Below are 115343 nucleotides of genomic sequence, written 5' to 3'. Positions count from 1 at the left end.
CAGGTGTCGGCGGCATTGCTCGACGCCGCCGCGAATCTGATCGCGGTGGGGCGGCTGGGCGTCGGTCTCGATAATATCGACATGCCCGCCTGTGCCGAGCGCAGCGTGGCGGTGTTGCCTGCCACGGGCGCGAACGCCCAGGCCGTCGCGGAATACGTGGTTACCGCAGCACTCATGCTGTTGCGCGGGACCTATCTGCGCAGTGCCGAGGTTGCAGCGGGCGAGTGGCCGCGGCAGACATTGTCGAACGGAAGGGAGGCCGCGGGTAGTGTGCTGGCGGTGATCGGCTTCGGCGGCATCGGCCAACGGGTGGCGCGGCTTGCAGGCGGGCTCGGCATGACGGTTATCGGCCACGATCCGCAGCTTGCCGCTGATGCGCCGTGTTGGCGCGAAACCGGCGCGCGCTGCATGGCGCTGGATGACGCGCTGGCGCTCGCCGACGTCGTCACCCTGCACGTGCCGCTTACCGATAGCACGCGAAATCTGCTCGATAGCGAACGCATTGCACGCCTCAAGCGCGGCGCGATCGTAATCAATACGGCGCGGGGTGGCACGATAGACGAGCACGCGCTGGCGGCCGCTTTATGCGAGAAACGGCTCGCGGGCGCCGCGCTCGATGTCTTCGCCGACGAACCGTTGAAGCAGGCCTCACCGCTGGCAGAGACCCCGAACCTGATCCTCACGCCCCACATTGCCGGACTGACGGTCCAATCGAATGAGCGTGTGAGTTCGCTCGTCGCGCAACGGGTCGCCGCGGCGCTTTCGGGCTGATGTCCATACGCAGACCCACACGCAAACCCATACGCAAGGACGAATCGATGGCCCGACTGTTACCCGACGCGCTCACCGCGCTTGCAATCGACGCGCTGCGCCAGGCCGGCGCGCTGCGGGCTACCGCCGAATCGACCGCGCGCGCGCTCGTCTACGCCGACCTGCGCGGATTGTCTTCGCACGGGGTATCGCGGCTGCCGATGTATTGCGCGCAGTTGCGCAACGGCCGTGTCGATCCCGCGGCGCAGCCCGTGATCGCGGCCGATCGTGGCGCAGCCGTGCTGATTGACGGTGCGGACGGACTGGCTTATCCCGCCTGCGATCTCGCGGTGGCGACCTTGACCGACCGCGCGCGGCAATTCGGCAGCGCGGTGGCGGGCGTGAAGCGCAGCCATCATTTTGGCGTGGGCGCGGCGCATGTGGCTGCGCTCGGCGCGGCGGGCATGGTGGCGCTCGTCTTCAGCAATTCGCCCGCGGCGATGCCCGCCTGGGGCGGCCGCCGTGCGCTGTTCGGCACCAATCCGATTGCCGCCGTGTTCCCGCGGCGCAACGGCGAGTCGCTCGTGATCGACCTCGCGCTTTCGCAAATCGCGCGCGGCAAGATCGCGATCGCCGCGCGCGACGGCAAACCGATTCCCGAGGGCTGGGCGACCACCCGAGACGGTCAGCCGACCACCGACGCCCGTGCCGCCCTCGACGGCATGATGCTGCCGTTCGGCGGGGCCAAGGGAGCAATGCTCGCGCTGATTGTCGAGCTGCTGGCAGCCGCGTTGACCGGCGCGAACTTCGGCTATGAAGCGGGTTCGTTCCTGACCGAAGAAGGCGAGCGTTCGCGCATCGGCCATCTGTTCTGGGCCATCGATCCAGGCGCACTGGCCGGCGACGAAACCTATCTTTCCCGTGTCGAAGCGCTGATCGGGATGATGCTGACTGACGACGACGTTCGGCTTCCCGGCCACAGAAGAGAGCGTCTTGCGGACACGGCGCAAAAAGAGGGTGTCGAGATTCCGGACGCACTGGTTGCCCAATTGAAGGGAAGCTGAGGGACCGGCTGAAGGGGCATGCCGGAAACGTCTACGGAATGGGCATGCTAAAGCCCGACTGAAACGCCGCCGCTGAGGACCAGTGAAGGTCAACGAAGGCCAGCGAGGGTCAGCGAAGAAAAATGAAGGCCAATTGAAACCATCAGCCCAGCGGATAGTTTCTCTCGTAAATCACGATTTCCCTTGCGGGCCTGCGGCGAATAGGATGGTCGGTATCGAACCCACCCCGCTTCGACACAGCCGGAGCAGCGACGGAGATCCCGAATGGAACACCACGCCCGGACGCAGAACGAACGGCTCGAGATCAAGACCACCACCTGCTATATGTGCGCCTGCCGCTGCGGCATTCGCGTGCATCTGCGTGAAGGCGAGGTGCGCTATATCGACGGCAACCCCGAACATCCGCTGAATCAGGGGGTGATCTGCGCCAAGGGTGCCTCGGGCATCATGAAGCAGTACTCGCCCGCGCGCCTGACCCAGCCATTGATGCGCAAGGCGGGCGCGGAGCGGGGCAGCGCGCAGTTTGAGCCGGTGTCGTGGGAGGTCGCGTTCGACGTGCTCGAAAAGCGCCTTGCCACGATCCGCGCCGCCGATCCGAAGAAGTTCGCGCTGTTCACCGGCCGCGACCAGATGCAGGCGCTCACCGGCCTCTTCGCCAAACAGTTCGGCACGCCTAATTACGCGGCTCATGGCGGATTCTGTTCGGCGAACATGGCGGCCGGCATGATCTATACGATCGGCGGCTCGTTCTGGGAGTTCGGCGGCCCCGACCTCGACAGCGCCAAGCTCTTCTTTATGATCGGCACGGCGGAAGATCATCATTCGAATCCGCTCAAGATCGCCATTTCGAAGTTCAAGCGCGCGGGCGGACGCTTCATCGCCATCAATCCGATCCGCACCGGCTATGCGGCGATTGCCGACGAGTGGGTGCCGATCAAGCCGGGCACCGACGGCGCACTGTTCATGGCGTTTCTGCACGAATTGATTGCCGCTGACGCCTGGGATCACGAGTTCGTGCAGCGCTATACGAATGCGGCGGAACTCGTCGATCTCGACGAAGCCAGCGAAAATTTCGGCCTGTTCGTACGCGACCCTGAACGGCCGGCCGGCAATCCGCTGTTTCCGCAAAATCATCTCTGGTGGGACACCGCCGCCGCGCGCGCCGTGCCGCATCATTCGCCGGGCGTGACGCCCGCGCTGGAGGGCCGCTATACGCTCGCCGACGGCACGCCGGTCACGCCTTCGTTCGCTTTGCTGCGCGAACGCGTGGCCGACTGCACGCCCGAGTGGGCCGCCGGGATCACCGGGATTGCGGCGGACACGATTCGCCGCCTTGCCGGCGAAATGATCCAGACGAGCCGCGACCACCGGATCACGCTGCCGATCCGCTGGACCGATGCGTGGGGCGAGACGCACGAAACGGTGACCGGCAACCCGGTCGCCTTTCACGCAATGCGCGGGCTGGCCGCGCATTCCAACGGCTTCCAGTCGATTCGCGCGCTGGCGGTGCTGATGTCGCTGCTCGGCACGATCGACCGCCCAGGCGGCTTTCGCCATAAGTCGCCGTTTCCCCGCGCGGTGCCGCCATCGGCCAAACCGCCGAACAGCCCCGACGCCGTCAAGCCGAACACGCCGCTCGCAACCGGGCCGCTCGGCTGGCCCGCCGCACCGGAAGATCTGTTCATCGACGAGAACGGCGGCCCGGTGCGGATCGACAAGGCGTTCTCCTGGGAATATCCGCTCGCCGTTCACGGTTTGATGCATAGCGTGATCACCAATGCCTGGCGCGGCGATCCGTATCCCATCGACACGCTGTTGATTTTCATGGCCAACATGGCCTGGAATTCGTCGATGAATACGATGAAGGTGCGCGAGATGCTCGCGGACAAGCACGCGAACGGCGAGTACAAGATTCCGTTTCTGGTAGTGTGCGACGCGTTCCAGTCGGAGATGACGGCATTCGCCGATCTGATCCTGCCGGACACGACCTATCTCGAACGGCACGACGCGATGTCGATGCTCGACCGGCCGATCTCCGAGTTCGATGGTCCGGTGGATTCCGTGCGCGTGCCGGTCGTGCCGCCGACGGGCGAGTGCAAGCCGTTCCAGGAAGTGCTGATCGAACTGGCTTCGCGCCTCAAGTTTCCAGCCTTCACCACGGCCGAAGGCACACGCAAGTTTCGCGACTATCCCGACTTCATCATCAATCACACGACCACGCCCGATTCCGGCGTGGGCTTTCTGATCGGCTGGCGTGGTAAGGACGGCGACAAGGCGCTGGTGGGCGAACCGAATCCGCAGCAGTGGGAACAGTATGCAAAGAACAATTGCGTGTTCCATTACCGCTTGCCGGAGACGCTTCGATACATGCGCAACTGCAACGGGCCGTATCTCGACTGGGCTGTGAAAAACGGCTTCCGTAAGTTCAGCGAACCGATCCTGATCCAGCTTTACTCCGACGTCATGCAGAAGTTCCGGCTCGCCGCGCAGGGGCGCACGAGCGGCAGGCAACCGCCGGAGCACTTGCGCGCGCGCGTCGAGAAGTATTTCGATCCGCTGCCGTTCTGGTACGCACCGCTAGAAAGCGATTCCACCGATGTCGTGCGCTTTCCGCTCGCCGCCGTGACGCAACGGCCGATGGCGATGTATCACTCGTGGGACTCGCAGAATGCGTGGCTGCGGCAGATTCACGGCGAGAACTATCTCTACATGAATCCGCTGATGGCGGCTGAAAACGGCATCGCCGACGGCAGCTGGATCTATGCCGAATCACAATGGGGCCGCGTGCGCTGCATGGCGCGCTTTAGCGAGACCGTCGAACCGGGCACGGTATGGACCTGGAACGCGATCGGCAAGGCCGCGGGCGCGTGGAATCTCGGCGCCGGCGCGAACGAATCGCAGCGAGGCTTCCTGCTCAACCACCTCATTACCGACGAGTTACCCGGCGCTAATGAAGCGGCCCCGCGCCTCTCGAACTCGGACCCGGTGACAGGCCAGGCCGCGTGGTACGACGTGCGCGTGCGCATCTATCCGGCGGAAGCGGACGCGCGTCATACGCTGCCGCAGTTCGACGCGATGGCCGCGTTGCCGGGATCGAACGGGGTGATCTCGCGGATCGTGCAGACCTACTTCGCGGGGCGCGGCGAGTTCGCGGCGCGGCTGCGTGGCGCGGCAGGGCGCAAGTGACCGTAGGCGCACCGAAGACGCATATAAGGCGCAACGAAACGCGCAAGCAACGCAATAAAGCAGCAAGGAGCCTTTGATGACTCAGATGGCATTGGTAATCGACCTGAACGTGTGCGTGGGATGCCAGGCTTGCGTGACGAGTTGCAAGGAATGGAATACGTCGGGCGAATCGGGCAGTCTCGCCGACCTGAATCCCTACGACGCGGACCCGTCCGGCACATTCTTCAACCGCGTGCAGAGCTTCGAGGCCGGCAGCTTTCCGAACGCCGAGACGATCCACTTTCCGAAATCATGCCTGCACTGCGAGGACCCGCCGTGCGTGCCAGTGTGTCCGACCGGCGCAAGCTACAAGCGCAAGGAAGACGGCCTTGTGCTGGTCGATTTCGACAAATGCATCGGCTGCAAGTACTGCTCGTGGGCCTGCCCATACGGCGCGCGCGAACTCGACGAAGAGCGCAAGGAGATGACGAAGTGCACGTTGTGCGTCGATCGCATTCATGATGAAAACCTCTCCGAACGCGACCGGAAACCGGCATGCGTGCTCGCGTGTCCGACCTCCGCGCGGCTGTTTGGCGATATCCACGATCCGGAGTCGGTGGTGTCGAAAGCGATCAAGGAGCGCGGCGGATATCAGTTGATGCCCGAGTGGAACACGCGGCCGGCGAACCACTATTTGCCGCGCGTCACCACGTCGGCCTCGGGCTGCGGCAGCGAAGGCTGCTCGTGCAAATCGACCGGGTCGGTGATGGATTCGCCGGCCTCGTTCGACGATCAACTTGAGCGCGGCGAACTGCATCTGGCGTCGATGGCGACGCGCATCTAAGGGGCCTCACGATGAATCCTGCTTTCTCCGTGGTTTTTCTCACGACACTGAGCGGCGCCGCTCAAGGGCTCTTGATCGCGCTCGTTGGCGTGGAGACGGCCGCGCATCTGGGGCTGATCGCCGCGCCAACCGATGCGTTCTATGTCACCGGCGCGGCACTGTCGGTCGTATTGGGCGGCTTGGGACTGATCGCGTCGTTCTTCCATCTCGGGCATCCGGAGCGGGCGTGGCGCGCGGTCGCGATGTGGCGAACTTCGTGGTTGTCGCGCGAATGCCTCTGTCTGCCGGCGTTTCTCGCTTGCGCGTTTTTCTATGGCGTTGGGCATTGGATCGGCTCGCCATGGTCGCTCGCAATAGGCGCGCTTGGCGTGCTGGCGAGCGCCGCGCTATTCGTCTGCTCGGCGATGATTTACGCATGCCTGCGCTTTCTGCAGGAATGGGCCACGCCGCTCACGTTGGTTAATTTTGTGCTGCTCGGTTGTGCCTCCGGATTCACACTGGCTACGGCGCTGACCGCCTGGTTCGCCCCCGCGCTGACGGCAGGGCTGGCGCTCTGTGCCTGTGTGCTCACGCTCGCCGGTTGCGCGAGCCGTTCTGCATCTCTCGTGCGTAATGCCAGATTGCGGCCGAAGTCCACCGTGCAGAGCGCGACTGGCATTAACAACCCGAAGCTCGTGCAGGTCTCACGCGGTTTCACCGCCGGTGCTTTCAATCTGCGTGAGTTTTTTCACGGCAAGTCGGCTGGGACGTTGCGTGGCGTCAAGTGGGCTTTCCTCGTCGCCGCGTTTGCCGTGCCTGTGTTGCTGATGGCGCTAGGCGCAGGCTTGCAGTCGATTGGCGCTTCGCTCGGCGTGCTGGCCGCGGCGTGTCTTGTGCAATACGCCGGCCTCGTGGCGGAACGCTGGTTCTTTTTCGCCGAAGCAAAGCATCCGCAGAATCTGTATTACGCGAGAGTCGGCTGACGCGTGGGTTGGCGCGGCCGACCGATATCGGCAGCCGCTGCACGCTAAGACAGCCGAAGTTGCCGCCGAAGTTTTGGTCTTTTCCAGTCCTGAAAATTTCAAAATTTTGCGGCAGCCCTATTGCGTGTGCACACGCATATGCTCAAAATGCATTCCCGGTTGGTCGGGAAGTTTCCAATCCCTGCGCGCCAGACGGCGGCTCGCAGATCCTTGCTGCCGCTCCTGGTAAAGCGGCAGATCGTCAGGCTTTGTAGTGAATGCGTAAGGATTCCTGATGTCATATCGGGCGGGGCGCGATAACGAGCCAAAGCGTGAGCAGTCCACCGGGCGTGATGGCGTCTCGCTGGCTGGATGGGTTGCCCTGGGACTTGCGGCCGTATTCGGCACCCTGAACCTTGCAGAAGGCCTGCCCGTCGATCTGCGTTGGTGCGCGGTGTTGGCGAGCGCGTGCCTGAACGTCTTCGTCGTCGCGATCTGGGGCCCGCTGGCAATGCATGCACAGCTTGCGCAGACAGAGCGCTTGAGCTGGCGGCAAACCGCAAGGGCCCTGTGGCACATTATCCGGCGGCATCCGGACGCAACAGGATGGGGCGCCATTGCCCGTTCCATTCGCTGGGAACCCTGGGGCGTGCCCGTTTGTGCATGTCTTTCGGCGGCGCTTGCTGCGGCGGCTTTCAGGCCGTTTGCGCCCGCCGCGCTGATCCGTGCGATGGTCTCGCCGTCGTTTGTGATCGCCGCCGGTGCCGCGGCGCTGATCCTTGCCTTTTTTACCCTCGTCGCCGAACGCTTTTACGCACACGATGCGGATCGCTCGCATGCGTCGGAATCCGCGTCGCTCGCGGGCATGTTGCGCGTGGTGCTGCTGTGCGCGCTCACTGCCGCTGTGTCGGCCGGGTGGTTTGTCTATCTGCATACGGCGCTCGATCTGGCCGTCCATGCGATCGCGCTATTCAGTGCGGCAATCGCGATCGAGCTGGCCATTCGCGCGGGCCTCCGCTGGTTCTCCGCCCCGCGTGCCGGGGCAATCGCTGTCCACGTCCCCTCCAGTATCCTGGCAGGTTTGTTGCGATATCGCCGCTCGCCGCTTTCGTCGCTTGGCGCTGAATTGCACACCCGCTACGGAATCGATCTGCGGCAAAACTGGGTGCTGCGGAGTTTCGTGCGCCTGTTGCCCGCAACGATCGCCGCAATCGCCGTGTGCGCATGGCTGCTGACGTCCATCGTCGTACTGAATCCCGGCCAGCGCGCGGTCTATGAACGATTCGGCGCTCCGGTCGCGGTCTGGTCGCCGGGACTCCATGCCGGCATGCCCTGGCCCTTCGGTAAGGTGCGCGTCGTCGACAACGGCGCCGTGCATCAGCTGATCGTCTCGGGCGGCGCGGACAGCAGCAGCATCGCTGCGCCGTCCACCTCCGCCGATGGCCCGACGCCCGCGGACCTGAACCGTCTCTGGGATGTCCTGCATCCATGGGAGACGACGCAGGTGATAGCCGGCGCGAGCGGGGACCAGCAGAACTTCCAGATCGTCAACGCCGACGTGCGGCTCGATTACCGCGTGGCCTTGAGCGATGCCGCCGCGCGTGCGGCGCTGTACCGGTCCGTCGATCCGGCAAGTACGGTGCGCTCGATTGCGAATCGCGAGGTGGTGCATTACCTCGCGTCGCATACGCTGCAGTCGTTGCTCGAGACGAGCCAAACCGCGATGGCCGACAGCGTGCGGCAAGCGGTGCAACTGCAGCTTGACCGGCTGGAGAGCGGCATCGAAGTGGTGGCGGTGGTGATCGAAAGCGTGCATCCGCCGGCAGGGGCGGCCGCGGCCTATCACGATGTGCAAGCGGCGCAGATTCGCGCGCAGGGCAGCGTCGCACAAGCGCGCGGCTTCGCGGCAGGCGTGCTCGGCAATGCGCAGCAGCAGGCACTGGCGAGCGTCGCGCAGGCGAGTGCGCGGGCGGGCGACACGCTATCGTCGGCGCGGGTGCAACAGATCAATTTCGATGCCGATAAGGTGGCCTATCGTCTGGGCGGTCCGGCCTTTGCATTCGAGTACTACTTGAGCAAGCTGCAAAAGGGATTGCAGAACGCGCGCATCACAGTGATCGACAATCGGATCGTCGACGACAGGCGCGCCACGATCGACCTGCGCCCGTTCACGGCCGGCGATCTAGCCGGCATCCGGCCCGGCAATTGAGGGTCAGGGTATGCCGAATGACTTCGCGTCGCACGTTAGCGTCAGATAAAGCTGTTTTCGGGGTGACACTATGAGTTCGTTTCATTCGCACCACGATGGCCACGGGCATCACCATCACGGCGGCCATGCGCACGCGGATCACGGCGAGCCGCCGGAGCGCGGCCCCTTTTACCTGCGCGTGCTGCTCGCCGTGCTGTGCGTGATCGTCGCGATCATGGTGGCGAGTTTCATTTCGGTGCGCACGGGCGAAGCGTCGGTCATCACGCGCTTTGGGCAGCCGGTGCGCGTGCTGCTCGAACCTGGCCTCGCATGGCGCCTGCCGGCGCCGATCGAAGCGGTGGTGCCGGTCGATCTGCGCTTGCACACTACCTCGAGCGGTCTGCAGGATGTTGGCACGCGCGACGGCCTGCGGATCATCGTGCAGGCCTACGTTGCATGGCGCGTCGCGGCGGATCCGAACGACGTCAGTCATTTCGTGCGAGCCGTGGGCAACGTGCCCGACGAAGCAGCCCGGCAAATCCGCTCGCTGCTCGGCTCGGCGTTGCAAACCACGTCCGCCGGTTTCGAGCTCTCGTCGCTGGTCAACACCGATCCGTCCAAGGTGCGGATCTCGGCATTCGAAGACGCATTGCGCAGCCAGATCGACGCACAACTGTATTCGGCCTATGGCGTGCACGTCGTCCAGGTTGGATTGGAGAGGCTGACGCTTCCCGCCGTGACACTGGCGGCGACCGTCGGGCGGATGAGCGCCGAACGTGAGACGGTGGCCGCGCAGCGCACGGCCGACGGCAATCGCGAGGCGGCGCAGATCCGTTCGGATGCGGATCGCGACGCGCGCATCGCGCTGGCCGACGCGAATGTGAAAGCGGCGGAGATCGAAGCGCAGTCCCGCAAGGATGCTGCAGCGATCTACGGCAACAGCTATGCGGGCAATCCCCAGCTGTACACGATGCTGCGCTCGCTCGATACGCTGGACTCGGTTGTTGGCGACAACACGAACCTGATTCTGCGCACCGATGCGGCGCCCTTCAAGGCACTCGTGCAGGGTCCCGCCGACATGAACGCGGCGCCGTCATCGTCTAAGTCGTCCACCTCGAAAAAGGGCAGGTCCGCGCGATGAGCACGGATTCCGGCGTGCCGCCGCTTGGCCCTGGCGCACAGGCAGTGCGCCTGTCGTTCTGGTTTGTAGCGGCGGTCGCCGTGCTTGCCGCGTGTGCATGGGCGGGGTCGAACATCCAGCGCATTCCGCCTGATAGCCGCGCGGTCGTCTTGCGTTTCGGCGCGTTCGTGCGCACTCAGGACGCAGGACTGCTGATTGCCTGGCCGCGTCCGTTCGAGTCGGCGTTGCTGGTGCCGGGCAGCGCCCGTGTCCTCGAACAGCGCATTCAGTCGCTCGAACGTGCGCCGGAGGCCGGAACCGAACCTTCGCTTGCAGGCGGCAGCCCCATGTTGCCCGATGCGCTAGCAGGGTCCGGCTACGTGCTGACAGGCGACAACGGCGTCCTGCAGTTGCGCGCCGCGCTGTATTACCGTGTAGTCGATCCGTACGCCTATGTGCTGCAGAAGGATCGGCTTGCTCCAGCACTCGAACGGATCGTGTCCGCATCGACGGTCGAGGTGGCGGCCAAGCGCGATCTGGATGCGATTCTCGTGGCGCGGCCCGAGCAGTTGGCGGCGGATCCGCAGGTGGCCGTCAAGCGTGAGCAATTGCGCGGCGATCTCGCGCAGGAAATCGAACGGCATCTGCGGCAACTCGATGCGCTGCACGCGGGGCTTGGCATCGAAGTCGCGCGCGTCGACGTCGAGGCTTCATTCCCGGCGCCCGCCGTCAACGCGTTCAACTCCGTGCTGACGTCGCTGCAGGAGGCAGAACGGAACATCGCCGAGGCGCGCACGGCCGCTGAGGGAACGCGCCAGGACGCCCAGCAGGACGCCGACCGGATCGTGCAGAACGCGCATGCGAGCGCGGTCGAACGCGTGGCCACCGCACAGGCCCAAACCTTGACGATTCAACAACTGAACGCGCCATTGCAAACCCATAGCGATCCAGGGTTGCTTGCGCGCGTCTATCGGGACCGCGTTCACCAGATCCTGTCGAAAGCGGCAGGCGTGACGACGGTCGATCCTCGCAACACATCGAATCTGATCCTTCCGGGGAACGCCAGATGAGCGCGAATCTGGAGCAGTCAGTTCACGCGGAAGAGGCGTGGGAGGCCGGCGGCACACGCCAGAAGGCTCCGCGGCCGGCCATTGCGTTATCGGCATCCGAGCAGCGGGCGGTGACGCGGCAAATAGCACTTGCGTTGCTGGCCGGCGGTCTTCTGGTGTTATCGCTGGCATGGGACTACTTCGTCGCGGGCGGGGCCTTGCTGGCCCAGGTGCTGGCGGGACTCGCGTCGCTCGTGGTTGCAGGACCGGTGTTCGCAGGTGCCTGGCAAAGTCTGAAGACGCCCAGCCTGCACGGCGTGACCGACCGGCTGATCGCGCTCGCGATGCTGGCGGCGTGGGCGGTGGGGGACATGGCGACGGCCGCCTTGCTGCCGATCGTGATGACGTTCGGGCACGCGCTCGAAGAGCGCAGCGTGCTCGGATCGCAGGAGGCGATCCGGGCGCTCGGCAGGCTGACGTCGGGCAAGGTGCGGCGTGTCGGGGCGGACGGTGCCATCGAAGAGGTGCCGTACGAAGCGGTGCGCGCGGGAGATCTGATCGAAATCGTGGCCGGCGCACGGATTCCTGCCGACGGCGTCGTGCAACATGGCCAGTCCAGCGTCGATAACGGACCCATCACCGGCGAGTCCTTGCCGCTCGACGTGGAGGCGGGATCCGAGGTATTCGGCGGCGCGATGAATCTCGACGGGCCACTGCGCATCGAGGTCACGCATGCCGGCGAACAGTCGACGCTCGGCAAGATCATCGAACTCATGCAGCGCGCCGAGCAGGCGAAACCGCCGATTACCCAGATACTCGAGCGCTATATGGGCGGCTATCTTTGCCTCGTGCTGCTGATTGCGGCCATCGTGTGGTTCGCCTCGTCGAACGCGTCGGCGATGCTGGCTGTGATTGTCGCGGCGTGCCCGTGCGCGTTGGTGCTCGCGGCGCCTTCGACGGCCATTGCCGGCATTGCCGTGGGCGCACGGCACGGCATCCTGCTCAGGAGTGCCGCGTTTCTGGACAAGATTGCCCAGATCGATTCGCTGGTGATCGACAAGACCGGTACGCTGACCTACGGCGAATTGCGTGTCGAGAACGTGTTCCTGGAGCCGGGCGTCGATCGGGCGCAAGTGCTCCAGCTCGCGGCCCGGCTCGGCGGCAGTAGCGCGCATCCCGTGAGCCGCGCATTGGTGCGTTACGTGAACGACGCCGAACCGGCCGGATGCGAGCGCGCGCCGTTCGAGCATACGCGCGAATTACGCGGTCTCGGCGTGGTGGGCGAAACGCCGGAGGGCGTCGCGGTACTCGGCCGCTATGGCTTGCTCACGGAACACGTGCAGGCATTGCCGGAACCGCCGCGCGCGATCGAAGGACCCTGTGTCGGTCTTGCGTTGAATGGCAGGTTCCTCGCATGGTTTGGTTTTGCGGATGCGCTGCGCGAAGAGGCGCGCAGCGCGCTGTCGGAATTGCGCGACCTGGGACTGACACGCCAGACGCTTCTGACCGGCGACCGCGAGCCGGTTGCGCGCAAGCTGGCCGCGCAAACCGGTATCGACCTGGTGGTGGCGCAAGCTTTACCGCACGACAAGCTGGACTACGTCGTGCATGAGATGGCAGCGGGCTACCATCCGTTGGTGGTGGGCGACGGCTTGAACGACGTGCTCGCCATCAAGGCCGGCCCTGCCAGTATCGCCATGGGCGAGCGGGGCATCGACATTGCGGTGGCGTCGGCCGACGTCGTGCTGCTCGGCGACGATTTGCGGCGTATTGCGACCTGCGTGCGGCTCGGGCGGCGCTGCTCGCGTACCGTGACGATCAATGCGGCGATCGGGCTTGCGTGGACTGTCGCGGTGATCACGCTCGCCGCGACGGGCGTGTTGAGCGCCGTGTGGGTCGCGCTCCTGCACAACCTCGGCACGTTCATTGTGATTGCCAGCGCGGGGCGGCTTCTGCGCATGGATGAGGATAGTCAAATGGGCAGCCATACGCACGCCGATCGCCTATGACGCCGCGGCGTGCTGCTTCTGAAGAAGAACGGGTGGACGCTTAACGAGCATTAATAAGGTTTAAGCGGCTCAGAACAGTCAACGTGGATAAGATGAAATCGTCGCATGGGAAGCATGCTTGCCTGTGCCGACATGACCTTCGTGGTCGCTTTCAATTTAATCGGATCCACAGGAATTCATCATGCGAATCTGCGTCATCGTCGCGGCGTGCAGCGTCACCGCCGCGCTTATTTCCATTCCATCCATCGCACAAACCGTAAGCGACACCGCGGCATCGCAACCGGCGGCAGCCACGACGAAAGCGGCGTTGCGTTCGCAGAACCTGCAACTGTCGAAGGCGGTTCGTCACGCGCTGTATTCGACCAAAGGTTTGGACGCCACCAGGATTTCCGTGTTCGCCAGGGGCGGCAAGGTTTCGCTAGTGGGGACGGTGGTTGATGAAGCGCAGATTCAGGTAGCGGGCGATGCCGCCAAACGCGTGCCGAAAGTGGTTGCGGTTGACAACCGCCTGATCGTTGCGGAAGACGGCGGTCAGTAAGGATGAGGGCCATCGGAAGCATCGGTGGCCAACTTCGGCTCAGGACGATTAAGAAAATTTTGCATCTGTATCAAATGGGTGGTCGTTATGCTTCTTCACATAGCTATGGCGAGTACAGAGGAAGAAATGACGATACGGATTCAACGCAAATGGGCAATGCATATTGGCGCATGGTGTGTAGTTGTCGCAAGCATCGTCTCGGGAGCGTGGTTCAACGCGGCGCTTGCTGCCGCACCGCAGGTCAAAACGCAGGGGCCGGGTTTTTATCGGATCATGCTGGGCGGCTTCGAAGTGACCGCTCTGCTTGACGGCACGCATCCGTTTCCGATCGATACCGTGATGGAGGGCGTGCCCAAAGCGGAAATCGCGCGCGACCTGGAGCATGATTTTCTGCAAGCGCCCGTTCAAGGTTCGATCAACGCCTTTTTGATCAATACGGGTTCCAAACTGATCCTCGTCGATACCGGCGCAGGTGTGCTCTATGGCGACTGTTGCGGCAAGCTGCTCGCGAACTTGCGCGCAGCGGGCTATCAACCCGGACAGGTTGACGAAGTGTTGCTGACGCATCTGCACAAGGACCATGTCGGCGGCATCGTTTCGAACGGCGCGATGACGTTTCCGAACGCTGTCGTGCGGACCAGCCAGGCAGAAGCCGACTACTGGCTGAATCCGGCCCACAAGTCACAGGCGCCTGCCTTCCTCAGCACGTTCTTCGACGCCGCGATCGCCTCCGTTGCGCCTTATGTCGCGGCCGGGCGGTTCAAACCCTTCAGTGGCGATGTGGAGCTCGATCCGGGTATCCGGGCCGTCGCAGTACCGGGTCATACGCCGGGTCATACCGCGTATCTCGTGGAGAGCGATTCGAAACATCTGCTGGTCTGGGGCGATATCGTCCATGTCGCGTCGATCCAGTTGCAGAACCCGGCGGCTTCAGTGGAATACGACACCGACATGGGCGAGGCACAGCGCTCGCGTCGCTACGCGCTCAAGCTGGCTGCGGACAGACGCTATCTGATCGGCGCCGCGCATATTGCCTTTCCGGGCTTGGGGCATATCAGAAGAAACGGCAATACCTATGACTGGGTGCCGATCAATTACGAAGCCGCGCCCGGTCAATGACATCGGCTAGGCCTTTTCCTTCATCACTCTGAGGAACGACAAATGGGCGCAGAATCGATTGCAGTGACGCACCACACGCTCCGGGCGAACGGCATCCGTCAGCATTTTCTGGATCCGATGACGGACGCTAGTCGCGCACTCGTGTGGAGTCACGTGATCAATACGCTTATGACCTCGGATAAAGAAGGTCAGGGTGAAGCGTACCTGGTACCGCCGGCGCGCGGCAAAGAACCCTATGCGCCGTCGCGGCACGTGCTGATAGAAGTGACCGAGCGCCTGTCTGAGGCCTCTGTCGCCGTGCTCTGGCGAGACGCTACGCGCGGCTGCTACGCCGACCAGGTCTGGATCTTCTGCCGCGCCCGGGTAAAAGGGCGTTGCGGGTTGAGCGGGGCGGTCATCCGCCGCGGTGATTTCGTCTATAAACCGAGGGTGCGTAGCGCGGCACCCGCCAACGCCGCCGCGATGATTCTGGCTTCTGTGGTTGCAGGAATGCCCTCTATGGCTGTGCATGGCGATTAGCGACAGGTCTTCATCAGGCTTGCCTACCCGCACGCACCCACTTCGCCACACGCCGTGCAAAAATCGCAGCCATCCTTGCGGATCACCGCGTTCGCGCCGCACGAGCCGCATTTGCGTCCAAGCATCGTATGCAAGCCTTGCGCACCGCCGGCTTGCATCAACGCTGCTTCGCCAGCCTCGCGAGCGTCACCAGCGTCACCAGGATTTGGACGGATACCGAAATCCGCCGACAACGCCGTCTCGGCCTTCATCTGCCCGCGCGGCAATCGCGCCAGCATGCGCGAGGGCACCTGGTTGCCTTCCGCGTCGAGAAAACCGCGCCGGTGCAGAATTTGCTGGATCGCAAAGGCCAGCGCCGCCACTTCGGAATCGTGCCAGCGTGGCGTGCGATAACCGTCGAGACGCTGCACTTCGCCGAGCCGCACTTGCCCGCGGTCCCACGACACCTTGCGCATATCCTGCAAGTTGCGCGCGACAAAACCGCCGCGTGCCGCGAGCGACAGCGAACGCATCGTCGCCGTGATCCATTGCTGCGATTCGTCGCGTTGACCGGTCGGAATAAAGAACTCGATAGGGCGCTCGATCGTGACGTCTTCGCCGCCGAGCCGTCCCGTCACTTCGATAAACGACGCCGCCACGTAAAGCGACTTCTTGCCGGCTTGCGTCAGGTACTCGACTTTTTCGATGATCGCCGGCAACTCGCCCTTGGGCCGATGATCGATTGCGATCCGCAAAGGGTCCTGACCGGTCTCGGCCAGCGTGTCCTCGGCTTGCGGCGGGCTCACGCTCAGCACCGCGCCCAGCGTTTCATTCGGGCGGTACGTGGCGAGACCCTTGAGACCGTTCTTCCACGCGTCGAAGTAGAGGCTTTCGAACGCTTCGAACGGATAGTCCGCCGGCACGTTCACGGTCTTCGAGATCGACGTGTCCACGTACGGCTGCACGGCGGCCATCATGTCGAGGTGGTCGCGCGCCGACATCTCGAGTGCGCTGACGAAGTAGTCCGGCAGCTTGCTCACATCGCCGCCGAGCTCGCGATAAAGACGATACGCGTAGTCTTCGACATCGAACGATTCGCGGCCGCCGTCGGCCATCACCTTCATGCGCGTGTAGGTCCACGAGAAGGCCGGCTCGATGCCGTTCGAGGCGTTGTCGGCGAACGCGAGGCTGACGGTGCCGGTCGGCGCGATCGACAGCAAATGACTGTTGCGGATGCCGTCCTCGCGGATCGCATCCTTGATGTCGTCGGGCAGGCGCGAGGCGAAGGTGCCGGCTTCCAGATAACGCGCGGCGTCGAACAATTCGAACGCGCCGCGCTCGCGCGCCAGTTCCACCGACGCCCGATAGGCTTCGTCGCGCATCAGCTGGGCAATGCGTACCGCGAAGTCGCGGCCTTCCTGCGAGTTGTAGCGCAGGCCGAGCATCACGAGCGTATCGCCGAGGCCGGTGAAGCCTACGCCGATGCGCCGCTTGGCGCGCGACTCGTCATATTGCTGCTGCAGCGGCCATAGCGTGACGTCGAGCACGTCGTCGAGAAAACGCACCTGGATGCGGGTGCGTTTGGCGAGACCGTCCCAGTCGAACGAAGGCTTGCGGCCTTTCATCTGCGCGAACGGATCGAGCACGAAACGCGTGAGGTTCAGCGGTCCGAGGTTGCAGCAGCCGTAGGCCGGCAGCGGTTGTTCGCCGCACGGATTGGTGGCGCGGATGGTTTCGACGGCGCGTAGATTGTTGTCCTCGTTCATGCGCGAGATGAACACGATGCCGGGCTCGGCGACGTCGTAAGTGGAGCGCATGATGCGATCCCAGATCTCGCGTGCGGGCCGTTCGCTGTAGACCCACAGGCCGTCTTCGCGCTGCCGCACGTCGCCTGCCGCGCGCAGCGCCGGTGACGGCTCGGCGCGGTGCACGAGCGGCCAGGGCTGATCTTCTTCGACCGTGCGCATGAATTCGTCGGTGACGCCCACCGACACGTTGAAATTGTTCCAGCGGCCTTTCGAATGTTTCGCTTCGATGAACTCGATCAGATCGGGGTGATTGCAATCGAGCACGGCCATTTGCGCGCCACGCCGCGAGCCCGCACTTTCGACGGTCCGGCATGAGGCGTCGAATACGTCCATATAACTGCACGGTCCGGACGCCGACGAACTGGTGGTGTGAACGCGGGCCCCCTTGGGCCGGATCGCGGAGAAGTTGTAGCCGACGCCACCGCCGCGTCGCATCGTTTCGGCGGCCTGCAGCAGCGCAACGTAAATGCCGGGCAGGCCTTGTTCGTCGACGCCTTGAATCGCGTCGCCGACCGGCTGCACGAAGCAATTGATCAGCGTGGCGGCGATGCCCGTGCCGGCCGCGCTCATGATGCGCCCGGCGCCCAGCGCGCCGTGCCGCAGGTTGTCGACAAAGAGGGCTTCCACCGACTCGCGCAAGGCTTCCGGTTCCGCCTGAGCGACGCCGCGGGCGACGCGTTTGAACACGTCGTCGGCCGATTGTTCGTCGCCTTTCGCGTATTTCTCGAGCAGGACGTCCAGAGAGAATTGTTGCGGTGCAACGATCTGGACGGGAGGAACCGCTGCGGCGCGGGTTTCGGAAGTGTCTTCTGCCATGGTGTCGCCTCTCGTTTGCCGCGAGACGGGCTGCGGCGCATTCGAATGGGTGCGGGGCATTCATTTAACGGTGCGCGTCTGGCAGGCGTGGTGACCTGGCGCAACGTGGAACACCTTAACGCACGTGGCGAAGGGCCGCAATCGGGCTTTTGGGGGCAGGGCTGTGGAGAGGCTCACGGCGGCAGGCGCCGTAACCGCGTGATAGCAACAACGTGCCGTCGAGGCAAAAAACGTCAGGCTTCAACCAGTTCGCCGAACACCTCGGCACAGATCATCGCGGAAGCATTCGAAGGTGCCGGCCGTTCAGCGGGCTTGAACACCGCATCGCCGCGGCGGATCTTGCGCCGCGTAACCGCGCACGTCCCCGACGTATGCGCCGAGCGCCGCCGCCACCGTTGCTCGCCATAATGACAGCGCCCCGGTTCGACCCAGCGGATCACCAGCGTGGTATCGGAGCGTTCGAGAATTTCGATGCGCACGCCATTGGTACCGTCAAGGGGGATGGACTCAAGGGTCATCATCGTCGGCTCCGTATTGTGGTGTGCCGAATTTAGTCCCGTGCGCGCCGGATAGCCATTCTGCCGCGGTTGAAACACTGTTCTTCAAATAGCAACAATGAAACTTGACATTTGTGCTCGCCCGGAACGGCGGGGCTTTGCGGGTCGTATGCGTTATGAATTTGCGATAACGTGGATTTTTGCAACGCAGTGTTGTACGCAGCGCGACGAGAATGCCGCCTGCAAAGGGCTGCGGCGCTTCCTTTAAGATGTGGTAATTGATGAGCGACCGTGCGATGCAAGTGTAGCGGGTTTGCATTTTTCTGGACGGCTCGCGCGCATTTCCACAAGACCTTAAGAGCCTTCATGACTTCACGCCCCCCAATTGTCCCGCCCGAATCCCCGGTGCCGCCTGCTTGCCTGAAAAAGCAGAAACCGGCATCGCTTGTCCTCTACATCGCACTCGTGTTGCTGGCGTTGTGGGTCGTGCGCGATTTCATTGCGGTCGTGGCCTGGGCCGGCGTCATTGCGATCGCCCTGTGGCCGCTGTTGAGAAAGATGGAGGGCATCCGCTGGTGCACGGGCCGCACGACGCTGATCGCCGCGGTGCTGACACTCGTCATTGCGTTGCTGGTGGTGCTGCCGGTCGGTATCGGCATTGCTCAGGCGCTGCGCGAAGCCCATGACATGAGCGAGTGGTTCAAGGCCGCGCAGGAAAACGGTATTCCGATGCCGGCCATCATCGAGCGCTTGCCGTTCGGCGTGCAACAGATTTCAGCCTGGTGGCAGACCAATCTCGCTCAGCCGCTGCGCGACTCGGCGGCCATGAAGGGACTGCACAGCACCACGGTGATGACGCTCGGCCGCCATTTCGGCGCGCGCGCGGCGCACGGCGTGATGGTGTTCGCCTTCATGCTGATCACGCTATTCGTGATCTTTCAAGCGGGGCCGCGTCTGTCCGGCTCGCTGATGAAAGGCGCGCGGCGCGGTTTCGGCGATGACGGCGCACAGTTGCTCGAGCGCATGGCCGCGGCAGTGCGTGGCACCGTGTCCGGGCTGGTGGTGGTGGGGCTCGGCGAGGGCGTGTTGATGGGCGTCGCCTATTTCGTGACCGGTTTGCCGCATGTCGCGCTGCTCGCGTCCATCACGGCGATCGCCGCGATGCTGCCGTTCTGCGCGCCGCTCACGTTCGGCCTCGCGGCCTTGTGGCTGTTCTCGCAAGGCTCGGTGGCCGGGGCGATCGGGCTTGCCGTGTTCGGTTCAGTCGTGGTGTTCATCGCCGAACACTTCGTGCGGCCGGTGCTGATCGGCAACTCGACGCGATTGCCTTTCCTGCTGGTGCTGTTCGGCATTCTCGGCGGGGCGGAGACGTTTGGTTTGCTCGGCCTCTTCATCGGGCCCGCGCTGATGACCGTGCTCGTGGTGCTGTGGGCTGACCTCGTGCAATAGTTGCATGCAATTTGCCGGCGCAATCAGGACTGCTGATTCGCCGGGGGGCGGGACTAGCGAGGTTACTTTTCCTGATCGCGCGCCGGCTGTTTGACGCAGCCCAACGTATATTTCAGCGCTGCCGGCAGCAGCGCGCTCCAGACATCCCAGGTGTGACCACCGTCGATGATGCGCAGCGCCGCGGGATTTTCCGCCAGCCGAAGATGCGTGTAAAGCGATGATGCATCGGCCTGGATCGCGAGGTCGTCGTCGCCGGCGGCGATGAAGATTGAGAGGCGATACGGCTGACCCATGTACCGCTCCCATTGCGCCGGATAGTTGAGCGCATGCCAGGCGTGCGGATCGAACTGCCGATCACCGAACACGCCGACGCGGCGTGCCGCCGAAGCGAGCGGCGGCTCGTTCGCATAGATCGCGGGACTGAGCAGGAGCGCGCTGCAAAAGAACGCGGGTTGCGTCATGGCGTAGCGCAGCGCGCCGAAACCGCCCATCGAAACGCCGCCGATCATCCGACCGTTGCGCTGCGTCGCGACCGCGTAGCGCGTTTCGATCTCGGGCAGCAGATCGTCGAAGAACGCCGTCTCCATCTTCTCCTTGCGATCGACGTACCAGTCCGTGCCGCCCTGCGGCATCACGATCGCGACCGGCGGCATCTCCTTGCGTTCGATCAGTGCGTCGGCGGTGGTCTGCAGGTGGCCCTGCGTGAGCCAGTCGTTGGCGTCGCCGTTGTTGCCGTGCAGGAGGTAAAGCACCGGAATGCGCGCGGCGTCGTGGCGGTAGCCGGTGGGCAGATAGATCGTGTAGGCCCAATCCCGGCCGAGCGCTTCGGAATGGAAACTTCGGCTGATGACGGTGCTGGCGTTCGCCAGCGCGCCGACAGCGGCGCACAGCGCGAAGAGTGCGGAATGTAGGAATAGACGCATGTCAGAGTAAGAGGCCGCCGCGCAGGTCGGGCGCGGTCGTCATGCTATCAGTATCGGCAGTGGAAATCGTTAAGTGGCAAGCGGCACGCTGCCCGCTCAAGGCGATGTCCTGAGACGCAAGCTCCAGACGTACGCGGTGAAGCGTTTGAGCGGCTCGGATGCCTTGGCGACGGCGAACAATGCGCCCACCGCACATGCATCCGCCACCAGCCCGAGGGGATAGTTCAGATAGCCGTCAGTCGCGGCATACAGCACCGAATCGACGACCAGCGAAATCACGGCGCCCGCGATAAAGCACAGCAACCCTTTGCGGCCGATCATGCCGACCCACGGCATCCATTGAGCGAGCTTTCTTGCCCAGCCGAGCTCGATCAGGTTCGCGACGAGCCAGGCAATTGCCAGAAAATTGACTGCGCGCAGGTAGGAGAGGTTTTGCTTGAAGCTGCCGTCGAGCGGCTCGCGTTCGATAAACAGCTTGTAGTAGGCCGCGGCGGCGACCACGGCGAGCGCCAGCGCGCTGACCAGCCAGCCGAGACGGTGCGCGCTGATCCGCTGATAAACCGGCTGGCAACGTGCCAGCACGCCGAGCACGAACAGCAATTGCCAGGCGAACGGGTTGAAATCCCAGTGCATGTCCGGCGCGGCGGGCAGGTAGGCGTCGATAGCCGGTGCGCCCGCCCACAGCGCGACGCTGCCGGCCAGCAGCAGCCACGGCTTGCTGCGCGCGAGCGGCAGGATCATCGGTACCAGCAGCGCGAAGAACGCGTACATCGGCAGCACGGAAGCGAGATACGGCTGACGGCGGAACAGGAGGATGTCGCGCAGGGCGGACACAGGGGCGTCCATCAGATCGTCGAGATCGGTGGTGGCCAGATTCGGACCGTCGATACTGAACGCGCTCAGCACTGCGCTGACCAGCAGCATCAAGCCGGCTGTGATGAGGAACGCGCGATAGATCTCGAGCGAGCGCCGCAGGAAGCGGCTGCGCGCGGTCGCCTCGTTACGCCGTTCGGCGAGCGCCGCATAGGCCGTGGCGGTGGCGAAGCCGCCGAGGAACACGAAGACCTCGGCCGCGTCGCACAGCGCATACGCATGAAGCGTGACGCGCGACAGAATGCTGCCGCCGATGTGATCGACGACGATGATCAGGAGAACCAGCCCGCGAAAAAAATCGAGCTCAATCAAGCGGGATTGCGATTTTTGCATTGTGTGGCGCCAAAAGCAGCCCTGTGCGACGGCGCGCTAGTCCAGCGCGGCAGGCGTCTCACAAAGCTTTATAAAATTGGATGGGTGTTGCGGCGGGGCGACCTGTGTCGCCGCTTGAACCGGCCATGCGAGGCTCGGTTGCAGAGGCCAGTAAAAATGACCCGTTTGACGGCGCCGAGTTCCGCTGCAGCGCCGCAAAAGCTTTCGATTATATTTCTTTCGATAACAAAGCTGCTACGAGATGGGTAGAGCGGGGCGGCCCATGCGGCCGCCGGCTTAAGTCTGGCTGGCGCGCCGCCGTTTACCTGAATAAGCGCCGCGAAAGAAGGGGCTGCTGCACGCAGTGGAGATTTCGCAACGTTTTGAGATATGCGCGCGACACCCGATGGACGGCGACGTAACGGCGTGTGAGGATTTCCTGAAAGCGCGTCGGGGTCTGTCGGGGTCGAGTCAGGTTCGATAAGCGCCCCGAGAAGCGTCAAAAAGAAAGCGGTCGGATCGAGGTCCCATCACTCGAGCTCTGGGAGATCATCATGAACAAGCAAGTGTTCGCGCTGGCTGTCTCCACTGCTTTGTCCGCCGCTTCGTTAGCTATTTTCTCCCCCTCTGCTTTTGCCCAGACGAGTGTGACGCTGTACGGCGTACTCGATGAAGGCATCAACTACACCAACAATGTCGGCCACGGCCATGTCTATGAACTCGCGAGCGGCTATGCGCAAGGCAGCCGCTGGGGCTTGAAAGGCGCCGAGGAACTGGGCGGTGGCCTGAAGGCGATCTTCCAGCTGGAAAATGGCTTCGACGTCAGTTCCGGGCGGCTCAACCAGGGCGGCCGGATGTTCGGCCGCCAAGCCTTCGTCGGCTTGAGTTCGGAGCCATACGGCACATTGACGTTCGGCCGCCAGTACGACTCGGTGGTCGACTTTCTGGCGCAGACGACGGCCAACGGCAACTGGGCCGGCTATCTGTTCTCGCATCCGTACGATAACGACAACACCGACAACTCATTTCGCCTCGACAACAGCGTCAAGTACACTAGCCCGACGATCTCGGGCTTCCAGTTCGGCGGCGTCTACAGCTTCAGCAATGACACCGGCTTCGCCAATAACCGCGCGTACAGTTTCGGCGGCCAGTACGTCTATGGCGGACTGCTGGTGGCCGCGGCGTATCTGCAGGCCGACAACCCCGGCAACGGCTCGAACGGCGCGATCACGGCGAACGACGCCAGCTTTATCGCCGCCCGCATGCGCGTGTTCGGCGGCGGCATCACATATACCTTCGGCCCGGCCACGGCCGGTTTCGTGTACACCAACTCGAACTATCTGAACCCCACCGGCAACGGCTATCTCGGCGTGACGCCGCTCGTGCCGCCGGGCGTGTTGTTGAACTCGCTGAAGTATCAGAACTTCGAGGTGAACGGCAAGTATCAGATTTCGCCGATGCTGTTCGTGGGCGCGCAGTATGTGTACACGATGGAAACCTACGACGCCTCGAGCGGCGGCGTGAAGCCGAAGATTCATTCGTTCGGCCTGATGGCGGACTACAACCTGTCCAAACGGACCGACGTCTACATTCAGGGCGAATATCAGCAGGTGACCGGCGACGCAACTTATTCGATTCTTGACGAGGCCTTTACGCCCGGCACCCAGTCGCCGTCATCGACGTCGAAGCAGGTCGTGGTGCGCGCGGCGATACGGCATAAGTTCTAGGGAAGGCGGCAGGACGAGACAGCGGGGGTATTTCTGGCCGAGCACGGCAGATTTGGCAGATTCAGTTCATCACATAGTTCTGAATCAGAATGCCGATGACCACGCCGGCGGGAATGCCGAAAGTTCTGCCGCGAATCGGCGCGCTCAGATCTTCGTCGAGTACGAAGCTGCAGCGGCGTTCACGCCAGACGGTTTTATAGGCCAATGGCTTGGCATCGACAATAACGATGGAGATGAGCGCGGTCAGGATGACCTGCTCCAAAGCATGCAGCTTCGCTATAAATGGCGAAAAATCGCCGGCATTGCAGAGCAACACCATCACGACTGCAGCGACCAGGGCGCCGAAAAAAACTCCACCCATGAATCTGTTCGCTGAATTAAGAGAATCCACTTGAACCTCAAATCATTCGCCGGCTTTGCCGAGCCGGCGAAGTAAAAAAATAAACTGACGGAAATGGTTTTTCTGTTTAAAGACCGGTCTTGCTTTGGCAGTAAGGCCGGCTTTAAAGGACCCGTAAGGATATTTTTTTGACGTTCTTCAGCCTATCGTCCTTTTCCTAATGTCGTGCGGGATCAGTCTGAAATGGCCGGCGCGCGGCCAGGACGCTGACAGAACAACCGTAGCGGCGGCAGGGCGCTCGCTACGTTGTGTGTCAGCGTTTATGCCCGTCGCGGCGATCCTGAAGAGTGACCGTCAAGCTGCCGCCTTCGCGCCGAACAGATTCAACTTTGCGTACTGCAGCAACATGATGGTCTTTCCGTCGACGATCTCGCCGCGCTCGACCATCGCCAGCGCTTCGTCCACCGGCAGTTCCAGCACTTCGATATCTTCACCTTCGTCGGCAATCCCGCCGCCCGCGCCGACCTTTGCCACCGCGTCGTATTCGGCGACGAAAAAATGCAGCTTTTCCGTCACCGACCCCGGGCTCATGAAGGCTTCGAATACCTTGCGCACGTCATGCACGCGGTAGCCGGTTTCCTCTTCGACTTCGGCGCGGATGCGTTCCTCGGGCGAAGCCGCCTCCAGAAGGCCTGCCGGCGCCTCGATCAGCATACCGTGATGTCCGTTGACGAATGCCGGCAGGCGGAACTGCCGCGTCAGCACCACCGTGCGGCGGCGCGCGTCGTATAGCAGCAGCGTCGCGCCGTTGCCGCGATCGTAGGTTTCGCGACTCTGGCGCTGCCAGCTGCCGTCCGCGCGCTGGTAGTCGAAGGTGGTTTTCTTCAACACGTACCAGTCGTCCGATAGCACTTTCACGTCGACAATCCGCACCCGCCCGGCAATTTCGTTCATGACTCGCCTCCTGTCCTCGCATCTGGTCGTGTTGGGAAATGCGGTCTGCACCGCATGCAATTCATGGTATCGTGCAGTATCGTGCAAAAACAAGAAATTTCGTGCAAATTGTCCAACCTGCTGACGGGACTGCCGCCGTGCTCACATCGCAAAGAAAACAGTTGATCCTTGAAGCACTCAAGCGGGACGGTCAGGTGATCGCGAAAACCTTGAGCGCGGCGTTCGACGTCTCCGAGGACACCATCCGGCGCGATTTGCGCGAGCTTGCCGCCGAGGGGCACCTTCAGCGCGTGCATGGCGGGGCGTTGCCGGCGTCGCCGGCGGCGGTGGATTTTGCCGGGCGCGAGCAGATCGAATCGGCGTCGAAGGCGGCAATCGGCCGGGCGGCGGCGGGCCTGATCGGGCGCGGCCAGATTGCGTTCGTCGACGGCGGCACGACGGCCGTGCAACTGGCGCGTCATCTGCCGCGAGACTTGCGGGCAACGATCGTCACGCATAGTCCGAGCATCGCCGTCGAACTCGCGGAGCACACGGAACTCGAGGTCATCATGATCGGCGGACGGCTGTTCCGGCATTCGATGGTCAACGTGGGCGCGGCGGCCATCGAATCACTCAGTCACATTCGCGCCGACCTCTATTTCATGGGCGCGACCGGCGTGCATCCGCAAGCGGGTCTAAGCACCGGCGATATGGAGGAGGCCTACGTTAAACGCGCGCTCGCGGAACATGCGGCGGAAACGGTGGTGCTAGCGTCGGCGGAAAAAACTCAACGCGGCGTCGGCGTACAAGATCGCGGAGGTGTCGGCGGCCAGCACGATCGTCGTCGAGCGGCACACGCCAGAGGCGCTTACCGCGCCGTTCGAGGCATTGGGCATCACGATTCTGCGTGCCTAGGTAAGCGGCAAAATAAGTGGCACAAGAAGCGTCATAAACCCGCTTTTATAATGATTCATACCCGATCCGTTATTTGCGAGATAAAAGACAAAAATTGACGCACCATGTGTCTAAACAGCGCGATAATTCCCGCCCTTGCCCTCTGTAGGGCAGGAAATAAGGCAACTCACGGTAGTTCAAGGTAAATCAGATCGACTGCGGCAGCCGAGGTGATGGCCGCTGCACGTCGTCGGTACGCACGGGCGCACGCAAGCGCCTGCGGTTCGAACACCTCCCTCGTGGATTACAGCCGTTTAGCGCAGGTTCGCCGCGTGTAAGCTGGAATGCGCCCGCGCTGCGACGGCCTGTGTTCCGCGTTGGTCCTGCTATCGGGTTGCCGCTGTGTTCACTAAAGGAGAAGTCCATGGGGAAACTCGACCTTTCGCGTCGTAGTTTTCTGAAGGCCAGCGTGTTGGCGGGTGTATCGGTGTATATCGCGCCGATGGGCAGCCGCGCATTCGCTGCGTTGTTCGAAGAAAAAATTCTGACGCCGGTTCAGTGGAACGCCGCCAACGGGCAGGCGAAATTCCGTATCGACGGGATCGCCAAAGTGACCGGCTCCAAAGTGTTCGCGCGCGACATCCGCGCCGCCGACATGCCGCATTGGCCGCAGCAACAGTCGCACGCCTTCATCCTGCGCACGACGCAAGCCGACCGCAGCTATGAAGGCTTCGACCTGACGCTGCTCGGCGACGAACTGAAGCCTGACCGCGTGGTCACGGCGGCCGATCTGTCGCGTGACGGCCTGATCTTCCCGGCCTTCTACGGCGACGATATGTTGTTGCCGCCGGGCAAGACGCCCGCGTATCTCGGCCAGGCGGTTGCGATCCTGATCTATCACGACTTCGCGCGCTTCCGTTTCGCGAAAGACAAACTGAAGTTCCAGGATCAGATCATCCGTTACGGTGCGCAAACGGGGCCGCTCGAACGCGATCCGTGGGGCACGTTCCGCTTTGTGCGCGTCGGCGGCAAGACGCCGCATGACGACGACATCTTCTCCAGCCTGAAAGACGCGCCGGTGTTCCCGAGCATGATGCGCAAGCACCAGCCGGTGTGGCCCGACGGCGTCGAACACGGCAAGCTCGACGAGCAGGGCATGTTCCATGCCGGCCAGATCCGGCAGGAACTGGATCATCCGTCGGCGGACTGGCTCGTGCTGGAACGCGAGTACAACACGCAGTCGATCGACACGGCCGCGCTCGAACCCGACAACGCGAACTGCTGGTACGACGCGGCAACGCAATCGCTGCACATGGTCGTGCCGACCCAGGCGCCGTCGGAAGTCGCCGACAGTGCCGCCGGCATGGTCGCGAAGTGCGCGTTCCCGGTGAAGAACCTGTTCATTCACCCGTGCTATACGGTGGGCTACGGTTCGAAGGATCACTTCAACGTGCCGTTCTACGGCCTCGTCTGCGCGATGTATGCGGAGGGTCGCCCGGTGCGTCTCGCCAACGATCGCTATGAGCAGTTCCAGACGTCGTTGAAACGCCATGCGTTCAAGATGAACTACCGGATCGCCGTCGATAAGAACACCGGTCTGATGCAATCGTTCAAGGCCGAGATGGAAGCGGACGGCGGCGGTCGTTGCAACTTCTCGCCGTCGGTGGCGATGGTCGGCGCGACGGCTGCGCAATCGATCTATTACTTCCCGAAGAACGATCTCTCGGCGGTGGCCGTCGCTTCGCGCGCGATCGACGCCGGTTCGGCGCGCGGCTACGGCACGCTGCAAAGCATGGCCGCGACCGAGATGATGGTCGACGAAATCGCCGCGCAGCTGAATGTCGATCCGATCGACTTCCGCCTGAAAAACGCGCTGCGTTCGGGCATGAAAAACACGCAGGGCGCGGTGCCCGCCGGCGCGATTCGCGTCGACGATGTGTTACAGAAGGCGAAGGTTCATCCGCTGTGGGTGAATCGGGCGAAGCGTAAAGCCGAGTTCGAAGCCGCGCATCCGGGCAAGCGCTACGGCGTCGGTTTTGCGTGTGTGCAGAAGGACTTCGGCACGGGCGCGGAAACCTCGTTCGCGAAGGTCGAGTTCGGCGCGGACGGCAAGATCAGTCTGCAACATACGGCTGCCGAAATCGGCACCGGCATGTCGACCTCGCAGGCGATCGCGGTCGCGAAGTGGCTCGGCATGCCGGCTACCGACGTGCACGTGGCAATCACCGATTGGCCGGATCTGCCGGTCGTCACGAGCGGCGATCCGTACATGATGTCGCAAGCGGACCAGGACAAGCTGGCCGCGAATCCGCGCTGGTCGCCGGGTTATGCGTCGCCGTCGAGCGCGACGAATTCGGCGTTCTACTTCACGCACAGCACCCGCGAGGCGGCGCGCGTCGTCTTCGCCCATGGCTTGTGGCCGGCGGCAATGGCGATCTGGAGCCAGGGTGGCGGTGGTGGTCAAGCCGCGCCGCTGGTGGTGCGAATCGAGGACGCGCGTTGGGTCGAGGGCAAGCTGTCCGCGGCGGGGCTCGAAGCGCTGCCGTTCGAACAGCTTGCGAAGAAGGCACACGAGTTGGGCCTGGTTACGGGCGCGACTGTGCACGTGTTCAATCGCTGGCAATGGACTGAAGCGGACTTCGAGATTGACGGCAGCGTCGAGCGTTTGCCGCTCGACGGGCTTGCGGTTCGTTACGGCGACAACGCTTCCGCCGATAAAAGGAAACTGCAAACCACGCCGAACCATTACGGCGTGCTCGATCGTCAGCGTGTGTTTATTCCGCCGGTTCAGCGCAATAACGCGGCCGTTACGTACTACAGCGCGGTTGGCACGCTGGTCGAGTTGTCGGTGCATGAAGCGAGCGGCAAGGTGGACCTGCTCGCGCATCACTCGATCATGGAATGCGGCAATCAGCTCTCGCCGCAACTCGTGTCGGGTCAGTTGCAAGGCGGGCTCGCAATGGGCATCGGCCACGCGCTGCACGAGTATTTGCCGCTCTATGAGGACGGCCCGGGCAACGGCACGTGGAACTTCAATCGCTACCACTTGCCGCGCGCAACCGATGTCGCCGTCTGGACCCAGACCGGCGAGGTGCTGCCGCCGCTGACCGAGACCGACCCGCCGAAGGGCATCGCCGAAGTGGTGATGATTCCGGTGGTCGGTGCCATCGTGAACGGTATCGCGCACGCGATCGGCCATCGCTTTACCGACCTGCCGGTTACCCCGCAACGTATTCAGAAGGTGCTCGCATGACGGCCCCCACTCAAACTCCAGCTAATGCGGCGAGCTCCGCCGTTGCCTCAGGCAAAGTCTTTGGCGCCTCTGGTGCTGTCGCGGCATCCGCTACTACGGGTGCCTCGGGCGCATCCGCCGCTAATCCGGCTTCCGCTGCCTTGGGTGCGACGGTGTCCGCCGGCGTTGCCACCAGCACGCCGGCCGCGGTCGTGGTCGAGCGTCCGTTGACGCATTTCCGCACACTGCCCGTGTCGGTCAAGGTGAACGGCGAGATCGTCGGCCCGACCGACGTGCCCGCCGGTCTGATGATGATCGATTTTCTGCACGAGTATCTGCATCTGACCGGTTCGCGGCTCGGCTGCGGCCAGGGCATCTGCCACGCGTGCGTCGTGATCGTCGACAAGCCGGACGGTACCAGCGAAGAAGTGCGCACCTGTATCACGGGCGCGAATTTCTTCCAAGGCAAAACCATCCGCACGATCGAAGGCCACGCGAAGCGTAACGAAGCAGGCGAAGTCGTCGAACTGTCGCCGATCCAGCAGAAGTTTCTCGAACACTTCAGTTTTCAGTGCGGGTACTGCACGCCCGGATTCGTCAATGCGGCGACCGTGCTGATCGAATGCCTGAAGCGTCAGCCGATCGGCAAAGACCAGGTCGAGCAAACCATCACCGAAGCGCTGAACGACCATATCTGCCGTTGCACGGGCTACGTGCGGTACTACGAGGCCGTGAAGGAAGTCGTGATGACCACGCCTGGTCTCGTGAAGGAAGCCGCATGATGCGCCCCTCGATGAATGTGCGTCGCGCGCTGCTGTTGCTCGGTACGGCTGCGTTGCTCAGTGCTTGCGGTAAACACGACGACTCCGCTGTCGCGATGCAGGCCGCTGCCGCATTGGGCCCGCAATCCACCGCCGCCGATCCGCTCGCGCGCGGCCGTTACCTCGTGAAAGCCGCCGACTGCGCCGCCTGTCACACCACGGCCGACGGCGCGCCGTTCGCCGGTGGCGTGAAGCTGGCTTCGCCGTTCGGCACCTTCTACGGCACCAACATCACGCCGGACAAGGACCACGGCATCGGCAACTGGAGCGCGGACGATTTCTACAGGGCGCTGCACGACGGCGTCACGCCGACCAAGCAGCTGTATCCGGCCATGCCGTACACGTCGTATCGTCAGTTGTCGCGCGCGGATAGCGACGCCATCTACAAGTATCTGATGGCGCAGAAACCGGCCGCCGTGGCGAACCACGAACCCGAGCTGTCGTTCCCGTTCAACATGCGTTTTGGTGTGCGCTTCTGGAACTGGGTGTTCCTGAAGGACGCGTTGCCGGATGCATCGAAAGGCCAGACCGCCGACTGGAATCGCGGACGCTATCTGGCGAACGCGCTTGGCCATTGCGCCGAATGCCATACGCCGCGCGGCAAGTTCGGCCAGCTCGACGATGCGAAGCCCCTAACGGGCGCGGCACTCGGCAGGATCGCCGCACCGGACATCACGCCGCATGGTTTGGCGGCGCGTGGCTGGACGGCTGCGGACCTGCAGACGTTCTTCGCGACGGGCATCGCGCCGCAAGGCTCGGCCTTCGGCGAGATGTATCCGGTCGTGCATCTGAGCAGTCAGTACATGACGCATGACGATCTGCGCGCGATGTCGACCTATCTGTTCGGCGACCAGCCACCGGCGCCGCAACCGTTGCAATCGGTCTCCGCCGATGCTGCGCAACTCGAGGCCGGGCGCAATGTATATCTCGCGGTGTGTGCCGGCTGTCACGGCCTTGGCGGCGAGGGCAAACCGCACGTCGCGGTGCCGATGCACGGCAACTCGACAGTGCGTCAAGGCGATGCGCATAACCTGATTGTGGCGATGCTCGACGGCATTGGCGCACAGGATTTCCCGGGCCTCGAACGGATGCAGGAGATGCCGGGCTTCGCCGTGCAACTGAGCGACACGGAACTCGCGCAACTCGCGAATTACCTGCGTGCATCGTATGGTGGCCAACCTGCCGATGTGACAGCCGATGCGGTGAAAGCGTTGCGTTAAAAGCGTCTCATGCGTTGGGCGCTGGAAGTAGAGCGTTTATCGTGAAGTAAAGAAGAAGCCGGTGCCGATAAGGGCACCGGTTTTTTTTATGCGCTGGCCGTTAAGCCCGTAGTAGGCCGCCTGGCCAATCAATTCGCCTGTGCGGGTCGTGGGTCATCGAGTCGCCTGTGAATGGCGCGTAATGAACACACGTGCAATGAACTCACACGCAATGACCTGCTCAAACGGTATCGCGCCGTGGCCACCCGGCGGCGCGCTACGTTTCGCCGTAGACCAATCTGATGTCCTTCATGGAGACTTCATGAGCAATCTCGCAACGCAGATTCTTCCGCATCATAGTGACCCTCATTCGTTGGGCGCGCCGCTGGCTTGCGTACAAGGCACGATCAGCAAGGTGTTCCTCAGCCCGGAGTTCCACCACACCGCCGATCACCAGCAGTTCGTCATCAAGATCGACAAGGTCGTGAAGTTCGAAGGTGGCACGCAGAACCTCGTCGGTACCGAAGTATTCGTTGCCGTGCGTTTCGGCGATAGCGAAGGGCTCGCGCACGAAATACCCGGACTGCAGGCCGGGCAACCGATCGAGGCGCAAGGTGAATACATTTCCGAAGCCAGCGCCTATCCAACCGCCGACAACAGCAACCCCGTTCTGCCGGTACTGCATTTCACGCATCATCCGGTCGGGTATGTGAAGTATCAAGGGCAGACCTACAGCTAGCCGAACCCGGTCATGGCGAGGCGGATCGGCATGCGCCCATCCCCTCGTCAATGCATTTTTCTCTCTCCACTCGCCGTTGCACCGATTGGAAATTCAAGTTTTGGCGACGCTTTGCCGTTAAAGCAAACGTTATCGCCGGTCGTCCGCCGACGCAGCCGTTTGCGGGGCCTTTGGTTCTTTGGATCCTTTGGTTCTTTGATCCTTTGCGACCGTGCGCGTGACGGCTCCAGGCCGACACCAAGCATGGGGCGCGGACTGACCCGGTGCGCCGGATTATGCAGCCGGGGCTGCGGTGACCCGATTTGCAAGAAGCTGCGGCTGCTCGACGGCATGCGGCGCTGGACTGGTTGCAGACACAACCTTGTCTGCAACACAGTGCGTAAGCTTTGTATCAGATTGTGTGGGGCGGGGCGTTTTTTGCAAAACGCACTTTACAATTCCGCGTGAATTTTAATCGGCAATCTGGCCCTTTTCGCGGAAGTTAGCCTGTTATCGGATATCGGCATCGAACGCCCGGCATTCGGCACGGCGGAAGGGTTGGTTTGGACGGCAGGGCATGGGTGAGCGCCGCACGAGGCGGCCTCGCTGTGTCGCGAACGGTAGCAGCGCTTCATAAGAATGCGCGCATCACACGCGACAGGGTAGCACTTGGCTCGCCAATAAAAAGCAGGAGTCGAACATGTTGGGAAAGCGTTTCGACAGAACAATGATGGCCAGTCTGGCTGGCGTGTGGGTCGCGATAGCGGTCAGCGGTTGTGCGAATGTGGGGCAGCAGGGCGCGGCGTCGGACGCATCGGCTGCGTCCGGCGTGCCGGCAGCGGCTGCGGCGCCGGCTTCCGATACGCTCGCAGTCCGGTCGGTCCAACTGGCCGCTGACGACGGCACGCCGCTTAAAAAGGCGCCGCCTTTGGTGTATCGCGTCAAGCGCGGCGACACGTTGGCGCGCATCGCGCAGCACCATCATTGCAGTGTCAAGCAGTTGCAGGCGTGGAATGGTCTCAAGGCTTCCTCGCGGTTGAAGCACGGACAGGTGCTGCACGTCGCCTCGCCGGAAACGGTGCGGGAAGTTAACCTGGCAAATGCGGCGGCAAACGCGGCAACCAATGCGGCAGCGGCTGCTGCGAAAGCTGCTGCAGCGGCCACGCCGGCTGTTCCGCTCGCCGCGCAGCAGGCGTCGACGGCAACTACCGCGCAGGCAACGGGGCAAGCAACGGCGCAGTCCGCCCCGCAAACACCCGCGCCTAGCGCTGCCGAGGTGCGTGAAGTCGCGCAGCAGACTTCGCGGCATGCGAATGGCGTCTCGCTGGCATGGCCCGCGGGTGGCCGCGTCGTCGAGGCTTTCCAGCCGGGCGAAACGCGCGGCATCGAAATCGGCGGCAAAGCGGGCGATCCGGTGCGGGCCGCGGCCGACGGCAAGGTGATGTACGCCGGCACAGGTCTGAATAGCTACGGCAGTCTGATCATCGTCCAGCACAACAAGGACTTTTTGACTGCCTATTCGCATAACCGCAAGCTGCTGGTGAAAATCGGCGATATCGTGCGGCAAGGGCAGCAGATTGCCGAGATGGGCGACGAAAATAACTCGCGCGTCTCCGTAGGCTTCGAGTTGCGCCGCGACGGCAAGCCAATCGATCCGATGCCGTATTTGCCGCAAGGCCGCGGCTAGACCTCAGCGGGCGCTTATTCGCCAACCCTGGCGCCACGTCTAAACAAGCAGCGATCCCGGCCAAATCATTTGCCGGGATCGCTGCTTTGTCACATCCAGGCGTCCGGATCCGCTACCCGACAGATCGACTAACGGTCCTGCGCCTTCAATCGAGCCAGCGCAGCGCCGCCGCGACGATCGCTTCGGGTGCATCTTCCTGCATCAGATGACCGGCCCGGGGCACGGGCTGAAAGCGTGCCTCGGGTATGACCGCCGCGAGTTGCCGGCCGCGTTCGAGCGGAATCCACTGGTCGTCTTCGCCCCACAGGATTTGCGTCGGGCACCGCATCTGCGAATAACGTGCTTCGACCTCGTCGGTGTAGCGCTGATCCATTTGGGCGATCTGGCGGTAGAACGCGGCTTGTCCCGTTGCGCCGAGTCAAGGCGTCACATAAGGCGCGAGTTCCTCGTCCGGAATGTCGCGAGCGATGGCGCCGCGCACGTAGGCTTTCACCACTGCTTCGTGGATATACGGTGGCAGCCCGCCGAAAGCCGTGCCGTGTTCGCGCACGTGCCGCACGAACGGCGAACCCCATGGCGCGACGGCGACCGGATCGATCAGCGTGAGGCTGCGATAGTCGCAGCCGTCGATCAGATGCGCGCGCAAGGAGGTCGCGCCGCCGAAATCGTGCGCGATGACGTCTGGACTTTTCAGTCGCCAATGCGCGAGCAATTCCGCCAGCAGCACGTTCTGCACGCCAAGCGAGACGTTCTGAGCGTCGCGTTGCTCGGATTGACCGTAGCCCAGCAGATCGTAGTAGTAGACCGTGCGAATCTGCGCGAGATGCGGGGCGATGCGATGCCACACATACGAAGAAAACGGTGTGCCATGAACCAGCACCAGCGGCGGACCGTTTCCGGTTACGCCAAAGCGCACGGTTTGATCGCGAAACGTATAGCTTTCGGGAAGTGGCCAGTTTTGCATAGCGGTGAGCATGACGAAAAAGTCTGCTTACCTTAGCAGGGTGCGTCTAAGCGTGCTGACGGGCTTGTCGTAGCACGCCCTTAAAGCCCCCCGCAAAAGCTCACCTTTGTTTTATTCAGCAAAGCCAGGCAAATTCAGAAGATGCCGGCACTTGGCGTTGCCGTATCGATCGATGAACGGCGCAGACACAGCGCACTATTACAAAACACGCATAAATCACCTTGAAATAAGGTGTCGTTGTGTTGGCTGGATTCGGAAAGCCTGGTAATCGTCGAGGACACGTCGAATTTGCATTCGACGAAATAACGCGTGATCGACCGAAATGCGTGCGAGGCAAGGGTGAGGAAATTCGGGAGCCGAACGCATAACCCGAACCGGACGCCGTGCTGCCGCATTCAACCACGGCGACGACGTCCGTCCAACGCAACGAAGCCTCTGCGCAGAAGTCACGCGCCACCGGCTACTTCGCTTCAGTGCCGCGCAGCAATTGCGAAACCTGGCCGTGGTGATGCAGGATCGCCGGGTCGGCTTGCAGCAGCGGCAAGTAGCGCGGCAGAAACGCGTTATCGGGCTGCTCGGGAGAAAAGAGACAGGTGACGGCTTCGGCCGCGGCGAGGCGATCGGCGGCGTCGGCTTCCTTGTCGTCGAGAGTCTCGTCGACGTTCGCGATCACCGTGGAGAGCGGCGTGAGCCAGCGGAACGCCGAGCCGTTGATGAGCACCTGCAGGAAGGCCGCCGGTGTCACAGGACCGAATTCCTTTTCGTAAGACGCGCGCTCGTGATCGAGGATCGACTTATGCAGCGCCAATAGCGGTCTGCGAATCTCCGAGAGGAATTGAGTGCATTGCTGGTCGTTCATCGTGCCGCTCCTTCGGATAGTCATGCCGGACCAAGCCGGGCGATTGGATCAAACCGGATCCATGCTAACAAAATCACTCGATGATGCATCGATAAGAATATTGCGCGACCACGAAGCGCGTCGGATCAAGCCAATGCGGCAATGGTAACGCATTGATTTCCATATCGTTTCACTTCCCGCATGGGGCTGCGGCGTGCCCTTTTCGTCGCGTGGATACGCTGCGGACATAGGCGCCGTGTCTGCGAAGTTCTCGATCCACGTCTACAATTCCCAGGTTCCTTCCGGCGCACTCGCGCTGCGCATCATCCACTGCACGCATTGAACTGTAGTCGCATGACGTATTAGCACGGCGTGTCGAATAAACACGGCAGGTCTTTGCATTTTGGTCCGACGTCTCTGCTCAAACAGCCCGATTAAATAGCCTGACAAACAATAAGCCCCACTCGGAGCCGCCCATGACAACGTTCAACATCAACGACCAGACTCATACGGTCGACGCCCCCCCGGACATGCCCCTGTTGTGGGTGTTGCGCGATCTCGTCGGCTTGACCGGCACCAAGTTCGGTTGCGGCATCGCGCAATGCGGCGCATGCACCGTGCATCTCGATGGCGTCGCGGTGCGCTCGTGCGTGCTGCCGGCGGCAGCGGTCGGCGACAAGAAAATCACCACCATTGAAGCAGTCGGCAGCACGCCGGCCGGACAGAAGGTGCAGCAGGCGTGGCGTCAGCTGGACGTCGTGCAATGCGGCTACTGTCAGTCGGGGCAGGTGATGTCGGCGGCCTCGCTGATCGCGAGCAACCCTAATCCGACTGACGCTGACATCGACGCCGCCATGGCCGGCAATATCTGCCGCTGTGGGACGTACAACCGCATCCGCGCGGCGATCAAGCAAGCCGCGAAGGGAGCGTGACATGTCCCGGGGATTGCTCGATGCACAAAACGGCGCGGCGTTGACGAAGGACGGCAAGGGCGACAAGGGTGGCATCACACGCCGCACGTTCCTGAAGTTCAGCGTCACGGTAGGCGCGGCAACCGGCGGCGGCTTGCTGCTCGGCTTCAGCATGCCGGCCGCCAGTCAGGACCAGAAAGCCGGCAAATCGGTGATCGGCGGCGATGCGGACGAGTCGCCGCAGAACGGCGTGTTCGCGCCGAACGCCTTCATCCAGATCGACACGGCTGGCAAAGTCACGCTGGTGATTCCGAAGGTCGAGATGGGGCAAGGCGTCTACACGTCGATCCCGATGCTGATCGCCGAAGAACTCGAAGTGCCGCTCGACTCGGTCACGCTCGACCACGCGCCGCCGAACGAAAAACTCTTCACGGACCCGCTGCTCGGCGGCCAGCTCACTGGCGGTTCGACGTCGATCCGCTATGCGTGGGAACCGATGCGCCGTGCCGGCGCTGCCGCGCGCACCATTCTGATCAGCGCCGCCGCGCAGCAATGGCAGGTCGATCCGGCAAGCTGCCATGCACAAGCCGGGCAGGTGATTCATGCGGCGAGCAATCGCAGCATCGGTTACGGACAGTTAGTGAACGCCGCGGCGAAGCTGCCCGCGCCGCAGAACGTCCCCTTGAAAGATCCGAAAGATTTCAAGCTGATCGGCACGGCGGTGAAGCGTCTCGATTCACCCGAGAAGGTCGACGGCACGGCCCAGTTCGGACTGGACGTGCGCGTACCCGACATGGTCTACGCGGCCATCGCGAACTGCCCGGTGTTCGGCGGCACACTCGCGAGCGTCGACGATACCCATGCGAAGAAAATTCCGGGCGTGCGCCAGGTGGTCAAAGTCGATAACGCGGTCGCCGTGATCGGCGATCACACGTGGGCCGCCAAACGCGGTTTGCAGGCGCTGGATATCAAATGGAACGAAGGCGCGGGCGCGCAGATCGGGATGAAGCAGATCGTCGGCGATCTCGCCAATGCAGCGCAGCGCAATGGCGCGGTGGCGCGTAAAGACGGCGACGTGAACAACGCGTTTTCAAACGCGAAGACCCGCATCGACGCCGTGTATCAGCAACCGTTCCTCGCGCACGCCACGATGGAACCGATCAATTGCACGGTGCACGTGCGGCCCGACGGCTGCGATATCTGGCTCGGCTCGCAAGTGCCGACACGGGTGGTGGACGCGGCGGTTGCCGTCACCGGTTTGCCCGCGGACAAGATCGTCGTGCACAACCATCTGATCGGCGGCGGCTTTGGCCGGCGGCTCGAATTCGACATGGTCACGCAGGCGGTCAAGATCGGCAAACAGGTGTCGACGCCGGTGAAGGTGCTGTGGACACGCGAAGAAGACATCCAGCACGACATGTACCGGCCGTATTACTACGACAAGATCTCCGCCGGGCTCGACGCGAACGGCAAGCCGATTGCGTGGCAGCATCGGATTGTCGGCTCGTCGATCCTGGCGCGTTTCGCGCCGCCCGCGTTCAAGAACGGTATCGATCCGGATGCGGTGGAAGTCGCTTCCGACCTGCCGTACGACCTGCCCAACCAATTGATCGACTACGTGCGCCAGGAACCGCATGCCGTTCCCACCGCGTTCTGGCGCGGCGTGGGACCCACGCGCGGCACCTTCGTGGTCGAGAGTTTCATCGACGAACTCGCCGCGCAGGCGAAAGTCGATCCGGTCAAATACCGCCAGGATCTGCTGGGCAAAACGCCGCGCGCGCTGAACGTGTTGAATACCGCCACGCAGGCGGCGAACTGGGGCAGTGCGGTGCCGAAGGGCCAGGGGCGCGGCGTGTCGGTGATGCATGCGTTCGGCAGCTTCTTCTCGATCGTCGTCGACGTGGCGGTCGATCAGGGCGAGGTGGCCGTCAAGCGCGTGGTGTGTGCGGTCGATTGCGGGATGGTTGTGAATCCGAACACGATCGAAGCGCAGGTGCAGGGCGGCATCATCTTCGGCATCACGGCCGCGCTCTATAGCGAGATCACGATCAAGGACGGCCGCGTGGAGCAGAACAACTTCACCGACTACCGGATGCTGCGGATCGATCAAACGCCGCCGATCGAAGTGCATATCGTGAAGAGCAGCGAGGCGCCAGGCGGCATCGGCGAACCCGGCACGGCGGCGCTCGCGCCCGCTCTGACGAACGCGATTTACGCGGCCACCGGCAAGCGGCTGCGGCAATTGCCGGTCGGCAGTCAACTGCAAACCGCCTGACTAGAGACCACCATGAACAACACACTCAAGGGTTTCGGCGCGGCACTGTGCGTGGCATTGCCGTTCCTGACGCAAACCCCGGCGCAAGCGGCGGATCAGGCACTGGTGCAGCGCGGCGCCTATCTGGCAAAGGTTGGCGATTGCGTCGCCTGTCATACGGCGCCGAAGGGCAAGCCGTTCGCGGGCGGCCTGCCGATGACCACGCCGATGGGCCAGATCTACACCACCAACATCACGCCGGATCAGCAAACCGGCATCGGCAATTACACGGAAGAGGAGTTTGCGAAAGCGATGCGCGAGGGTGTCGCGAAAGACGGTCACAACCTGTATCCGGCGATGCCGTATCCGTCGTATGCGAAGGTCAACGACGACGACATGAAAGCGCTGTACGCGTACTTCATGAGCGGCGTGGCCCCGGTGCAGCAGGCGAACCGCGAGCCGGACATCAAATGGCCGTTGAACATGCGCTGGCCGCTGAAGTTCTGGAACATGGTGTTTCTGGAGAAGGGCGCCTACCAGGACAAGCCGGGCAAAGACGTGGCGTGGAATCGCGGTGCGTATCTCATTCAGGGCCTGGGACACTGCGGCTCGTGTCATACGCCGCGCGGCATTGCGTTCCAGGAGAAGGCGCTGGATGAAAGCGGCAGCGCGTTCCTGACGGGCGGCCTGCTGGATGGCTGGTTCGCGGCGAACCTGACCGGCGAGCACAACGTCGGCCTGGGTCGCTGGAACGATCAGGATCTGCAGGCGTTCCTGAAGACCGGCGCCAATCGCCATGCATCGGCATTCGGTTCGATGACCAGCGTGATCAACAACAGCACGCAGGGCATGAACGACACTGACATCGCCGCGATGTCCGCGTACCTGAAGTCGCTGCCGCCGGCGGGCGGCAGTGGCGCGCCGCCTTATACGTACGACCCACAAGCGACGAAGGTGTCGTTGAACCGTCCCGCGAACGATGCCGGTGCGCGCGTCTATACGGCGTATTGCATGCACTGCCATGGCGTCGACGGGCGCGGCTTTGCGCCGATGCTGGCGCCGTTGGCCGGCAATCCGAACGTGCTGGAGAAGGATCCGTCGTCGCTGATCAATGTGACGCTGAACGGTACGGAGGATCTGGTGATCGGCGGTATTCCGGCGCCGTATCCAATGCCGAAGTACGCGCCGGTGCTCAACGACCAGCAGATCGCCGATGTCCTGACCTTCGTGCGTGCCGGGTGGCATAACGGTGGATCGGCGGTCTCGGCGGCCGACGTGGCGAAGTTGCGCAAGTCGACCCAGGCGGCTCGATAGGAGCACCGGTCCGTCAACAAAAAAAGCGGCAACCGTCTTGCACGGTTGCCGCTTTTTTACTGGCCTGAAGAACGTGTCAGCGGTGCTGCCCCACCTTCTGCCGTTTCTCCAGCACCCGCGCGTACCAAGTCAACGGGAAGCACATCGCGAAGTAAATCATCGCGACCATGCCGTAGATCGGGAACGGGCGAAATGCGGCGTTCGTGATCATCGTGCCGGTCTTGGTCAATTCCGTGAAGCCGATGATCGACGCGAGCGCCGTGCTCTTCACCACCTGCACAAGGAAACCGACCGTCGGCGCCACGGCGATCTTCAGCGCCTGCGGCCAGATGATGTAGCGCAGTTGCTGGCTGAAGGTCATGCCCAGACTCGCCCCGGCGGCCCACTGGCCACGCGGCACGGCTTCTACGCAGCCGCGCCAGATATCGACCAGATAGGCGCTCGTATAAAGCGTCAGCGTGACGGCCGCCGCAACCCAGGGCGAGACGTCGACACCCAGCAAGGGCAGGCCGAAGAACGCGAGGAACAGTTGCATCAGCAAGGGCGTGCCCTGAAAAACTTCCACATACACCACAACGATCCGCCGCAGCCACGGCAACGGCGACACGCGCATCGCGAGCAGGATCAGCCCGACAATGCCGCCGCCGACAAACGCGATCAGCGACAACAGAACCGTCCAACGGGCGGCGAGCAACAGATTGCGGGCGATGTCCCACAGGGTGAATTCGACCATGATCAACGCTCCGTCGGCAGAGTGCGGGCAGCGCGCCACATCAGGCGATTGCGCCAGTTACGCGGCGCGCTGCCGCTGCTCCCGCGAGCCGCGCGGCCCGCGAAGAGGTTGCGGCCGAGCCGGTTCATGAGTTGCCGCAGCACGATCGACAACACCAGATACGTCGCGGTGATGATCACGTAGCTCTCGAACGAGCGGAAGTTGCGCGACTGGATGAAGTTGGCCGCGTAGGTCAGGTCGGGCACCGAGATCTGCGAGACCACCGCCGAGCCGAGCATCACGATCAGCACCTGGCTCAACAACGCGGGAAACACGTTGGCGATCGCCTGCGGCAGCACGACGTAGCGGAATATTTGCCGTCCATGCAGGCCGAGTGCTTGTGCCGCCTGCACCTGGCCGCGCGGAATCGAATCGATACCGGCGCGCACGATCTCGATCGCGTACGCGCCGAGATTGACGGTCATTGCCAGAATCGCGGCTTGTACTTCGTCGATATGAATGCCGAGGCTCGGCAAGCCGAAGAAGATGAAGAACAACTGCACGATGAAGGGCGTATTGCGGATCAGCTCGACGTAAGTCGCGATGACCCAGCGCGCCCACTTTGGGCCGGCCACCGCGATGCCCGCGCCGCCAATGCCGACAAGGCCGCCGAGCGCGGTGGATACAGCGGTCAGCCCCAGCGTGACGGCGACGCCGTGCGCGAGCAGCCCCGCATAGAGGCCGAAGCCGCTGAAATCGAACGCATAGCTCATGAGGTGGCGCTCATCGTGAGGTCAAACTCCAGCGGGCGCCCTGAAGGAAATCACCTTCGGGGCGCCCACGCAAAAAAGATTTAGAGGTCGGCCGGCAGCGGCGCACGCAGCCATTTCTGCGAAATCGCGTTCATCGTGCCGTCTTTGCGAGCCTTGGCAATCGTTTCGTCGACTTTCTGCTTCAGGCGCGGTTCGTTCTTGTTCAAACCGACGTGATCCGGCGAGCTGAACAGCGAGAACTTCTGCTCGGGATCGTTCGCCGGATGACGCGCGAGAATGGTTGCGCCGACGTCGTTGCCGACTACCATCAACTGTACCTGACCAGAAAGAAACGCCGAAATTGCGCCGTTAGGATCGTCGAATCTTTTGATGGTCGCGCTGGGCGGCGCGATTTTGCTGACGCTCAGGTCTTCCAGCGTGCCGCGCGCGACCGAAATCGACTTGCCGGCGAGGTCGGCGGCGGTCTTCACGGGCAGCGTCTTCGGACCGAACACGGCGAGGTAGTAGGGCGCATAGGGCTGCGAGAAGTCGATCACCTTTTCGCGTTCCGGCGTCTGACCGACTGAAAGCAGCATGTCAGCCTTGTGGTCGGCGAGGTAGGCCATGCGGTTGTCGCCCGTCACCTGCACGAGTTCGACTTTCGCGTTGAGCGCTTTGCCGATCAGGTTGGCGACGTCGATGTCGTAGCCCATCGGCTTCATGTCCGGGCCGATCGAGCCGAACGGCGGGTAGTCCTCGAAGACGCCGATGCGGACCGTGCCGGACTTGGCGATATTGTCGAGCGCGTCGGCATGGGCGGCCGACGAAAAGCCGCACAGTGCGCCGAGGCCGGTGAAGGCGAGTGTCGCGGCGAGCGTGGCGAAGACGCGGCGTGCGTTCGATTGGGTAACTTGCGGCTGATTCATGGTCTTTCCTCTGTCGAAAACTCGGTATTGGAATGGGCTTCAGTGTGAGCTTTTCAATATGCCGCGCGAGCGGCGATCAGTTTGCACGCATGAGGTGGCAATTCTGCGAGCACCGGCATGCCGAGCGTCAGCCCCGGTGTTTCGCGCGGCGTGGTCGCGGCAGTCAGGGTAAAACCCGCGCAATCGATCGTTGCTTCGAGCGACGCCCCCACGTCGCGGATAAACGTCACCGTGCCCGCCAGCCGATTCTGCCCGGCATTGTCGGACGCCAATTTGACACACACGTCTTCCGGGCGGATCAGCAGGCGAATATCACTGTTGGACGCCGGCACGCGCGCCGGTTGCGCCACGGCAATGCGCCTGCCGCCCGGCAGACTGACGGCGCCCGCGCCATCGTAAGTGACCGGCAGGATGTTGCCGAGCCCGATGAAGTCAGCCACGAATTCGCTGACCGGGTCGCGATAAATATCGAGCGGTTTGCCGACTTGCGCAATCCGGCCTTTCTCCATCACGACGATCTCGTCGGCCATCGTCATCGCCTCGCGCTGATCGTGGGTGACCATGATCGTCGTGATGCCGAGACGTTGTTGCAGCAGGCGGATTTCGACCTGCATTGCTTCGCGCAGTTTGGCGTCGAGCGCGGAGAGCGGCTCGTCGAGCAACAGCAGTTTCGGTTGCGACGCGATGGCACGCGCAATCGCCACGCGTTGCCGCTGGCCGCCGGAGAGTTGCGTGACGGGCCGGTTCGCCATGTGCGGCAACTGGATCAGTTCCAGTAATTCAGCAACGCGGCGCGCTTGCGCGTCTTTCGCGGTCTTGCGCAGCTTGAGCGGATACGCGACGTTCTGCGCGACCGCCATATGCGGAAACAGCGCGAGCGACTGAAACACCATGCCGAAGTCGCGCCGATTGGCGGGCAGATTCGTGATGTCGCGGCCGGCGAAGTTGATGCTGCCCGAGCTCGGCGTCTCCAGCCCGGCGATCATCCGCAAGAGCGTGGTCTTGCCGCAGCCGGACGGCCCGAGAAAGCACACCAGCTTGCCGTCGGGCACGCTCAGATCGACGCTGTCGACGGCGTAGGCCGCGTTGAAGCGCTTGGTCACGGCCTGCAAGGTCAGATGGGTCATCGAATGCTCCAGCAAAAAGACATCAACGCAGCACGAATCGGAAGGGCGGTCAAAGCGCCACCCCTTCGTCGCCGATCAGCTTTTCGAGCAGCCAGATCAGCGCAAAGTCGATCGCGACAATGAAAACGGCGAAACAGAACACCGTCGGATCGAGCGACGACACCGTGCGGCTGTAGAGCCACACCGGCAGCGTCATCGTGTCGATGCCGTACAGGAAGAAGGTCACCGTGAATTCGTTGAACGAGACGATGAACGCGAACAGCATGCCGGCGAGAATGCCGGGGCGCATGAGCGGCAGGATCACGTCGATCAGCGCGCGGCTCGGGCTCGCGCCCATCACGCAGGCGGCTTCCTCGAACTCCGGGCCGATCGAGGCCACCGAGGCCGCGCAGTTTTTCACGGTGAACGGCAGCGCCAGAATCACATGCGCGATGATCAGGCGGAATACGCCGAGTTCCACCGGCAGCACGTTGAACACCAGCAGTAGCGACAAACCGAGCATCACGAGCGGATAGACGAGCGGCAAGGCCACCAGTTGTTCGACCGCGGGTTTGCCGCGAAAGCGATAGCGGCTCAGCGCGTAGGCGGCGGGCACCGAGACGAGCGTGGCGATGACCATTGTCGAGAGCGCGACGATCAGGCTCGTGCTGAGCGCGGCACCCATCGAGAGCGAGTCGCTTGCATCCGGCGAGACGAAGCTGTGCCACGCCGCGCGATACCAATGCAATCCGTAGGCGTGCGGCGGGAATTCGAGCGTGTCGGCCGCGCTGAACGACATCGTGATCATCGTCAGAATTGGCAGCGCGGCGAGAAACAGCACGACGGCGGCGAGTAGCGCGGTGGCCTTGCCGAGCTGGCCGGGCATGGTCATGGTCATGGGCAAACGCGGCAGGCGTGGTGAACCTGGAAGGCGCGGAGTCTGGATCGGCGTGCTCATGCGTGAGGCTCCTCGGCAAGATGTTGCGTGCGGCGCACGAGGCGCTGCGACAGCGCCATCACGGTGAGCGTCGCGATCATCAATACGACGCCCGATGCGGACGCGGCGGGCCAGTTCAGCAGGGGCGCGACCTGGTCGTGGACCAATACCGCGAGCATCGGCACGCGGCGTCCGCCGAGCAGGAGAGGCACGGCGAAGGCGCTGGCGTTGTAGGCGAACACGAGCAGGGCGCCCGACACGAGTCCCGGCATGGCGAGCGGCAGCAACACATGACGCAGCGTTTGCCAGCGCGTCGCGCCGAGCGTGGCTGCGGCTTCTTCATACGAGCTCGAGACCGCGCGCATCGCGCTCGACAACGGCAGGACGGCCAGCGGAAACGCCGTCTGAATCAAACCGAGCAGCACGCCGTGTTCGCGATACAGCCACATCACCGGGCGCTCGACGAGGCCGCTGCCGAGCAGCGCGTGATTGAGCAAGCCGGCCGGGCCGAGAATGATCAGCCAGCCATAACCTTGCAGCAGCAGATTGACGAGCAAGGGCAGCAGCACGCCCGCCAGCAGCAGCCGCCGCGCGAGCCGTGACTTGGTGCGCGCCATCGCCAGGGCGACGGGAATGGCCAGCAGCACCGCGCAGATCATGCTTTGGAACGCGAGCCTCAACGTGAGCCACAACGACTTGAGGAAATAGCCGTCGAGGAGGTCGGCATAGTTCTGCAGCGTGAAGCCATGCCATTCGTTGCCCTGGGTGCCGAAACTCATACGCAGCACGACGAGCGCGGCCGCGCCGAGTATGGCGAGAAACAGCAGGATCGGTGCGAGCAGAAGCCAGGGGCGCGCTTTTGCGAGCGCCGTGGACGCCTGCCCGTCCGGTGCGCCGGACGCGGCGCCGGGCGAGCCGGAAGCCCCGCCCGATGACTCATCCGGTGTCGCGTCCGGCATTGCGCCTGATACCGCGCCTGATACCGCGCCTGATACCGATGAGGCACGCCGCGAAAAGCGCGCGAGCATCGCGCTCATGCCGAGAAAATTTCGGTGTAGCGCTTGATCCACGCCGGCTGCACGACGGCGAGCGCCTTGTCGTCATGCAGGATCGCTTTCTCGGCGATCTGCTGCGGGCTCGGCACGAACGCGCGGCTCTCAGCCGGAATCACCGCTTTCGAATTGACCGGGCCGTTCAGCACGTCGGCGGCCATGCGGCCTTGCACGCCGGCGTCGAGCGAATGGTTGATGAAGGCGTGAATCAGATCGCTGTCGGCGGGATGCGACTTCGGGATCACGGTGAACATCAGTTGCGTGGCGAAGCCTTCCTTCATGCCGTACGTCACGCCCATTTTGTACTCGGGCTTGCGGATCTGGTCCGGGAAAAAGGCCGGCGAGTAAATGCCGCCAATATCGAGCGAACCGGTGCGGAACAGATCGGCCACCTGGTTCGGGTTCTCGCCGAGCGTCATGACGTGCTCTTTCAGTTGCATCAGCTTCTTGAAGCCCGGCTCGATGTTCTGCTGCGAGCCGCCGTTCATCTTTGCGGCGATGATCGCGAGGTCCACCGCTTCGGCCCATTCGGGCGGCGGCAGGAACAGGCGTCCGGCGTATTTCGGGTCCCACAGCGCTTCGTACGATGAAGGTGCTGTCTTGACCGTCGACGTGTTGTAGATCAAGCCATCCGACCACAGCAGATAGCCCACGCCGAAGCCGTTCGCGCCCGTGCGGTATTGCGGTGCGACGTCCTTCAGGTTCGGCAGCTTGTCGAGATCGGGTTTCATCAGGAGACCCGCGTCGCCGAGACCCGCCGCGCCGACACCGGCCAGCGTGATGACGTCGTAAAGTGGGGCGATCGCCCGCGGCCTTGACCTTGGCGACCATGCCGGAGGTGCCGTCGGCGCGATCGGCAATGACCTTCGCGCCGGTCTTTGCCGTGAACGTGGCGGCGATGTTGCGCAACGCGGCGGCGCCGGTGTCGTCCGACCAGGTCAGCAGGCGCAGTGTCTTGCCGGAGAAGTTGTGTTCCTGTGCGCGCAGATTGATGAATGGCATCGGTAATGCAGATGCCGCGAGCGCCGTGCCGATCGCCTTGATGGCCTGCCTTCTACCCCGTTTGATCTCTTGCATGGCGGTCTCCTGTGTTGAACGCCTGTTGCCTGGTGATATTCGCTCTGACCGCTGCTGCTGCATCGCTCATTTGCGCTGCTTGCTGTACCCAACCTCGGAACCCAACCTCACGCGATACCGGATGCGTTGCGTGTGGATGCACTCTAGGTTTGCCAAAATCCCCCAACAAACGAAATATGCGCATGGAGCGCATGACGGAATCTCATGGGCCGGCTGCGGTGCGACGCTAGCGGCGGCTTCGCTGCGATCAACGGGAACGCCAATCCAGTGGCTTATCCGGGTTAACGTCCATGATTATTTTGCGCAGAAGAGCGAGCGCGAGGTATGAGGAAAGCTCGGTTCTGGTGCGGTGTCCGGCGGGGCGCGCCCTGAATCGGTGCAAGCGATGGCGCACAGGCCGGAACTGACGGCGGGTCATGAGCGAAACGCATGCACGTTCGCCTTTGTGCAACTCGTACGGAAACTTCTGATCGCGTATGCTGTGGGCTCGATGAGCGTGCTGGCACGCAACGCTGCATGCCCACGCGATGATTTTTTCTGATCCCGGACTGGACTATTCCGATGCGACGTCTCCCGCCGCTCAACGCGCTGCAGATTTTCGAAACCGTCGCGCGGCATCGCAGCTTCACGCGCGCCGCGGATCACCTATGCCTGACGCAAGGCGCGGTGAGCCGGCAGATCATCGCGCTCGAGGACTATTACAAGTTCCCGCTCTTCAAACGCCATGCAAAAGGTCTCACGCTGACCGCCGAAGGCGAGTTGCTGCTGCCGGCCGTGAAGGAGAGCTTCGCGCGTATCGAGGAGATATCGCTGCGCCTCACGCGCCAACGCACCGATCTCGCGCTGAAAGTGCCGACCTGCGTGATGCGCTGGATGTTGCCGAAGATCATGCGCTTCCAGGCCGAGTATCCCGAGCTGCATGTGCAGATCACCACGACCTGGCAACACGACGTCGACTTCCAGCTCGAACCGTTCGATGCGGCGATCATCTATGGCTCCTCGCCGGGCGCGGACGTGCAGGCGGTGGCCCTGTTCGAGGAGCGTCTGACGCCGGTGTGCGCGCCCGATCTCCTGAAAGACAAACCGCTCGGCGAAGTGGCGGATCTGGCGCGTCACACGCTGCTGCATCCCACGCGCGACCATCGGGACTGGAAGATGTGGCTCGCCAAGGTGACCGAAGTGGATGCCACGAATACACAAGGGATCGACGCCGGGCACGGCCCAAGTTTCGACACGCTCGACATGGCGACCAACGCCGCCTTGCAGGGCTTCGGTGTGGCGATCAGCGACCTTGCCTTGATCGACGAAGACGTCGCGGCCAAGCGCCTCGTGCGACCGTTCGATACGGTGCTCAAGACCGGCTGGCGCTATTACTTCGTGTATCCGGATTCAGTCGCGCATCAGCAGAAGCTGAATCTGTTTCGCGACTGGATCGCGGAGCATTGGGAAGAGTAGGCGGCGCCCGTTGTTTGAAAAGCGCGCGGGTGGCAAGCCTGTTTTCGTCAGGGCGCGAAAGACAGAAACAGATACGCCGCGAACAAGGACAGATGCACGGCGCCCTGCAGGATCGTCGTGCGTCCGGAACTCAGCGTCAGGGTGCCGACCACGAGCGTGAGCATCAGCAGCACGGTTTCCTTACCGTCGATACCGAGGATGAGCGGCTGACCGGTCGACAAAAACACCGCGGCGACCGTTGGAATGGTCAGCCCGATACCGGCCAGCGCCGAACCGAGCGCGAGATTCATGCTGTTCTGCAAGCGATCGGCTCGTGCCGCCCGAACGGCGGCGAGCCCTTCCGGCAACAGTACCAGCGCGGCGATGATAATGCCGACCACCGCCGGTGGCGCGCCCGCGTTCTTCACCGCGGTTTCGACTACCGGCGAGAGCACTTTCGCCAGCAGCACCACGGCGACGAGGCACACCAGCAGCAAGCCGCCGCTAGCCAGCGCGACGCCGACACTCGGCGGGGCGGCGTGGACGTCCTCGTCGGGGACGTCGGCGAGAAAGTAGTCGCGATGCCGCACGGTCTGGACGAACACGAACACCCCATACAGCACCAGCGACGACACCCCCGCGAACGCCAGCTGCAACGGCGACAAAACCGGGCCGGCACTGGTTGTCGTGTAGTTCGGCATGACCAGCGTCAATACGGACAACGACGCGAGCACTGCCAGCGCCGCCGCGGCGCCACGACTTTGAAAGTCCTGTTCGCGATGCCGGATACCGCCCACCAGCAGGCAAATGCCCACGATCCCGTTACAAACGATCATGACCGCGGCGAACACGGTGTCGCGCGCGAGACCGGCTTTTTCCGGCCCGGACGTCAACATGACCGAAACGATCAGCGCGACCTCGATCACCGTCACGGCCACCGCCAGCACCAGCGTGCCGAACGGCTCGCCCACGCGATGCGCGACCACTTCGGCGTGGTGCACCGCCGTGAACACGGCTGCGCACAGGGCGACCCCGATCAGCGCGAGCAGCAGCCCGTTGCCCGGCAAGGCATACGCGACGCCCAGCACGATCCACGCGACGAAGGGCGCGGCAATGGTCCAGCGTGGCAAAACGGTCGCGGGCGTGGTCATTCAGGGCTTCCTTTCGTTGCGTGTTCTGATTGCTTGTATCGGCCTGGCGCTACCCCCGTGCACGAGCACGCGCGCCGGCGAGACCTGAGGGCGAGCGCGAATGCTAAACCATCCTGTCAACAATACGCCCTAACGTATTAAATTATAAAGGATAGTTCACGGCGGACGAGGCTTTGTCAGTCCGCTCGACGGACGGTGCCGGCGCCGTGGCGAAGGCGGCAAGGCTACCGTCGGCCGTTCTGCATCTGAAGGATTGAGTCACGAAGGAGTGCGCGGAAAATGCGACGCGGTTTCGATGGATGAAACATCATCGGTCCACAACTGCCTGACTGGCAGCTTCAGGGAAAGAAACGCGATGTTCGGTCCGGACGCGCCGCCTCGCGAAGAAGCGTCGCGCCCGGGTCAAGCGTTACAACAGGCTAAAGCGGATTACTGGCCGACCGGACGGATCGACAGTGCGTTCTTGACCGACGTCACGCCCGGCACTGCTTGTGCGGCCTGGGTTGCCAGGTCGACTTGCGGCTGCTCAGGCACCGTGCCGGCCAGCGTCACTGCGCCGCTACGTGCGCGCACAGTAATGTTGGTTACGCTCAGGCCCTTGGTCTTGGACAGGGCGGTGCGTACTTTGCGTCCCAATGCACGATCGGCCTTCTTGACCGACTTGGCGTTAGGCGCCGACGAAGCCGCCATGGGGGCCGCCGTCGCTGCAGCATCGCTGCTTTGCGCGTACGCATTGACGGATGCGAGAACGATCAGCGCGCCGCCGACCATCTTGATTGCCTGGAATGCTTTCATTCAACTCTCTCCTATTGTCATGAATACGACGGCCCATGGATGGGGCCGGTGTACTGCGCCAGCGGTACTTCGGGATCAAATCTGAATGGAACGTTGCTGCGGGCCGTGCGACTTCTTGCAAACTGTAAGTTGATCAGGCGCATCTAAACACACGCATGCCGGCAAAGGCTGTGCTGCAGGCCGGAAACACACGATACTCCAATTAGTGCCATGGTGAATGCGTTCGTGCCAGGAAATGAGGTTTTGGTACAACGAATGGGCCGATGAATGCAGGCCGATGGCGCTTTACCGCTTGGTGCGGTATGGGCAGCACGCCCGTTGACGTATCGGCCGCGCGCGCAGGTCGCGCGTTCATCGAATCCCGCGCTTTGCGTTTAACGACCCGTCCGGACCGCATGCCAAATCAGCCGCTGCCCATCCTCCCATTAGTTCGTGACGATTTGCCGCTCGATGCGGTCGCACTTGCGCGCTTCATGGTCGGCAAATACCTGGTGCACGATCTTCCCGAAGGTCGTATCAGCGGCCGGATTGTCGAAACTGAAGCGTATCCGCTCGGCGATTCGACCAGCCACGCGTTTTCAGGCCGCCGCCCGTATAACGGCTCGATGTTTCTCGCCCCCGGCCATGCCTATGTCCGGCTCACCTACGGGCTTTCGTGCATGCTGAATATTTCCGCGGAAGCGGAAGAGGTCGGCGCCGGTATTCTCCTGCGTGCCATCGAGCCGCTGGAAGGCTTGCCCCTGATGGAAGCCCGGCGGCCTGGCGTACCGCTGCGCGACCTCGCGCGCGGTCCCGGCCGGCTCACCATGGCCTTGGGCATCGATCAGTCGTTCGACGGTCGCGATCTTTGCGCCGGGCGCGACCTGTGGATCGGTGCGATAGAGACGGGGAATGCGCCGATCGGCGTGACGACACGTATCGGCTTGTCGCGCGAGATGCATCGGCCGCTGCGGTTTTTCGAACCGGGCAGCGCGTTCGTCAGCGGGCCGCGAAAACTGTTGCTGCCGCCGTATGCCGATGCTGTGACGGGCGCGCGAAACTGACCATCGGCCTTTGGTCGTTCGCCGTTCGCTATCGGCAACAAGCGAAGCAATTCGGCAAACACGCTCAGAACGGGCGCACGGTCGAAACATCAGACGTAAAGGTTACGATTCCGACAATTATTACGGTAGGGCGACTGCTTTACGTATGGCCGGCGGTAAGTTTCACCGCTTTGTTGCGATTTGAACAATTATATATCTCGCAATTAAGGGTTTTCCCTTGATGATTGGGTGACTAGACTGAACTCAATCGCTTCTCACATGGTGTGGCAAGCGAAGCAAAAAATCAGATCTGGAGGTAAGTCATCATGAAATCGCTCATCAAGGCAGTCGCCATTGCAGCCATTCTGGTCGCTCCCGTCGCATCGTTCGCACAATCGAGCCAACAGCTCGTGACGCGCGCCGAAGTCCGCAGTCAATTGATCCAGCTGGAACAAGCCGGCTATAACCCGGCCACGACCAACGACACGAACTATCCGGCCGCTGTTCAAGCCGCGGAAAGCCGTGTGCAGGCGCAAAACCCGGCCGTCGCGCAGACGCAGGAACCGGTCGCGGATACGAGCGGTTACGGTGGCGCGGTCAGCGGTTCGTCACAAGCGGGTGGCGTGATTCAACCGGCGTCGGGCGCGAAGTCGGTTTATTTCGGTAACTGATTTGGGCGGCTGCTGGCCGGAGTGGCCGGCAGCCAAACGCAGCGCAATATCGCACTTCAATATTCAAGAACCTCCGCTGCCGCAAGGTAGCTTCGCCCAACCTTTTTCAAGGATTGGGCTTTTTTTGCACCTTGGTCGGCAGCGCGCGACGTGCGATGCGCAACAGACGTGTGATTAGCGGCGGAGCTTAGGGCCGTTCGCCGTGGATATAGAACTCCAGTTGCTGAATCGTGAATTGCTGCTCGGCGATGATGTTCTTCACCAGGTCGCCGATCGATACCATGCCGACCAGCCGGTCGTTTTCGATCACCGGCAAGTGGCGCATGCGCCGTTCGGTCATCAGGGCCATGCAGTCGTCGGTAGTCTGGTCGGGACGCACGAAGCGCACGGCTTTGGTCATGATGTCGCGCACCGGCGTGGCCTTCGACGAGCGATCCATTAGCACGACTTTGCGCGCGTAGTCGCGCTCCGTCACAATTCCGGCGATGCTGTCGCCCTCCGTCACGACCAATGCACCGATGCCTTTTTCAGCCATCAGCTTGATCGCCTCGTAGACAGAATCGTCGGCCTCGACCGTGAAAACAGTGGTGTTGTTCGGTTTCGTTTTAAGAAGCTGTGCAACGCTTGTCATGGAGCGGCTCCGTTTCGCAGTGCAGCACGCCGATGTGGCGCGCTGTCGTGTGGGACAGGCTATTCCAGTATAGGCCCGGCGCGCGGCCGAAGTACTTCGGGAATACCTGTGATACCTGTGGCGTGCGGCTTGTCCGGCAGGTTCAGCCTCGCGAGCGGCTCGCCGGCAGAGCGGTTCCTTGCGCGGCGCATGGACATCCGGGCGCAATCCGGGTGCATTACGCCGATTAGCGGTAAACTCCCAGTCCATACCTTATCCCCGGTTTGATCGGGTTCATGTCAGTTCCATTGTCTAACGCCATGCTCACGTCTCACGATCTTTCGCCAGCTGCAGACGGCGCTGTCAACGGCGAGTGCGTCATCCTCGACGCTACCGCCACGCTCCCCACGCGCTACGGCACGTTCACTTCCTACGTGTTTCGTGTGTGCGAAAGCGGCGCCGAACATCTCGCGCTCGTGATGGGCGATGTCGCAAACAAGTCGTCCGTGTTGACGCGCCTGCACTCAGAGTGCCTGACGGGCGACGTGCTCGGTTCGTATCGCTGCGATTGCGGCGAACAGCTCGACCTGGCGCTGCGCTATATCGCGGCCGAAGGCTGCGGCGTGCTGCTCTATCTGCGCGGCCACGAAGGGCGCGGCATTGGCCTGTCGAACAAGATTCGCGCGTATGCGCTGCAGGAACAGGGCCGCGATACCGTCGAGGCCAATCTCGATCTCGGCTTGCCGGACGACTCGCGCGAATACGATTCGGCGGCGGGCATTCTTCGCACGCTCAAGGTCACCTCGGTGCGTTTGATGAGCAACAATCCGGAGAAATTCGACACGTTGTCGAAGCACGGCATTCCGGTATGCGAGCGCGTCGCGCTGGCGATTCCGATGCGCGAGGAAAACGAGCGCTATATCCGCACCAAACAGTTGAAGTTTGGGCATTACTTCGACGAGAATGAGTAGTTTTGGCTTGGACGGAGACAGTCCATCTGGGCTTGGGTGTTGCGCCGTAGTCGTTTGATATATAACGATTTTTTTCGGCGCGGGGCGATCTGGCGGCGCGGGCGTTTCCCATTACTACAATAATGACCGAGAGTAATGCCCGCTGCGGGAAAAGTGGTGCGCTCGTCGTTCGTAGTCGATTGATTTGAAAGAAATTCGTTGCTCAGATCTAAACACTCGGGCGATGGGTTTTCGCTTGCATGCCTATGCTTTACGGACGACGCTTGCGTAGGTTTTTTCCTCGTTGTGCGAAAACCTACGCCATGTGTCCTTTTTCCCAAAAAACCTACGCCGGGAATCGGATCGGCAATCTTCCGTGCATCGCCAAGACGCTGCTCTTTGACAAAGGGATCATTGCGTTCGCGGACTGGAGATCAACCGATGCTGTACGGACTCACGCCCGATTCGTTGCGAGTAGAATCCGTCGGGAGCCAACACCCAACCTACACAAGAGAGTTTGCGTATTGAACTCATCGAAGAAGCCAAATCCGACGTGGACTGACGTCAAATCCAAACTCACTGACTTCGATCGCTCCGGCCTGCTTGGACTGATTCAGGACTTGTACGCCGCCAGCAAAGACAACCAGGCGTTTCTCCATGCACGTTTCGCGCTGGGCGGCGATGTGCTGAAGCCGTACAAGGCTGCGGTCGACCGCTGGCTGTGGCCGGATGTGTTCAAGAATCAGGGCACCTCGGTCGCCAAGGCCAAGAAGGCGATCTCTGACTACAAGAAGGCTATCGGCCAGCCTGAGGGGCTGGCGGAGCTGATGATTTTCTACTGTGAGTGCGCTGCTGGTTTCAGCGATGACGTTGGCTTGCAGGATGAGGGCTACTTTGACGCGTTGGTGCGCATGTTCGATCAGGCGCTGAAGACCGTCAGCGCGCTACCTGACGGCTGCCGACCAGCACTTCTTCCTCGGTTGGACGCAGTCCGTCGCATGAGTCATAACTTCGGGTATGGCGTCGGCGACGCCATGGACGAGTTGCTTGCCGAGTATGAGGTCGATGACTGACCGCGATCTCATGGCGGCATTGCAAGCGGAGAACGCTCGTCTGATCGCGCTACTGGATGCCCACGGCATCGAATGGCGCCTGCCACCTCAAACCGTGAACCTTCCCAAGACGGTGGGGTTCTCGCGCATGTCCACCGATGAAAAAGTTACGCTCTTCCGCAAGCTGTTTCGCGGCCGTACCGATGTCTATCCGGTGCGATGGGAGAGCAAGACCACTGGCAAGTCCGGCTACACGCCGGCTTGTGCGAATGAATGGCGCGCCGGAGTGTGCGAGAAGCCGCGCATCAAATGCGGCGATTGCGGCAACCGCCTGCTGATACCGCTTTCCGACGCGGTTATCTACGATCACCTTGCTGGCGGGCAAACCGTCGGCGTTTATCCCTTGCTCGAAGATGACACCTGCCACTTCCTGGCAGTCGACCTCGACGAGGCCGAGTGGCGGGACGATGCTCGAGCGTTCGTGCTGTCCTGCCATGAATTGGGCGTTCCCGTGGCACTGGAGATTTCGCGTTCAGGGCAAGGGGCACACGCGTGGATCTTCTTTTCGGCCAAGGTGTCTGCCCGCGATGCCCGCCGCCTGGGGACGGCCATCATTAGTCACACCTGTTCCCGCACCCGGCAGGGCGCTGTCAGGTTAGTGGAAAGGTGGCGGTAAAATGATGGAATGAAGAAGACGAAATCGCTTTATCACGGCCACCGGTTCCCCGCTGTCGTCATCAGCTGTGCTGTTCGCTGGTATTTCAGGTTCAGCCTGAGCCTGCGCGACATCGAGGAGTTGTTGCTCGAGCGCGGTGTCGCAGTCACATACGGAACGATCCGTTGCTGGTGTGACAAATTCGGCGCCGGATTCGCTCAGCACGCCAGGGCGGTGCGGCGCAAGCCGGGTAGCACGTGGCACCTCGACGAGATGTTCGTGAAGCTGCGCGGCGAGCCATATCTGTTATGGCGTGCGGTCGACGAACATGGTGCCGAACTGGATGTGCTGGTACAAAAGCGTCGCGACAAGGCTGCGGCAAAGCGCTTTTTCCGGCGGATGCTGCGTTCGAACCCGGTGCCGCGCGGGATCGTTACGGACCAGTTGCGCAGTTACCCGGCAGCGAAAGCGGATATTCCCGAACTCGCTCATGTGAAGCACGTATTCGTCAAAGCCGCGGCACGCGTGAACAATCGCGCCGAGAACAGCCATCAGCCGACCCGCAGGCGCGAACGACACATGTGCGGCTTTCGCGATGCACGTCGCACGCAGGCGTTTCTCTCCTGCTTCGGCCCGATCAGGCAGCACTTCGCGTTGCCCAGACATCAGATGAACGCGGCATGTCATCGCGCCATACTCAAGAAACGCATCGCCGCCTGGCATGGTTGGACCGTCGACGCTGAATTCCAGCATACTATCTGATCAGGATACCTATGTTTAGCCACAAACGTAGCCTGTGCTCGTCAAGTTGACAAAGCCGTGCCGTGTCGTTCGATGCCATCCTGAAGCGAACAAAGGCGAAGTTCGTGCTGGGCCTCACCGCGACGCCCATTCGCCGCGATGGGCAGCAGCCGATCATCTTCATGCAATGCGGGCCGATCCGATACACGGCAGCCAAGCCGGCCGGTGCGCCTCACGACTTGGAGGTGGTGTCTCGCTCGATGCCTGCTCCCATCGATTTGCCGGCTGATGCAGGCATTCAAGATGTGTTTCGGCACCTCGCCAACGACCAGACGCGAACCGAGGCCATTGCCGCCGAGATCAGCGCGGCCGTCGAACGCGGTCGCAAGGTTCTTGTGCTGACCGAGCGTACCGACCATATCGACGCAATCCTTCGCGCGCTCGAAGGCGTGGTGCCAGCACCGTTTGTGTTGCATGGTCGGCTGTCCAAGAAGCAACGAGCGGCGCTGATAACCGACTTGGACGCCTTGCCTTCCGACGCCCTTCGCATTCTGCTGGCCACCCGCAAACTGGTCGGCGAAGGTTTCGACCATCCGCCGCTCGACACCTTGGTGCTTGCGATGCCAGTTTCCTGGAAAGGTACGCTGCAGCAATACGCCGGACGCTTGCATCGCGAGCATGCCAATAAGACCGACGTGCGCATTATCGATTTCGTCGACGAGGGCCACCCAGCTCTGCGGAAGATGTGGGATAAGCGGCAACGAGGCTATTGGGCGATGGGGCTTTGTCAACTTGACGAGCACAGGCTACGTTTGTGGCTAAACATAGGTATCCTGATCAGATAGTATGCTGGAATTCAGCGTCGACGGTCCAACCATGCCAGGCGGCGATGCGTTTCTTGAGTATGGCGCGATGACATGCCGCGTTCATCTGATGTCTGGGCAACGCGAAGTGCTGCCTGATCGGGCCGAAGCAGGAGAGAAACGCCTGCGTGCGACGTGCATCGCGAAAGCCGCACATGTGTCGTTCGCGCCTGCGGGTCGGCTAATGGCTGTTCTCGGCGCGATTGTTCACGCGTGCCGCGGCTTTGACGAATACGTGCTTCACATGAGCGAGTTCGGGAATATCCGCTTTCGCTGCCGGGTAACTGCGCAACTGGTCCGTAACGATCCTGCGCGGCACCGGGTTCGAACGCAGCATCCGCCGGAAAAAGCGCTTTGCCGCAGCCTTGTCGCGACGCTTTTGTACCAGCACATCCAGTTCGGCACCATGTTCGTCGACCGCACGCCATAACAGATATGGCTCGCCGCGCAGCTTCACGAACATCTCGTCGAGGTGCCACGTGCTACCCGGCTTGCGCCGCACCGCCCTGGCGTGCTGAGCGAATCCGGCGCCGAATTTGTCACACCAGCAACGGATCGTTCCGTATGTGACTGCGACACCGCGCTCGAGCAACAACTCCTCGATGTCGCGCAGGCTCAGGCTGAACCTGAAATACCAGCGAACAGCACAGCTGATGACGACAGCGGGGAACCGGTGGCCGTGATAAAGCGATTTCGTCTTCTTCATTTCATCATTTTACCGCCACCTTTCCACTAACCTGACAGCGCCCTCGTGACCCCCGAACGTGATCTTGGCGAGGAGCGGCTGCGCATGATTTCGCTTACTGCGGCGCATTACTCAACGCCTTCCAGACCACTTTTGTGGCAGCGCGAAGAGCGTCCAGGTCGGGCGCGTTCTCTCCAGCCCGACGAATGAAAACGGTCAGACCTTCCATGTTCGAAAGGATCAGCGCACTTCGCAGCGTGCACTCTGCCGACGGGAGCACCGGATTTATTTTCGCCACGAGACCCGCAAGCAGGTCCAGAAATTCGCCGTGGATGTTCACCGCCAGCTCGTTCACGAAAGCCTCATGCTCAGCGAGACTCCAGCAATGCAGTGCAAACGCGCTCAAGTTGATGCCTGGCTGGGTCAGCGCGGCAAACGTCTCGTCGACGATGACATCGAGGCGCGCTTCCGGCGGACGAAGCTTGTCTCTCGCTAACGCGCGATAGCGCTCCACATAGCGCTTGCCCATTTCTTCAATCGTGCTTCGCAATAGCTCTTCCCGAGTGCCGAAGTAGTGCTGCAAGGTGCTGAGGCGAATGCCCGCATCGCTTGCGACTCGGCGTTGGGTGAACCCGGCGCTGCCTTCCGTCGCGAAGACCCTGATCGCGGCCTCCAGGATCGCGGGCACGCGAGTTGTCCGGTTGCCCCGGCGTTTGGGCTCGTCCGATTCGCTGGTTCCCCGGAATGCTGCCGAGGTGATGATCAATTCCTTCATCTGTCGCCAATCCCCTGTTCAGATTCGGCTCCGACCACGATTCTGTCCCTGCGTTCATCATAGGTCAAGAAGCAGGTTAAACCCAACCGATGCTGAGTTTATTATGGGTCTCATGACCCATTTAAGGTCGTTCACTCGCCATTCTTCAACGGAAATTGTCGCGAAATATCAGTATTTCTACTATCCAAACGTACCTTGAGAATAGGTCAGGTAACTACTATTATTTGGTCAATGGACCTATTTACGGTCAAGTCTCCGGGTGGCCGTGACGCTTGACCGAAATAGGCTGGGGAGAATGTGATGCGATCCGATGAGAAGTCCTTGCGCCGGCTGATCGAAAAGTGGCTTGCCCCGACGCCGGCCATGCCGGTTCGTGTCACGCGATTCGGTCACGCGCGGTCGAGCCAACGGCGCTACGTCTGCGTCGAGGCATCGCAGCCTGCGCGCCCGCTCGCGATTTTTTTCTTCCGGCACGATGACGGATCGTGGTGCGTATTTCCTCCGACCGACCGGCCGGCGATGCGCGTCGATCTCCGCGCAGCCTGACTTTTTCACCTACCGGGCTCGATGCCGCAAGGAGGCGTATGGTGGACATTCTGGAAATCGCGAGACACTCTGGAATGCAGGTCATACTCAACGGCCGGATCGGTGTTGAGGAATACCAAAGTGTGTATGGCTCCGTACAGGCACTGCAACGCTTTGCCGATGCGCTGCTGAACGAAGCGCACAGGCGCAGACCAAACGATCAGGCGGTTCCTGAACTGTAGCGGCGCTCTCGCTATCGCGGCTCGCCGCAACATTGCAAGAGCGATATTCTTTCGCCACGTCCCATATCGAAGCGATATCACACCATGGAATTGCGTCACCTCCGGCATTTCGTCGCGGTCGCCGAGACCCGGCATTTCGGACGCGCGGCAGCACGCCTCGGCATGGCTCAGCCACCGCTTAGCCAGTCCATCATGCGTCTGGAGGAATCGCTGGGTACCAGGCTGCTCGAGCGTACGCCGCGCGGTGTCTCGCTGACCGCCGCTGGCGCGGCCCTGATGGCAGAAGCAAAGCCGTTGCTTGCCCAGGCCGATCTCGCCGAGCGCCGGGTGCGCCAGGCCGCCGACGAACTGGCGAGCCTGAGTATCGCGTTCGTGCCGATGTGCGCGACGCGTATCCTGCCGCTCTCCATGCATACGCTCCAGAAACAATGGCCGGGAGTTGACGTTCGTCTGATCGAGCGCGGCAGTGCGCTGACCGTCGCAAGCGTGAAGAACGGCAGCATCGATCTCGGCGTGGTCGTCACCAGCGTCGCCGACGTGAGCGAACTGGAGAATATCGTCATTGAACGTATGAGCGCGGTGGCCGCGATTCCGGCGAACTGGCCGCTCGCCCGGCGGACCAGCATCAGCATGGCGGATCTCGCGGCGTATCCGCTCATCATGTTCCCGCAGCAAGTGTCCCAGCCGGTGTTCGCAGCTTTCGAGGCTGCCCGCCGCGATGCCGGCGCGTCTGCGAGAATCACGCAGCAGGCTCGGCATCCTTATACGATGCTCAATCTCGTGGCGAACGAGCTCGGCGTCGGACTGATGCTCGATTCGGCGAGGCACCTTCCGGTAGAGGGCGTTGCTTTTGTCGATATCGAAGATCTTCCGCCATCGTTCGACACGGAAGTTTCTCTTGTGTGGACCGATCGCCCGCACAAGCCCTATCACCGCGCGATGCTCGATATCATTCGGGATCTTTCGGATACTTCGCTGAAACAAGCATGCCCCGCGCGCGCCGCATGAGCCGCCTGCGCGCCTCTCTATCTCGCGGGAATCGGTAAGCTCCTTCCTCCTTTGCGTCGCGAGCGGGCAGCTTGTCGCGCGGCAACACATGCGTGCTCATGCACGCCGAATGCGCACGGCTTTTTCCACTGCCTTGACAACGCTCACAGCAGCGTTTATTTTTGTGAATGACGTTCACAAACTAATCGCTCGTGTCGTGAGCATCTGGAGGCGCAGTGAGTACATCTAATGTTGCAAGCCTGTTCAACCTCGACGGGAGAGTTGCACTGGTAACCGGAGCAGGGTCGGGTATCGGACGGGAAACGGCGCTATTGCTGGCCTCCGCGGGTGCGGTCGTCGTTGCTGCCGATCTGAATGAAGATGGGGCCGATCAAACAGTCGAACAGATCGAAAAGGCATCGGGGAAAGCGATCGCCGTGAAGGTCGATATCGGCGACGAAGCTTCGATCGCCGCGATGTTCGAATTGGTGCATGCGAGACTCGGCCGGCTCGACATACTCGTGAACAACGCGGGCATTTATCCGAAGACGAGCTTCCTCGATACGCCGGCGGAAAAGTGGGACCGGGTGTTGCGAATCAACCTGCGTGGCACGTTTCTCTGCATGCGTGAAGCTGTCAAACGCATGCAGGCCGGCAAGGCGGGCGGATCGATCATCAATATTTCTTCGGTGGCATCGCTGCAACCCGTGATCTTCGACAATGGCGATTACGGTGCATCGAAAGCTGGTGTAAACAATCTGACAAAGACCGCCGCGCTCGAATTCGCGGCGGACCGGATTCGCGTCAACGCAGTGCTTCCAGGCGGTGTCGCGACGGAAGGCGCGGCGGCATCCACGAAGGTCCATCAGGCGCACGGGCCGATCACGCAACCGGGGCGCATGCCGTTGGGCCGTATTGGCGTCGCCGCCGATATCGCGAGCGCCGTGCTGTTCTTTGCGTCTCCCGCTGCGGATTATGTGACGGGTCAGCTGCTCGCTGTCGATGGAGGATTTCAGGTTTCCTGACGGGTAGGAAAGTATCGGGCCACGCACACCGCAGCAAGCCATATGTCCATTCGTCCCCGGCGCCGCCAATGCGGTGCCGGGGATTTTTTACGTGCCCGTACTGCATAGCCATGCTCGAAGGGTAGTGAAAATACTGATCCGAATAATTGAACGGATAGTTGCATAACTGAATGGCCTCACCTACGATGGTGAACAAGAGGTGGCCGGTTAGCACCCATGTGGCCTCGCCCGATTGGAGACAAACCATGTATCTCCTGTATAGCGACCTATGCGGCCCTCTCGCCGACTATTCGCTCAATTCAGACGCCCCGCATACAGACGCAGCGTTGCCGTGCGAAGACGTGTCCGCGGCAGGCATTGCTGCTGCCGACGCGTCATCGCAATGGACCTCGTTGCTTCGCGCGACCAGATCGCTTTGGCTTGCAGATGGAAAGTGGAACTACACCGCTCCTGGTGCAGCGGATATGTTCGAGGGAGAACGCCCATGAGTCGCCTCACGCACAAACTTTCAAGCGACGAGCGGAGGATCATGCTGCCGCTCCTCGTGGTGTCGATCCTCGCCCTGGCGGTCTATTTGTTGTTACGCGACTGGCGAATGGAGGAACTTGGCCGCTCGGCGTTCTTCGACGTTGTGATGGTCTTTGTCGTGCTGGGTGGCGCGGCGTTCTTCGGCATGGCGAGTTGCATCTTGCGGCGCGGACAGGGCAGCGAGGAAGGGCAGAACGAGGGCTATTGCTTTATCGGTGCGCTGATTGGCGCAATCGTATTTTTTGCCGCAGTTCTCAGCTAACAACTAGCCATGACGCCGGAACTCGAAAGACGTCTGGAAGAACTGCTGGACAGGCAGGCGATTCTTGATTGCATTCATCGCTACTGTCGCGGCGTTGATCGCATGGATCGAACGTTGACTCTCTCGGCGTATCACCCCGATGGGATCGACGATCACGGAGCATTCCTAGGTAATCCAGAGGAATTCGTCGACTGGGCCTTTGGCTACCACCGGGAGCATCAGTTGTCCCATCATCACATGGTCTTCAATCACAGCGTCGATCTGCAAGGCGACGTCGCACACACGGAAACCTACTGGCTCTTCTTCGGTGAGAATCGCGCCAAACCCGACACGCTAGCGGCAGGCCGCTATATCGACCGCTTCGAGAAGCGCGGTGGCATTTGGGCGATTGCTTCCCGCGTGTGCATATCCGAAGCGATCAACGAATTGATGCCGGCCGACGTACCCGCAGCCTGGCGCGCACTGCTCATGAGCAACGGTAAAAGCACGCGTGACAGAAGCGATATATCGTTCGACCGGCCGCTGAAGACGCGGGAACCTGGCTGTTTGCGGGAATGCGGCGAGGCCGGGCATCCGGCGTAGGGAGAGATAGTGATGAAGCGACGTGTGCGATTGATCGGTATGCTGGGTGCGGTGGGCGTGGTCGCGGCACTCGGGGCGACTTGGGGTGCGCAGAAGGCGGTGAGCAGCCAGATGTCGATGGAACCCTGCGTGTACTACTACGGTAGTTGCATCACGATGGCGGCTTTGACCGGCGGAAATTTTCGCATGCTGCCCTGAACGGATATCGACGAGCATTGCCAGCGGCGCTTCGGTTCCGCTGGCGAAATGCTCGTACGGCTCAGGTATTCGGTACCAGCGCCGCCGAGCCGTTGCCGACGATCGACAGGAATTCCCGGCGAGTCGACGGGTCTTCACGGAATGCGCCCAACATCCTGCTTGTCACCAACGAGGTTCCGGGCTTGTGTACGCCGCGCGTGCTCATGCACTGATGCGCGGCTTCCAGGATCACGCCGACACCTTTGGGTTGCAATACCGTATTGAGTGCATCCGCGATCTGCACGGTCATCTTTTCCTGAATCTGCAACCGCTTCGCATACGTATCGACAAGCCGCGCAAGCTTCGAAATACCGACCACCCGATGATCCGGCAGATAGGCGACGTGAGCCCGTCCAATGATCGGCACCATGTGATGCTCGCAATAGCTTTCGAAGCGGATGTCCTTCAACACGACCATCTCGTCATAGCCATCGACTTCGGAAAATGTCGTGGCGAGAATCTGCATGGGATCCGACAGATAGCCCGAAAAGAACTCCGTATAAGCGCGGGCGACGCGCCGTGGCGTTTCGACGAGTCCCTCGCGTTGCGGGTCGTCTCCGGCCCATCTGATGAGCGTACGAACGGCCTCTTCAGCCTCCTCCTGCGAGGGCCGAGCTGGAATAGACAGGTAGTCGTTTGCGCCGCGTTGATTCACTAGACCTCCTTGAAGCCGTGCATTGCTTTACGTATTGCGAGTATTGGTGCGATGCCATAAAGTGTATATAATTGTACATCGTTCGTAAATGGGAACGAGAGCGCGGTGGGTTGATCCTCTCGACGATTCCCTTTTTACGATTGTGGCTGCGGCGCGAGCATTGCATCGCCTCACGGAGGGAAAAGCATGAAAACACGCATCACCGAGCTACTGGGAATTCGCTATCCGATCGTGCAGGGCGGCATGATGTGGGTGGGACTTGCGGAACTGGCCGCCGCGGTATCGAACGCCGGTGCGCTGGGCACCATTACCGCACTGACGCAGCCGACACCCGAGGCGCTGAGCGTTGAAATCGATCGCACGAGATCGATGACGAGCGAGCCGTTCGCCGTGAACCTGACCATTCTTCCGACCATCAAGCCGGTTCCTTATGACGAGTACGTGCAGGCTATCGTCGAGAGCGGAGTGAAGATCGTCGAGACCGCGGGGCGCAATCCCGAGTCGTACCTGCCTGCCTTCAAGGCGGCGGGTATCAAGGTGATTCACAAATGCACGTCCGTGCGCCACGCGCTCAAGGCGGAGGCGATCGGCTGCGACGCGGTGAGTGTCGACGGCTTCGAATGCGCCGGCCATCCTGGAGAAGACGACGTGCCGAATCTCGTATTGCTGCCGGCTGCTGCTGCGCGATTGCGGATTCCGATGCTTGCGTCCGGCGGCATCGCCGACGCGCGCGGCATGGTGGCGGCACTTGCTCTGGGCGCGGACGGCATCAATATGGGCACGCGCTTCATGGCAACGCGTGAAGCGCCGATTCACGAAAACGTGAAGCGCCAGTTGCTCGAACATGATGAGCGGAATACCGCACTGATTTTCCGCACGCTCAAGAACACGTCGCGTATTTTTCGTAACGCCGTAGCGGAGCAGGTGCTCGATCTGGAGCGCCAGCAGAACACGACATTCGCGGACCTGAAGCCGCTCGTGAGCGGCGAGCGCGGAAGGCGCATCTACGAAACAGGCGACACGGACGGCGGCACGTTTCCCGCCGGTCTCGCTATCGGCCTGATCCACGATATTCCAACCTGCGAAGAACTGGTGACGCGCATGATCGAGCAGGCGCGCGATCTGATTCACCGAAGACTGGCAGCGATGATGGACAAGGCGGACAACGAAGCAGCGTGTCCGGCCTGAATGCCGATTTGAATACAACTGTCGATGAGAAGGAGTAGACCGTGTCAGAAAGTCGTGAGAAGGGACGTCAGGTGGTTCGAGAAATGTTGGGCGACGAGTTTCTGGGTGCAATGGATGCCGCCGCGGCGTCCGGTGGATTCGCCGCCGATGCAGCGTCGCTCGCGCTTGAAAACGCATTCGGTGACGCATGGGCGCGTCCAGGCCTGGATCGCCGTTCGAGAAGCCTCGTTACGCTAGGCATGCTGATCGCGCAGCGCACGCCGTGGGAATTCAGCAATCACGTGCGTATCGGGCTTGCAAACGGCCTGACGGAGAAGGAGCTCGAAGAAGTCGTTCTACACGCAATTCCGTATGTCGGCTTTCCGGCTGTCAGCGTCGCCCTGAAGGCGTGCAAGGATGTGCTGGGCGAACGCGTGGCGACCGTCCAGGAATAACATGCGGTACCGGTTTGCGAAGTCCGCGGCTTGCATTGCGGCGGCATCGATAGCGCCCCCGCGGAGCATCGAGGTGCGAGGGAGGCGCCGTGTCGGCGGCTCGCTTGCGTTCAGATGCGCTCGAAGATTGCCGCAATGCCTTGACCGCCGCCGATGCACATCGTCACGAGCGCATAGCGGCCACCGGTCCGCTGCAGTTCATGGAGCGCCTTGACCGTGATGATCGCACCCGTTGCGCCAATCGGATGGCCCAGCGAAATACCGGAGCCGTTCGGGTTCACTCGTTCAGGATCGAACTGCAGTTCTTTGGCGACGGCACATGCCTGCGCGGCAAAGGCTTCATTCGCTTCGATGACGTCGATGTCCGCCACGGTCAGTCCGGCCCGTTTCAGCGCCTTCTGGGTGGCCGGCACGGGGCCTATGCCCATGTATTGCGGATCGACGCCGGCGTGAGCGTAGGCGACCAGCCGCGCCAATGGTCGGATGCCGCGCGCTTCGGCTGTACTGCGTTCCATCAGCAGCACGGCCGCGGCGCCGTCGTTGAGACCGGATGCGTTTCCGGCTGTTACGGTGCCGTCCTTCTGGAACGCGGGGCGCAGCTTCGCCAGTTCGTCGACCGTGGTGGTAGGGCGAACGTGCTCATCGAGTTCGAACATCGTCGCGCTTTTTTTCGTGTGCACCGCAACCGGAACAATCTGCTCCTTGAAGTAGCCGGCTTCGACAGCACGTCCGGCCCGGCGATGCGATTCCACGGCCAGTGCGTCCTGTTCGTCGCGGGTAATGCCGTATTTCGCCGCAACGTTCTCCGCAGTCACGCCCATATGAAACGCGCCAAAAGGGTCGGTCAGCGCGCCGACCATCATGTCGGTCAGCCGGATGTCACCCATGCGCGCACCCCAGCGCGCGCCGGTTGCGAGATAGGCCGCGCGCGTCATGTTTTCCGCGCCGCCGCCGATCGCGATGTCCGTGTCGCCAAGCCAGATTGCCTGCGCGGCCGAAATGATCGCCTGCAGACCCGAGCCGCACAGGCGGTTCAGCGTAAGCGCGGGCGCGTTCATGCCCACTCCGCCTTCGAGAGCGACGACGCGCGCGAGATACATGTCCTTCGGCTCCGTGTGGATCACGTTGCCAAATACGACGTGACCGACCGCATCGCCTTCGACATGCGCCCGCTCGAGTACTTCGCGCACCACAGTCGCACCCAGTTGTGTCGGTGCAACGGAGGCCAGCGCGCCTCCGAAATCGCCGATCGCGGTACGCATGCTGCTTGCAATTACAACTTCTCTCTGCATCCCGATCTCCCGGAAAACTGGGTGGCAATTCATATCATAACGTTTATAAATGCGAACGATGTTCATAAAATAGCTGATTCTCGACCAAATGTCTACGAACGATTTTCGTCGAGACCGGACATGGATTGCGTCGCGGCGATGTGCGATTACGTTAGGCGATGCAGGATGGACGCAGGCAGGAATCCACGGTATGCTGGTTCTTATTATTGATCGCCGTTCATTTATTGGTTCACGTAACGGCTGCTGCGAAGTTCGACGAAGCCGCTCGAAGCGGTAGGTGCGCGGCCCGCAAGCTAACGACAGGACGACGGAGATGAATGCAGGCCAGCTTTCACACGACCCCTTGATGGATGTGCCGTTTCGACCGCTTCGCCTTGGCGGTACGAAGGCCACTGTTGAGCGGCGTCCTGACGGGAGTGTGGTCTATGAACTGAGCGAAGCGCTGAATTCTTATCCTCTGCGACTGACTGAGCGTCTCGTGCGTTGGGCTACAGTCACGCCCGATCGGCCGCTGCTTGCGCGACGAACAGCCGACGGTGCCCGCTGGGAGCATTTGACATACCGGCAGGCGCTCGATGGCGCACGTGCACTCGGCGAAGCTCTGCTGGCTCTAGGCCTGTCGCCTGACAGGCCGCTGATGATTCTCTCGGAACGCGGTTTCGAGCATGCGCTGCTGGCTCTCGCGGCACTGCACGTGGGCGTACCCTACGTGCCCGTTACGTCGGCGTATTCATTGCTGTCCGAAGACTTCTCCAAGCTGAAATATCTCGCCGCGGTATGCACGCCGGGCCTCGTGTTTGCGGACGATGGCGCTCTTTACGGGCGCGCGTTGCGCGAAGTGTTCGGCGAAGTCGAATGTCTTGTGAGCGGCAATCTGCCCGAAGGGCGCACGGCGTCGCTCTTTTCCGACTGGCTTGCCACGCCGCTGACTGCGGCAGTCGATGACGCGTTTGCCAACGTCGGTCCCGATACGGTCGGCAAGATCATGTTCACCTCGGGGACCACCGGCGCGCCCAAGGGGGTGATCTACTCGCAGCGCATGCTGTGCAGTAACCGGCAGCAGGTCGCGCAGACTTTCGCTTTTCTTCAGGATACGCCGCCCATACTGGTGGACTGGCTTCCGTGGCATCACACATTCGGCGGCACGCATAACTTCGGCATGGCGCTGTACGGCGGCGGCACTTACTACCTGGATCCCGGCAAGCCTACTCCGGAGCAGATCGGTCCAACGGTCGATGCATTGCGGGAGATCGCGCCGGTTATCTACCTCAATACGCCACAGGGGCTCGCGGCACTGCTTCCGCATCTGCGCGAGGACGAAACGCTGCGGCGGAATTTCTTCAGCAAGCTGGCGTTGATCTACTACGGCGGTGCCAGCCTGCCGGAGTACATCTGGGCCGCATTCGATGAACTCGCCGTGAAGACCATCGGCCAGCGCGTATTGATCATGTCCGGGCTGGGCGGCACTGAAGCCGGTCCCACGCCGATGTCGGCGGCTTGGGATCCGCGCCGCGAAGTGATTGCCGGGCTGCCCGTACCGGGCGTCAAGGTCAAGGTCGTGCCGGTTGGGTCGAAGATGGAAATTCGTTACGCGGGCGATTGCGTGACGCCGGGATACTGGAAGGATTCCGAACGAACTGCTGCGTCTTTCGACGAAGAGGGTTATTTCTGCTCGGGCGATGCCGGTGCGTTCATCGATCCGCTGCATCTGGAACTCGGCTTGCGCTTCGACGGCCGACTTGCCGAAAACTTCAAGCTGTCCTCCGGCACGTGGGTGAATGTGGCAGAACTGAGACTCGCTGCATTGAATGCTTTTTCACCTTACGCGCGTGACGTCGTGATTGCCGGGCATGATCGGGACTTTCTCACGGCTCTGGTTTTTCCCGATCTCGAAGCGTGCCGGGCATTGTGCGGCGACACGATCGGGCGCGCGTTGGACGCTGAGAAAATCGTCGCCAGTGCCGGCGTGCGTGAGCACTTTCAGCGCGAACTCGACATGCTGGCCACGCGCTCCGGCGGCAGTTCGAGCCGGATCGAGCGGATTGCGCTGGAGAGCGTGCAGCCCACGCTCGACAACGGCGAATTGAGCGCGAAAGGTGCGATCAGTCAGGCCAACGTGCTAGCGCAAAGATGCGCCGTGGTCGCTGAACTATACGAAGCGGTGCCCACGCCTCGCACGTTGGTAGCGCGGCGGCGCGCTGTTCCTGCGAGCGCAGCAAGCCGGACCCCATGAACTGAAACAGGAACATCATCCGATGGATTTTCATGTCAATCCCGCGGACAAAGCCTTCCGCATCGAAGTACAGGAATTTCTGAAGGCGCACCTGCCTCCCGATCTCGCCTGGCGCGGCGCGCAAGGTTTTCTCGCCGGTGACGACGATGCATTGCACTGGACCCGTATCCTGCACGAAACGCGCGGCTGGTCCGTGCCGCACTGGCCGGCAGACCAGGGCGGCACAGGATGGACCGCGGCGCAACGCTATATCTTCGAGGAAGAGTGTTATCTGGCGGGCGCGCCTGCGCAAAATCAGGCAGGGGTATCGCTGGTCGGGCCGGTGATTTGCGAATTCGGCAACGAAGAGCAGAAGCGCCGCTTTCTTCCGCCTATCCAGCGCGGCGAAGTGTTCTGGGCGCAGGGTTTTTCAGAACCCGGAGCGGGCTCCGACCTCGCGTCTCTGCGCACGACGGCCGTTCGCGAAGGCGATCATTACGTCGTCAACGGTCAGAAAATCTGGACGAGTTTCGGAAGCTATGGTCAATGGAACTTCGTGCTGGTGCGGACCGATTCGGAAGCGAAGCCGCAGAAGGGCATTTCGTTCCTCCTGCTCGACATGAAGTCGCCCGGCGTCACTGTCCGGCCCATTGTGACGCTCGACGGTTGCAATCACCTCGCCGAAGTGTTTTACGACAATGTCCGTGTGCCGGTCGACAATCTGATCGGCGAGGAAAACAAGGGCTGGGGCTATACAAAGTTTCTTCTGTTCAACGAGCGAGCGTTCCTTGGCGCGGAAGCCCCGGCGCTGAGACGCTATCTGCGCAAGATCCGTCACTACGCAATGCGCGAGCGCGCGGGTGGCGCGCCTTTGCTTGAAGATCCGACTTTCGCGGCGAGACTGGCCCAGTACGAACTCGAAGTGCTTGCCATCGACATGGCAGTGCAGAAGATCCTGCATCAAGGTTTGGACGAACGCAGTGGCGGCATGGCGGTCGGTTCGATGCTGAAAGTGCGTGGCTCCGAGTTGCATCAGAAGCTGACTGAAATGCTGCTTGAAGTGATCGGCGATTACGGTGCGGTGTTCTACGCCGATCCAAACGAAGACCGGGCGCTGCGAGTGCAGACCTTCGCAGGTCCGGACTACGCGCCCGGTCTCGCAGCCGAGGTGTTCTACCGGCGCGCATGCATGATTTACGGCGGCACGGCGGAAATTCAGCGGAACATCGTCGCGAAGGCGCTGTTTGGACTTTGACGCCGATTTCGCCGATATGGTGCGATGGCGCGGATCGCTTTCATCGAACGGCCTCGTTTTTTTGCGAGCACGAAAGGACGCAACATGAACTTTGATCTGAACGACGAACAGCAGATGTTGCAGGACAGCGCGCAGCGCTTCGTGCAAAAAAACTATACGTTCGAGCATCGCGGCAAACTGCTTGCTCATGAAGCAGGCTTTTCAAGCGGCATGTGGCGCACTTTTGGCGAGATGGGCTGGCTCGGTGTCGCGGTGCCCGAAGCATTTGGCGGTCTGGGATTTACGCCGGTCGAGAGTGCGCTGATCGCGGAGCAACTCGGACGCGCGCTCGTGCTGGAGCCGTATGTCATGTGCGGGGTGTTCCCCGCGGCGGTCGTGACCCGTTGCGCCAGCGGCGAACAACGCGACGACTTGCTGGCAGAGATCATTTCGGGCGATGCCGTGATTGCCGTCGCGCACAGCGAGCGTGAAGCGCGAGGCGTCGTGTCACATGTGAGCACGACAGCACGGCCGATGCCGGGCGGCACATGGTGTCTCGATGGACGCAAGACGCTCGTGGTCGGTGCGCCGGTGGCGGATCGTCTGATCGTCGTCGCGCGTGTGGCGGGCGGCGTGCGCGATGACGCAGGCGTGGCGCTTTTCCTCGTCGATCCGCGTGCGACCGGCGTGACGCTCGAGCCGTACCGCTTGCTCGACGGCACACTCGCCGCCGATGTGATGCTTGCAGGTGCGACGGTTGCTGCAAGCGCGGTGCTCGGCACACCCGGTGAGTCGCTGCAAGGACTGCAGGCCGCGGTCGATGAAGCGATTGTCGCGAGTTGCGCGGAACTGCTGGGCGACATCGACGATACGATTGAACTCACGTCCGACTACCTGAAAACGCGCAAGCAGTTCGGCGTGCCCATCGGCAGCTTTCAGGCGCTGCAGCATCGCATCGCCGATATGGCGATCGACGCCATGCAGGCGCGGTCAACGTTGCATCGGGCGCTGCGCGCGCTGACCGAAGACGGGCCGGCGCGCAGCGTGGAGGTATCGGGTTGCAAGGCGCAGACCGTGCGAAGCGGCAAGTTCGTGACGCAGCAAGGCATTCAGTTGCACGGCGGCTACGGCATCACCGACGAGTACAAAGTCGGCCATCATTACCGGCGCATGTTGATCGTCGACGTGCTGTTCGGGAATATGGAGCACCACCTGAACCGTTACGCGCGGCAGATTCAGGCGGACGCTCGAGCCATGGCGGCCTGATGAGGAATGTCGAGGAAGGGTGCGCGGCATCGTCGCGCAAAGCATTGAACCTTTACTTCACAAACTTTCGGAACTCCGGTTTACGTTTTTCACGGAACGCGTTGCCGCCTTCCTTTGATTCATCCGTATCGTAGTAAAGCGCCAGCGCCTGCATTGCGAACGCACCGATACCCCGAATGTTCTCGGTGTCGATATTGAACGAGCGCTTGGCGAGCGCGATGGCGGTCGGGCTCATCTGCAAGATTTCGTCGCACCATTTTTTCGTTTCCGCATCGAGGTGCCCGGGCGGGACAGCCGCGTTGATCAATCCCCATTCGAGCGCCTCCTTCGCGCTGTATTTGCGGCACAGATACCAGATTTCGCGCGCGCGTTTTTCGCCGACGATGCGCGCAAGGTACGCTGTGCCGAAACCGGGATCGACCGAACCGACCTTCGGACCGACCTGGCCAAAAATCGCCGTGTCCGATGCGATGGCGAGGTCGCAGATCGTGACGAGCACGTTTCCTCCGCCGATCGCATAGCCATTCACCCGTGCGATGACGGGTTTGGGAATGTCGCGAATGATGCTCTGCAACTCTTCGATCGGCAGGCCGACCGTGCCGCGTCCACCGTAACCGTCGCCGGATTGATCGCCGCCCGTACAGAAGGCCTTTTCGCCCGCGCCAGTCAGCACGACAACACCGATGTCCTTGTTCCAGCCCGCTTTGCCAAACGCCTTGATCAGTTCTTCGCACGTATTCGCGTTGAACGCGTTGTACACCTTCGGGCGATTGATGGTGATCGTCGCGACGCCCTCAGCCTCGCGATACAGAATGTCCTGGAATTCCATGTTGATGTTCCGGTTGGGAGTTGAATAAGTGCGCGGCGCTCAGCCTGCCATCGTCAGGCCGCCGGAGATGCTGATCACCTGGCCGGTGATGAACGCGGCATCGTCACTGGAGAGGAAGGCGACCGTGCCCGCTATATCGTCGGGTTCGCCCATGCGCCCAAAGGGCACCGCCTTGACGAGCGCCGCCTTGATGCGTTCGCCTTTTTCTCCCTGCGCTAGGTTGTCGAGCAACGCGGTGGCCGTCGGACCAGGGCAGACAACATTGATAGGGATCTGCTGCCGCGCCATTTCACGCGCCATGGTCTTCGAAAACGCGATGATGCCGCCCTTGCAGAACGAATACACCGCTTCCATCGACGAACCAACGCGCCCCGCATCGGACGAAATATTCACCACTCTCCCGCGGCCGCGTTCGGCCATTCGCTTCAGAACGGCGTGGTGCATGTTCAGCGGACCATACAGGTTGATGGCGACGACCTTGTCCCAGAACGGCTTTTCCGTTTGGAGAAAAAACGCACCCATGTCCCAGCCCGCGTTGTTCACGAGCATCTCGATCGGGCCGAGTTCCTTCTCGACTTGCGCGACAGCTGCGCTCACGCCTTCATGATCGGTGATGTCGACGCGATAGGCGCGAGCCTTGCCGCCCGCGGATTCGATTTCGTCCACCACACGCCCGGCGCTTTCGGCGTTCAGATCGAAGAGCGCGACAACGGAGCCTTCTTCGCCGAAGCGCTTGCTGATGGCCGTGCCGATTCCGCCTGCGCCGCCCGTGACGACTACGACCTTGTTCTTCAGACCTTTCATTTTCGGATTCCTCGCGTGATGTGGTGGGCCGCCATGGCGCCCGTCAAGCCTTGGTGATCGCTTCAGCGACAGGTGTCGAATCGACCGGGGCGCGGCCGCTCAGTTTCGCAGCCTCGCTCGCGGTGTATCCGGCCTCCATGAGTACTTCGACGCTGTGCTCGCCCAGATTCGGCGGCAGGTAGCGCACATTGCCGGGCGACTCGGAGAAGTGCACGGGGATCGACGTCATCACCATGTCGCCTTCTGTCGGATGCTCGTAGTGCTGGAAAAACCCGGTCTCTTTCAGGTAGTCGTCGAGCATCAGGTCGTTCAGTTCACGCACCGGACCGTGCGGCACATCGGCGGCCGCGAAGATGGCATTCCACTCGGCCGTGGTCCGGGTCTGGATCGCGTCGCTGACCATGCGATACAGCTCGTTGATGTTGCGCATGCGGTCGGCCATGTGGCAGAAGCGCGGATCGTCGAGCAGATGAGCCGCGTCGATCGCATACAGCACGCGCCGCCACTGGTCGTTGTTGACCGCGAGCAGACAGATGTGACCGTCCTTCGTTGCGTACGGCCGGCGGTGCGGCGAGAACATACGCGAATAACCCAGCCCCTTGCCGTCCGCCGAGCCGAGTGCGCCTTCCCACAGATGTTCGAACAGGTTGAACTGCAGCATCGTTTCGAACATCGGCACCTGTACGCACTGGCCCAGACCGGTGCGCTCGCGGTGATACAGCGCCATGCTGACGGACGAGGCAAGCACATAGCCGCAGAACTTGTCGACGATTACCGTCGGGAAGTAGCGCGGCGAGCCGTCCGCATCGCGATTCATGGCGGCGATTCCGCTCTCGCCCTGGATGACGTCGTCGAATGCGGGGCGGTCCCGGTAGGGTCCGTCCGGACGATAGCCAGGGCCCGATGCATAAATGATGTGCGGATTGCGTGCCTTGATCGCGTCGTAATCGATGCCGAGGCGCTTCGCCGCGCTCGGCCGCATGCTGTGAATGAAGACATCGGCGGTCTCGACGAGCCGGAGCACAGCCTCCCGGCATTCGGCCAGCTTCAGGTTCAGCGACACGCTCCGCTTGTTGCGGTTCATGATCGTGTAGAACACCGCCATGTCGGGGTTCTGCCCTGGTCCGTTCTTGCGGTTCTGGTCGCCTTCGGGCGGCTCGATCTTGACGACGTCCGCACCCATGTCGCCAAGAAGCTGCGTCGCGACGGGCCCCAGCACATTGATCGTCAGGTCGATGACGCGCACGCCGGTCAGCGGACCGGTCGGCAGATCGAGAGGTTGCTGTGGGGTGTGCATGGTCACGCCTTGTAGTCTCTGCCTTTCACCAGCCGCAGCGGCGTATACACCATGACTTCCGAGCCGTCCTGCTTGAACACCCGGTTGCGGGTGCGCACGAGCCCCAGTCCCGGGCGCCCATTGCTGGCCCGGCATTCGATGACCTCACATTCGGCGTGAATCGTGTCGCCGACAAAGGTTGGACCCTTGATGTCGAGCTCCATGTTCAGGAACGCGAAACCCACGCCTTGCATCGTCGCCTGCGTGAGCAACCCCTCGATGAAGGTAAACACCAGCGCGCCGGGCGCGACCCGGCCCTTGATCGCCGACGTCTTTTTCAGAAACTCGGTATTGGTGAACAGCACTTCGAGCATGCCGGTCACGGAAACAAAATTGACGACATCCGCTTCGGTCACGGTGCGTCCGACCGTCCTGAACTTGCGGCCGACGGGCAGGTCTTCCCAGTGAATCCCCAAGCCAACCGTTTCGATTTCTTCCATACCTGTCCTCTCTTTCGTTGTCACGCACTCGTAAGGGCCGGGTGCGTTAGCCCGATTTTTTGACGCGTCCGAGGACGCTGTCCGCGACAATGTTTCGCTGAATCTGGTTGGTCCCTTCGATAATCTGGACGACCTTGGCGTCGCGGAAATAGCGATTGATCGGATACTCGTTGGAGATGCCCGCGGCGCCGAACAGTTGCACTGCGTCGGTGGCCACCTTCATCGCGACGTCGGAGGCGAACATCTTCGCCATTGCCGCCATCGGGGCGAGCTCGCGACCCGTCACGCCGGCGTCCACCAGAGACGCGGTTCGATAGACGAGCTGACGCGCGGCTTCCGTTTGCGTGACCATGTCGGCCACCATCCAGCGCACGCCCTGGAAGTTGCCGATCGTCTGCCCGAAGGCGACGCGGTCCTGAATGAAGCGGATGGTGTGATCGATCGCACCCTGCGCGATGCCTACCGCGCGCGCCGCCACGATCGGACGGCTGGTGTTGAGCGCTTCCATGGCCACCTTGAAGCCTTGCCCGCCTTCAGGGCCAAGCCGTTCGCCGGCGCTGACGAATGCGTCGTCGAAAAAGAGCGGGCACGAGGCCACGCCGCGCGCGCCCATCTTGTCTTCCTCCGGGCCGATCGTGAGTCCAGGGGTTTTGCGGTCGACGATAAAGAGGTTGATCCCGAGCGGCGTGCCTTCTTCATCCAGGGTTTTCGCCGCCACCAGCATGAAATCGGCGATGTGCGAGTTGGTGCACCAGATCTTCGATCCGTTCAGCACGTAACCGCCGTTCTGGCGGCGTGCCGTGGTGCGGATTCCCGAGACGTCCGAGCCGCTTTGCGATTCAGTGATGGAGAGCGCGCCACGCAATTCACCTGACGCAAGCCCCGGCAAGAGACGCGCTTTCTGCTCTTCCGTGCCGCCTTCCAGAACCGCGCCGAACGGCGTCCATTGCACGACCAGCAGGTAACCCGTGTTGTAGCAAACCCGCCCCAATTCCTCGACGGCGATGCAGGCGGACATCACGCTGCCGGCGCCACCATAAGCCTCGGGAAACGGAAGCGTGAAAAGCCCCAGTTCCTTGAGCAACGCGTACATGTCGTGCGGATATTCAGCGGTGCGGTCGATTTCATCCGCACGCGGCGCGACGCGCTCCATGGCCACTCGCCGGATCAGGTCGCGGATCTGAATCTGGTCGTCTGTCAGTCGATAAGTCACGTTGTAAGTCTCTTGCTAATGGCGCCAGGTTCGATATATCAACCGATCTTCAAAATAATGAACACTGTTCGATAACGTAAACGATGACTCCGGACTCGTCAAGCGTGATGTCGAGCGAACAGGGGTTTGCCCGTAGTGCGCCGCGAGCGTTGTTCGGATGTAGTGAGAGCCTTGTCGGACAGCACGCGAGCACGGTTCGGCACGGTTGACATGGCCGCTGTCACGCGTTTAGTATTAAGAACGTTGTTCGACTATTGGATTTTCTCCGGTCGATAAGTGACACGGAGACCGGGTTGGTTCGGCGTCGAGGCCCTTTGCGTAGTGCATGGGAGGAGCGAAATGGAGTCTGTTTGTCCTGAAGTCGACTATCAGAAGTTTCTTGCCGAAGGCCGCTTGATGATTCAGCGCAGCCGCAGCAGCGGCCGGCATGTGTTTTATCCGCGCGTGGCCGAGCCGGTCACGGGCGCGCGAGATCTCGAATGGATCGAAGCCTGCGGGCGGGGCACGGTGTATTCGACCACGGTGGTGAGGCAAAAAGCGCCCACGCCGAGTTACAACGTCGCGCTGATCGACCTTGACGAAGGCGTGAGAATGCTCAGCTGTGTTGAAGGTATCGATCCGGACGCGGTGCGCATTGGCATGCCTGTTCAGGCGAAAATCGTGTACAGGGACGACGCGGCGTTGCTCGTGTTCGAGCCAGCCTGAGGCCAGCTAAGCGGCAGCATGCGCTGAAGACAGCTGCTGCATCGACGAGAGACAGATCGTATGGAATTCAGCTTACGTGGGCGTACCGCGCTGGTGGCTGGCGCGACATATGGAATCGGCGAGGCGCCGGGCAAGTCGTCGCTGGATCTCGCCGCGCGTGCGTCGGTCGATGCGCTGGCGCAGGTCGGGCTGTCGCCGGCCGACGTCGACGGCCTGTTCGTTTGCACGCCGGACGACATGCTGTCCGGCCTGACATTCGCCGAGTATCTCGGCATTCACCCGAAGTTCACCGACAACAACCGCAGCGGCGGTTCGGCATTCGAGATCTATGCGCACACCGCGGCAATGGCGCTCGTCACCGGCCAGATCGACGTGGCGCTGATCGCCTACGGCAGCAATCAGCGCAGCGCCTCAGGCAAACTCGTGCAGTCGTCGCGCCCCTCGCCGTGGGAGACGCCGTATAAGCCGATGAATCCGGTGTCGTCGTATGCGCTTGCCGCGGCTCGGCACATGCACCAATACGGCACCACACGCAGAGATCTTGCGGAAGTGGCGGTCGCGGCGCGCAAATGGGCCGGGCTCAATCCTGAGGCCTTCGTGCGAACCCCAATGTCTATCGACGATGTACTGGGCGCGCGCCTTGTCTCCGATCCGCTTTCCGTGCGCGACTGTTGTCTCGTGACCGACGGCGCGGCGGCCATCGTGATGGTGCGCGCCGAGCGTGCGCGCGATCTGAGCGCCAGGCCGGTATATCTGCTCGGGGCAGGTTCGGCCACGTCGCATCGGGAAATCGCGAACATGCCCGATCTGACCGTGACGGCCGCAAGGGAATCCGGGCGGCGTGCCTATGAAATGGCGGGCGTGAATGCCGGCGAGATCGACGTCGCGATGCTGTACGACGCGTTCACGATCAACACTATTCTGTTCCTCGAGGACCTCGGTTTTTGTCCGAAGGGCGAGGGCGGCCGCTTCGTCGCCGACGGCGCGATTGCGCCGGGCGGCCGTCTCGCGGTCAACACCAATGGCGGCGGTTTGTCGTGCGTGCATCCCGGTATGTATGGGCTGTTTTTGATGGAAGAAGCACTGCGGCAGCTCACCGGGCGTGCGGGAGAACGGCAGGTGCCGGGCGCGCGGCTCGCCGTCGCGCATGGTAACGGCGGTGTCTTGTCGAGCCAGGCTACTGTGATTCTCGGCACTGAGGAAACGTTGTGATGGGGCGCGGCGGGCGCGGGCAGCTTTGCATGGGACTGGAGTAAGCGCTAAAGCGCTAACTCCAGTCGACAAGGAGACAGACAGATGAGCGAGCAGGCCACCGGCGACGCGACGCAAATCGTGCAGGTCGACCATGACGGCGCGATCGCAATCGTCACGCTGAACTATCCAGAACGGCGCAATGCGTTCTCGCTGAAGATGCGCGAAACGCTGTACGACCGCCTGCATCACCTGATGCACCACGAAGACGGTTGCCGGGCCATCGTGCTGACAGGTGCCGGCAATACGTTCTGCGCCGGCGGCGATATCTCGGAGATGAAGCCGCGCAAGGTACTCGAATATCGCGAGCGCAACCAGTTGCCGCTCGACATCTTCAAACTGATGGTGTCCGGGCCGAAGGCCATCGTCGCTGCCGTCGAAGGCTTTGCGTTCGGCGCGGGCCTTTCGCTCGCGGCCGCGTGCGACATGGTGGTCAGTTCATCGGCGGCGCGCTATGCGAGTGCATTCATCAAAGTCGGGTTGCTGCCCGATAGCGGTCTTTACTGGTCGCTTGCGCAGCGCGTCGGCGGCGGACGCGCGCGTGAACTGATGCTGAGCGCCCGCGAATTCAACGGAGCCGAAGCGTTGCAGATCGGTTTCGCCAATCGGGTGGTCGAGCCTGGACAGGCGCTCGCCGCGGCGCTGGGAATTGCCGGCCAATATGCGGCGCTGCCGGCGGTGGCGACGGCGCATCTCAAAGCGGCGCTGGCCACCGGTATCCGCACGCTCGACGAAGCGATCGAAACCGAAGTGAACCTGCAGCCCATCCTGCGCCGCAGCCGTGAACACCGTGAAGCCGTCAGCGCCTTCATGGAAAAACGCAAGCCGGTTTTTGTGGCCGACTAGGGAAAGCACATCATGAGCGAAAAACCTGCGAATCCGGGTAATGCGTCGGCCTCGATCGAGGTGAGCCGGGAAGGCGCAGTGGCCATTGTCACGCTGAACAATCCTGGCCGCCGCAATGCAATGGGACGGCAGATGCGTCAGTCGCTGCGCGACACGATGCACCGTCTGCTGTCCGCGGACCCTGAATCACGCGCCATCGTGCTGACCGGCGCGAGTGAGCACTTTTGCGCGGGCGCCGACATCTCCGAGATGACGCAGCGGACCATTCTGCAAAGCCGCGAGATTCTGGCTGAATCGTGCGTCGTGGTGCACGACATGATGGCGGGCGCGAAGCCGGTCGTGGCCGCCGTCGAAGGCGTGGCGTTCGGTGCGGGACTGTCGCTCGCCGTGGCGGCCGATTACGTCGTGGCGGCCTCCAACGCGCGCTTTTGCGCGGCATTTCTGCGTGTCGGGCTCATTCCCGATACCGGTATTCTGTGGACGTTGCCTGAAAAAATCGGCATGGCGCACGCCCGCGAGATGCTGTCGCTCGCGGTGGAAATCGACGGTGTCGAAGCGGCTGAGATCGGTCTCGCGAACGAGCTGGTGGAACCGGGTGCCGCGCTTGGCGCCGCAATCGATGTGGCCCGCGGCCTCGCCGAACTTCCGCCGCTCGGCGTCGCGCTGCTCAAGGCCGCGTTGACCGACGGCGCGTCCACGATGAACGCCGCGCTGCGCACGGAGATCGACTATCAGCCGGTGCTGCGCCAATCCAGGGATCATCAGGCTGCGTGTCGGGCGGTTTTTGATAGGAGCAAGCCGGTGTTCACCGGCCAATGAACATTGGGGTTCTCCGATGAGTGTCGATCGAAACAAAGCACTGCGCGAAGCACTGCGGGACGCGAACAGCCAGGCGGGCGTGGATGAACCGGACGATATCGTGCAGGTGTGCCACGAGGGTGGCGTGGCTGTCGTCACGATGAACTATCCGCAACGCCGCAACGCCTTTTCGATGAGGATGCGCATTGCGCTCATCCAAGCCTTCGAACGCCTTTTTCACGCGGATGCCACGACCCGGGCGATCGTTTTGACCGGCGCGGGTGGTCATTTCTGCGCGGGCGGCGACTTGTCCGAGATGCAGGCTGCCACGCCATCGTTGCTGGAACTGCGCGAGCGCATCGCGGTGGGCGTGCGTCTGTTCCGCCTGATCTACACCGGCACGAAGCCGGTCGTTGCCGCGGTCGAGGGCGCCTGTTTTGGCGCCGGTCTGTCGCTGGCTGCTGCGTGCGATCTCGCGGTGGGCAGCAGCGCGGCGCAATATTGCTGCGCCTTCGCCAAGGTCGGTTTGCTGCCGGACACCGGGCTTTTGTGGACATTGCCGCAGAAGGTCGGCGGTGGCAAGGCGCGCGAACTGATGTTGAAAGCGGATGTGATCGACGCAGCGACCGCGCTGCGCATCGGTCTCGTCAATCAGACGGCCGAGCCTGGCGGCGCGCTCGAAGCCGCGCTCGAACTCGCCGCGCGTTTCTCCAGCTACGCGCCCGTGACGCTGGCGATGCTGAAGGCGAACCTCGCGAACGCGGGCAATTCGATCGAAGACGCATGGCGGCTCGAAGTCGATTTGAATCCGCTCACACGCCAGACGAGCGATCACGCGGAAGCCGTCGCGGCTTTCATGGAGAAACGCAAAGCCGTGTTCACCGGCGACTGAGCATCGGGAGGCTCGTCATGCGAGTCTCGCCACGATTCGCCCTGATTTAGCCATGTTTCCGGCCATTGCCAATTACGGAAGTACACAGACCATGTTCACACCCGATCTGCTCCACGACAAAAAGATTCTGATTACCGGCGGTGGCACTGGTCTCGGTAAGAGTATTGGCAGGCGTTATCTGGAGCTCGGAGCGGAGCTCGTGATTTGCGGCCGCCGCAAGGAAGTGCTCGACGCCACCGCCGAAGAATTCCGCGCCGCTATCAACGGTGCGCGCGTCACGACGATCACAGCGGACGTGCGCGACGCGGAGTCGGTCGAAGCGATGATGGACGCGATCTGGCGAGATGGTCCGCTAGACCTGCTGCTCAACAACGCGGCAGCCAACTTTATCGCGCGGACCGAGACGCTCTCGCCGCGCGCGGTCGACGCGGTGCTGGACATCGTGCTCCATGGCAGTTTCTATTGCACGATTGCCGTGGGCAAGCGCTGGATCGACGCCGGCCGTCAAGGCAACGTCATTAGCACGGTGTCGACACCGACCATGACCGGGTCGGCTTTCACTGTCCCCTCCGCGGCGGCGAAGGCCGGCGTGCTCGCGATGACACGCAGTCTTGCAGTCGAATGGGGGCCGAAGGGGATACGTCTGAACGCCGTGGCGCCCGGACTGTTTCCAACCGAAGGCGCGTGGGAACAACTCTATCCGCCCGGCTCGCAGGTCGAATCGCAGGATCGCAGCGTGCCGCTGCGGCGTTTCGGCGATCATGCCGAACTCGCCGATCTGTATGCGTACCTGGCGTCGGATGGTTCGGGCTATATCACCGGCGACATGATCGTGATCGACGGCGGACGCTGGATGCAAGGCGTGGGCGGTCCCACGTTCCGCGCGATGCAGGACTGGACCGACGAACAGTGGGACGCGATGCGTGCTCACGCGCGTAAGGGTTGAACATGGGGCCGCTCGCAGGTGTGAAGATCATCGAACTGGCCGGCATCGGGCCAGGGCCCATGTGCGCAATGTTGCTCGCCGACCTCGGCGCGACGGTGCTGCGCATCGACCGGCGGCAACCGGTGAAGCTCGGTATCGAGCGTCCGTTGCGCTACAACCTGCTGCTGCGCAATCGCAAGACGATCGCGCTCGATCTCAAGGACCCGGCCGCAATCGACCTCGTGCTGACGCTGGTGGAAAGCGCGGACGCGTTGATCGAGGGATTTCGTCCCGGTGTGACCGAGCGTCTGGGTCTCGGGCCGCAAGCGTGTCTCGCGCGCAATCCGAAGCTCGCCTATGGGCGCATTACCGGCTGGGGACAGGACGGCCCGCTCGCGCAGTACGCCGGTCACGATCTGAACTACATCGCGATCACGGGCGTGCTCAACGCGATCGGCCGTTTCGAGCAGCCGCCGTCGATTCCGCTGAACCTGATCGGCGACTACGCGGGCGGCTCGATGTATCTCGCGATGGGTCTGCTCGCCGCAATTCTTCACGCCCGCAATGGCGGCGCGGGGCAAGTGGTGGATGCCGCGATCGTCGACGGCACGGCGAATCTGGCCACGACCTTTTTCGGCATGCAGGCGGCCGGCATCTGGCGCGAGGAGCGCGGCACCAATATTACCGATTCAGGTTCGCATTTCTACGACGTCTACGAGTGCGCCGACGGCAAATGGATTACGGTGGGCCCGATCGAAGACAAGTTTTATCTGGAGTTGCTTCGCTTGCTCGACATTTCACCGGACACGCTCGGCGCCCAGCTTGACGAGAGCAACTGGCCGGCCGCGCGCGCGTTGTTTGCGCTCAGATTCAAGCGCCGCAGCCGCGCGCAGTGGACCACTTTGCTGGAACACTCAGATGCGTGTTTCGCGCCCGTGCTGTCGTGGTGCGAAGCGCCTGAGCATCCTCACCTGAAAGCGCGTCAGACCTTTGTAGAGATTGATGGGATCGTGCAACCCGCGCCCGCGCCGCGCTTTTCGTCGACGGTGCCCGCGATGCCGACGCCGCCCGAAGCACCTGATCCGGCCACGGTCGACGCCGCGCTCGCCACGTGGCTCGACGCGCAGCGAATCGGCGAACTGAAACAGGCAGGGACGCTGGCCTGAGAAACGGGCGAGCGAATCAAGCGACGGAACTGCCATCGGCGCCGCATCAACGAATCGACGAATCGAGACGAGACACGCATGGATCTGCGATACACCGATGAAGAACTGGCATTCCGCGACGAGGTGAGAGCCTTTTTCAAGGAAGTCTTGCCGGACGACATCCGCCGCAAGGCAGTGTTAGGGCAGCGTTACTCCGCGAACGACCTGCGCCGCTGGCAGCGCATCCTGTACGAGCGCGGCTGGGCGACGCCCGCATGGGACAGGGCGTGGGGCGGAACCGGCTGGAGCGCGGTGCAGCAGTACATCTTCAAGGAAGAGTTGCATATGGCGCCCGCGCCGGAGCCGCTGTCGTTCAACGTCAACATGATCGGCCCGGTGCTGATCGCGTTCGGCAGCGACGAGCAGAAGCGCGATTTTCTGCCGCGCATTGCGAGTCTCGAATACTGGTTCTGCCAGGGCTTTTCGGAGCCGGGCGCCGGATCGGATCTCGCAGCGCTGCGCACCCAGGCTGTTCATGAGGGAGACCACTATGTGATCAACGGACAGAAGCTGTGGACCTCGACGGCTCATCACGCGGACTGGATGTTCTGCCTCGTGCGCACCGATGCGAGCGCGAAAAAACAGCAGGGCATCACCTATCTGCTGATCGACATGAAGACGCCGGGTTTGACGGTGCGGCCGATCATCACCATCGACGGTTATCACGAAACCAACGAGGTGTTCTTCGATAACGTGCGCGTGCCGGTGGCGAACCGGATCGGTGAAGAGAACAAAGGCTGGGACTACGCCAAGTTTCTGCTCGGCAACGAGCGCAGCGGGATCGCCCGTGTGGGCGTCTCGAAGATGCGCATCCGCCACGCGAAGGATCTCGCGAAACGCGTGCCGAGCGGCGACGGCGTGCTGTGGGACGACCTGCAATTTCGCGAGCGCGTCGTGGCGATCGAAGTCGAACTGAAGGCGCTAGAAATCACCCAGATGCGGGTGATTGCCGAAAGCAGCGCGCGCGGCAGTCATGTGCCCGACCCGAAAACCTCGATCCTGAAGATCAAGGGTTCCGAGCTGCAGCAACTGGCGGCCGAGCTTCTTCTTGAAGTGGCGGGGCCCGATGCGCTGCCGCTCGACCTCGATTTCCTGCGCGGCCTGGGTGAGCCGCTTCGCGAGCCCGACTGGGCGTTGACCATCGCGCCGAACCATTATTTCGCGCGACACGTTTCGATTGTCGGCGGATCGAACGAAATCCAGAAAAACATTCTCGCCAAGTCCGTTCTCGGACTTTGAGCGTCAATCGAAATGCGGAGAAGCATCGGCCATGGACTTTGATTTCACCGACGAGCAGCGCATGCTCAAGGACAGCGTCGAGCGGCTCGTGAAAGACGAGTACGGCTTTGAGCAACGTGCGCGGTATCTGGCCGAGCCGGAAGGGTTTAGCCGCGTTCAGTGGGCCCGCTACGCGAACATGGGACTGCTGGGCCTGACGTTCGATGAAAATTTCGACGGCAGCGGCTGCGGTCCCGTTGAAACGATGATCGTGATGGAGGCGTTCGGACGCGGGCTCGTCGTCGAACCTTATCTGGCGACCGTGGTGCTTGGAGGCGGATGCATCCGTGCGGGCGGGAGCGCGGCGCAGCGCGAAGCTATCCTGCCGCGCATTGCCGACGGCTCGCTGCTGATGGCGTTCGCTCACGCCGAGCCGCAGTCGCGCTACGACCTCGCCGACGTCGCCGCCACCGCGCGACGCGACGGCGGCGGGTGGGTACTGGACGGCGCGAAGCGCGTCGTCGTGCACGGCGGCAGCGCGGACCGGCTGATCGTCTCGGCGCGCGTATCCGGCGCACGCCGAGACCGCGACGGCATTGCGCTGTTTCTGGTCGAGGCCGACGCTCCGGGCGTCGAGCGCCGCGAATATCCGACGCAGGACCGGTTACGCGCGGCGGATATCGATCTGTCCGGCGTGCGCGTGACTGACGACGATGTCGTCGGCGTGGCCGGCGAAGCGTGGCCGTTGCTCGAAACGGTTGCAGCCCAGGCGATCAGCGCGCTGTGCGCCGAAGCGGTCGGCGCGATGTCGGCGGCTCACGAGCAAACCGTCGAGTACCTCAAGGTGCGCAAACAGTTCGGCGTCGCCATTGGCTCGTTCCAGGCGTTGCAGCATCGCGCGGTGGACATGCTGGTCATGATCGAGCAGGCACGCAGCATGGCTCTGTTCGCCACGATGATGAGCGACGAGCCCGATGTAGCGGAACGCGAGCGCAGCATGGCGGCAGCCAAGGTGCAGATCGGCCGGGCCGGGCGCTTCGTGGGCCAGCAGGGCGTGCAACTGCACGGCGGCATCGGTATGACCGAGGAGTGCACGGTGGGCCATTATCTGCGCCGACTAAGCGTGATCGACATTCTGTTCGGCGGGGCCGAGCACCATTTGACCCAGCTCGCCCGTACGGGCGGACTGATCGACGCGGCTGCGTAAGCGCACTGATCGACGGAGACACTCATGAGCTACGAGACCATCCTGTACGACGTGAAGGACCGGATCGCCACCGTCACGCTGAACCGTCCTGAACAGATGAACACCTGGAACGATCAGGTGGCTACGGAGGTGTACGACGCGATGCAGGCAGCGGGCGCGGACCGCGGCGTGCGTGTAATCGTGTTCACCGGAGCGGGCAAGGCGTTCTGCGCGGGCGGCGACATTCACAGCTTCGGCGGCGATCCGCACGCGCTGATGACCAAGTTGCCGCGTCCTTTCGACATGCGCAAACGGGCCGACTGGCAGACGCGCTGTTCGTACTATCCGGCCATACCGAAGCCCGTCATCGCGATGCTGAACGGCGCGACAGTCGGCATCGGCCTGATTCACGCGCTGTTCTGCGACATCCGTTTCGCGGCCGACGATGCCACGATCACTACCGCATTCGCACGTCGCGGGCTGACCGCGGAATACGGCATGGCGTGGATTCTCTCGCACCACGTCGGGCATGCGCGGGCGCTCGACCTGCTGTTGTCGGCGCGCAAGATCAAGGGGATCGAGGCCGAGCGCATGGGATTGGTGAACCGCGCATTCCCGTCGGACACGCTGGCCGACGAGACTTATGCCTATGCGCGCGACCTCGCTGAAAACTGCTCGCCGCGCTCGATGCGAATCATGAAGGAGCAGTTATGGGAGGTGCCGTTCCAGACACCGCACGAAGCCATCATGGCCGCCGGGCTGGACATGCCGATCGCCAATCAGTGCGATGAATACAAGGAAGGCATGGCGAGCTTCCTCGAGAAACGCAAACCGAATTTCACCGACGATTGATTCGTTAGCGATTCTTTAGTGATTCCTTATTGATTCATTGCGGGGCAAAGTCATGCTGAAGTACGAAGTCATCAAAAACTGGCCGATCGAAGACGTCACGCAGACCTACACCGCGCGCGACGTCATGCTGTATGCACTGGGTCTTGGCATCGGCAGCGATCCGCTCGACGCCGCGCAGCTTCGCTATGTCTACGAGAAGGATCTGCAGGCCATGCCGACGTGCGCCGCCGCATTCGCGTGGCCCAGGTCATGGATGCGCGATCCGCGTGCGGGCGTCGACTATTTGAAGCTCGTGCATGGCGAACAGGATGTCCGTTTTTTTCGCCCGATGCCGACAACGGCCACTATTGTCAGCAAGACACGTGTGAGCCTCGTTTCGGACAAGGGCGAGGGCAAAGGCGCGATCGTCGAAATCATGCGCGATCTGTTCGACGAGGCGAGCGGCGAAAAGCTCGCCGAAGTGCGGCAGGTGTCGTTCCTGCGCGGTGACGGCGGCTTCAGCGTGGAATCGGGCATCGGCGATGCGCCGCCCGAAGCGTTGCCGCCGGTTCCCGAACGCGCGCCCGACAGCGAATTCGAAGTCGCGACAGTCGCGCAGGCCGCACTCATCTACCGGCTTTCCGGCGATTCGAATCCACTGCATGCCGACCCCGAAGTGGCTGCGAAAGCGGGCTTTCGTCAACCGATCCTGCATGGCCTCGCGACCTACGGAATCGCCGGATATGCGGCGATTCGAACCTGCGTGGGAAACGACGCGGCGAGGCTGAAGCGGCTCGCGCTTCGCTTTACTTCGCCGGTCTATCCGGGCGAAACCATCCGCTTCCAGTTCTGGCGCGAAAGTGACACCCGTCTGCATTTGTGCGCGCGAGTCGACGCACGCGACGCGGTGGTGTTGAACAACGGCATCGTCGAAATAAGCTGAACACACGGCACCTGCGTTTGTCCCGCGCAGGCGGAAAGTCAAAGGAGCGTATGTATGGATTTGCGAGAAAGTCTCGAAGACAAGGCCTTTCGCGCTTCGGTACGGGAATTCGTGACGGCACGGTTGCCTGCGGATGTCCGCGATCGCGTGCTGAATTTCCGGCATCTGCCGCGTGAAGATTACGTGCGCTGGCAGCGCATTCTCGCGGCCAACGGCTGGGGTGCGCCTGCATGGCCGGTCGAATACGGCGGGGCAGGGTGGAACGCTGCGCAGCGCAATATCTTCGACGAGGAATGTTTCACCGCTGGGGCGCCGCGTCAGATGCCGTTCGGTCTGTCGATGGTCGGGCCAGTGCTGCAGAAGTTCGGCACGCAGGCGCAACGCGACTATTTTCTGCCTCGTATTGTTTCGATGGATGACTGGTGGTGCCAGGGCTATTCGGAGCCCGGCGCCGGTTCCGATCTCGCCTCGCTGAAAACCCGCGCCGAGCGCATTCCGCGAGACGGCGAACCGTTCTATATCGTCAACGGCCAGAAGATATGGACGTCGTTTGCACAGTGGGCCAACTGGATCTTCTGCCTCGTGCGCACCCACAGCGAGGGCCGTCCGCAAGAAGGCATTTCGTTCCTCCTGATCGACATGACGACGCCCGGCATTACCGTGCGGCCGATCAAAATGCTCGATGGCGGCCATGACGTCAACGAGGTGTTCTTCGAGAACGTCGAAGTGCCGGTTCGCAATCTTGTCGGCGAAGAGCATCGCGGCTGGGCGATCGCCAAATATCTGCTTGGCCATGAACGCACCAATATCGCCGGGCTCGGCAACTGCAAACGCTTCATGCTGCGGCTGAAGGAAATCGCGCGGACCGAGCAGAAGGACGGCAAGCCGCTCATCGACGATATCCGCTTTCGCGACCGGATCGCGAAAGTCGAGATTGATCTGATCGCGCACGAGTGGTCGTTGTTGCGGGCGATTTCCGCCGAGTCGGCTGGTCGTCCGCTCGGGCCCGAAGCGTCGGTGCTGAAAATCCGCGGGTCGGAAATCCAGCAGGAACTGACCGAGCTGATCATGGCCTGCGCGGGGCCGTACGCGGTGCCGTTCGTGCCGCAGGCGCTCGAGCCCGATTGGAGCGAGGGCGCGGAGACCACGGCGCACGGCGAACTGCTCAACGCGCTGGCGCCGCACTATCTGGACTGGCGCAAGATTTCCATCTACGGCGGTTCGACCGAGATCCAGAAAAATATCATCGCCAAACTGGCGCTTGGCATTTGAGGAGACGTCATGGATTTCACGCTCGCTGAAGAGCAGCAGATGCTAGGCGACCTGGTGGGCCGCTTCGTGGAGAAGGAGTACTCATTCGAGGCGCGGCGCAAGTTGTCGGCCACACCGCGCGGCTGGTCTGAACAGCACTGGCGCACGTTGGCCGAGATGGGCCTTCTCGCACTCAACGTGCCGGACGCATACGGCGGAATGAACACGAGCGTGACGGAAACCATGATCGTGATGGAAGCGTTGGGTCGCGCTCTGGTGCTGGAGCCGTATCTTTCGACCGCGGTGCTCGGCGCATGCTTGATCGGTGAGGCCGGCACCGAAGCGCAAAAGGAGCGCTGGCTGCCCGAGCTCGCGGCCGGCCGCCTGAAGACGGCGTTGGCCGCGCTGGAGCCAGGCGCGCGCTTCGATCTGTCGAACATAACGACGACCGCCAGCCCGTCGGACAAGGGTTTCATCGTCGATGGGCGCAAAGGCGTGGTCTTGCACGGCGATAGCGCCGACCTGTTGCTGGTGTCGGCGCGCACGTCCGGCGCTCAGACCGACACGGCCGGCATTACGCTCCTCGCGATCGACGCGACAGCACCGGGCGTCACGCTCAAAGGTTTCCCGGCCCTGGACGGCCAGCGGGTCGCCGAAGTCTGCTTCTCGGGCGTTTCGGTCGATTCCGGCGCAGTGCTAGGCGCAATCGGCGAAGGCTATCCGCTGCTCGAATGGACCGTCGATCACGGGCTCTTCGCGCTCTGCGCGGAGGCAGTCGGAACCATGGCCCGGCTCGCCGAAATGACCTACGACTACCTGCGCACCCGCACCCAGTTCGGCAGACGCATTGGCGAGTTCCAGGCGCTTCAGCACCGCGTGGCGGACATCCTTACAGCGGTCGAGCAGGCCCGCTCGGTAGTGTACTTCGCCGCATCGCGCCTGACCGGAACGGATGCGCACGAGCGGCGCCGGGCGTTGTCCGCCGCCAAGAACGTGATCGGCCGATCCGGCCGGTTCGTGGGGCAGCAGGCAGTGCAACTGCACGGCGGGATGGGCATGACCGAAGAACTTCCGATCGGCTGGTACTTCAAGCGGCTGACCTGCATCGACATGACATGGGGTGACGCCGAGCACCATCTGGAACGCTACGGCGCATATCTGTAGCGCGGCCGGTTCCCTCCGCTCCGGGAGATGGAAAATTTTTGCGTGGCGGGCGTCATTCGCCCTTTGGAAACCAAGTATGATACATATGTGAACGTCATTCAGAAAACTGTTGGCGCTGCGGTTTCGAGAACCGCCGGCCGGACCGGAATCCCGAAGGAGACATTGAATGTCAGAGACCGCTCAACGCATGACGCCCGAAATGGCGCCGATTCCCGCGCATGTTCCGCCGCAACTGGTGGTCGACTTCGACATCTACAATCCGCCCGGCGCCGCCGACGACTACCATCTCGCGCTCAAGAAGCTCCACGACGACGCCGTGCCCGACATCTTCTGGACGCCGCGCAACGGCGGCCACTGGATTGCGACGCGCGGCGATGACATCTACCGCATCTTCAAGGACTACGAGCATTTTTCGTCACGCCAGTTGACGGTGCCGCTGGTGAATCATGCGCCGCTGCCGCCGATCTTTTTCGACCCGCCTGAACACACGGCTTACCGCGCGCTGATTGCGCCCGCCTTCATGCCTCAAGCCGTCAGCAAGCTTGAAGAAAAGGCACGCGAAATGGCGGTCGAGCTGATCGAAGGCTTTTATCCGCGGGGCGAGTGCGAGTTCGTCTCCGAGTTCGCGCAACACTTGCCGATCGGCATTTTCATGAACATGGTGGCGCTGCCCGCGGAAGATCGCGACTATTTGCTGGGCCTTGCCGACAAGATGGTGCGGCCTGCCTCGGGCGGACAGAAGCTGGAAGCGCTCGGCGCGATTTTCGACTACCTCGGCGTGAAAATCGCCGAGCGCCGTGCCAACCCGGGAGACGATCTGATCAGCCGTATCGTTCATTCGACGATCGACGGCCGTCAACTGACCGACCAGGAACTCAAAGGGCTGTGCGGGCTCGTGCTGATCGGCGGCCTCGATACGGTCGCCTCCGCGATGGGTTTCATCGCCAACTTCCTGGCGAAAAGTCCAGCGCATCGCCAGCAACTGATCGACCACCCGGAGTTGACGCAAAAAGCGGTAGACGAGTTGTTGCGCCGCTTTCCCGTGGTCAACCAGGGACGCCAGGTCGCACATGACTTCGAATATCAGGGTGTACAGATGAAGGCCGGCGACATGATCGTCATACCGACCACCTTGCACGGTCTGGACGAGCGCAAGTTCCAGAATCCGCTCGACGTCGACTTCAACCGCCCGACACCGATTCACTCCACCTTCGGCAATGGGGCGCATCGTTGTCCGGGCTCCTTCCTCGCCCGCGTCGAGATCAAGGTGTTCCTCCAGGAGTGGCTCAAACGCATTCCTGATTTTTCGCTGAAGCCCGGCGACAGAGCCGGCGTGCATGGCGGCGTCAACGGCACGCTCTACCATTTGCCGCTGGTATGGGATGTGAAGTGAACGACACACGCTGACGATTGCGGCCCGGCCGATCGTCAGGATCGGCGACCACCGTAGCCAGGCGCGTGCAGCGCGGGCGGCCTCGTCACGCTATTTCGCCAGACATTTCCGTTCGCCGACCGCGCGGATCGGCTTGCTATTCGTGAGACTTTTAGACGGATTCCTGATAACCCGCGCGGCCCAGTCCAAGCCCGGGTTCGCCTGTGCGCAGGAGTCCTGGTTTCTACTGGAAAACACTATTGACACCCCAAGGTGCGATGTTTATCATTTTGAACAGCATTCAGATTTGTAGATGTGCTCGAAATGCAGGAACCCAGGTCGGATCAAAAAAATACAACGAATAGAACTCGTGTGAATGTCCTCGCGGAGGAGACAGAAATGAATCGGATTTTCAAAGACTGCGCCGTATACCGGCGTTGTTTTGAAGCGATGCTGCTGGCCGGCGTTTGCGGCACTTTTGCGAGCGGAGCGCATGCGTTCACGTTCACGACGCCCAATCCAGACATCCAGATGGATCTGGATACGACGGTTCGCGCGAACTACGGGCTGCGGCTACAGGGCATCGATTCGGCGATCGGTAATAACCCAAGCTACGACGAAGGCGACAACACCTTCAGGCGCTACCAGACCATCCTCGCGCGGCTCGATGTGACGAGCGAGTTCGACTTCAAGTACAAGGAGACGACCGGTTTCCGCTTCAGCATGGCGGGCTGGTATGACGCCGCCTATTCGGGAAAGGACAAGAGCGGTCCGGGCCTCGGAAGTGTCGCGAACTACCCGGGGAATAACTACACGAGCTACATCAAGAAGTACTACATCGGACCGTCGGCCGAGGTGCGCGACGCGTTCGGATTCACCACCGTCAATGCGGGGCCCGTTCCCATTGACATCAAGGTAGGGCGCCTGGCGCAAATCTGGGGCCAGTCGCTGATCGGCAGCGTGGGCGGCGTCAACTCGGTCGCGGTGTCTCAGGCTCCGCAAAACCTGATCGCCGCGACGCAAAGTCCCGGGGCGTCGCTGAAGGAACTGTCGCTGCCGACCGGGCAAGTCGCCATGTCGGCCCAACTGACCGACCGGATGCAATTGAGCGGCTACTATTCGTTCGAATGGGCGCCCGACCGCTATCCCGAAGGTGGCACTTACTTCGGTGGTTCGGACTCCATCGACTACGGCCCGCCGATCTCCGCGTATGCGGGGCCGAACTTCCCGATCTACAACATCAAGGGGCCGCAAGGGAAGATTGGCGACTTCGGTATCGAAACCAAATACCGCCTCGAAAAGTTCTCGAGTACAGTCGAGTTGACGTATCGCCGCTTCAGCTACAAGACGCCCTGGTTTGCTCAGTTCAACGCGAACAATTTCACGACCGAGGATATCTACGCGAACAAGGTTCAACTGCTGGGCCTCGGCGTGAACAGCACGATTGCCGGCACGGCGGTCGGCGCCGAAGTGTCGTATCGGCGTAATACGCCGTTGGCTTCGGGCGGCGGCGGCACGGCGGGCACGCTCGAAGGAGCGCGCGGCGATACGCTACACGCACTGCTCAACACGACGACATACCTCGGCAAGTCGTTCCTCTGGAACGAGGCGCCACTCGCGATGGAAATCGCGGCGGCGCACCTGCTCAAGGTGACGTCGGGCGCGCAGAACTTCAACGCTCCGGGCTACTCCGCCGCCTGTACGAAAGCCGCCGACGCGGTCGCGCTGGGTTGCGCGACGAAGAATTACTATACCTTCGGCGTGTCGTTCACACCGCACTGGAATCAGGTGTTTCCCGGCGTCGATCTCGACCTGCCGATGTTCATACAATGGAACATCCACGGCAATACGCCGACTGTCGATGGCGGCAACCAGGGCAGCAACATCTACCAGGTGGGGCTGCAATTCACGATCTACAACAAGCACATCGTGAATCTCACCTACACCGGTTACACGAACTGGAAGAAAACGGCGACCAACGTCAACGGCGCGCCGTACTCCGACAAAGGCTGGATCGGGATCACCTATCAGACTACGCTTTAATTGCAGCCGACTATCTGGTACTTCAGAGGACATTCGCAAATGAACATCCCAAAGTTGCTGACGGCCGTGTTGATCGCCGCCACCTATGGTTCCACTGCACACGCGGCAGTATCGACCGAAGAAGCCGCCAAGCTGGGTACGACGCTCACACTATTCGGTGCGGAAGCCGCAGCCAGCGCGGACGGACAGATCCCCGCATACACGGGCGGTATTGCCAAGGCGCCCGCGGAATTCAAGCCTAATAGCGGCAAATGGATGGACCCGTTCGCCGGCGAAAAGCCGGTTCTGACGATCACCGCGCAGAACTGGCAGGAAAACGCGGACAAGCTGAGCGAGTCGTCCAAGGAACTGTTCAAGCGCTTTCCCGACTACAAGATGATGGTCTATCCGACCCATCGCAGCGCGTCGTTTCCGGAATGGTACGGCGAAAATTGCAAGATCAATGCGGTGCAGGCCAAGCTGACGAACGGCGGCCAGGATATCGAAGGCGCCTTCGGCTGTATTCCTTTTCCAATTCCGAAGAACGGCGAGGAAGCGCTCTGGAATTACATCATGCGCTACGTCGGCACCAAGCAGAAGAACTTCGTCAATACGTGGCTGATGGACAGTTCGGGCAACCCGGTGCTGACGGGCTCGTTCAAAAGCTCGATCTATTTTCCGTACTACGATCCCACGCTCGGCCGGGACGGATTCAAGAAGACGGATGGCGTCTGGTATCAGGTGCAGAACGATTACGCCGCGCCCGCGCGGCTGAAGGGCGATACATCCCTGTTCTGGGACTACACCGCGAGTTCGCGTGACTGGCCGGGCTGGGAATATTCGCCGGGCCAGCGCCGCACACGCGTCGCCCCCGACCTTTCCTACGATACGCCGAACCCCGGCTACTCGGGCGTCATCACCATGGACGACATCCAGTTGATGTACGGCAAGCTCGATCGCTGGAAGGTCAAAATGCTCGGCACCAAGGAAATGTACATCCCGTACAACGGCTACAAGTGGCAGTACGCGACCTCGGACAGGGACATGCTGACACCGCATTTCCCCAATGCGAACCTGATCCGCTGGGAACTGCACCGCGTGCGCGTGCTTGAACTCACGCTCAAGCCCGGTGCACGGCACCTCTACAGCAAGAAGATCATCTATACCGACGAGGATCTGGGCGGCGGCATGATGGATGCCTACGATCAGGCGGGCAAACTGTATCGAGGCGGCTTTGCCGACACGGTGCCGGCTTACGACACCAAGGTCCCCTATTCGCTCGGCAACTGGTTCTTCGACTTCAACAGCGGGGTGTATCTGCTGGGCAGTCATCCTGCGGAGACCGCCGGCATTTTCTTCAATGTCGACTTCCCTAACGGATTCTTTACGCCTGAACGGATGCAATCGACCGGCATCCGCTGATGCCTCGCGCGTTGCCGGCAGCGTAGTCTGGAAACGCAGGGCCGCAGCGGGTTTCGTCCGCTGCGGCCATCGACTATCAGCGGGCGTAAGGAGACGTAATGCTGAGCACCTGTATGAACGCGGCAGTGTCGGCACTCGTGCTGACCTTCGCGCTGACGGTTTCGCAGCCGGCGCTCGCCGCGTTTGCCGATCCGATCGACACACCGGCCGCGGCCAACCCGCGCGCGCAGACAGCGCCGCTGCTTGCCGTGGCGCATGCGGGAAACCGCCTCGTCGCGGTCGGCTTGCGCGGACTGATCGTCCTCTCCGACGATAACGGCGCGACCTGGCGCCAGGTGCCCGCGCCGGTGAGTTCTGACCTCGTTGCGGTGTATTTCGCTTCGCCGCGCGCGGGCTGGGTGACGGGTCAGGACGGCATCGTATTGCACACCGCGGACGGCGGGACAACGTGGACCAGGCAGCTCGACGGCCGGTCGGCGGCTGCCGCGATGTTGGCCTACTACCAGAAGCGGGACCAGTCGGACCCGAAGATCGCAGCCGGACTCGAGGAAGCGCAACGCTTCGTCAACGACGGCCCGGGACGGCCGTTTCTATCGGTCTGGTTCGATAACGAGCACACTGGCTTCATCATCGGGTCATTCAACATCATCTTCAAAACGGATGATGGCGGCGCTACCTGGACACCCTGGTTCGACCACACCGAAAACGAACAGGACGCACTGAACCTGCATGCGATACGCCGAATCGGCAATGCGCTGTACGTGGTCGGCGAACAGGGGCTGGTTATGCGCCTCGACGAGGGCAGCCAGCAGTTCGTCAGGATTGCGGTGCCGTACAAGGGCAGCTTCTTCGGTATCTTCGGCTCGCCTGAGAATCTGATTCTCTATGGTCTGCGCGGCAATGCGTTGCGCAGCGCGGACGGCGGCCAGACCTGGGCCAAGGTCGGCATTCCCGGCGAAGCCAGTCTGCTCGGCGGTGCGCGCCTGGCCGACGGACGGCTCGTGCTGTTCAGCCAGGACGGGCGCGTGCTGATCAGCACGGACGGCGGCGCGAGCTTCAGTGCGGCGAATGCGGCGGGTCAATCCTGGTCGCTCTGGGACGGTACGAGCCTCGATCGCGGCGGCATTGTGGTGGTGGGCGCCGGGGGCGTAAAGAATATCGCGGTACTCAAGTGATTGCGGGAAAGGGAGCACAAGATGGCCGGTAAGAGCAATGAGCAGATTAGTTCGATGCCCGTGGTTCGGGAGCGCAGCGCGTTCGACGCGAAATCCGGCAATGCGCTGGAGCGGCTGGTTTTCAATCATCGGCTCGTCCTGATTGTGCTATGCACGGTGCTGTCGGTCATTTTCGGCATCAAGGTGGCGACCGGACTGCAGATCAACGCCAGTTTCGAAAAGATGATTCCGCAGTCGAACGCGTACATCCGCAACTACCTGGCGAACAAGAACGACCTGAAGGGGCTCGGCAACAGCTTGCGGATCGTCGTCGAGACCACGCAGGGCAACATCTACGACCCAGCGTACCTGGAAGTGCTGAGAAAGATCAACGATGCGGTGTTCCTCATGCCCGGCGTCGACCGGCCGTGGGTCAAATCGATCTGGATGCCGGCGGTACGCTGGAATATCGTCACTGAAAAAGGCTACGCGGGCGGGCCGGTCATGCCGTCGACGTACAACGGCACGCCCGCGTCGATCGACGCGCTGCGGACCAACATCGCGCGCGCGGGTATCACCGGTTCGCTGGTCGCCAACGATCTGAAGTCGAGCATGATCGTGGTGCCGCTGCTGGAGCGCGATGCGGCGGGCAAGCCGATCAACTATGCGCACTTCTCGCATCTGCTCGACGATATGGTGCACACGCAGCAGCACGGCAACATTCGCATCCATGTGGTCGGTTTTGCAAAACTGATCGGTGACCTGATCGACGGCCTGAAGCAGGTGATGACCTATTTCGGCATTGCGGCGGCCATTGCGCTCGGCGTGATTTTCTTTTACACGCGCTGCCCGCGCAGCACGTTTCTGGTGGTCGCCTGTTCGCTCGTCGCGGTGCTGTGGCAACTCGGCATTGTCACGGCGCTGGGTCTCGTGATTGACCCTTATTCGGTGCTGGTGCCGTTCCTGGTCTTCGCTATCGGCGTGTCGCATGGCGCGCAGAAAATGAACGGCATCCTGCAGGACGTGGGGCGCGGCACACATAAGTACGTGGCGGCACGCTACACGTTCCGCAGGCTCTTTCTCGCGGGTCTCACCGCGCTCATGGCCGACATGGTGGGCTTCGCTGTCCTGACGATTATCGACATCCCGGTCATCAAGGACCTGGCGCTGACAGCCAGCATCGGCGTGGGCGTGCTGGTTTTCACCAATCTGTTGCTGTTGCCGGTCCTGCTGTCGTATGTCGGCGTGAGTCCAAAGGCCGCGCAGCGCACGCTGATCGAGGAGAGCGCCGAGTCAGGCGGCCGTTCGGGCGTCGCGAGCCTGTGGAACTGGCTGGATCGTTTTACCGAACGGCGCTGGGCGGCGGGGGCGATCGTCGTCACCTTGCTGTTGGCGGCAGCCGGTTTCGCGGTCAGCGAGCGTCTGCAGATCGGCGACCTCGACGCAGGCGCGCCCGAATTGCGGGCGGACTCGGTCTACAACCGCGACAATGCGTTTATCAACGCGCACTATGGCCTGTCGAGCGATATGTTCGTGGTGGTCGGCAAATCGTCGCTGCCCAATTGCGATGCGGATCATTATGCGATGCTGACCGATGTCGATCGCTTCGAGATCGCCTTGCAAAACGTAAGCGGCGTGCAGACCACGAGTTCGGCCGCGTCCCTCACGCGGCTCGTTACGTCCGGCGCGTATGAAGGTTATCCGAAGTGGTTCACGATCAATCGCACGCCGTCCATTCTGAATCGTTCGCTCTTCCAGGTGTTGCTCGATCGTCCCGACCTGATCAGCGCGGCCTGCAACACGATGCCGATCATCGCTTACCTCACCGATCATAAGGCGGCCACACTGAACCGCGTGCTCGACGCGGCGCAACGTTTCGCGGACGCGCACAAGGACCCGAACCATCAATTTCTTCTCGCCGCCGGATCGGCCGGTATCGATGCCGCGACCAACATCGTCGTCAAGGAAGCGAATGACCGCATGTTGCTGCTGGTCTACGCGGCGGTTGTGCTGCTGTGTCTGATTACGTTTCGTAGCTGGCGTGCCGCAGTCGTCGCACTGGTGCCGCTCGTCGTCACATCGGTTTTATGCCAGGCGTTGATGGTGATGCTGGGCATCGGCGTCAAGGTGGCGACCTTGCCTGTGATCGCCCTCGGCGTGGGAATCGGTGTCGATTACGCGCTCTATCTGCTGTCCGTGCAGCTCAACTATCAGCGCGCCGGCTTGCCGTTGCGCGACGCCTATCGCCGAGCGGTCCAGTTCACGGGCAAGGTCGTGGCGCTGGTGGGCGTCACGCTGGCCGCGGGGGTCGTCACGTGGGCATGGTCGCCAATCAAGTTTCAGGCCGATATGGGCATTCTTCTCACGTTCATGTTCGTCACGAATATGATCGGCGCGCTGATTCTGATTCCGTCGCTGTCCCACTTTTTGCTGCGCAGGGTGTCGTCCAAAACCGGGCGCGCGGAGGTGCGCAGCGCGATTGCTCTCGCGGAAAATTCGAAAGGCGTGTGATGGCCTGGCGGCGTGCAATCGGTGTGCATCGGTGCGAAAAGAGAGGGGCGTCGGCCAGATTGTGGCGCCGCTTGCCGCTAGACCATGGCTAGACCACCGACATCGGGAAGCTCAGTATCTCCGATACGCCGCCGTCCACCATCAGCATCTGGCCGTTCATATAGGAGCTTGCCTCGGACGCGAGGAATACCGCGGCGCCGCCCAGTTCCTCCGGACGCCCCCAGCGCCCGACGGAAATGTGCGAGCGGACGATCTCTTTCATTTGCGCATTCGATGTGACCGGCTCCGCCATATCGGTCATGAAATAACCCGGGCAAATGCCGTTGCAGCGGATTCCATGTCGCCCGAGTTCCGCGCCGAGAGATTTGGTAAGACCGGCCATCGCGTGCTTGCTCGCGACATAGGCTTGCAGCTTTTCGCGCCCGAGCACCGACACGTATGAGCCGACATTGATGATGCGGCCGTGTCCGCGTTCGATCATCGACGGGACCACCTGCTGCGCGAGAAGGTACGCGGCGGTGACGTTGGTGTCCATGGTGCGGCGCCACATCTGGGGCGTCGATTGCAGGAAATCGCTCCACTCGCAGATTCCGGCGTTATTCAGCACGATGTCGATCCTTCCATGACGCGCGAGAACATTCCTTACGGCGGCCTCGATGGCGGCCTGATCCGTGAGATCGAAGGGCTCGACATCGACCGCGTTGCCGCTGCCATTGCTGTTGCCCTTGCCGCCGCTCACCGGGCGAATGGACGCGGCGGCGCTGTCGAGGCTGGCGCGCGAGCGGGCCGCGAGCACCACGGTCGCGCCTGCGCTCGCCAGCGCGCCTGCCATCGCCAGTCCGAGGCCGCGCGAGGCGCCCGTGACGAGCGCAATCCGGTCATCGAGAGAAAACATGTTCATGGGCGAGTTTTCCTTGCCGTGAAATGGGGTTGACGCGGGGGTTGACGCGCAACGCTAGCCGTGCCGGATCACGATCTTGCCGAAATGCCGCTGGCTTTCGAGGTGACCCAGCGCGCCCGGCACGTCGGCAAACGCGTAGGTCGAATCGATCACGGGTTTGAGCCGGTGCAAGCCGATCGCGCGATTCATGGCTTCGAAGTGTTCGCGTGAGCCCACGTGGATCGGCGCAATAGACAGGCCGCGCATGAAAAATCCGTCGCCCGGCGCGGGCGTACCGGTGAGCATGCCCACCACGCTGATACGTCCGCCTTTGCGCGCCGCGGCCGCTGACTGCTCGAACGTCGCGGCCCCGCCCACTTCGACGACGAGATCGGCGCCTTCGCCGCCGGTATGCTCCCGCACAGCGTCCGCCCATTGCGGCGTAGCCCGGTAATTGACGACGGCATCGGCACCCAGCGCCGCGAGCCGGGCGAGCTTCGCGTCGCTCGAGGAGGTGGCAATCACCCGCGCGCCGAACAGCTTCGCAAGCTGCAGCGCGAAGATCGACACGCCGCCCGTTCCCTGCACCACCACGGTCTGGCCGGGCACCAGCGGCGCATGCTGACACAGCGCATTCCATGCAGTAACGGCGGCGCACGGCAGCGTCGCGGCTTCTTCGTCCGACAGATGTTCGGGTATCGAAACCAGATCTTCTTCGTCGAGCAGCGCCATGTCCCGCAACATGCCTTCGACGACTGCGCCTCGACCCAGCATGTCCGCGTGCCGAGGCATCGCGCCGCCTGTCCAGTTTTCATGGAACGTCGCCACGACGCGGTCTCCGGGTTTCACGCGCCGCACGCCTGAACCGACCGTGATCACCGTGCCCGCCCCATCGGAAACCGGAATGAAATTGGGCGGAAGCCGGTCTCCGAACGCGCCGCTCATAAAGAGCAACTCGCGGAAATTCAACGAACTGGCATTCACATTCATCAAGACCTGATGCGGCCCCGGCGCCGGCGGATCGGGTTCCTCGCACAGTGTCAGCCTTGCCTGGCCTTCGATCCGTGTGCAGCGATAGAGTTTCATTTGTCGCCTCCTGGTCGTCCATCGGCTGCTGCGATCCTCACCCGACGGACCATCGTTGTCGTTGACAGCAGAGAAAGAAGTGGTTCAGAATACAGAACATTGTTCACAAAACTGTGCGGAGCGTCAATTGAAAATTCTGGTCGCGGTGAAGCGTGTGATCGACTACAACGTGAAGCCCCGTGTGAAATCCGACGGGTCCGGCGTCGATCTGGCCAACGTCAAGATGGCCATGAATCCGTTCGATGAAATCGCGGTCGAGCAGGCAGTCCAGTTGAAAGAAGCCGGGCTCGTCACTGAGATCGTCGTGATTTCCGCAGGCACCGCGCCGTCGCAGGAGGTCTTGCGCACAGCGCTGGCGATGGGCGCCGATCGAGCGATCCTGGTGGAGACGGCTGTCGAGTTGCAGCCGCTCGCGGTTGCCGAAGCTGGTGGCGGCGATTGTCGAGCGGGAGGCGCCGCAACTGGTGCTGCTCGGCAAGCAGGCCATCGACAACGATGCGGGTCAGACGGGCCAGAAACTCGCCGGCCTGCTCGGTTGGCCGCAAGCCACCTTCGCCTCGAAAACCGAACTCGCGGACGGCGTGCTGACCGTGACGCGCGAAATCGACGGCGGGCTCGAACGTGTCGCGCTCGATCTGCCCGCCGTGGTCACCACGGATCTGCGGTTGAATAGCCCGCGCTATGTGACGCTTCCCAACATCATGAAGGCGAAGAAGAAGCCGCTCGATACGCTCACGCCGGAAACCCTCGGCGTGGACGTCAAGCCGCGTCTGGTTGTGCTGGAAGTGACTGAGCCGCCGCCGCGCAAGAGCGGAATGATGGTGTCCGACGTTCAGGTGCTGCTCGAAAAACTTCGCAATGAAGCCAAGGTGATCTAACCATGTCCATTCTTGTTATTGCCGAACACGACAATGCCACGCTGCACCACGCGACGCTCAACGCGGTCACGGCCGCGACGCAGATCGGCGGCGAGATCCACCTGCTGGTTGCGGGCCACGAAGCTGCGGGAGCGGTGGCCGAGGCCGCGAAAAATCAGCGGCGTAAGCAAGGTTTTGCATGCGGACGCGCACGCGTATGCGCATGCGCTACCCGAAAATCTTGCGGCCCTGGTGGCGTCGCTCGCGCAACCGTACAGCCATGTGATTGCCGCATCGACTGCCGTCGGCAAAAATTTCATGCCGCGCGTCGCCGCGTTGCTCGACTGCGCGCAGATTTCCGAAGTCGTCGCCATCAAGGCAGCGGACACGTTCGTGCGGCCTATTTACGCCGGCAATGCGCTCGCCACCGTCCGCTCGGACGATCCGCTCAAGGTGCTGAGCGTGCGCACGACCGCCTTCGACGCCGCGCCCACGCAAGGCAACGCGCCAGTCGAAGCCGTGCCGGCAGTGCCTGCGTTTGAAGGGGCGCGCTTCGCCGGCCAGGAGCTGACGAAATCGGACCGGCCCGAACTGGCGGCCGCGAGCATTGTCGTTTCCGGTGGCCGCGGCATGCAGAACGGCGATAACTTCAGACTGCTCGACGCACTCGCCGACAAGCTCGGCGCGGCCGTCGGCGCCTCGCGCGCGGCGGTGGATGCGGGCTTCGTGCCGAACGACTACCAGGTGGGGCAAACTGGCAAGATCGTTGCGCCGCAGCTTTATATTGCGGTCGGCATTTCCGGTGCAATCCAGCATCTGGCCGGCATGAAGGATTCGAAGGTCATCGTGGCGATCAACAAGGACAGCGAGGCGCCGATCTTTCAGGTCGCTGACTACGGTCTCGCAGCCGATCTCTTCGAGGCCGTCCCGGCGTTCACGGCGGCGCTGGACTGACGTTGATCCGGATTGACAACGTTCTTGTAGCAAGTCTAGTATTTTGAACGACGTTCAGATATTCCGACCCGCAGGGCGCCGAATCGCGGTCTCCGGCGAACCGGGAAAAAGAATCCAGAATCGGCGCACAAGCCGGCGACACCATGAAGGAGATATCAATGCGTGACACGAATTCCAGTTCGGCTGGGCATGCCGTCCGCCTCGATTTCGTTCCCAAGGATAGTTATCTGTCGAAGCAGTTCCTCGACGCGGAAACGCGCAACCTGTGGCCGCGTGTGTGGCAGGTGGCGTGCCGGCTCGAAGAGATTCCTGGTGTCGGCGACTACGTCACGTTCGATGTGATCGGCGAGTCGATCATCGTGGTGCGCACCGCGGCCGGCCAGATCAAGGCCTACTACAACGTCTGCCAGCATCGCGGCCGGCGTCTGGCGAACGGTTGCGGCAAGGCGGTGAAGTTTCATTGCAACTACCACGGCTGGCAATGGAACCTCGACGGAAGCGTTGCGCGCGTGCTCGATCGCGGCGACTGGGAAGGCTGCCCGGATATGACCGACGGCGATCTGAGCCTGCAGGAAGTGCAGGTGGATACGTGGGGCGGGTTCGTGTTCATCAACATGGACCCGAACGCGGAGCCGCTCGCGAAGTTTCTCGACCCGGTGCCCGAAATCACGAACTGCTTCGAGTTCGAAAAGATGCGCTACCGCTGGTGCAAGTCGATCCGGCTGCCGTGTAACTGGAAGGTCGCTCTGGAGGCGTTCAACGAGGGCTATCACGTCTCGGCCACGCACCCGCAATTGCTCGACGTCGCCGGCGACGACGTCACCCGCAGTTTTTCCTATGGACGCCACGGCATGTTCGGCTACGCGACAGCCACGCGTATGATCGGCGCGCCTTCTCCGCGGACCGGCAAGCCGATGCCGGAGGACGTGCGCCAGGGCCTGGTCAATTTCTTCAAGGTGATGGAAGACACGCTGAAGGCGATCAATTCCGCGCGCGACTATGAAGCGTCCAAACGTCTGCTGACCGAAATGGAGCCGAACGGCAACCAGTTCGAAGTGCTGGCGAAGGCCATGGAGTTCCAGCGCGAGGCAGCCGTTGCCGAAGGTGCGGGATGGCCCGACATCTCGTTCGAGCAGATGGGCCGTGCGGGCGCGGACTGGCATGTATTCCCGAACCTGATTTTCCTGCCGTATCCGGACGGTGCGCTGTTCTATCGCGCGCGGCCCGACGGCGATAACCCCGACTCCTGCATTTACGACATCTGGTCGCTGGTCCGCTACGCGCCGGGCGCCGAGCCGCCGCTCAAGCGCGAGTTTTACCACGGTGTCGACGACTGGAAGCAGAACGCGCTGGAGAATTTCGGTCTCATCCTGTGGCAGGACTTCCAGAACATGACGAACGTGCAACAGGGCATGAAATCGCGTGGTTTCAAGGGCTCGCGCACGAACCCGTTGCAGGAGACGTCGGTGTCTAACTTCCACCGCGCGCTGCGGGAATTCATCGCGCAAGGGGAATGAGCATGACCGCCTGGGATGCAAGCTATGACTTCGTGGTGGTCGGCAGCGGCGGGGGTTCGATGTGCGCGGCGCTTGCGTGCAGTAAGGCAGGCAAGGAGGCGCTCATCATCGAGAAGCAGGCGAAAGTAGGCGGCTCGACGGGTTACTCGGGCGGCGTCTGGTGGCTGCCCAACAATCATGTGATGAAGCGTCACGGTGTGCAGGACTCGTACGAGCGCGCGCGCGAATACTTCGATGCGGCAGTTAGCTATCAGGGGCCCGGAACATCGGCGGCTCGCCGCGAGGCGTATTTGCGCACGGGCCCGAAGATGGCCGAGTTTCTCGAACAGCAAGGCATGCAGTTCGTCTATGCCGACGGCTGGTCGGACTACTACGACACGCTGCCCGGCGGCGAGCCACGCGGGCGCTCGTTGCTGGCCAAACTGTTCGACATCAGTGAGCTGGGCGAGTGGGCGCCGAGGCTCTCGCGCTACAAGGGGCCGTCGATTCCCGCCAACTCGAATGAGTTTCCCGAGTTGTTCCTGTTAAAGCGCACGTGGGGCGGCAAACGCAAGGCGATGCAGCTCGCGGGCCGCATGCTGTATCAGAAGGTGACGGGAAAGCAACTGGTTGCGAACGGCGCCGCGATCCAGGGGCGCATGCTGCAAATGGCATTGCGTGCGGATATTCCTATCTGGACCGATACGCCCGTGCGCGATCTCATCATCGAGAACGGGCGGGTTACCGGCGTCGTCGCGGTGCGCGGCGGGCAGGAAATGCGTGTGCGCGCGAGAGAGGGCGTGTTGTTGAATGCAGGCGGCTTTTCACATAACGCGGAGATGCGCCGCAAATATCAGCCGCAGCCTTCGTCGAGTCACTGGACGAACGCCAACCCTGGCGACACCGGCGAAATTATCGAAGCCGCCGTGGCGATCGGCGGGGCGGTGGATTGCATGGAAGAGGCGTGGTGGGTCGTGACCTCGCTCGGCCCGAACGAGACGCTGCCTGAAGGCGCGCGCGCGTCCGATGGATCGCCTCTGCCTTTCATGCACCACCTCGATCTGTCGCTGCCGTTTTCGATCATGGTCGATCAGGACGGTCAGCGCTTTTGCGATGAAGCTGGCGCCTATATGGAGATCGGTCAGCGCATGTACCAGCGCCAGAAGGAAACCGGCAAGGCCGTGCCGAGCTGGGTGGTGATGGACAGCCGTCAGCGCAAGTACTACCCGTGGGGCTCGGCGATGCAGGGCCAGATTCCGCAGCAATGGCTGGATAGCGGCTACATGATCAAGGCGGAATCGATCGACGAACTGGCCGCGAAATGCGGCATCGACGCGGCCGGTCTGAAGGAGACCGTGACGCGCTTCAACGACTTCTGCGCGACCGGCGTGGACAGTGATTACGGTCGCGGTTCGCGTGCCTTCGACCGCTGTCACGGCGACCCGACCATCAAGCCGAACCCGAACCTCGGTCCGATCGAGCAGGCGCCGTTTTACGCGGTCCGCATGTATCCCGGCGATGTCGGCACGGCAGGCGGACTTGTCACGGATGAATATGCCCGCGTACTGAAAGAAGACGGCACGGTGATTCCGGGACTCTACGCGACAGGCAATTGCACGGCGTCCGTAGTCGGCCGCTGCTATCCCGGCGCGGGCAGCAGCATCGGCGCGTCGTTCGTATTCGGCTACATCGCCGCGCTGCACGCCAGCGGCGCACAAACGATCTGGTGATCGAAGGAGGCCTTCGCATGAAAGTCCATCAACCGCCCAGCAGCGAAGTACTGGTCGACATCTATCGGCGCATGGCGCTCATCAAGCAGAACGACGAGCGGTTTCGCGCGGTCATCAAGTCCGGCAAGCTTGTCATGCCGTATTACTCGCCGCGCGGGCAGGAGGCGATTCCGTCGGCGGTGTCGGTGTGTCTCACCGATGAAGACTACATCTGCACGATCTATCGCGGCGTGCACGACATGATCGCCAAGGGCGTGCCGCTCAAGGATCTCTGGGCCGAACTGGGTGGCCGCGTCACCGGCACCTGCAAGGGCAAGGGCGGGCCGATGCACGTCACGCATCCGGCGTCCGGCGTGATGGTCACGACGGGGATTGTAGGCAGCTCGATGCCCATCGCGAACGGTCTCGCGCTGGCCGCGCAGATTCGAGGCGAGCGGCGCGTGGCGGTCGCCTATTTCGGCGACGGCGCGGCCAACATCGGCGCGTTCCACGAGTCGCTGAACATGGCGTCGGTCTGGAGGCTGCCCGTCGTTTTCGTCTGCCAGAACAACGGCTATGCCGAACACACGAAGTACGCGTATGGCACCTCCGTGCCGAACATCGCGCAGCGCGCCGTGGCGTATCAGATGCCCGGCATTACCGTCGACGGCAACGATCCGCTCGCGATGCATCGCGTGGCGCGCGAGGCGATCGACAGGGCGCGTGACGGCGGCGGCCCGACGCTGATCGAAGCCAACACGTTCCGCTTTCACGGTCATGTGTTCGGCGACCCGGATGCCTACATGGACAAGGACGAAAAAGCGGCGTGGGTCGCCAAAGATCCGGTGCCGCTCTTTCGCGCCTGGCTGATCGCGGCGAAGCACGCGAGCGAAGCGCAACTGGCGGAAATGGAAGCCGCTCACAACGCGGAGATCGACGCAGCCGTCGAGTTCGCGCTGGCCAGCGACTATCCGGACGTCGCCGAACTGCGGCGCGACATCTTCAAGGACGAGGTGCTTGCATGAGCCCGACAGCGACCGACATCAATACGATTCAGGCCGTCAATCTTGCACTCGACGAGGCGATGGCCGCCGACGTCAACGTCATCGTGCTCGGCGAGGACGTGGCCGACGGGCAGGAAGGCGGCATCGTCGGCGTGACCAAGGGGCTGTCGACGAAGTACGGCACCTCGCGCGTGAGGTCGACGCCCATTTCCGAGCAGGCGATCATCGGTGCGGCGATTGGCGCGTCGATCGTCGGCATGCGCCCGGTGGCCGAGATCATGCTGATGAACTTCACCGCCGTCGCGATGGACATGATCGTGAATCACGCTGCGAAGCTGCGCTTCATGTCGGGCGGCCAGACGCACGTGCCGCTCGTGATTCGCACGATGACCGGTGCGGGGTTCGGCACCGGCGGGCAGCACGCCGACTATCTGGAAGCGTGGTTCGCGCACGTCGCGGGCCTCAAGGTGGTGGCGCCGTCCACGCCCGCCGATGCCTACGGCCTGATGCTTTCCTGCATCGAAGATGACGATCCGTGCCTCTTCATTGAGAACATGCCGACCTACTGGAACCCCGGCAAGACGCCCGAGCGTGGCGTGCGCATTCCGCTTGGCAAGGCCAATGTCGTACGCGGCGGCACGGATGTGACAGTCGTCAGTTTATAGCCGCCGCGTGCACGACGTGATAACGGTTGCGGAACAACTCGGCAAGAGCGGCATCTCGTGCGAGGTGATCGATTTGCGCACCATTTCGCCGCTGGATATGGAAACGATCCTCACATCGGTGGCGAAGACGGGCCGCGCCGTCGTCGTGCACGAGGCGGTCAAACCCTTCGGCGTGGGCGCGGAAATCGCGTCGCGTATTTATGAATCGCTGTTTCGTGAACTGAAGGCGCCGGTACAGCGCGTCGGTTCGCAGTTCTGCCCGGTGCCGTTTTCGAAGCCGCTCGAAGATGCCTTCGTGCCGGGCGCGGCGGAGATCGAAGCAGCGATCCGCGCGACACTCGACGACACGGGTTCGCGAACCTCGTCCCAGTTTTCATGAGCTTAAAGGGAACACTTATGTCCACACAGGTTCTGCTTCCAAAGCTGGGTTTTTCGATGAACGAAGGCACGCTGACCGAATGGCTGCTGCCCGACGGCGCGACCGTCGCTGAAGGCGAGGCGCTTTACGCGCTGGAGAGCGACAAGTCGGTGCAGGAAGTAGAGTCGCCGGCTTCGGGAACGCTCAAGATCGTCGCCCAGATAGGCGAGGTGTATCCGGTCGGCACGGTGCTCGCCGAAATCGTCTGATCCGTTGGCCGTCATTCACGTTGGTCGAATCCGTTTAGCGAGGCATCCGCAATGAGTGTCGAATCCGTTTCCGCGCCGCCACCCGCCAAAGCGCCTGCCGTCGTCGCCGGTTCGCCGCCCGCCGATATCGGCGCGAATCTGCCGCCATGGCCGCAGGTCGACTTCGCCGAGTTCGGCGACGTCGAGATCACGCCGCTTTCACGCATACAGAAGCTCACAGGTGCGTTCCTGTCGCGCAACTGGCTGACGATTCCGCATGTCACGCATCAGGACGATGCCGATATCACGATACTCGAGCTGTTTCGAAACGCGTATAACGAAGGCGGAGCGACGACGAAGCTGACGCCGCTGGTGTTCCTCATCAAGGCCGTGGTGCGTGCGTTGCAGGCGTTTCCGCAATTCAATGCTTCGCTGGATGGCGACGGCAAGAACCTCGTGCTGAAGAAGTACTTTCACATTGGCGTGGCGGTCGACACGCGCTTCGGCCTGCTGGTGCCGGTGCTCCGAGACTGCGACAGGAAGAGCGTCGTGGAACTGGCGGCGGAACTGGCGGCGGTCTCGGCGAAGGCGCGCGAGAAGGGTCTTTCGATGGCGGAGATGTCGGGCGGCTGCTTCTCGATCAGTTCATTGGGCGGGCTCGGCGGCACGGGTTTCACGCCGATCATCAATGCCCCTGAGGTGGCGATTCTCGGCGTAACGAAGACCCGTCTGATGCCGCAGCCCGCCGAGGCGGGCGGTGTGGACTGGCGCAAGACGCTGCCGCTTTCGCTGAGCTACGACCACCGTGTGATCAACGGCGCGGACGCGGCTCGCTTTACGGCCTTTATCGCCACGATGCTCGCGGACCCGAGTGCGCTTGCCGCGTGAGGCCGCGACACCAGACATCGAAGGACAGGATCGAGATGAAAACGCTTGGGGAGATGATAGAGCGCAATGCCCGTTTCCATACGGACAAGGAAGCGCTGGTTTTCGGCAACCGGCGTGTGACTCACGGCGAGCTGGCGGAGCGTGCCCGCCGTTTCTCGGACGCGCTGTATCAGCAGGGCTTGCGTCGCCAGGACCGGGTTGCGGTGCTGGCGATGAATTGCGCCGAATACTACGACACGTATCGGGCCTGCGAATGGGCCGGGTTTCTGGTGACCACCATCAATTTCCGGCTTTCGCCTGCGGAAATCTCGCACATTCTGAAGGATGCGGCGCCGAAAGTGCTGGTCTTCGAGGCGCAGTACACCACAGTGGTGGAGAGTCTTCGCGTGCAGATGACGGACATCGAACGGTATATCTGCATCGGTGATGCGCCGTCGTGGGCGCTCTCGTTCGATTCCACCATGCAGGCAGGGTCGCCCGATGGACCGCCGATCCGCTCGCAGCCAGACGATTTTGCGTATCTGATCTACACCAGCGGCACGACGGGCCGCCCGAAGGGCGTGGTCCGCACGCATCGCGCAATGTGCGCGACGGCGGAGAGCTGCGCGCTCGTCACCGAATTCTCCGGGCACTCGCGCGTGTTGCAAACCACGCCGGCGTTTCATGTAGGTGGAATCGGCTATGTGAACGCGGTCGCGTGGATGGGCGGCGCGACCGTACTGCATCGCGGCTTCGAGCCGAAGGCGATGCTCGAAACGATCCAGGCCGAACGTATTACGTTTACATTCCTCGTCTCCGCCATGCTGCAGGCGTTGCTCGATGTGCCGGAGCTGCTGTCCTACGATGTATCGAGTATTGAGAACATCACGACGGCCGCCGCGCCGGTGCCTGTTCCGCTGCTCCAGCGAGGCATCGAAGTGCTGGGCCCGGTATTTTCGGTTCAGTACGGAATGACCGAAAGCAATGCCTGCTGGCTGCCCGCACGTGAAGTGCGGCCGCATGGCACGCCGGAGGAAATCCGGCGGCTGGCTTCGGTCGGCCATCCCTGTCCGGGCATCGAATTGCGCATCGTCGACGATAACGGTATCGACCTTCCGCAAGGACAGACCGGCGAAGTCTGGCTGCGTTCCGCGACCCAACTCGCGGGTTACTGGAACAACAGCGTGGCGACGGTCGAAGCGTTGCGGGACGGCTGGTATCGCAGCGGCGACATGGGCTATCAGGACAGCCACGGCTATGTCTTTCTGGTCGACCGCAAGAAAGACATGATCATCTCGGGCGGTGAAAACATCTACAGCCGCGAAGTCGAAGAAGCGTTGCTTCAGCATCCCGCGGTGATCGATGCGGCGGCGATCGGTGTGCCGCACGAAAAATGGGGCGAATGCGTGAAGGCGATTGTCGTGCTGCGCGCGGGCGAAATGGTTCAGGAGGCGGATCTGATCGCGTTTTGCCGCGAGTTGATCGCCGGCTACAAATGTCCGAAGTCCATCGAGTTTGTCGACGAACTTCCACGTCTGCCGACCGGCAAGATCAGCAAGGTCGTATTGCGTCAGCGCTTCAGCCGCTGAAAGCGCGTGGCGGCCATGCCGTTTTTTTCGAACGAGAGTGAATCATGGGCAAATGGCTCAAAAGCACAGAATGGGTTCAATTCGACGTCGCCGAGCGTGTCGCTCGAATCACGCTGGATCGCCCGGACAAACGCAATGCGATCAACGGTGTCCTGCTGCGCGAGTTGAAAGAGGCACTGCTCGAGGCCGACGATCTGAAGTCGGTCAACGTGATCGTTTTGTGCGGCGCGGGCAAGGATTTCTGCGCCGGTTACGACCTTGTCACGACATACTCGGACCGCGCGGCGGAGCAGATCGATCCGGGTGAGTATCGCGGCACGGTACGCAGTTTCGACGACGACTGCTGGTCGATGGAGCGTCAGGCGGAAACCGTCAACCTGATGGCGGAGATTCACAAGCCGATCATCGCGCAGGTGCATGGCAATTGCCTCGCGGGCGGCACGGACCTCGCGCTTGCGTGCGACATGGTGCTGGCGGCGGACAACGCGCGGATCGGTTTCCCGGCCACGCGTGCCAACGGTTCGCCACCGGCGCACATGTGGTTCTATCACGTCGGTCCGCAGTGGGCGAAACGACTGCTGCTGTCGGGCGATTCATTGACGGGCCGCGACGCCGCAAGAATCGGTCTCGTGATGGACGCCGTACCGGCCGATCAACTCGACGCGGAAGTGTCCGAACTGGCGCGGCGGCTGTCCTTTGTCGACACCGACCTGCTATCGGCGAACAAGCGGATCGTGAACCTCGGTCTTGAACTGGCGGGGGCGCGCGCGTTACAACGCCTTGCTGTAGAAAACGATGCGCGCGCACATCAGAGCCAGGGACCGCGCCGCGCGCAGTTCAAGGCCGACATGGAGGCCGACGGTCTGAAGGAAGCGCTCAGGCGTCGCGACGAGCCTTTCGGCGACGGCATGATCAAGCTGCATGCGCGCGGTGAATGAAGCGCCCGCGCGGCACGCGTGCGCCTTTGCGCCAACCCACTGACCCACTGAAGACCGCTAAATCATGGACGTCGAATTTTCACTGCAAGGCGCGGTTGCGACGGTCTGTCTGAACCGGCCCGAGAAGCTCAACGCGTTGACGCCGGACATGCTGACCATGCTGATGGCGCATCTCGATCGCATCGAGCGCGATCCGGAAATCCGTGCGGTCATCCTGACGGGCGCGGGCCGTGCATTTTGCGCCGGCGCCGATATCAGGGGCAGCGGCGCAGCGCCGCCGCCGATGAGCGTGTCGCATGCGCACCAGTCGATGGCCGTCTTCCAGCAAATCGCGCTGCGTCTCTACAACCTCGACAAGCCGGTGGTTGCGGCGGTACGAGGCGTGGCGGTGGGTATTGCATGGAGCTATGCACTCTGCGCTGACCTGCTGCTGGCATCGGACACGGCCCAGTTCATTCCGGCGTTCCTGATGCGAGCGACACTGCCGGAAGGCGGTATGGTGCATCTTCTCGCGCGCCACTGCGGTGAATTTCGCGCGAAGGAAATCATGTATCTCAACCGCAAGCTGACGGCTCAGGAGGCGTTGGCGTGCGGCCTCGCGAATCGTGTGGTCGAGGACGACAAGCTGATGCAAGCCTCTGAAGAACTCGCAGCGGAATTGGCCGCGATGCCGACGTTCTCGATCGGGCTGACCAAGCAGTTGTTCCGTTCGAACGCCGGCAGCATGGAAGAGTTTCTCGTTCAGGAGCTGAATTCCGTGGCACTGGCCGTGAATTCCGAAGATGCCGCCGAGGGGCGGCTTGCCGCGCGCGAAAAGCGCACGCCTACGTTCAAAGGGCGCTAGGCCGATTACATAGTCCGACGCAAGCGGCCTTGAGTGCGGGCACACGGCGAACCGTGAAGCCCGGCTTGGGAGCGGAGCAGGGCATAGCAGGAGGAGTCAGGCATGCATTTCGAGTACAGCCCGGAAGACGAAGTATTTCGTCAGGAAGTCAGGCAGTTCTTGCAGGAGCAGTTGCCCCCTGCGATCGCGCATCGCTGGAGGAACGGTGCGCATCCGCCATTGAAGGAAGACATCCGCACGTGGCAGCGCATTCTGCACGCGCGCGGATGGGGCGCGCCGCATTGGCCGCTGGAACACGGCGGAACCGGCTGGTCGGGCTTCCGCAAGCATATCTTCATGGAGGAGCTGTACAACGCGGACGCGATGGATTACGGCTGGCAGGGCACGCACATGGTCGCGCCCGTCATCATTGCGTTCGGTTCGGACTGGCAGAAGAAGCGCTTTCTGCCGGGCATTCTCTCCGGGGACGAATTCTGGTGCCAGGGTTTCTCCGAGCCGAATGCGGGCTCGGACCTGGCAGGTCTGCGGACCACCGCCGCACTCGACGGCGACGAATATGTGATCAACGGCCAGAAGATCTGGACCAGCGACGCCACGATTGCCGAGTGGGGATTCTTTCTCGTCAAGACGGACACGACGGTCAAGCCGCAGCGCGGCATCTCGTTTCTGCTTGTGAAGATGGACACGCCGGGCATCACGGTACGCCCGATCGTTTCAATCGAAGGCGGAACGGGCCTGAATGAGGTCTTTCTGGAGAACGTGCGCGTGCCGCGCGCGCATCTGGTGGGCGAAGCGGGCATGGGCTGGACCTACGCGAAATATCTGCTCGAAAAGGAACGCACGACGAGCGCGTTTCTGTATTTCAACAAGCGCGAACTGCAACGCGCGAAAGACATCGCCGCGCAGGAGAGAGTGAATGGTGTTCGTCTGATCGATACTCCGGAATTTGCCCGCAAGCTCGCGTCGGTCGAAGTCGATCTGCTGGCGCTCGAATGGTCGGTATTGCGAATCCTCGCCGACGAAAAGCACACCCGCAATCTCGATGCGGTCGTGTCTGCGCTGAAGATCAGCGGCTCCGAAATGCAGCAGCGCGTCACCGAGTTGCAGATCGACGCACTGGGTCCGCGCAGCATGCGCTTCCAGCAGCACGCGGACTGGCCCTTCGACGATCCGTCATCCGACGATGCCTGGCCAGGCTACGTGGCGGGCCGCACGACGGGTTATCTCATTGCCCGTGCATCGACCATTTACGGCGGTACGCGGGAAGTGCAGAAGAACATTATCGCCCGCCTCGCCTTTGGACTTTGACCATGGACTTCAATCTCTCCGAAGAACAATTGATGCTGAAGGACGGCGTGGAGCGATTCATCCAGCAGGAGTACGGATTTGAAACGCGCCGCGAGATTGCCGCAAGCGAAGAGGGTTTTAGCCGCGAACGCTGGCGGGATTACGCGGAACTGGGCTGGCTCGGCCTGACACTGCCCGAAGACGTAGGCGGGCTTGCCTGCTCGTTCATCGAGACGGCCATTCTGATGGAAGCGTTCGGCCGTGGCATGGTACTCGAACCCTTCGTACACACTGCGCTGCTGTGCGCGACGATCGTCGATCGCAGTGGCTCGCAAGCGGCGCGGGAGACTCTGTTGCCCGCCGTGATCGAAGGGCGGCTGCTGCTCTCACTGGCCGACAGCGAGGCGGGCTCGCGATTCGAGCTGGGCTGCGATGCGCATACCTGCGCCCGCAAGACGCCAGGCGGCTATACGCTGAGCGGCGCCAAGACCCTTGTGATCGCGGGCGGATCAGCGGACAAGTTGCTCGTGACCGCACGGCTCGGCGATTCGGCGCAAGGACCCGCGATTTTCATCATGGACCGCCGCGCGGCTGGCGTGAACTGCCGTACGTATCGTCTGCTCGATGGGGCACGCGCCGCAGACATCGAGTTTCGCAATGTCGAACTGGATGAAGCGGCGTTGTTGTGCGCTCCGGATCGCGCGTGCGAATCGCTCGAGGCCGCGGCGAGTCTGGCGACGCTTGCGAGCGTGGCCGAGATACTCGGCGTCATGGAAGCCGTGATGGAAATCACCGCCGACTATATCAAGGCGCGCGTGCAATTCGGCCAACCAATCGGCAAATTCCAGGCGCTGCAACACCGCATGGCCGAAATGTTCGTTGCCGTGCAGGAGACCCGCTCGATGCTCTATTGCGGCATCGCACATCTCGACCGGCCGGCCGTGGAGCGCAACCGCGCGATATCGGCTGCCAAGGCTGTCGCGGGGCGTGCGAGCCGCTTCGTCTGTGCGCAAGGCATCCAGTTGCATGGCGGTATGGGAATGACCGACGAATATCAGGTCGGCCACTACTTCCGCAAGATGACGATGACGGAGAAAATGTTCGGTGACATCGACTTTCATCTCGCGCGTTTCGCTGCGGCGCATTGAACCGGGCACGTTTTAAATCACGAGGAAACTGGCATATGTCGCGACTCAATGGAAAGATTGCCATCGTCACGGGGGCCGCGTCGGGTATCGGTGCGGCGTGTGCCGCGCGGCTCGCCGCCGAAGGCGTAAAGGTGGTGGTGGCGGACCGCAATTTCGACGGGGCCGGCGCGCAGGCCCGGCGCATCCAGGAGAGCGGGGGCGAGGCGCTTGCCGCGCAGGTCGATATCGGCGACGAGGCTTCGATCGCCGCGATGTTCGCGCTGACCCGCGAAACATGGGGAGGCCTCGACGTGCTGCATAACAACGCGGCCGCAACATCGCTGTCGAGCACCGTCGATGCAGCCGTTGAAGCCGTCGACGTCTCCGTCTGGGACGATACGATGCGTATCAACTTGCGCGGTACCATGCTGGCGTCGCGCTACGCGATCCCGCTCATGCGCGCGCGCGGGGGCGGGTCGATCATCAACACGTCATCGGGCGCCGCGCAGGCGGGCGCGCTCGGCTATAGCGCGTATGGCGTGTGCAAGGCCGGCATCGAAGCGTTGACGCGCTATGTCGCCGCGCAGCACGGCAAGGAGGGGATTCGCTGCAACGCCATCGCACCGGGCCTGATCGTGACGCCCGCCACAGTGGGCCACTACGCGGGGCCGGTGGGCGAGATGATGCTCAGCCATCACCTCACGCCGCGGCTCGGGCAGCCTGAAGACATCGCGCATGCCGTGGTATATCTGGCTTCCGACGAGGCTGCCTTCGTCACGGGGCAAATCATCAACGTGGACGGTGGCCTGCTGTCTCATCAGCCGTACTATGCGGACGAAATCCGTGCCCGCGCCGCAAGCGGCGTGACGATCGGCGCGCGGAGAACGACATGACGACGGAGCCGGACCTTCTGGCGCGCATCGACCGTATCGAAGCGCAACTGACGATCCAGCAGTTGCCCATGCGCTATGCGCTGGCTGTCGATTCGCGCGACCTCGACAGCCTGGTTGCGCTCTTCACCGACGACGTGAATTGCGGCCGCTGGGGTAGCGGCCGCGCCGCGCTGAAAACGTTTTACGGGTCCGAGCATATTCTTCGCGGCTTCTACCGGAGCATTCACCAGATCTGCGGACACGCAATCGATCTGCTCGATCCCGATCATGCGAGCGGCCACGTGTATTGCCGCGCGGAGCACGAGGACAACGGCAAATGGGTGGTCATGGCGATCTGCTACTTCGATCACTACGTGCGTCGCGACGGCAAGTGGTTTTTCGAACGCCGCGACGAACGCCACTGGTATTCGACCGACTGGCTCGAACGGCCGGGCACGCCGCGCTTTCAGAACTGGCCTGGCAAGTACGAAAGCGATAAGTACCAGCCGCGCCTGCCTCAGTCGTTCCCAACGTGGGCGTCGTTCTGGGAGGCGAGCGAGCCGGCCACGATCGGCGCGCTCACACAGTCCCCTTGACGGTCGGCGAAGCAGAGCGCGCTGCTGGCGCGCTCGCTCAGGCGGTGTTGGGCAGGCGAACCACCAGCCCGTCGAGCTCCGGTGTGATATTGATCTGACACGTGAGGCGGCTGTTGTCCCTCACGTCCATCGCGCAGGTCAGCATGTCGATTTCATACGGTTCGGCGGCCGGCATGTGGCTCACCCACGCTTCATCGACGTAGGCGTGACAGGTCGCGCAACTGCAACTTCCGCCACAATCGCCGAGAATGCCAGGCACCTGATGATTGACCGCGGTCTGCATGACGGATTCGCCGACGTTCGCAGATGCGGCGGCCTCGCTGCCGTCCGGTTGAATGAATCTAATGATGGGCATGATGTGGTTGGATAGAGGAAGGTCGGTCAGACTGCGGGAAGCAGGCTTTTGAGCGGGATCGAATCGTCGGCGAGTTCGGCGGCTCGCACCGGAATCTTCTCGCCGACAAAACGTTTGGCCAGCATGAATTCCTGCGGACGGCTGACGGTATCGGCGGCGAGCATCACGCCTTCCTTCAGGTAGAACGCCGAGAAAGAACGGTCTTGCGGCTCGCCGCGCAGCACGAGTTCGTCATAGCCTTGGGAGAGGCCGACCATCTTCAGCTTCAGATCGTATTGGTCGGACCAGAACCATGGCACGCTGTTGTACACGCGCGTCTTGCCGCAAAGCGTGGCCGCCGCCGTGCGCGCCTGCTCCATTGCGTTGGGAACGGACTCGAGCCGCAAGCGCCGGCCGAGCAGTCCGTTGGGATGGTTGGTGCAGTCGCCGATGGCGAAGATGTCGGGATCGGACGTACGGGTGTGCTCATCCACGACGATGCCGTTGTCGACGATAAGACCCGCTGCCTCTGCAAGTTCCGTGGCGGGTTGCAGGCCGACACCCACGATGACGAGATCCGCGGGGATGCGTGAGCCGTCGGCGCAGGCAACCGCTGATACGGCATCGCCCGACGCATCCAGTTCGAAACCGCTGACCGCCGTACTGGTGCGCACGTCGACGCCGGCTTCGCGGTGCACCTGTTCGTAGAACGTCGAGAGCTCAGGCGCGGTGACGCGTGCGAGTACACGCGGCAATGCTTCCAGAACGGTGACATGCAGGCCGCGCTTCACCGCGATCGCCGCGACTTCCAGACCGATATATCCGCCACCGACGATAACGAGGCGCGCGCCGGCATGAAACTGCATACGGATGCGCGCGACATG

Annotated in this window: 100 protein-coding genes and 7 pseudogenes (2 of these 107 only partly in view); 76 read left to right on the top strand and 31 right to left on the bottom strand. The window is 62.3% G+C overall.

Annotated elements, in window-relative coordinates:
- The 12 genes from B0G76_RS27685 to B0G76_RS27630 all read left to right on the top strand — a co-directional run.
- Window positions 1-771: the 3' portion of a hydroxyacid dehydrogenase gene (locus tag B0G76_RS27685; RefSeq protein WP_120295311.1), read on the top strand. The gene continues 159 nt to the left of window position 1, outside the view; only the last 771 of its 930 coding nucleotides appear in the window; its start codon lies off the left edge, out of view; it ends in the stop codon at window positions 769-771.
- A gap of 47 nt (window positions 772-818) precedes the next feature.
- Window positions 819-1814 carry an Ldh family oxidoreductase gene (locus B0G76_RS27680; RefSeq protein WP_120295310.1) on the top strand — a complete coding sequence of 332 codons (996 nt, stop codon included), beginning with the start codon at window positions 819-821 and terminating at the stop codon, window positions 1812-1814.
- Window positions 1815-2078: 264 nt separating this feature from the next.
- Entirely contained in the window at window positions 2079-5000 is a 2922-nt protein-coding gene (locus tag B0G76_RS27675) for a molybdopterin-dependent oxidoreductase (RefSeq protein ID WP_120295309.1), read from the top strand.
- Between the two features lie 76 nt (window positions 5001-5076).
- Entirely contained in the window at window positions 5077-5823 is a 747-nt protein-coding gene (locus B0G76_RS27670) for a 4Fe-4S dicluster domain-containing protein (RefSeq protein ID WP_120295308.1), read from the top strand.
- A gap of 11 nt (window positions 5824-5834) precedes the next feature.
- The gene (locus B0G76_RS27665) at window positions 5835-6785 is read left to right on the top strand and encodes a DmsC/YnfH family molybdoenzyme membrane anchor subunit (RefSeq protein WP_120295307.1); all 951 of its coding nucleotides are present in this window, start codon (window positions 5835-5837) and stop codon (window positions 6783-6785) included.
- A 274-nt stretch (window positions 6786-7059) separates the two neighbouring features.
- Entirely contained in the window at window positions 7060-8973 is a 1914-nt protein-coding gene (gene hflK / locus B0G76_RS27660) for a protease modulator HflK (protein WP_120295306.1), read from the top strand.
- Between the two features lie 70 nt (window positions 8974-9043).
- Window positions 9044-10093: a protease modulator HflC gene (gene hflC / locus B0G76_RS27655; protein WP_120295305.1), complete on the top strand. Its 1050-nt coding sequence runs from the start codon at window positions 9044-9046 to the stop codon at window positions 10091-10093.
- Window positions 10090-11142, top strand: a complete 1053-nt coding sequence (gene hflK / locus B0G76_RS27650; protein ID WP_120295304.1) for a protease modulator HflK — start codon at window positions 10090-10092, stop codon at window positions 11140-11142. The genes hflC and hflK (B0G76_RS27650) overlap by 4 nt, the downstream gene beginning before the upstream one ends.
- Window positions 11139-13130, top strand: coding sequence for a cation-translocating P-type ATPase (locus tag B0G76_RS27645; protein WP_120295303.1), 1992 nt, complete (start codon window positions 11139-11141; stop codon window positions 13128-13130). The genes hflK (B0G76_RS27650) and B0G76_RS27645 overlap by 4 nt, the downstream gene beginning before the upstream one ends.
- 181 nt (window positions 13131-13311) lie before the next feature.
- Window positions 13312-13668, top strand: a complete 357-nt coding sequence (locus B0G76_RS27640) for a BON domain-containing protein (RefSeq protein ID WP_120295302.1) — start codon at window positions 13312-13314, stop codon at window positions 13666-13668.
- Between the two features lie 126 nt (window positions 13669-13794).
- Entirely contained in the window at window positions 13795-14787 is a 993-nt protein-coding gene (locus B0G76_RS27635; RefSeq protein ID WP_120295301.1) for an MBL fold metallo-hydrolase, read from the top strand.
- A gap of 42 nt (window positions 14788-14829) precedes the next feature.
- A complete protein-coding gene (locus tag B0G76_RS27630; protein ID WP_120295300.1) occupies window positions 14830-15306 on the top strand; it encodes a DUF3331 domain-containing protein in 477 nt (158 codons plus the stop codon).
- A 23-nt stretch (window positions 15307-15329) separates the two neighbouring features.
- Here the strand turns inward: B0G76_RS27630 and B0G76_RS27625 are convergent, their stop codons facing one another.
- Both B0G76_RS27625 and B0G76_RS27620 read right to left on the bottom strand, forming a co-directional pair.
- Window positions 15330-17909 (bottom strand): adenosylcobalamin-dependent ribonucleoside-diphosphate reductase, encoded by a 2580-nt coding sequence (locus tag B0G76_RS27625; protein ID WP_120295299.1) that lies wholly within the window; start codon window positions 17907-17909, stop codon window positions 15330-15332.
- A 233-nt stretch (window positions 17910-18142) separates the two neighbouring features.
- Window positions 18143-18427: a DUF3331 domain-containing protein gene (locus B0G76_RS27620; protein ID WP_120296866.1), complete on the bottom strand. Its 285-nt coding sequence runs from the start codon at window positions 18425-18427 to the stop codon at window positions 18143-18145.
- 345 nt (window positions 18428-18772) lie between these two features.
- On the opposite strand from B0G76_RS27620, the gene B0G76_RS27615 reads away from it, so the two are divergent.
- Window positions 18773-19855, top strand: a complete 1083-nt coding sequence (locus B0G76_RS27615; protein WP_120295298.1) for an AI-2E family transporter — start codon at window positions 18773-18775, stop codon at window positions 19853-19855.
- 62 nt (window positions 19856-19917) lie between these two features.
- On the opposite strand, the gene B0G76_RS27610 is transcribed toward B0G76_RS27615, so the two are convergent.
- Together B0G76_RS27610 and B0G76_RS27605 are read right to left on the bottom strand one after the other, a co-directional pair.
- Complete coding sequence (locus B0G76_RS27610; RefSeq protein WP_120295297.1) at window positions 19918-20778, bottom strand: alpha/beta hydrolase family protein; 861 nt, start codon at window positions 20776-20778, stop codon at window positions 19918-19920.
- Window positions 20779-20874: 96 nt separating this feature from the next.
- Complete coding sequence (locus B0G76_RS27605; protein WP_120295296.1) at window positions 20875-21984, bottom strand: OpgC domain-containing protein; 1110 nt, start codon at window positions 21982-21984, stop codon at window positions 20875-20877.
- A gap of 533 nt (window positions 21985-22517) precedes the next feature.
- On the opposite strand from B0G76_RS27605, the gene B0G76_RS27600 reads away from it, so the two are divergent.
- Window positions 22518-23690, top strand: coding sequence for a porin (locus B0G76_RS27600; protein WP_120295295.1), 1173 nt, complete (start codon window positions 22518-22520; stop codon window positions 23688-23690).
- A 61-nt stretch (window positions 23691-23751) separates the two neighbouring features.
- Here B0G76_RS27600 and B0G76_RS27595 read toward each other — a convergent pair whose 3' ends face one another.
- Together B0G76_RS27595 and B0G76_RS27590 are read right to left on the bottom strand one after the other, a co-directional pair.
- A complete protein-coding gene (locus B0G76_RS27595) occupies window positions 23752-24081 on the bottom strand; it encodes a hypothetical protein (protein ID WP_120295294.1) in 330 nt (109 codons plus the stop codon).
- A gap of 303 nt (window positions 24082-24384) precedes the next feature.
- Window positions 24385-24984, bottom strand: a complete 600-nt coding sequence (locus B0G76_RS27590) for an NUDIX domain-containing protein (protein WP_120295293.1) — start codon at window positions 24982-24984, stop codon at window positions 24385-24387.
- A gap of 137 nt (window positions 24985-25121) precedes the next feature.
- On the opposite strand from B0G76_RS27590, the pseudogene B0G76_RS27585 reads away from it, so the two are divergent.
- The 6 genes and pseudogenes from B0G76_RS27585 to B0G76_RS27560 all read left to right on the top strand — a co-directional run bounded on the left by B0G76_RS27585 (window position 25122) and on the right by B0G76_RS27560 (window position 33514).
- A pseudogene (locus tag B0G76_RS27585) lies at window positions 25122-25878 on the top strand (DeoR/GlpR family DNA-binding transcription regulator).
- A gap of 403 nt (window positions 25879-26281) precedes the next feature.
- Window positions 26282-29110, top strand: a complete 2829-nt coding sequence (locus B0G76_RS27580) for a xanthine dehydrogenase family protein molybdopterin-binding subunit (protein ID WP_120295292.1) — start codon at window positions 26282-26284, stop codon at window positions 29108-29110.
- Window positions 29107-29871, top strand: a complete 765-nt coding sequence (locus B0G76_RS27575; RefSeq protein ID WP_120295291.1) for a (2Fe-2S)-binding protein — start codon at window positions 29107-29109, stop codon at window positions 29869-29871. Before B0G76_RS27580 ends, B0G76_RS27575 begins: the two co-directional genes overlap by 4 nt.
- The gene (locus B0G76_RS27570; protein ID WP_120295290.1) at window positions 29868-31130 is read left to right on the top strand and encodes a cytochrome c; all 1263 of its coding nucleotides are present in this window, start codon (window positions 29868-29870) and stop codon (window positions 31128-31130) included. Before B0G76_RS27575 ends, B0G76_RS27570 begins: the two co-directional genes overlap by 4 nt.
- A 301-nt stretch (window positions 31131-31431) precedes the next feature.
- Window positions 31432-31848, top strand: a complete 417-nt coding sequence (locus B0G76_RS27565; protein ID WP_120295289.1) for a hypothetical protein — start codon at window positions 31432-31434, stop codon at window positions 31846-31848.
- Between the two features lie 679 nt (window positions 31849-32527).
- Window positions 32528-33514 (top strand): peptidoglycan DD-metalloendopeptidase family protein, encoded by a 987-nt coding sequence (locus tag B0G76_RS27560; protein WP_183082156.1) that lies wholly within the window; start codon window positions 32528-32530, stop codon window positions 33512-33514.
- Between the two features lie 145 nt (window positions 33515-33659).
- Here B0G76_RS27560 and B0G76_RS27555 read toward each other — a convergent pair.
- Window positions 33660-34478: pseudogene (locus tag B0G76_RS27555) on the bottom strand (alpha/beta fold hydrolase).
- 460 nt (window positions 34479-34938) lie between these two features.
- On the bottom strand, window positions 34939-35337 hold the full coding sequence (locus tag B0G76_RS27545) for a hypothetical protein (RefSeq protein WP_120295287.1): 399 nt from the start codon (window positions 35335-35337) through the stop codon (window positions 34939-34941).
- 455 nt (window positions 35338-35792) lie between these two features.
- On the opposite strand from B0G76_RS27545, the gene B0G76_RS27540 reads away from it, so the two are divergent.
- From B0G76_RS27540 to B0G76_RS27530, 3 genes are read left to right on the top strand one after another with little or no spacing between them, the layout of a single operon-like run.
- Window positions 35793-36248 (top strand): (2Fe-2S)-binding protein, encoded by a 456-nt coding sequence (locus B0G76_RS27540; RefSeq protein ID WP_120295286.1) that lies wholly within the window; start codon window positions 35793-35795, stop codon window positions 36246-36248.
- Window position 36249: 1 nt separating this feature from the next.
- Complete coding sequence (locus B0G76_RS27535) at window positions 36250-38502, top strand: xanthine dehydrogenase family protein molybdopterin-binding subunit (RefSeq protein ID WP_120295285.1); 2253 nt, start codon at window positions 36250-36252, stop codon at window positions 38500-38502.
- Window positions 38503-38514: 12 nt separating this feature from the next.
- Window positions 38515-39795, top strand: a complete 1281-nt coding sequence (locus B0G76_RS27530) for a cytochrome c (RefSeq protein ID WP_120295284.1) — start codon at window positions 38515-38517, stop codon at window positions 39793-39795.
- Window positions 39796-39871: 76 nt separating this feature from the next.
- Here the strand turns inward: B0G76_RS27530 and B0G76_RS27525 are convergent, their stop codons facing one another.
- The 7 genes and pseudogenes from B0G76_RS27525 to B0G76_RS27495 form a co-directional block, all read right to left on the bottom strand.
- The gene (locus B0G76_RS27525; RefSeq protein WP_054036418.1) at window positions 39872-40528 is read right to left on the bottom strand and encodes an amino acid ABC transporter permease; all 657 of its coding nucleotides are present in this window, start codon (window positions 40526-40528) and stop codon (window positions 39872-39874) included.
- A gap of 2 nt (window positions 40529-40530) precedes the next feature.
- Window positions 40531-41280 carry an amino acid ABC transporter permease gene (locus B0G76_RS27520; RefSeq protein WP_120295283.1) on the bottom strand — a complete coding sequence of 250 codons (750 nt, stop codon included), beginning with the start codon at window positions 41278-41280 and terminating at the stop codon, window positions 40531-40533.
- 80 nt (window positions 41281-41360) lie between these two features.
- Window positions 41361-42185 carry a transporter substrate-binding domain-containing protein gene (locus B0G76_RS27515; RefSeq protein ID WP_120295282.1) on the bottom strand — a complete coding sequence of 275 codons (825 nt, stop codon included), beginning with the start codon at window positions 42183-42185 and terminating at the stop codon, window positions 41361-41363.
- A 53-nt stretch (window positions 42186-42238) separates the two neighbouring features.
- On the bottom strand, window positions 42239-43312 hold the full coding sequence (locus B0G76_RS27510; protein ID WP_120295281.1) for an ABC transporter ATP-binding protein: 1074 nt from the start codon (window positions 43310-43312) through the stop codon (window positions 42239-42241).
- Between the two features lie 49 nt (window positions 43313-43361).
- On the bottom strand, window positions 43362-44249 hold the full coding sequence (locus B0G76_RS27505; RefSeq protein WP_120295280.1) for an ABC transporter permease: 888 nt from the start codon (window positions 44247-44249) through the stop codon (window positions 43362-43364).
- Complete coding sequence (locus tag B0G76_RS27500; RefSeq protein WP_183082155.1) at window positions 44246-45265, bottom strand: ABC transporter permease; 1020 nt, start codon at window positions 45263-45265, stop codon at window positions 44246-44248. Before B0G76_RS27500 ends, B0G76_RS27505 begins: the two co-directional genes overlap by 4 nt.
- A pseudogene (locus tag B0G76_RS27495) lies at window positions 45262-46357 on the bottom strand (PotD/PotF family extracellular solute-binding protein). Before B0G76_RS27495 ends, B0G76_RS27500 begins: the two are co-directional and overlap by 4 nt.
- Window positions 46358-46918: 561 nt before the next feature.
- On the opposite strand from B0G76_RS27495, the gene B0G76_RS27485 reads away from it, so the two are divergent.
- The gene (locus B0G76_RS27485) at window positions 46919-47812 is read left to right on the top strand and encodes a LysR substrate-binding domain-containing protein (protein ID WP_120295278.1); all 894 of its coding nucleotides are present in this window, start codon (window positions 46919-46921) and stop codon (window positions 47810-47812) included.
- 47 nt (window positions 47813-47859) lie between these two features.
- Here the strand turns inward: B0G76_RS27485 and B0G76_RS27480 are convergent, their stop codons facing one another.
- A complete protein-coding gene (locus B0G76_RS27480; protein WP_120295277.1) occupies window positions 47860-48942 on the bottom strand; it encodes a calcium:proton antiporter in 1083 nt (360 codons plus the stop codon).
- A 429-nt stretch (window positions 48943-49371) separates the two neighbouring features.
- Window positions 49372-49737, bottom strand: a complete 366-nt coding sequence (locus B0G76_RS27475; protein ID WP_120295276.1) for a BON domain-containing protein — start codon at window positions 49735-49737, stop codon at window positions 49372-49374.
- Between the two features lie 395 nt (window positions 49738-50132).
- Here B0G76_RS27475 and B0G76_RS27470 point away from each other — a divergent pair, with 395 nt between their 5' ends.
- Both B0G76_RS27470 and B0G76_RS27465 read left to right on the top strand, forming a co-directional pair.
- Complete coding sequence (locus B0G76_RS27470; protein ID WP_120296860.1) at window positions 50133-50780, top strand: DNA-3-methyladenine glycosylase; 648 nt, start codon at window positions 50133-50135, stop codon at window positions 50778-50780.
- Between the two features lie 305 nt (window positions 50781-51085).
- Window positions 51086-51430 (top strand): DUF4148 domain-containing protein, encoded by a 345-nt coding sequence (locus tag B0G76_RS27465; protein ID WP_120295275.1) that lies wholly within the window; start codon window positions 51086-51088, stop codon window positions 51428-51430.
- Between the two features lie 187 nt (window positions 51431-51617).
- On the opposite strand, the gene B0G76_RS27460 is transcribed toward B0G76_RS27465, so the two are convergent.
- The gene (locus B0G76_RS27460; protein WP_120295274.1) at window positions 51618-52061 is read right to left on the bottom strand and encodes a CBS domain-containing protein; all 444 of its coding nucleotides are present in this window, start codon (window positions 52059-52061) and stop codon (window positions 51618-51620) included.
- 299 nt (window positions 52062-52360) lie between these two features.
- On the opposite strand from B0G76_RS27460, the gene ribA reads away from it, so the two are divergent.
- The 5 genes from ribA (at window position 52361) to B0G76_RS44170 (ending at window position 56283) form a co-directional block, all read left to right on the top strand.
- Window positions 52361-53011 (top strand): GTP cyclohydrolase II, encoded by a 651-nt coding sequence (gene ribA, locus B0G76_RS27455; protein WP_120295273.1) that lies wholly within the window; start codon window positions 52361-52363, stop codon window positions 53009-53011.
- 503 nt (window positions 53012-53514) lie between these two features.
- Window positions 53515-54063, top strand: coding sequence for a hypothetical protein (locus tag B0G76_RS27450; protein WP_120295272.1), 549 nt, complete (start codon window positions 53515-53517; stop codon window positions 54061-54063).
- On the top strand, window positions 54056-54718 hold the full coding sequence (locus tag B0G76_RS27445) for a TOTE conflict system archaeo-eukaryotic primase domain-containing protein (protein WP_310793952.1): 663 nt from the start codon (window positions 54056-54058) through the stop codon (window positions 54716-54718). Before B0G76_RS27450 ends, B0G76_RS27445 begins: the two co-directional genes overlap by 8 nt.
- 9 nt (window positions 54719-54727) lie before the next feature.
- On the top strand, window positions 54728-55459 hold the full coding sequence (locus B0G76_RS27440; RefSeq protein WP_120295271.1) for an IS6 family transposase: 732 nt from the start codon (window positions 54728-54730) through the stop codon (window positions 55457-55459).
- A 62-nt stretch (window positions 55460-55521) separates the two neighbouring features.
- The gene (locus B0G76_RS44170) at window positions 55522-56283 is read left to right on the top strand and encodes a helicase-related protein (RefSeq protein WP_310793951.1); all 762 of its coding nucleotides are present in this window, start codon (window positions 55522-55524) and stop codon (window positions 56281-56283) included.
- Here B0G76_RS44170 and B0G76_RS27430 read toward each other — a convergent pair.
- Together B0G76_RS27430 and B0G76_RS27425 are read right to left on the bottom strand one after the other, a co-directional pair.
- Window positions 56276-57007: pseudogene (locus B0G76_RS27430) on the bottom strand (IS6 family transposase). The gene B0G76_RS44170 and the pseudogene B0G76_RS27430 sit on opposite strands and share 8 nt — an antisense overlap.
- A 94-nt stretch (window positions 57008-57101) precedes the next feature.
- Window positions 57102-57761: a TetR/AcrR family transcriptional regulator gene (locus B0G76_RS27425; protein WP_120295270.1), complete on the bottom strand. Its 660-nt coding sequence runs from the start codon at window positions 57759-57761 to the stop codon at window positions 57102-57104.
- 300 nt (window positions 57762-58061) lie between these two features.
- On the opposite strand from B0G76_RS27425, the gene B0G76_RS44165 reads away from it, so the two are divergent.
- From B0G76_RS44165 to B0G76_RS42555, 7 genes are all read left to right on the top strand, one after another.
- On the top strand, window positions 58062-58307 hold the full coding sequence (locus tag B0G76_RS44165) for a hypothetical protein (protein ID WP_120295269.1): 246 nt from the start codon (window positions 58062-58064) through the stop codon (window positions 58305-58307).
- 38 nt (window positions 58308-58345) lie between these two features.
- On the top strand, window positions 58346-58528 hold the full coding sequence (locus B0G76_RS27415; RefSeq protein ID WP_120295268.1) for a hypothetical protein: 183 nt from the start codon (window positions 58346-58348) through the stop codon (window positions 58526-58528).
- Window positions 58529-58612: 84 nt separating this feature from the next.
- Window positions 58613-59536 (top strand): LysR family transcriptional regulator, encoded by a 924-nt coding sequence (locus tag B0G76_RS27410; protein ID WP_120295267.1) that lies wholly within the window; start codon window positions 58613-58615, stop codon window positions 59534-59536.
- A gap of 215 nt (window positions 59537-59751) precedes the next feature.
- Window positions 59752-60540, top strand: coding sequence for an SDR family NAD(P)-dependent oxidoreductase (locus tag B0G76_RS27405; protein WP_120295266.1), 789 nt, complete (start codon window positions 59752-59754; stop codon window positions 60538-60540).
- A gap of 484 nt (window positions 60541-61024) precedes the next feature.
- Window positions 61025-61330, top strand: a complete 306-nt coding sequence (locus B0G76_RS27400) for a hypothetical protein (protein ID WP_120295265.1) — start codon at window positions 61025-61027, stop codon at window positions 61328-61330.
- A 9-nt stretch (window positions 61331-61339) separates the two neighbouring features.
- Window positions 61340-61912: a nuclear transport factor 2 family protein gene (locus B0G76_RS27395; RefSeq protein ID WP_120295264.1), complete on the top strand. Its 573-nt coding sequence runs from the start codon at window positions 61340-61342 to the stop codon at window positions 61910-61912.
- Window positions 61913-61924: 12 nt separating this feature from the next.
- A complete protein-coding gene (locus B0G76_RS42555; RefSeq protein WP_147394091.1) occupies window positions 61925-62110 on the top strand; it encodes a hypothetical protein in 186 nt (61 codons plus the stop codon).
- A 61-nt stretch (window positions 62111-62171) separates the two neighbouring features.
- Here the strand turns inward: B0G76_RS42555 and folE are convergent, their stop codons facing one another.
- Window positions 62172-62804: a GTP cyclohydrolase I FolE gene (folE, locus tag B0G76_RS27390; protein ID WP_120295263.1), complete on the bottom strand. Its 633-nt coding sequence runs from the start codon at window positions 62802-62804 to the stop codon at window positions 62172-62174.
- Between the two features lie 186 nt (window positions 62805-62990).
- On the opposite strand from folE, the gene B0G76_RS27385 reads away from it, so the two are divergent.
- Window positions 62991-63992, top strand: coding sequence for a nitronate monooxygenase family protein (locus B0G76_RS27385; protein ID WP_120295262.1), 1002 nt, complete (start codon window positions 62991-62993; stop codon window positions 63990-63992).
- Window positions 63993-64033: 41 nt separating this feature from the next.
- The gene (locus B0G76_RS27380; protein WP_259460746.1) at window positions 64034-64426 is read left to right on the top strand and encodes a carboxymuconolactone decarboxylase family protein; all 393 of its coding nucleotides are present in this window, start codon (window positions 64034-64036) and stop codon (window positions 64424-64426) included.
- Between the two features lie 110 nt (window positions 64427-64536).
- Here the strand turns inward: B0G76_RS27380 and bktB are convergent, their stop codons facing one another.
- Complete coding sequence (gene bktB / locus B0G76_RS27375; protein ID WP_120295260.1) at window positions 64537-65718, bottom strand: beta-ketothiolase BktB; 1182 nt, start codon at window positions 65716-65718, stop codon at window positions 64537-64539.
- Window positions 65719-66031: 313 nt separating this feature from the next.
- Between bktB and B0G76_RS27370 the strand changes: the two genes are divergently transcribed.
- The 3 genes from B0G76_RS27370 (at window position 66032) to B0G76_RS27360 (ending at window position 70430) form a co-directional block, all read left to right on the top strand.
- Window positions 66032-67951, top strand: coding sequence for an AMP-binding protein (locus B0G76_RS27370; RefSeq protein ID WP_120295259.1), 1920 nt, complete (start codon window positions 66032-66034; stop codon window positions 67949-67951).
- Window positions 67952-67973: 22 nt separating this feature from the next.
- The gene (locus B0G76_RS27365) at window positions 67974-69185 is read left to right on the top strand and encodes an acyl-CoA dehydrogenase family protein (RefSeq protein WP_120295258.1); all 1212 of its coding nucleotides are present in this window, start codon (window positions 67974-67976) and stop codon (window positions 69183-69185) included.
- 84 nt (window positions 69186-69269) lie between these two features.
- Entirely contained in the window at window positions 69270-70430 is a 1161-nt protein-coding gene (locus B0G76_RS27360) for an acyl-CoA dehydrogenase family protein (RefSeq protein ID WP_120296858.1), read from the top strand.
- 52 nt (window positions 70431-70482) lie between these two features.
- On the opposite strand, the gene B0G76_RS27355 is transcribed toward B0G76_RS27360, so the two are convergent.
- Genes B0G76_RS27355 through B0G76_RS27335 form a run of 5 tightly spaced genes read right to left on the bottom strand, consistent with a single transcriptional unit; the run spans window position 70483 to window position 75052 of the window.
- A complete protein-coding gene (locus tag B0G76_RS27355; protein WP_120295257.1) occupies window positions 70483-71259 on the bottom strand; it encodes an enoyl-CoA hydratase-related protein in 777 nt (258 codons plus the stop codon).
- A gap of 39 nt (window positions 71260-71298) precedes the next feature.
- Window positions 71299-72063, bottom strand: coding sequence for a glucose 1-dehydrogenase (locus B0G76_RS27350; protein ID WP_120295256.1), 765 nt, complete (start codon window positions 72061-72063; stop codon window positions 71299-71301).
- Window positions 72064-72106: 43 nt separating this feature from the next.
- The gene (locus B0G76_RS27345) at window positions 72107-73360 is read right to left on the bottom strand and encodes a CaiB/BaiF CoA-transferase family protein (RefSeq protein ID WP_120295255.1); all 1254 of its coding nucleotides are present in this window, start codon (window positions 73358-73360) and stop codon (window positions 72107-72109) included.
- Window positions 73361-73362: 2 nt separating this feature from the next.
- A complete protein-coding gene (locus tag B0G76_RS27340; RefSeq protein ID WP_120295254.1) occupies window positions 73363-73839 on the bottom strand; it encodes a MaoC/PaaZ C-terminal domain-containing protein in 477 nt (158 codons plus the stop codon).
- Window positions 73840-73885: 46 nt separating this feature from the next.
- Entirely contained in the window at window positions 73886-75052 is a 1167-nt protein-coding gene (locus B0G76_RS27335) for an acyl-CoA dehydrogenase family protein (RefSeq protein WP_120295253.1), read from the bottom strand.
- 339 nt (window positions 75053-75391) lie between these two features.
- On the opposite strand from B0G76_RS27335, the gene B0G76_RS27330 reads away from it, so the two are divergent.
- From B0G76_RS27330 to B0G76_RS27245, 18 genes are all read left to right on the top strand, one after another.
- The gene (locus tag B0G76_RS27330) at window positions 75392-75757 is read left to right on the top strand and encodes a Zn-ribbon domain-containing OB-fold protein (protein ID WP_120295252.1); all 366 of its coding nucleotides are present in this window, start codon (window positions 75392-75394) and stop codon (window positions 75755-75757) included.
- Between the two features lie 60 nt (window positions 75758-75817).
- Entirely contained in the window at window positions 75818-76969 is a 1152-nt protein-coding gene (locus tag B0G76_RS27325; protein ID WP_120295251.1) for a thiolase, read from the top strand.
- An 84-nt stretch (window positions 76970-77053) separates the two neighbouring features.
- Window positions 77054-77854 carry an enoyl-CoA hydratase/isomerase family protein gene (locus tag B0G76_RS27320; RefSeq protein WP_120295250.1) on the top strand — a complete coding sequence of 267 codons (801 nt, stop codon included), beginning with the start codon at window positions 77054-77056 and terminating at the stop codon, window positions 77852-77854.
- A 12-nt stretch (window positions 77855-77866) separates the two neighbouring features.
- Window positions 77867-78673, top strand: a complete 807-nt coding sequence (locus tag B0G76_RS27315; protein ID WP_120295249.1) for an enoyl-CoA hydratase/isomerase family protein — start codon at window positions 77867-77869, stop codon at window positions 78671-78673.
- A 16-nt stretch (window positions 78674-78689) separates the two neighbouring features.
- Window positions 78690-79544 (top strand): enoyl-CoA hydratase/isomerase family protein, encoded by an 855-nt coding sequence (locus B0G76_RS27310; RefSeq protein ID WP_120295248.1) that lies wholly within the window; start codon window positions 78690-78692, stop codon window positions 79542-79544.
- A gap of 91 nt (window positions 79545-79635) precedes the next feature.
- On the top strand, window positions 79636-80490 hold the full coding sequence (locus tag B0G76_RS27305) for an SDR family oxidoreductase (protein ID WP_120295247.1): 855 nt from the start codon (window positions 79636-79638) through the stop codon (window positions 80488-80490).
- A 2-nt stretch (window positions 80491-80492) separates the two neighbouring features.
- Window positions 80493-81635, top strand: a complete 1143-nt coding sequence (locus B0G76_RS27300; RefSeq protein ID WP_120295246.1) for a CaiB/BaiF CoA-transferase family protein — start codon at window positions 80493-80495, stop codon at window positions 81633-81635.
- 78 nt (window positions 81636-81713) lie between these two features.
- On the top strand, window positions 81714-82913 hold the full coding sequence (locus B0G76_RS27295) for an acyl-CoA dehydrogenase family protein (RefSeq protein ID WP_120295245.1): 1200 nt from the start codon (window positions 81714-81716) through the stop codon (window positions 82911-82913).
- Between the two features lie 31 nt (window positions 82914-82944).
- Window positions 82945-84099, top strand: coding sequence for an acyl-CoA dehydrogenase family protein (locus B0G76_RS27290; RefSeq protein WP_120295244.1), 1155 nt, complete (start codon window positions 82945-82947; stop codon window positions 84097-84099).
- 24 nt (window positions 84100-84123) lie between these two features.
- The gene (locus B0G76_RS27285; protein ID WP_120295243.1) at window positions 84124-84930 is read left to right on the top strand and encodes an enoyl-CoA hydratase; all 807 of its coding nucleotides are present in this window, start codon (window positions 84124-84126) and stop codon (window positions 84928-84930) included.
- Between the two features lie 52 nt (window positions 84931-84982).
- Window positions 84983-85852, top strand: coding sequence for a MaoC/PaaZ C-terminal domain-containing protein (locus tag B0G76_RS27280; protein WP_120295242.1), 870 nt, complete (start codon window positions 84983-84985; stop codon window positions 85850-85852).
- Between the two features lie 54 nt (window positions 85853-85906).
- Complete coding sequence (locus B0G76_RS27275; protein WP_120295241.1) at window positions 85907-87124, top strand: acyl-CoA dehydrogenase family protein; 1218 nt, start codon at window positions 85907-85909, stop codon at window positions 87122-87124.
- A 9-nt stretch (window positions 87125-87133) separates the two neighbouring features.
- Window positions 87134-88267, top strand: coding sequence for an acyl-CoA dehydrogenase family protein (locus tag B0G76_RS27270; RefSeq protein ID WP_120295240.1), 1134 nt, complete (start codon window positions 87134-87136; stop codon window positions 88265-88267).
- 166 nt (window positions 88268-88433) lie between these two features.
- On the top strand, window positions 88434-89660 hold the full coding sequence (locus B0G76_RS27265) for a cytochrome P450 (RefSeq protein WP_259460745.1): 1227 nt from the start codon (window positions 88434-88436) through the stop codon (window positions 89658-89660).
- A 378-nt stretch (window positions 89661-90038) separates the two neighbouring features.
- The gene (locus B0G76_RS27260; protein ID WP_183082154.1) at window positions 90039-91682 is read left to right on the top strand and encodes a DUF1302 domain-containing protein; all 1644 of its coding nucleotides are present in this window, start codon (window positions 90039-90041) and stop codon (window positions 91680-91682) included.
- Between the two features lie 39 nt (window positions 91683-91721).
- The gene (locus B0G76_RS27255; RefSeq protein WP_120295237.1) at window positions 91722-93083 is read left to right on the top strand and encodes a DUF1329 domain-containing protein; all 1362 of its coding nucleotides are present in this window, start codon (window positions 91722-91724) and stop codon (window positions 93081-93083) included.
- A gap of 98 nt (window positions 93084-93181) precedes the next feature.
- Entirely contained in the window at window positions 93182-94258 is a 1077-nt protein-coding gene (locus tag B0G76_RS27250) for a YCF48-related protein (RefSeq protein WP_120295236.1), read from the top strand.
- 21 nt (window positions 94259-94279) lie between these two features.
- Complete coding sequence (locus tag B0G76_RS27245; RefSeq protein WP_120295235.1) at window positions 94280-96748, top strand: RND family transporter; 2469 nt, start codon at window positions 94280-94282, stop codon at window positions 96746-96748.
- Between the two features lie 88 nt (window positions 96749-96836).
- On the opposite strand, the gene B0G76_RS27240 is transcribed toward B0G76_RS27245, so the two are convergent.
- Both B0G76_RS27240 and B0G76_RS27235 read right to left on the bottom strand, forming a co-directional pair.
- Window positions 96837-97649 carry an SDR family NAD(P)-dependent oxidoreductase gene (locus tag B0G76_RS27240; protein WP_120295234.1) on the bottom strand — a complete coding sequence of 271 codons (813 nt, stop codon included), beginning with the start codon at window positions 97647-97649 and terminating at the stop codon, window positions 96837-96839.
- A gap of 54 nt (window positions 97650-97703) precedes the next feature.
- On the bottom strand, window positions 97704-98714 hold the full coding sequence (locus B0G76_RS27235; protein WP_120295233.1) for an NAD(P)-dependent alcohol dehydrogenase: 1011 nt from the start codon (window positions 98712-98714) through the stop codon (window positions 97704-97706).
- A 127-nt stretch (window positions 98715-98841) separates the two neighbouring features.
- On the opposite strand from B0G76_RS27235, the pseudogene B0G76_RS27230 reads away from it, so the two are divergent.
- The 15 genes and pseudogenes from B0G76_RS27230 (at window position 98842) to B0G76_RS27160 (ending at window position 114125) form a co-directional block, all read left to right on the top strand.
- Window positions 98842-99592, top strand: a pseudogene (locus B0G76_RS27230) (electron transfer flavoprotein subunit beta/FixA family protein).
- 2 nt (window positions 99593-99594) lie between these two features.
- Window positions 99595-100525 (top strand): annotated as a pseudogene (locus B0G76_RS27225) (electron transfer flavoprotein subunit alpha/FixB family protein).
- A gap of 158 nt (window positions 100526-100683) precedes the next feature.
- A complete protein-coding gene (locus tag B0G76_RS27220; RefSeq protein WP_120296857.1) occupies window positions 100684-102042 on the top strand; it encodes an SRPBCC family protein in 1359 nt (452 codons plus the stop codon).
- A gap of 2 nt (window positions 102043-102044) precedes the next feature.
- Entirely contained in the window at window positions 102045-103751 is a 1707-nt protein-coding gene (locus B0G76_RS27215; protein ID WP_259460744.1) for an FAD-binding protein, read from the top strand.
- Between the two features lie 17 nt (window positions 103752-103768).
- Window positions 103769-104755, top strand: coding sequence for a thiamine pyrophosphate-dependent dehydrogenase E1 component subunit alpha (locus B0G76_RS27210; RefSeq protein ID WP_120296855.1), 987 nt, complete (start codon window positions 103769-103771; stop codon window positions 104753-104755).
- A pseudogene (locus B0G76_RS27205) lies at window positions 104752-105778 on the top strand (alpha-ketoacid dehydrogenase subunit beta). Before B0G76_RS27210 ends, B0G76_RS27205 begins: the two are co-directional and overlap by 4 nt.
- Before the next feature lie 17 nt (window positions 105779-105795).
- The gene (locus B0G76_RS27200; protein ID WP_120295231.1) at window positions 105796-106026 is read left to right on the top strand and encodes a biotin/lipoyl-containing protein; all 231 of its coding nucleotides are present in this window, start codon (window positions 105796-105798) and stop codon (window positions 106024-106026) included.
- A gap of 51 nt (window positions 106027-106077) precedes the next feature.
- Window positions 106078-106893, top strand: a complete 816-nt coding sequence (locus B0G76_RS27195; protein ID WP_120295230.1) for a 2-oxo acid dehydrogenase subunit E2 — start codon at window positions 106078-106080, stop codon at window positions 106891-106893.
- 35 nt (window positions 106894-106928) lie between these two features.
- Window positions 106929-108461 (top strand): class I adenylate-forming enzyme family protein, encoded by a 1533-nt coding sequence (locus B0G76_RS27190; protein WP_120295229.1) that lies wholly within the window; start codon window positions 106929-106931, stop codon window positions 108459-108461.
- A 44-nt stretch (window positions 108462-108505) separates the two neighbouring features.
- Window positions 108506-109399 (top strand): crotonase/enoyl-CoA hydratase family protein, encoded by an 894-nt coding sequence (locus B0G76_RS27185; protein WP_120295228.1) that lies wholly within the window; start codon window positions 108506-108508, stop codon window positions 109397-109399.
- A 64-nt stretch (window positions 109400-109463) separates the two neighbouring features.
- On the top strand, window positions 109464-110243 hold the full coding sequence (locus B0G76_RS27180) for an enoyl-CoA hydratase/isomerase family protein (RefSeq protein ID WP_120295227.1): 780 nt from the start codon (window positions 109464-109466) through the stop codon (window positions 110241-110243).
- A gap of 102 nt (window positions 110244-110345) precedes the next feature.
- Window positions 110346-111551, top strand: a complete 1206-nt coding sequence (locus tag B0G76_RS27175) for an acyl-CoA dehydrogenase family protein (protein WP_120295226.1) — start codon at window positions 110346-110348, stop codon at window positions 111549-111551.
- A gap of 2 nt (window positions 111552-111553) precedes the next feature.
- Window positions 111554-112678, top strand: coding sequence for an acyl-CoA dehydrogenase family protein (locus B0G76_RS27170; RefSeq protein WP_120295225.1), 1125 nt, complete (start codon window positions 111554-111556; stop codon window positions 112676-112678).
- Between the two features lie 35 nt (window positions 112679-112713).
- Window positions 112714-113550 (top strand): SDR family oxidoreductase, encoded by an 837-nt coding sequence (locus tag B0G76_RS27165; protein ID WP_120295224.1) that lies wholly within the window; start codon window positions 112714-112716, stop codon window positions 113548-113550.
- On the top strand, window positions 113547-114125 hold the full coding sequence (locus B0G76_RS27160; protein WP_120295223.1) for a nuclear transport factor 2 family protein: 579 nt from the start codon (window positions 113547-113549) through the stop codon (window positions 114123-114125). Before B0G76_RS27165 ends, B0G76_RS27160 begins: the two co-directional genes overlap by 4 nt.
- 37 nt (window positions 114126-114162) lie before the next feature.
- On the opposite strand, the gene B0G76_RS27155 is transcribed toward B0G76_RS27160, so the two are convergent.
- Window positions 114163-114480, bottom strand: a complete 318-nt coding sequence (locus B0G76_RS27155) for a 2Fe-2S iron-sulfur cluster-binding protein (RefSeq protein ID WP_120295222.1) — start codon at window positions 114478-114480, stop codon at window positions 114163-114165.
- A gap of 26 nt (window positions 114481-114506) precedes the next feature.
- Window positions 114507-115343 carry the 3' portion of an NAD(P)/FAD-dependent oxidoreductase gene (locus B0G76_RS27150; protein ID WP_120296854.1) on the bottom strand. The gene runs 423 nt beyond the window's last position, so only the last 837 of its 1260 coding nucleotides appear in the window; its start codon lies beyond the right edge, outside the window; the stop codon is at window positions 114507-114509.

The sequence above is a fragment of the Paraburkholderia sp. BL23I1N1 genome, from assembly GCF_003610295.1.
Taxonomy (GTDB): Bacteria; Pseudomonadota; Gammaproteobacteria; order Burkholderiales; family Burkholderiaceae; genus Paraburkholderia.
Note: the sequence above shows the minus strand (reverse complement) of the source record. Positions and strands in the feature narration are given on the sequence as shown.

What these genes read in the sequence shown, in the direction of transcription:
- B0G76_RS27680 (WP_120295310.1), top strand. Translation starts at nt 819, where the DNA reads ATGGCCCGACTGTTACCCGACGCGCTCACCGCGCTTGCAATCGACGCG.
- B0G76_RS27675 (WP_120295309.1), top strand. Translation starts at nt 2,079, where the DNA reads ATGGAACACCACGCCCGGACGCAGAACGAACGGCTCGAGATCAAGACC.
- B0G76_RS27670 (WP_120295308.1), top strand. Translation starts at nt 5,077, where the DNA reads ATGACTCAGATGGCATTGGTAATCGACCTGAACGTGTGCGTGGGATGC.
- B0G76_RS27665 (WP_120295307.1), top strand. Translation starts at nt 5,835, where the DNA reads ATGAATCCTGCTTTCTCCGTGGTTTTTCTCACGACACTGAGCGGCGCC.
- hflK (WP_120295306.1), top strand. Translation starts at nt 7,060, where the DNA reads ATGTCATATCGGGCGGGGCGCGATAACGAGCCAAAGCGTGAGCAGTCC.
- hflC (WP_120295305.1), top strand. Translation starts at nt 9,044, where the DNA reads ATGAGTTCGTTTCATTCGCACCACGATGGCCACGGGCATCACCATCAC.
- hflK (WP_120295304.1), top strand. Translation starts at nt 10,090, where the DNA reads ATGAGCACGGATTCCGGCGTGCCGCCGCTTGGCCCTGGCGCACAGGCA.
- B0G76_RS27645 (WP_120295303.1), top strand. Translation starts at nt 11,139, where the DNA reads ATGAGCGCGAATCTGGAGCAGTCAGTTCACGCGGAAGAGGCGTGGGAG.
- B0G76_RS27640 (WP_120295302.1), top strand. Translation starts at nt 13,312, where the DNA reads ATGCGAATCTGCGTCATCGTCGCGGCGTGCAGCGTCACCGCCGCGCTT.
- B0G76_RS27635 (WP_120295301.1), top strand. Translation starts at nt 13,795, where the DNA reads ATGACGATACGGATTCAACGCAAATGGGCAATGCATATTGGCGCATGG.
- B0G76_RS27630 (WP_120295300.1), top strand. Translation starts at nt 14,830, where the DNA reads ATGGGCGCAGAATCGATTGCAGTGACGCACCACACGCTCCGGGCGAAC.
- B0G76_RS27625 (WP_120295299.1), bottom strand. Translation starts at nt 17,909, where the DNA reads ATGGCAGAAGACACTTCCGAAACCCGCGCCGCAGCGGTTCCTCCCGTC.
- B0G76_RS27620 (WP_120296866.1), bottom strand. Translation starts at nt 18,427, where the DNA reads ATGACCCTTGAGTCCATCCCCCTTGACGGTACCAATGGCGTGCGCATC.
- B0G76_RS27615 (WP_120295298.1), top strand. Translation starts at nt 18,773, where the DNA reads ATGACTTCACGCCCCCCAATTGTCCCGCCCGAATCCCCGGTGCCGCCT.
- B0G76_RS27610 (WP_120295297.1), bottom strand. Translation starts at nt 20,778, where the DNA reads ATGCGTCTATTCCTACATTCCGCACTCTTCGCGCTGTGCGCCGCTGTC.
- B0G76_RS27605 (WP_120295296.1), bottom strand. Translation starts at nt 21,984, where the DNA reads ATGCAAAAATCGCAATCCCGCTTGATTGAGCTCGATTTTTTTCGCGGG.
- B0G76_RS27600 (WP_120295295.1), top strand. Translation starts at nt 22,518, where the DNA reads ATGAACAAGCAAGTGTTCGCGCTGGCTGTCTCCACTGCTTTGTCCGCC.
- B0G76_RS27590 (WP_120295293.1), bottom strand. Translation starts at nt 24,984, where the DNA reads ATGAACGAAATTGCCGGGCGGGTGCGGATTGTCGACGTGAAAGTGCTA.
- B0G76_RS27580 (WP_120295292.1), top strand. Translation starts at nt 26,282, where the DNA reads ATGGGGAAACTCGACCTTTCGCGTCGTAGTTTTCTGAAGGCCAGCGTG.
- B0G76_RS27575 (WP_120295291.1), top strand. Translation starts at nt 29,107, where the DNA reads ATGACGGCCCCCACTCAAACTCCAGCTAATGCGGCGAGCTCCGCCGTT.
- B0G76_RS27570 (WP_120295290.1), top strand. Translation starts at nt 29,868, where the DNA reads ATGATGCGCCCCTCGATGAATGTGCGTCGCGCGCTGCTGTTGCTCGGT.
- B0G76_RS27565 (WP_120295289.1), top strand. Translation starts at nt 31,432, where the DNA reads ATGAGCAATCTCGCAACGCAGATTCTTCCGCATCATAGTGACCCTCAT.
- B0G76_RS27560 (WP_183082156.1), top strand. Translation starts at nt 32,528, where the DNA reads ATGTTGGGAAAGCGTTTCGACAGAACAATGATGGCCAGTCTGGCTGGC.
- B0G76_RS27545 (WP_120295287.1), bottom strand. Translation starts at nt 35,337, where the DNA reads ATGAACGACCAGCAATGCACTCAATTCCTCTCGGAGATTCGCAGACCG.
- B0G76_RS27540 (WP_120295286.1), top strand. Translation starts at nt 35,793, where the DNA reads ATGACAACGTTCAACATCAACGACCAGACTCATACGGTCGACGCCCCC.
- B0G76_RS27535 (WP_120295285.1), top strand. Translation starts at nt 36,250, where the DNA reads ATGTCCCGGGGATTGCTCGATGCACAAAACGGCGCGGCGTTGACGAAG.
- B0G76_RS27530 (WP_120295284.1), top strand. Translation starts at nt 38,515, where the DNA reads ATGAACAACACACTCAAGGGTTTCGGCGCGGCACTGTGCGTGGCATTG.
- B0G76_RS27525 (WP_054036418.1), bottom strand. Translation starts at nt 40,528, where the DNA reads ATGGTCGAATTCACCCTGTGGGACATCGCCCGCAATCTGTTGCTCGCC.
- B0G76_RS27520 (WP_120295283.1), bottom strand. Translation starts at nt 41,280, where the DNA reads ATGAGCTATGCGTTCGATTTCAGCGGCTTCGGCCTCTATGCGGGGCTG.
- B0G76_RS27515 (WP_120295282.1), bottom strand. Translation starts at nt 42,185, where the DNA reads ATGAATCAGCCGCAAGTTACCCAATCGAACGCACGCCGCGTCTTCGCC.
- B0G76_RS27510 (WP_120295281.1), bottom strand. Translation starts at nt 43,312, where the DNA reads ATGACCCATCTGACCTTGCAGGCCGTGACCAAGCGCTTCAACGCGGCC.
- B0G76_RS27505 (WP_120295280.1), bottom strand. Translation starts at nt 44,249, where the DNA reads ATGAGCACGCCGATCCAGACTCCGCGCCTTCCAGGTTCACCACGCCTG.
- B0G76_RS27500 (WP_183082155.1), bottom strand. Translation starts at nt 45,265, where the DNA reads ATGAGCGCGATGCTCGCGCGCTTTTCGCGGCGTGCCTCATCGGTATCA.
- B0G76_RS27485 (WP_120295278.1), top strand. Translation starts at nt 46,919, where the DNA reads ATGCGACGTCTCCCGCCGCTCAACGCGCTGCAGATTTTCGAAACCGTC.
- B0G76_RS27480 (WP_120295277.1), bottom strand. Translation starts at nt 48,942, where the DNA reads ATGACCACGCCCGCGACCGTTTTGCCACGCTGGACCATTGCCGCGCCC.
- B0G76_RS27475 (WP_120295276.1), bottom strand. Translation starts at nt 49,737, where the DNA reads ATGAAAGCATTCCAGGCAATCAAGATGGTCGGCGGCGCGCTGATCGTT.
- B0G76_RS27470 (WP_120296860.1), top strand. Translation starts at nt 50,133, where the DNA reads ATGCCAAATCAGCCGCTGCCCATCCTCCCATTAGTTCGTGACGATTTG.
- B0G76_RS27465 (WP_120295275.1), top strand. Translation starts at nt 51,086, where the DNA reads ATGAAATCGCTCATCAAGGCAGTCGCCATTGCAGCCATTCTGGTCGCT.
- B0G76_RS27460 (WP_120295274.1), bottom strand. Translation starts at nt 52,061, where the DNA reads ATGACAAGCGTTGCACAGCTTCTTAAAACGAAACCGAACAACACCACT.
- ribA (WP_120295273.1), top strand. Translation starts at nt 52,361, where the DNA reads ATGCTCACGTCTCACGATCTTTCGCCAGCTGCAGACGGCGCTGTCAAC.
- B0G76_RS27445 (WP_310793952.1), top strand. Translation starts at nt 54,056, where the DNA reads ATGACTGACCGCGATCTCATGGCGGCATTGCAAGCGGAGAACGCTCGT.
- B0G76_RS27440 (WP_120295271.1), top strand. Translation starts at nt 54,728, where the DNA reads ATGAAGAAGACGAAATCGCTTTATCACGGCCACCGGTTCCCCGCTGTC.
- B0G76_RS27425 (WP_120295270.1), bottom strand. Translation starts at nt 57,761, where the DNA reads ATGAAGGAATTGATCATCACCTCGGCAGCATTCCGGGGAACCAGCGAA.
- B0G76_RS44165 (WP_120295269.1), top strand. Translation starts at nt 58,062, where the DNA reads ATGCGATCCGATGAGAAGTCCTTGCGCCGGCTGATCGAAAAGTGGCTT.
- B0G76_RS27415 (WP_120295268.1), top strand. Translation starts at nt 58,346, where the DNA reads ATGGTGGACATTCTGGAAATCGCGAGACACTCTGGAATGCAGGTCATA.
- B0G76_RS27410 (WP_120295267.1), top strand. Translation starts at nt 58,613, where the DNA reads ATGGAATTGCGTCACCTCCGGCATTTCGTCGCGGTCGCCGAGACCCGG.
- B0G76_RS27400 (WP_120295265.1), top strand. Translation starts at nt 61,025, where the DNA reads ATGAGTCGCCTCACGCACAAACTTTCAAGCGACGAGCGGAGGATCATG.
- B0G76_RS27395 (WP_120295264.1), top strand. Translation starts at nt 61,340, where the DNA reads ATGACGCCGGAACTCGAAAGACGTCTGGAAGAACTGCTGGACAGGCAG.
- B0G76_RS42555 (WP_147394091.1), top strand. Translation starts at nt 61,925, where the DNA reads ATGAAGCGACGTGTGCGATTGATCGGTATGCTGGGTGCGGTGGGCGTG.
- B0G76_RS27385 (WP_120295262.1), top strand. Translation starts at nt 62,991, where the DNA reads ATGAAAACACGCATCACCGAGCTACTGGGAATTCGCTATCCGATCGTG.
- bktB (WP_120295260.1), bottom strand. Translation starts at nt 65,718, where the DNA reads ATGCAGAGAGAAGTTGTAATTGCAAGCAGCATGCGTACCGCGATCGGC.
- B0G76_RS27370 (WP_120295259.1), top strand. Translation starts at nt 66,032, where the DNA reads ATGAATGCAGGCCAGCTTTCACACGACCCCTTGATGGATGTGCCGTTT.
- B0G76_RS27365 (WP_120295258.1), top strand. Translation starts at nt 67,974, where the DNA reads ATGGATTTTCATGTCAATCCCGCGGACAAAGCCTTCCGCATCGAAGTA.
- B0G76_RS27360 (WP_120296858.1), top strand. Translation starts at nt 69,270, where the DNA reads ATGAACTTTGATCTGAACGACGAACAGCAGATGTTGCAGGACAGCGCG.
- B0G76_RS27355 (WP_120295257.1), bottom strand. Translation starts at nt 71,259, where the DNA reads ATGGAATTCCAGGACATTCTGTATCGCGAGGCTGAGGGCGTCGCGACG.
- B0G76_RS27350 (WP_120295256.1), bottom strand. Translation starts at nt 72,063, where the DNA reads ATGAAAGGTCTGAAGAACAAGGTCGTAGTCGTCACGGGCGGCGCAGGC.
- B0G76_RS27345 (WP_120295255.1), bottom strand. Translation starts at nt 73,360, where the DNA reads ATGCACACCCCACAGCAACCTCTCGATCTGCCGACCGGTCCGCTGACC.
- B0G76_RS27340 (WP_120295254.1), bottom strand. Translation starts at nt 73,839, where the DNA reads ATGGAAGAAATCGAAACGGTTGGCTTGGGGATTCACTGGGAAGACCTG.
- B0G76_RS27330 (WP_120295252.1), top strand. Translation starts at nt 75,392, where the DNA reads ATGGAGTCTGTTTGTCCTGAAGTCGACTATCAGAAGTTTCTTGCCGAA.
- B0G76_RS27325 (WP_120295251.1), top strand. Translation starts at nt 75,818, where the DNA reads ATGGAATTCAGCTTACGTGGGCGTACCGCGCTGGTGGCTGGCGCGACA.
- B0G76_RS27320 (WP_120295250.1), top strand. Translation starts at nt 77,054, where the DNA reads ATGAGCGAGCAGGCCACCGGCGACGCGACGCAAATCGTGCAGGTCGAC.
- B0G76_RS27315 (WP_120295249.1), top strand. Translation starts at nt 77,867, where the DNA reads ATGAGCGAAAAACCTGCGAATCCGGGTAATGCGTCGGCCTCGATCGAG.
- B0G76_RS27310 (WP_120295248.1), top strand. Translation starts at nt 78,690, where the DNA reads ATGAGTGTCGATCGAAACAAAGCACTGCGCGAAGCACTGCGGGACGCG.
- B0G76_RS27305 (WP_120295247.1), top strand. Translation starts at nt 79,636, where the DNA reads ATGTTCACACCCGATCTGCTCCACGACAAAAAGATTCTGATTACCGGC.
- B0G76_RS27300 (WP_120295246.1), top strand. Translation starts at nt 80,493, where the DNA reads ATGGGGCCGCTCGCAGGTGTGAAGATCATCGAACTGGCCGGCATCGGG.
- B0G76_RS27295 (WP_120295245.1), top strand. Translation starts at nt 81,714, where the DNA reads ATGGATCTGCGATACACCGATGAAGAACTGGCATTCCGCGACGAGGTG.
- B0G76_RS27290 (WP_120295244.1), top strand. Translation starts at nt 82,945, where the DNA reads ATGGACTTTGATTTCACCGACGAGCAGCGCATGCTCAAGGACAGCGTC.
- B0G76_RS27285 (WP_120295243.1), top strand. Translation starts at nt 84,124, where the DNA reads ATGAGCTACGAGACCATCCTGTACGACGTGAAGGACCGGATCGCCACC.
- B0G76_RS27280 (WP_120295242.1), top strand. Translation starts at nt 84,983, where the DNA reads ATGCTGAAGTACGAAGTCATCAAAAACTGGCCGATCGAAGACGTCACG.
- B0G76_RS27275 (WP_120295241.1), top strand. Translation starts at nt 85,907, where the DNA reads ATGGATTTGCGAGAAAGTCTCGAAGACAAGGCCTTTCGCGCTTCGGTA.
- B0G76_RS27270 (WP_120295240.1), top strand. Translation starts at nt 87,134, where the DNA reads ATGGATTTCACGCTCGCTGAAGAGCAGCAGATGCTAGGCGACCTGGTG.
- B0G76_RS27265 (WP_259460745.1), top strand. Translation starts at nt 88,434, where the DNA reads ATGTCAGAGACCGCTCAACGCATGACGCCCGAAATGGCGCCGATTCCC.
- B0G76_RS27260 (WP_183082154.1), top strand. Translation starts at nt 90,039, where the DNA reads ATGAATCGGATTTTCAAAGACTGCGCCGTATACCGGCGTTGTTTTGAA.
- B0G76_RS27255 (WP_120295237.1), top strand. Translation starts at nt 91,722, where the DNA reads ATGAACATCCCAAAGTTGCTGACGGCCGTGTTGATCGCCGCCACCTAT.
- B0G76_RS27250 (WP_120295236.1), top strand. Translation starts at nt 93,182, where the DNA reads ATGCTGAGCACCTGTATGAACGCGGCAGTGTCGGCACTCGTGCTGACC.
- B0G76_RS27245 (WP_120295235.1), top strand. Translation starts at nt 94,280, where the DNA reads ATGGCCGGTAAGAGCAATGAGCAGATTAGTTCGATGCCCGTGGTTCGG.
- B0G76_RS27240 (WP_120295234.1), bottom strand. Translation starts at nt 97,649, where the DNA reads ATGAACATGTTTTCTCTCGATGACCGGATTGCGCTCGTCACGGGCGCC.
- B0G76_RS27235 (WP_120295233.1), bottom strand. Translation starts at nt 98,714, where the DNA reads ATGAAACTCTATCGCTGCACACGGATCGAAGGCCAGGCAAGGCTGACA.
- B0G76_RS27220 (WP_120296857.1), top strand. Translation starts at nt 100,684, where the DNA reads ATGCGTGACACGAATTCCAGTTCGGCTGGGCATGCCGTCCGCCTCGAT.
- B0G76_RS27215 (WP_259460744.1), top strand. Translation starts at nt 102,045, where the DNA reads ATGACCGCCTGGGATGCAAGCTATGACTTCGTGGTGGTCGGCAGCGGC.
- B0G76_RS27210 (WP_120296855.1), top strand. Translation starts at nt 103,769, where the DNA reads ATGAAAGTCCATCAACCGCCCAGCAGCGAAGTACTGGTCGACATCTAT.
- B0G76_RS27200 (WP_120295231.1), top strand. Translation starts at nt 105,796, where the DNA reads ATGTCCACACAGGTTCTGCTTCCAAAGCTGGGTTTTTCGATGAACGAA.
- B0G76_RS27195 (WP_120295230.1), top strand. Translation starts at nt 106,078, where the DNA reads ATGAGTGTCGAATCCGTTTCCGCGCCGCCACCCGCCAAAGCGCCTGCC.
- B0G76_RS27190 (WP_120295229.1), top strand. Translation starts at nt 106,929, where the DNA reads ATGAAAACGCTTGGGGAGATGATAGAGCGCAATGCCCGTTTCCATACG.
- B0G76_RS27185 (WP_120295228.1), top strand. Translation starts at nt 108,506, where the DNA reads ATGGGCAAATGGCTCAAAAGCACAGAATGGGTTCAATTCGACGTCGCC.
- B0G76_RS27180 (WP_120295227.1), top strand. Translation starts at nt 109,464, where the DNA reads ATGGACGTCGAATTTTCACTGCAAGGCGCGGTTGCGACGGTCTGTCTG.
- B0G76_RS27175 (WP_120295226.1), top strand. Translation starts at nt 110,346, where the DNA reads ATGCATTTCGAGTACAGCCCGGAAGACGAAGTATTTCGTCAGGAAGTC.
- B0G76_RS27170 (WP_120295225.1), top strand. Translation starts at nt 111,554, where the DNA reads ATGGACTTCAATCTCTCCGAAGAACAATTGATGCTGAAGGACGGCGTG.
- B0G76_RS27165 (WP_120295224.1), top strand. Translation starts at nt 112,714, where the DNA reads ATGTCGCGACTCAATGGAAAGATTGCCATCGTCACGGGGGCCGCGTCG.
- B0G76_RS27160 (WP_120295223.1), top strand. Translation starts at nt 113,547, where the DNA reads ATGACGACGGAGCCGGACCTTCTGGCGCGCATCGACCGTATCGAAGCG.
- B0G76_RS27155 (WP_120295222.1), bottom strand. Translation starts at nt 114,480, where the DNA reads ATGCCCATCATTAGATTCATTCAACCGGACGGCAGCGAGGCCGCCGCA.